We start from the raw sequence: 114,413 nt of genomic DNA on the forward strand, positions 1-114,413 counted from the left end.
CTCGTGCTCGCCCTCGTCGCGGGTCTCGTTGAGCGTCGCCGGGCGAAGCGCGTGGCGCTGCCGCTCGACGAGCCGTACTACCGCCGCCTCGTCGCCGCGTGGGTGGGCGAGCCGGCGCGGGTGCGCGTCATCCCGTACAGCTACACCCTCACGCCCGAGGCGCAGGCCGGGCTCGGGGCCGTGCTCGCGCGGGCGTACGGCAACGCGGCGCCGGCGATCGATGCGCCCGTCGCGTGGGGCGACGACGTCGAGCAGAGCCAGGCGACGGATGCCGCGGGCAGGGGATTCCGCGACGTCGGTGAGATTCGCCTGCCGCTGTTCAGCCTCACGGCCACGCCCGAGGAGGACGCGCACGGGGCGTTCCTCACAGCGCTTGGCGGAGGCGGCGGTGCGGCCGGGCGGGGTGCTGCGGCATCCGGAACCAGCGTTGCGCTCGTCGACGAGTCGGGGTTCCTCGCGCGGTGGGGTGATGACGCCCAGCGGCGCGACGAACGGCGCGCGGCGTGGCGAGAGCTGCTCGAGGCGCACGGGAGCGTCGCGGTGTTCGTCGACCTCGGCGACCCCGATCTGGCGGCGGCCGAGGCGGAGCTCGCTGCCGCGGCATCCGTTCATGATGGCGGGGCCGCGAATGACGGGAGGGAGCGGGCATGAGTGACCAGGCGGCATCCGACCGAGTTGATCGGGGCTCAGGTCTCGATACGACGGCTTCGCCGCCTACTCGACCGGCGGAAGTGCCAGGCCTCGATGCCGGAGCCGTCTCGCTGTCGCTCATCTCGCACACGAACGCGGGCAAGACGACGCTTGCGCGCACGCTGCTCGGGCGCGACGTCGGCGAGGTGCGCGACGCCCCGCATGTGACCGCCGAGGCGACGCCGTTTCCGCTCGTGCAGACCTCCGAGGGCGACCTGCTCACGCTGTGGGACACCCCCGGCTTCGGCGACAGCGTGCGGCTCGCGCGGCGGCTGCGGCAGAACCGCAACCCCATCGGCTGGTTCACGTCGCAAGTGTGGGATCGCTATCAAGACCGCGCGCTGTGGCTCAGCCAGCTCGCCGTGCGCAATGTCGCCGAGCAGGCCGACGTGGTGCTCTACCTCGTGAACGCCGCCGAGGCGCCCGCCGACGCGGGCTACCTCGCCCCCGAGCTCGAGGTGCTCGAGTACGTCGGCAAGCCCGTGCTCGTGCTGCTCAACCAGACCGGTCCGCCGCGCGAGCGGGCTGCAGCAGAAGAAGCGGATGCCGCGCGCTGGCGTGCCGCGCTCGGTCCCTCGACGAACGTGCGCGACGTGCTCGCCTTCGACGCCTTCGCGCGCTGCTGGGTGCAGGAGTTCACGCTGTTCGCGGCGATCGAACCGCTGGTTCCGGATGCCTCGGCGCCCGCCTTCGCCCGGTTGTCAGCCGCCTGGCGCGAGCTGCGCATGCGCGAGTTCGACGCGTCGATGGCCGCGCTCGCCGGGCCGATCGCACGGGCTGCTGCTGATCGCGTGACGCTGCCGGCCGAGCCGATCACGAACCGCGTCACCGGCTCGCTCGGCCTGCCGAATGCGGCACGGACGAAGGCGCGATCGGATGCCACCGATAAGATGGCCGCTCGCCTGCAGGCCGACCTGCGCGCGGGCATGGAGCGGCTGATCGCGATCCATCGGCTCGAGGGGCGTGCCGCTGACGAGGTGCTCGAGCGAGTCGCCGACGGCGTGCACCTCGACGCGCCGCTCGACGGCACCCGTACCGCAGCGCTCGGCGGCGTCGTGTCGGGGGCGCTCACCGGGCTCGGCGCCGACCTCATGGCGGGCGGCCTCACGTTCGGTGCCGGCATGGTCGCGGGCGCGATCATCGGGGCGCTCGGCGGTGCGGGCATCGCGCAGGGGGTCAACGTCGTGCGGGGTCGCACGGAGTCGAGCCTGCGGTGGGAGGAGGCGTTCCTCGACGGGCTCGTGACGTCGGCGCTGCTGCGGTACCTGGCGGTCGCGCACTACGGGCGCGGGCGTGGTGCGTGGCGCGAGGGGGAGTATCCGTCGCACTGGCGGCCGATGGTCGTCGACGCGGTGGTGGCGTCGCAGGAGCGTCTTGCGGTGATCTGGGCGCTGCGGAGCGATGGCGGGGAAGCCGTGCTGCACTCGCTCGAGGGACTTCTTCGTGAGCTCGCCCTCGGGCTGCTCGACGAGCTGTATCCGGGCACGTTCGACGGCGGTCAGTGAAGCGTTTCGCCTCGCTTCAGCATCTCGACGAACTCGGCCACGCGAGCGGCTCGCGATGCCGGCCGCTTGAGGTTGGCCACGCGGAAGGCCATCGAGAACCGGTTCTGCGCCGACTGCGCCGCGAAGGCCTCGGCGACCTGCGGGTCTGCGTCGAGGGCCTCCTGAAGCTCGACGGGCACATCCCCGTCGCTCTGCCGGTACGCGTTGTCCCATCGTCCGTCGGCCTTCGCGCGGTCGATCTCGTGCTGACCTTGCGGGCGCATGCGGCCTTCTGCAATGAGCCGAGTCACGTGACCGATGTTGACCTTCGACCACGTGCTTCGCGGTCGTCGTGGCGTGAAGGTGTGCAGGTAGTAGTCGGCGTCAAGGGATGACGTCTGGCCATCGATCCACCCGAAGCACAGCGCGACGTCGAGTGCCTCGGCGTACGTGATGCCGAGTCGGGTCGACGCCTTCTTGCGCAGTCGCAACCGGACCCCGTTCGGATCGGGGTTCGCGGTCAACCAGGCTTCCCATTCGGCGACCGTGTCGACGTGCAGTTCGGGCTTGCTCACGCGGTCGGCCATGACGGGAGGTTAGCTCAGACGAGCGACACGACCCTCTAGTGGGCGACGGCTCCGGTCAACAGCCCGAAGGATGTCGCGACTGCTGCGATGACGACAGCGAACACCCACACCGCTCGAACACTGGCGGCTCGCCCCACCGAGCGGCGGAGCGATGCGAACGCGGCGCCGTGGGACGCATCGAACGTCTCGATCGCGGCAGCGCCATTGGCGTGCCACGTTCGCGGCATCCCGACGATCGACAGGAGCGAGGAGGCGGGAGCGACTCGCGGTCCACGGCGCTTGGCCTGAAGCCAGCGCAGGAGCTCTCCCTCACGAAGCACGACGACGTCTGCTGGGCGTTGCTTCACCGTGACCGCCTTTGTGCCGACCAGCACGATGATCGGGGTGACTGTGACCGGCGCTCCGCCTGCGGCGGTGAGCCGGCGGGACGCTTGCAGCGCCTCCGCCCGTGCCTTGCGCAGATAGTCGGTCTTCTGCCCGTTGATCATGAGCATGTGGGCGCCGAGCCAGATGCGCCCACCTGGGTGTCGCTTCGTGTTGATGGTGAAGACCCCGGTCGGGCCGACGACGACGTGGTCGATATCGGTGTCGTGCTTGCCGATCGGTACGGAGTGGAGCACGGTCCATTCGCCGTTCAGACCCTGAAGGCGGGCGCCGACGGCCAGTTCGCCGAGTGCACCGCCGTACCAACTCGTCGCGTCTGCTGCGAGGGGTGACCGCCCGAACACCCGAGCGAGCCAGCCACGCGGCGGAGCAGCGGCGTTCAGGGCGAGGCACTTCGCGATCAATCCGGCACCCGGGGGGCGGTCGATCAGCATCGGCGCGCGAGGAATCGACGCGCTCTCATTGGGGTGTCCACTGCCAAGTCGCTCGGCGGGCGGCTGTTCGGAGAGCGGTGAGCTCACGGGGCTCGAGTCCTTCCAGCCGAGGAGGGTTGGTGCAGTAGCGCCAGCGTAGGTCACTGGTGCGACATGATGCGCGAGCGTGAGAGGTGCCGCGTGAAATCGAAGCGCGCCCGGGAAGAGTTCCCATTCCCCCAGTTCGGGGGCAGAGCGACGCAAATCGCATCCGGCTCGGCGTTTGCACACTTACGGTGAGTGAATCCGATCCGAGGAGCCCCCGTTGCACCGCCCCTTCATCGCCCTGCTCGCTGCGCCAGCAATCGTTGCCGCTCTGCTCGTTCCAACCGCTGCCGTTGCCTCCGATCTGGGACCGACGACGACGCCGAGTGCGCTCCTCGCAGAGCTCACTGTGGCAACGGACTCCACGGTGCCCTATAACCGCGACCTCTTCGCCGAGGGCATCGATGTGGACGGTGACGGCTGCAACACTCGACGGGAGGTCCTTCAGGCGGAATCGCTCGTGCCGGTCACCATCACCTCGGGATGCACTATCACGGCCGGCGAGTGGTTCTCCTGGTACGAAGGTGTCACGCAGACCGACCCGACCACCCTCGAGATGGACCACCTCGTCGCGCTGAAGGAGGCCTGGATCTCGGGGGCGCACGCATGGACGAACGAGCAGCGGTCCGACTATGCCAACGACCTCGACATCGACGCCACCCTCACCGTCGTCACTGGTGCACAGAACAGTGCGAAGAGCGCATACGACCCGACGAGCTGGGTACCGTCACATCAACCGTCGCTCTGCAAGTACGTTTCCGACTGGGTCACCGTGAAGTACCGCTGGAATCTCACCGTCGACACTGCGGAGCATGCATCGATCCAGTCGTTGATCGACGCCAACTGCGGCGCGACCGAGATCACCGTTCCGCCGGTTCGCACCGACACGACCCCATCCACCGATCCCTCGCCCGGTGGCGGCGCGAATGCACTGCCCGCTGGAACCCACCGACTGGCAGGGGCTGACCGATACGCAACCGCCGTCGAGATCTCGGCTCGCTTCAACCCCGGGGTCGAAGCGCTCTACATCGCGACCGGCACCAACTATCCCGATGCGCTCTCCGCTGCTGCAGCCGCGGGCGCGCGAGGAGTGCCGCTGCTGCTCGTCCAGCCGACCGCGATCCCGACCGTCGTCTCGGATGAGATCGTCCGTCTCGCGCCGTCGAACATCATCATCACCGGCGGCACGGGAGCCGTCTCGGCCGGAGTGGAAATGCAACTCGCCTCCATCGCACCTACGTTGCGCCTCGCTGGCGCAGACCGGTACGAGACCAGTCGGCTGATCGCCACGAACGCCGGGCTGACGTCGTCGACCGCGTTCGTCGCCGACGGCCGCAACTTTCCCGACGCGCTGTCTGCCGCATCGGCGGTCGGCCATACCGGCGGTGGAGTGGTCCTGCTCCCCGGAAGCGATGCATCTGTGGGCACCTCGACCCGGGATACGCTCCTCAGTGTCGGGGCATCGACCGTGCGCATCGCCGGAGGACCGGCCGCGGTCAGTGCCGGCATCCAATCGTCGCTGGCATCGACGTTCGCGGTTGTGTCTCGCCACGGCGGCGCCGACCGGTACGAAACCAGTGTCCTCGTGAACCAGGCGATGTTCCCGTCTGCCTCAACCGTGTTCTTGGCGAATGGAACGAACTTCCCCGATGCCCTCGCGGGCGGGGCACTGGCCGGCACGCTCGGCGCGCCACTGTTCATCGTCCCGTCGGGGTGCGTGCCGAAGGTGGTGCGCGACCGCATCCTCGCGTACAGCCCCTCGACGATCGTGCTCCTCGGTGGTTCGGGCTCGCTCTCGACTGCCGTGGAGAATCTCACCGAATGCGCTCCGCCGCCCGACCCGACCCCGCCGCCGAACCCCACCCCGTCCAATCCCGGCAACACCAAGAACTGCAGCGACTTCGCGACGTGGAGCCAAGCTCAGAACTGGTTCAACACCTACTATCCGTACTACGGAGATGTCGCCCTGCTTGACGCCGACAACGACATGATCGCGTGCGAGTCGCTGCCGGGGGCGCCATAGCGGCACCGACGCCCGCCAGCAGGAGTAGCCTCCGCTCATGAAGCACTTCTTCGCTTCGGCACTGCATCAGGTCATCGCCGACCTGACTGATGCTGGCGTCGATACCGAGCAGCTCGCGGCAACCCCGGGCAGCGGTCTCAGCACGGCCATCCTGCCGCTCATCGCGCTCGCATTATCGCTGACTGCCGCGGTCTGCGTCGGTACGCTCGTCGTCTCGTGGCTGCGGCCGCCCGCGCCGGGTGACGCGCTCGCCATCGTCGACGCGGAGACGGCTGGCGTGCTGCCGGTCGGGTTCGTGTCGGGGGAGGCCGCGACGCGGTGGCTGCCCGCGACGGTCGTGCTGCTCGCCGTCAACGGGGTCATCGCGATCGAGGACCGCCGCGACATCCGTGATGCCGCCGACCTGCCCGACGGCGAGCAGGCGGAGCGCGGCCGGGCGAAGGACATCCACCTGGTATTCGACGGCGACTATCCGCTCGCGGCTCGCACCGACGTCGAGAACGAGGGCGCCGACGGCACGGTGATCGCCATGCTCGCGCCCGGGCTCGTGGGCGGGTCGCGCAGACTCGAGCGCGGCGCGAGCGTCGACGTCGACCGGGTCGTCAAGAACAACGGGCAACTGCTCGCGGTCACGCGCGACGGGTTCCGCGACGCGGCCGTCTGGTATCGCGAGAAGCGCCCCGGCTTGCGATTCCGGGTGACGACGTACGCGGGCCTCGCCGGCGTGGCATTCGGACTCATCAGCCTCACCCTGACTGACGCACCGTCGAGGTCGGTTGCGTGGAGCGCGATCGTGATCGGGGCGGCGGCGGTCGCGGTGCGCGTGTTCCTGCCGCGGGCGATTCCACTGAACGCGGCCGGCATGCAGTTGCGCGCGCGGGCGAACGAGCTGCGGGCGGCGATCGAGGGGGCGGATGTCCCGTCCGTCGCCGCGGGCGAGAAGCTGCTGCCGTGGGCGGTGCTGTTCGGCGAGACATCCGTCGTGCGCAACTTCGCGGAGGTCGCGGCGACCTCGGGCACCGTGCCGAGCTGGTACCGCTCGACGGCGCCGCTCTCGGTCGACCGCCTCGCGTCGTGCCTCGCGATCATCGCCGTCGAGCTCGTGCAACCCATCGGCGTGGGCGGCGGGCTGCTGCAGCGCGGCGAGGACTCCCGGTTCGGCGTGCCGATGATCGCCGACACCAAGGGGTGGGGCGGCGGGTACCTCGCGGGCGGCGACAACGGCATGTTCGGCGACGGCGGAGGCGGCGGGTTCGGCGACGGGGGCGGGGGCGGCTTCGACGGCGGTGGGGGCGGGTTCGACGGCGGCGGAGGCTTCGATGGTGGAGGCGGCTTCGGCGGAGGCGATGGCGGCGGGGGCAACTGAGTCGAGCCTTCGCGCCGTCGACTGAGTCGGCCCGTCACCCCTTCGTCGCGATGACTCCCCGGTTGCCGTCCTGGTCGGCGATCACCGTGAGCGAGGGCGCTTCGCTGTCGACGACGATGGTTCCGCCCGCGGCGAGCGCGGCGGCGACCCGTTGCTCGACCGCCTCGGGCGCCACGTAGACCTCCAGGTGAAAACGCTGACGCGGGGCCTCGTGCGCGTCGGCGAGGTCGGCGGGCTCGTCGGCCTCCTCGAACCACAGGTTCGGTACCCGCACCGTGGCATCCCGGATCTCGTCGCCGGGGGAGCCGCGGCCCTGGGACTCGGCGCTGCCGGTCAGCAACGCGGCCCAGACCGGGGCGATGGTCGCCGAGTGCGCCGTGTCGAGGCCGAGCTCGATCTCGCTGACCGAGGCCGGGTCGGCGGCGAGCCCGTGGTCGGCAGCGATCGAGGTGATGCGTCGTGCGAGGTCGACGTCCTGCTGGGTCACCCATTCGACGACGTACTCGGTGCCATCGTCGTCGCGGTAGACGGCGTCGTCGCTGACGAGCTCGAGGTCGACGTACCCGGTGCCGATCGTGACGCGCGGGTGGTGGCCGAGCACGTCGCCTGCCTCGCCCACGGCGACGACGAACCGTGCGCCGGTGCCGAAATCGTCGATCAGGTATCTGGCATGGAGCCCCTGCGCGAGCTTGCGCCAGTCGGTCAGGTTGGCAGCGGCGATCTCGTCGCCCATCAGCATGTCCATGGACGCGGAGTGTAGCCCTGCGGCGGCGCGGCGGCATCAGGGAAGGGGGCTCTTCGAGGAGTCAACAAAAATGAAACACCGTTCCAAGAACTGTTGACAAATCTGATACGCCGTATCAATATGAGCAGGAGGACATGCCTCGAACAGATCGAACGGGAGCCAATGATGGTGGTCGAGCAGCAGGAGAAGATCGAGTTCACGGGCATCGAGTGGGACACGTCCGGTCCGGCCGGTTGCCGACTAAGGGCGGTGCCGGCGCACGACGGCACCGTGTGGAATGCGGTCGAGTACGACGCCGGTGCCAGCCGCACCGCCTGGTGCTCGCGATCCCACTACGGGGTGGTGCTCGAGGGGCAGCTCACGTTCGAATTCGAGGACGGCGGCGAGATCTCCGCGAGCGCGTGGGAGGGATACCTCATCCCGGGCAACCGTCCGCATCGTGGTCGCAACCGCGGTGCTGAGCGCGCTCGGGCGATGATGATCGACCTCCCCGACGCGGCCTCCTGAGCAGGTCGGCCCCGGCCACAGGTCGGGGCCCGACCCTGACGGGACCCGCAGCAATTCAGACAGCTTTCCCAAGACACAGCAACGGAGATGTGGTCGAGTGACCGAGACATGGGAATCACAGGGCGCGAAGCTGCTGCTCGAGGTACTCGATTCATCGTACGGCGATGTCGAGACCGAGTCGGCGGCTGCAGCGCTGGCAGAGGTCGAAGTGCGTGACGCCCGGGCCGAGCACGGCAGCCTCAACGGCGGCACCCGCGCCGACGGCGTGCTCGTGCAGTACGCGAGCATCACGGCCGAGGTCATGGATGCCAACCCGGGCTGGAAGGTCATCGGCCGCTACGGCGTGGGTGTGGACACGATCGACCTGGCCGCGGCATCCGCTCGTTCGATACCTGTCGTGAACGTTCCCGACTACTGCGAGGAGGAGGTCGCGACGCACGCCGTCGCCCTCGTGCTCGACGCGAACCGTCGTATCACGGCCGCTGACTCGCTCGTGCGCCGCGGCGAATGGGCCGATTGGGCGCAACTGCGACCCATCGCCCCGCTCTCGGCGGCCACGCTCTCACTCATCGGCGTCGGCCGCATCGGGCGAGAGGTCATTCGCCTCATGCGCCCCTTCGTCTCGCGCATCATCGCGCACGACCCCTTCGCGGGCAACCTCGAGGGCGTCGAGCTCGTCGATCTCGACACCGCGTTCGCCGAAGGCGACATCGTGAGCCTGCACCTGCCGCTCACCGCTGACACGCACCACCTCGTCGACGCCAGGGCGATCGCCCGCATGAAGGCGACCGCAACCCTCGTGAACGTCTCGCGCGGCGGCCTCGTCGACGGGGCTGCGCTCGCCGCCGCCCTGCACGACGGCCGACTCGCGATGGCCGCGCTCGACGTGCTCGAGACCGAGCCGCCCACCGCCGACGACCCGATGCTCGCCGCGCCCAACGCGATCATCACCAATCACCTCGCCTGGTATTCGGATGCCTCGGAGCAGCGCTTGCGCGCCCGCCTCGCCGAGCGCTGCGCCGCCGTCCTGCGCGGACGCGAGGTGCCGTCGATCGTCAATCGCGCCGCGCTCGATCGTGCTGCGACATCCGCCCCCGTCACCGCCCTGGAGCACTCGTGAACCTCGCCGCCGACTTCTCACCCGCCGCTCTGCGCGATCTTGCGCTCGAACCGACCGGAGCGCCCGCCCGCGTGCTCGCGGGCGACCCGCGCACTGCCGAACGCGTGCTCGTCGCGCAGGCCGGCCTCGAGGTCGGCGTCTGGGAGGTGACGCCGGGCGAGTTCGCCTCGGCCAAGCCCGAGGCCGGCGAGGTCATGCAGTTCCTCTCGGGCGAAGGCACGATCACGCATGCCGACGGTTCGGTCACCCGGATCGCGCCGGGAACGGTGCTCGTGCTCGAGCCCGGTTGGACCGGCACCTGGCGTGTCTCAGCGACCGTTCGCAAGGTCTACACGATCTTCGATGCCCCCGAAACGCGGCGGAACACCGCCGACATCTGATCGAAATCAGAAATCGGTACGGTGTTCCAAAATCAACGAACGAGAGGAGATGACATGACCGTGACGGATGCGACGACGCCGCTGTCGATCACCGCCGACCCTGTCATCAGACGGCGCATCGGCGCGGTGGCCGCCCGCGTGGCCCTGCTCGCCCCGGTCGTGGCGATCTACGTGATCTTCTTCGTCTGGCCCGTCTTCAGCGTGCTGCTGCGCTCCCTCAGCCCCGAGGGCCGCTTCGACGCAGCGGCCCCAGTGCTCGACTTCGCGAACTACCAGCAGCTCTTCGTCGACGACTTCCTGCTGCGCATCGAATGGCGCACTGTGCTGCTGGCGGTCAACTCGACGCTGCTCACCGTGCTGCTCGCATTCCCGACCGCGTACTTCATCTCGCGACTCTCCAAGCGCACCGCCGGCCTCCTGCTCCTCCTCATCCTCGTGCCGTTCTGGGTCTCGATCGTCGTGCGGCTCTTCGCTGTCACATCGATCCTCAGCCCGAACGGCATCGTCAACCAGTTGAGCCTCGCGCTCGGGTTCGGCGAGACCTCGCTGCTCTACACCCAGGCCGGTACCCTCGTCGGCACGGTGATGTACCTGCTGCCCTACATGGTGCTCGTGCTCTACGCAGGCATGACCTCGGTCGATGACAACCTCGTGCTCGCCGCCCGCACGCTCGGCGCCTCGTCGGTGCGCACGTTCTTCACCGTCTACCTGCCCATGGTGCGGGGGTCGATCGTGAGCGGTGCACTGCTCGTGTTCATCCTCGGCCTCAGCTTCTTCCTCGTGCCCGCCATCCTCGGTGGCCCGCAGGAGCAGACCATCTCTGTCTACATCCAGCAGCAGATCGACGTGTACCAGTGGGGCATCGCGAGCGCCATGGGCATCCTCCTGCTCATCGCCACGATCATCTGCTACATCGCCGTCGTGAAGGTCGCCGGCAGCTTCCAGCCGGGCGGCGTCGGGCCTGCACAGGCGAAGGGCGTGAGCACGTCGCTGCCGTTCCGCTGGTCGCCGTGGATGGCGGTCTCGGCCGTCGCGAGCTTCATCACCATCGCCTTCCTCGTGATCCCCGTGCTCTTCGTGTTCCCGCTCGCGGTCGGCGAGACCGGCACCGTGGTCTTCCCCCCGCGGGGCTTCACGCTGCGCTGGTTCGGCGAGGTGTTCACCAGCCAGACCTGGCTCGGGCCCATCATGCAGAGCATCGTCGTCGCGGTCGGCACTGCGGTGCTCTCGGTCGGCATGGCGCTGATCCTCGCCCGGGTCACGAGCCGCATGACCTCGACCCTCGGCAAGGCCGTCGTCGGCGGGCTCGCGTTCGCCCCCATCGTGACGCCCGCGATCCTCCTTGCGATCGGCATCTATGACGTCGAACTGAAGCTCGGACTCACGGGCACGACCATCGGGCTCATCCTGGCCCACACGATCATCGCCGCACCGCTCAGCTATGCGCTCATCGCCTCGGCCATGAGCGCGGCCGACCGCGGCATCGAGGCCGCCGCGTGGACCCTCGGCGCCTCACGGGCACGCGCTTTCTGGACCATCGTCGTGCGAGGCATCATGCCGAGCGTCGTGGGCGCGTTCGCGATCGCCTTCGTCACCTCGTGGGACGAGGTAGTGCTCGCCCTCTTCATCCAGACCGGGCCGACGAAGACCCTGCCCGTGACCATCTACAAGTACCTCGAGAGCGGGATCGTTCCCACGGTTCCCGCCGTGGCATCGCTGCTCGTGCTCGTCGTCGTCGTGATCGTCGTCGTACGAAGCGTGACAACCCGCGCGACCAACCGCCGCACCTCGGCCCGACAGGAGACGTCATGACCCTCTCGACCGCCCGCCGCATCCCCGGCGACGACACGACGACGGGCGCTCGCCGCGGCGAAGTCCTCGTCTCGAGCATCGGCCTCGACTACAACGGAGTGCCGGCACTCGCCGACACCGACCTGCACGTGCATGCCGGCGAGTTCTTCACGCTGCTCGGCCCGAGCGGCTCGGGCAAGACCACGCTGCTCCGCATCATCGCCGGCCTCCTCGACCCTGCGCGCGGCGCACTTCACATCGATGGCATGGATGTCACGAGAACGCCCACCCAGAAGCGCGACATCGGGTTCGTCTTCCAGAACTATGCGCTGTTCCCACACCTGACCGTCGCCGAGAACATCGAGTACGGACTCAAGGTGCGGAAGATCCCCGGGGCGAAGCGTGCCGCGCGCGTCGCGGAGATGGTGGAGCTCGTCGCGCTCGGCGGATTCGCCGAGCGCTACCCCTCGCAGCTCAGCGGCGGCCAGCAGCAGCGCGTCGCCCTCGGCCGCGCCCTCGCGCAGAACCCGCGGGTGCTGCTCCTCGACGAGCCGCTCGGTGCCCTCGACCGTGGTCTCCGCGAAGAGCTCGGCGCCGAGGTGCGACGCATCCAGCAGGAGTCGAACACCACCGCCGTGTACGTCACGCACGACCAGGAGGAGGCGTTCATCCTCTCGGACCGCATGGGGGTCATGCGCGACGGCCGCATCTGCCAGCTCGGCACTCCCGAGCAGCTCTACCGCGAACCGAAAGACCTCTTCGTCGCGAAGTTCCTCGGCAAGACGAACCTGTTCTCGGGACGCATCACGGGTCTCGACGGGGCGCGCGCAACCGTGCAGGTCGGCGCCCACGAACTCACTGCCCGTGCGAACCCGGCGATCGTCGGCGACGACGTCGTCTGCTCGGTGCGGCCCGAGCAGCTGATCCTCGGCGGGACGGAAGTGCCAGCCGGCCTCCAGCGCATCAGCGAGGCCGTCGTCACCGAGGTGCGGTTCCTCGGCCAGCGCCGGAGCATCCACCTCGACGCCGAGGGCGTGGCGTGCACGGCCGACCTCGACCCCGCGGCATCCGTGCCCGTCGTGGGCGACCGCGTGTCGCTCCTCGTGCGGCCCGGCGAGATCGCACTCGTCGCCGCCGAACCCGAGCACGGCTGAGTCGCACACGCGAACCCGAATCGCACACCCGCCAGAACACCACCCAGCAGTCACGAGAAATCTAGGAGCAGCAATGAGAATCACCCGCCACCGCCTCCTGCTCGCAGGAGCCGCGACGATCGCCTCGGCGGTCGCCCTCACCTCGTGTTCCTCCGCCGGCGCCGGCGCCCCAGCGGAGGACGGCGCCATCAGCGGCGACATCCTCTTCTACGACACGAGCGGCGGCACCGTCTGGGAGGGGCTCGACGCGACGCTCTTCGGCGACTTCACCGACGACACGGGCGTCACCGTGACCGACGACTACAACGAAGCCGCGACGAAGTTCTTCGCCGCGGCCGATGCCGGCCAAGTGCCCTGGAGCCTCGTGTTCCTGCCGACCGTGAACGACGCCGCGAAGGCGGCCGACGACGGGTTCCTCGAGAAGATCGACACCTCGATCGTCCCCGTCGACAAGCTCGTCGAGGGCACGTACGACGAGTACGGCATCGAGGTCGGAACGTTCGGCATGGTGCTGACCTGGGACGACGAGGCCTACCCCGACGTGAAGCCCACCGAGATGGCCGACCTCTGGGATCTCGAGACCTTCCCTGGCAAGCGCTGCTTCTTCAACAACCCGCAGTACGGCTGGACCCTCGAGGCGGCGCTGCTCGCCGACGGCGTGGCACCTGACGAGCTCTATCCGCTCGACGTCGACCGCGCGCTCGCAAAGCTCGACGAGATCAAGGGCGACATCACGTGGTGGACGAGCGGCGCGCAGTCGATCGAGTCCTTCGAGAACGGGTCGTGCGACATCGGCATCCTCTGGGCGAACCGCGCGTTCGTCGCGAGCTCCGAGAACGGCTTCCCGGCCTCGATCACCTGGAACGAGGCCGGCTACTCCAACTCGGTGTGGTCGATCCCGGCCGATGCCCCGAACGCGGCAGCGGCCCAGGAGCTCCTTGCGCACGTGATCGAGAACACCGAGGGCCAGATCGCCTTCGGCAGCAAGGTGCCCACGCCCATCCCGGCGTCGGTCATCGGCCTGGAGCCCTCGTCGTTCCCGGCCGGGGTGCAGCAGTTCCTCCCGATCGGCGACAACGTCACCGACTCGATCAAGCAGGACGTCGGCTACTACTCCGAAAACATCGACGCCGTGCTCGACCAGTTCAACCGCTGGCTCGGCGAGTAGCCGCACCAGCCGCTGCGGTGCCTGCCGCCGGACACGACCGGCGGCAGGCACGGGCACAACACCAGAACCACCGCCGGACCGAAGGAGCCAACGGATGCGTATCGTCTGCATCGACACCGAAGACCAGTACCGCGAGATCGTCGAACGCGACGTCGTCGCGCCCCTGCGGGCGCAGGGCCACGAGTTCGCATGGGTCGACGGCGGGCGGTTCGACCGGCCGGGCGACGCCATCGCGAGCGCCACGGGCTTCGACGCCCTCTACGTGATCGGCGACCAGGGCCCGTTGCCCGCCGGGTTGCTCGAGCAGACGCCGTCGCTGAAGCTCGTCAGCTTCGTCGGAACCGGTGCTCGCCGTTTCGTCGACATGGCCGAAGCGGAACGCGCGGGCGTCACCGTGACCAACGTGCCCGACTTCGCCAGCCAGAGCGTCGCCGAGCACGCGATCGCGCTGATGTTCGCCGTCGCGCGCCGACTGGTCGAGGGTGACGGCATCGTCCGCTCCGGCAACTGGGCCAAGCACCAGGGCGTCAAGCTCGCCGGCGAGCGCATCGGCGTGATCGGTGCGGGCGCGATCGGCTCACGAGTCATCCGTCTCGCGAAGGGGCTCGGCATGGAGCCCGTGTACTGGAGCCGCACCGAAGACGCCGAACGCACCGCCGCGCTCGGCGCCGAGTACGTGAGCCTCGACGAGCTCGTCGCGACCTCGCGCGTCGTCTCGGTGCATGTGACCCACTCGCCCGAGACCGACCGGCTCGTGAATCGGCAGCTCCTCGAACGCCTGCGTCCCGACGCGATCTTCGTCAACACCGCGCGCGCCGAGGTCGTCGACACCGAAGCGCTCGACGAGCTGCTCGCCGCCGGGCGCATCTTCGGCGCCGGCATCGACGTGTTCGCCGAGGAGCCGCCGAGCACCGAGACGCTGCCCTCGATCGGGAGCAACGCCGTCTTCACGCCGCACATCGGATTCCACACCGATGAGGCCGACGACGTGTTCCGGCTCGCGGGCGAGAACATCCTGGCGTTCGCGTCGGGCCGACCGACCAACGTCATCCACTGAAACGGAGCACCACACCCATGCAGATCCGACATGCCTCCCACCCCGCCGACGTCAGCGGGCTGCCCAAGGCTGCGCTGCGCGAGCGATTCGTCGCCGACGCGCTCTTCGAGCCGGGCGAACAGGTGCTCGTCTACACGCACGAGGACCGCATGGTCATCGGCGGCGTCGTGCCGCTCGCGGGCTCGCCCATCGAGCTCGAGAGCCCCGCCGAGCTGCGCAGCGACCGCTTCTGCGATCGACGCGAACTCGCGGTCGTGCAGCTCGGGCAGGGCGGCACCGTCACGGTCGACGGTGTCGAGTACACGCTCGCGCACATGGACGTGCTGTACATCGGCCAGGGCACGCTGAGCGTGGTGTTCGCCGCGAACGGCGACGAGGAAGCGGCGTTCTACCTCGCCTCGGCGCTCTCGTTCAGCGGCCACCCCACCCGGCTCGTCCGCCTGCAGGATGCGAACACCACGCAGACCGGCGACGCGTCGACCGCAAACCGCCGCACGGTCTACAAGCACATCCACGCCGACGGTGCGCAGAGCGACCAGCTCGTGCTCGGCATCACGGCGCTCGAACCGGGCAGCGTCTGGAACAGCATGCCGCCGCACACCCACGATCGGCGCACCGAGATCTACCTGTACTTCGGGTTGCCCGAGGGGCACCGCATCCAGCACGTGATGGGCGAACCCGACGACACTCGCACGCTCGTGCTCTCCGACCGCGACGCGGTGATCTCGCCGAGCTGGTCGGTGCACTTCGGGTCCGGCACGACGAACTATGCGTTCGTGTGGGTGATGGCCGGCGAGAACCAGGCCTTCACCGACATGGATCAGATCGCCGTCACGGCCCTCGCCTGACGTGGGCTGCCGCTAGCGTAGGGGCACCCCCTGCGACCTGCGGTCGTTCGCACCACAGTTCTCTCACGAAAGGGACGCCCGATGGCCGATACGTCGGAGAAGCAGCGCGATGCCGGCGGCACGACCGGCACGCAGAGCGTGGACCGCGCGCTGCAGGTGCTGCTCCAGATCGCCGAGAGCCCGCCGCCCGGACTCACGCTCGCAGCGTGCAGCTCGATCCTCGGCTACTCCAAGCCCACGACGCTGCGCATCCTGCGCACGCTCGAGGCGCGGCAGTTCCTGCGCTTCGACGAGGAGCTCGGCGTGTACACCCTCGGCGTGGCGACCGTGCAGCTCGGGTCGGAATACCTGAACCGGCTCGACCTGCGTCGCGCCGCGCTGCCGTCGATGCGCTCGCTCGTCGACGAGACGCGGGAGACCGCCCACCTCGGTGTCCTGAGCGGCACCGACGTCGTCTACATCGAACTCGTCGACAGCCCCCAGCCGGTGCGCGTCTTCAGCCGTGTGGGGGCGGCGGTGCCCGCGTACGCCACGGCGATCGGCAAGGCGATCCTCGCCTGGACTCCCGAAGATATGCGCGCCGTGAGCATTCCGCCGTCGCTCGCGCCTCGCACGTCGCACACGCTGCGAACGGCGGCGGACCTCGCCGACGACCTCGCTGCGACCCGGGAACGCGGATTCGCGATCGACGACCAGGAGAACCGCGAGGGCATCCGCGGCTTCGCCGCCCCGGTGTTCGACTTCCAGGGTCGGGCGATCGCGGCGGTCAGCATCGCCGGCCCCGCGACGCGCGTCACTCCTGAATCGGCCGAGGAGCTCGGCTCGCGCATCGTCGGGACCGCGGCGGAGATCTCCGCCTCCATGGGGGCATCGCGGAGCGCGTCGTGAGCGCAGCACCCGGCGGCATCGCCGTCGTGACGGGCGCCAGCCGCGGCATCGGGCGTGCGATCGCCGTCCGGCTCGCCCGAGGTGGTGCCGACGTCATCGGCGTCGGCTCGTCGATCGAGGGGCTTGCGGATGTCGCGTCCGAGATCCGCGGGCTCGGGCGGGCGTTCGAGCCGCTCGTCGCCGACCTCGCCGACCCCGATGCCGCGCTCGAGCTCGCCGGGCGCATCACTGATGCTCACGGCACGCCCGACGTGCTCGTGCAGGCCGCCGGCATCAATCGCCGCTCGCCCGCAGCGGAGCATGCGATCGCCGACTGGGACGACGTCATCGGCGTCAACCTGCGATCGCCGTTCATCCTTGCACGAGAGCTCGGGCGTGGCATGGTCGAGCGCGGCAGCGGCAAGATCGTGTTCATCGCGTCGCTCCTGAGCTTCCAGGGCGGACTCACCGTGCCCGGGTACGCGGCGAGCAAGGGCGGTATCGCGCAGCTCACGAAGGCGCTCGCGAACGAATGGGCGGCGCACGGCGTCAACGTCAACGCCGTCGCGCCCGGCTACGTCGCGACCGACATGAACGTGGCCATCCAGGCCGACCCCGTACGGCACCGGCAGATCTCCGAGCGCATCCCAGCGGGTCGCTGGGCGACGCCCGACGACATCGCTGGCGCCGCGGTCTTCCTCGCGTCGAACGACGCCGCGTACATCCATGGGGTCGTGCTGCCCGTCGACGGGGGATGGCTCGGGCGCTGAGCGAGCGCCGTCAGGTGAGCGGATGCGACGCGGCATCCGCGTCAGTTCGAACGCGCGTCAGCCGGTGGTGCGCCCAGTCTGGAGCGGCGCAGAGCGCGCCAGCGCTCGACCGCTTCGGGCGCGACGTAGACCTCGAGGTGGAATCGCTGACGCGGGGCATCTCGTTCGCGAGGAGGAAGGCGCCGATACCAGCGGAGGATGGTCGCGACGCGCTGGCCGGGTCAGCCTGAATTCATGGACACATCGACACGCACTCGCTCGAACCTCCCGAACAGAACGACCACCCCGGGCATCCGGTTCTTCCGGTCCCGCCGTCTGCTCGGCGCCATCGGGACCCTCGCCCTGATCGGCCTGGGCGCCGCGCACACGATCACCAACGCCGTCGGCTTCGCAGCGGACCCGGATGCCTCGTGGCCGCTGTTCCTCGCCTTCGGGGTCGGCGTCAGCCTCGTGCTCTGGGCGATCGCGGTCATCGCGTGGCGCTCCTCGCGCCGCAGGGTCGGACGCGTCACGCGCGTGGTCATCGCGGTCGTGGGCGTACTCCTCTGCCTGATGGCCGTCAACGTGCTGCGCGTGCACCCCGAGATCATCTTCTCGCCCGCCGGACCCGGGCTGTGGTCGCTCATCGGAGGCCCGGCGCTGCTGGCCGCGGCGCTGCTGCCGGTGCGGGTGAGGTGAGCCCATGGAGCAGCGCTCATCGAGAAGCTTCCGCGCTCTCCGGTCCGTGCCGTGGTGGATCTCGGCCGCGTGGGCGGTCGGCTATCTCGTGGCGGGTACCGCATGGGGTCTCGAGGCAGCGGGATACCCGTTCTCCGGCGGCGGCGCCGGGCCGCGTGCCTCGGTGATGGATCCGTTGCCGAGCCAGGTCGGCGGCGGGATCCTCGCCGGGGCGGCCGCGCTCGCCGGCGTGCTGGTCGTGCTGATCGCGCGTCGCCCGGCCGCCCGCGCTCCGGCGGCCGGCGCAGTGCTCGTCGGCATGACGCTGGCCGTCGTCCTCACCGATTTCCGGGTGCTGGTGTTCGCCGCGTACTTGCCCGTGATGGCCGTTGCGGCCCTCCTCGGCCACGTCGACCCGCATATCATGGCGACAATGCTCATCTGGCCGAACATCAACCAAATGGTTCTGATGGTCGCCGGTGCCTGCCTCGCCTCCCTCGGCATTCGCGGCCTGATGGCACGGAATCGCGCAGGTGAGACGACGACGGATGACGCTGCGCCCGAGCTGCGGGCCGCGAGCGCGCTTCGCGTGGGCCGCTGGGCGACCGGCGTCGCCGTCGCCGTTCCCGTCGGGTACGCGATCACCCGAATCGGGTGGTTCGCCGGACTGCCGATCGGCATCAGCCCTGGCTTCATGCAGGAGCTCGACGACGCCCGCGCCGCACCCATCGGCGCCGGACTGGGCGGCGTCGCGCTCCTCGGCGCCGTGCTGACCCTCGGCCTCGTCTGTCGCTGGGGCGAAGTCTGGCCGCGCTGGGTGCCGTTCCTGCGGGGGCGAGCGATCCCACCACGGCTCCCCGCTTTCCTCGCGATCGCCATCTCGTTGCCGATCATGTCGGCCGGCCTGATGTACGTGCGGAAGATGCTCGCGGGCGAGGAGTTCGGGGCGACCGGGGCGGAGCACGAGCCGGGAGCATGGCTGCCCGAGATGTTCTTCCCGGTGTGGGGTGCGGCGCTTGCGATCGCAGCGCTCGCCTACCTCCAGCGGCGAGCGGCCGGTCGGGAGTTGCAGAGTCGATCCGCAGGCTACCGCGGCCTGGTGAGCGCATGAACTCCCACATCGACGCTGGGCCGCCACCGACCGACGGGCGGCGGGACGGCCTGTTCAGGAGGAACCCCGCGCTCACCGACCTGGTCGTGGCGGCGGCCTACGCGATCCCGCTCGGCCTCGTGTCACTGCGCCTGCTGCAGCTCTCCGAGAGCTCACTCGTGTGGCGGGTGCTCGCAGGTGTCGCGGTCGTCGTGCTGCATGCCGCGACGGCGTTCCGCCGTCGTTGGCCCCGACTCGCGTTCGGCGTCGGCGCGGGAATGGCGATGGTGCTCGCGCTGCTCCCTCCATTGCAGGATGCCGCGGGCAACGCATATCCGGCGTTCGCGCTGCCGAGCATCCTCGTCTTCGGCGTGCTCGTGTTCACCGCGGCACGGGTGCTCGATGCACGGGCCGGCTGGGCCTGCCTGGCCGTCGCGCTCGCCGTGGCCGCCGTCGTCGTTGTTCGGCTCTGGAACCCGCAGGTCTGGGGTAGGCCATCCGACGACGGCGAGCTCATCATCTGGCGTGCCGCGCTGACGCTCGGCATCACGGCGACGATCCTCTGCCTCTGGGCGCTGGGCCGGCTCGCCCGAGTGCGAGACGCCTATGTCGCCGAGCTGAGAGAGAAGTCGGAACGGGCCGATGCCGATCGGGCGCGTGAACGTGCGGAGGCGGCTCGCGCCGAACGGGATCGCATCAGCCGGGAACTCCATGACATCGTCTCCCACTCCTTGGCGGTCATGGTGAGCCAGGCCGAAGGCGGCCGCCTCTCCGATCCGGCCGCACCGGCTGCGGCGACGTTCGCCACGATCTCGAGGATCGGCCGCGAATCGCTGCGGGACATGCGCGGACTGCTGGGCGTGCTGAGATCGGATGTCGCAACCGAGCGTGTGCCCCAACCGGGCCTGGCAGATCTGCCGGCACTGGTGAGCCGGGTGCGAGCGGCCGGCGTGGAGCTCGTCGACGAGGCATCCGGTGGCCGGCGTCGGCTACGCCCCGCCGCCGACCTCGCCGCGTACCGAGTCGTGCAGGAGGCACTGACCAACGTGCTCAAGCACGCGGGCCCCGCGCCTGAGGCGCGTCTCGACCTCGACTGGCAGGAAGACTGGCTCGTCATCCGCGTCCAGGACTCCGGCCCCGGCCCGCGCGTCGACGACGATCGGGGCGGTGCCGGGCTGGAGGGCATGCGGGAGCGACTGCAGATCATCGGCGGCTCGCTCGAGACCGGTGGTCGCGCTGGCCAGGGGTTCACGCTCACCGCGACCATCCCCTACGACGACGGGAGTCTGCCATGATCCGTCTGCTGATCGTCGACGATCAGGAACTCCTGCGACAGGGCCTGGCGATGGTGGCTCGATCCCAACCCGACATGGAGGTCATCGCCGAAGCCGGCCATGGCGGCGAGGCGCTCCGGGTGCTCGAGACCGAGCCGGTCGACGTCGTCGTGATGGATGTTCGCATGCCGGTCATGGACGGTATCGTGGCCACGCGCGAGATCCAGAAGCTCGACGAACCGCCCAAGGTGCTCGTGCTCACGACCTTCGACCTCGACGAGTACGCGTTCGACGCGCTCCGTGCCGGGGCGAGCGGCTTCATCCTGAAGGATGCACCCGGCGAGGAGATCATCGCCGCGATCCGGCACGTCGCAAGCGGCGACTCCGTCATCGCCCCGGCGACCACCCGTCGCCTCATCGACCACCTCACCGCTCCGACCGGAGACCCAGACGCCGTTTTGGGCAGGCTCACCGAACGGGAGCGAGACGTCTTCCTCGGCCTCGCCCGCGGCGACTCGAACGCGGAGATCGGGGCGCAGCTGTTCCTCTCCGAGACCACGGTGAAGACCCATGTCGGGCGCATCCTGAGCAAGCTCGGCCTCCGAGACCGCATCCAGGCCGTGGTGCTGGCCTACGAGACCGGCGTCGTCGCACGCGGCACCGCACGCGGCGACGGTGCGAGCCGAGCGGGCCGAGCGGACTGAGCTCAGCCGGCGCGGCCGTCGGCGCCGCGCGGCGCATACCGTGCCAGCGTGATGCCCGTGCCCGTCGTCATGCTGCTGAGCAACGTCAGCTCCTGATGCACCCCGTCGAACATGCGCTGCCCGGTGCCGAGCAGCAGCGGGTGGATGATCAGCACGTACTCGTCGATGAGCCCGGCGTTCGCGAGCGCGCGCACGAGCTCGCCGCTGCCGAGGATCGAGAGGTCACCGTCATCCGTCGCCTTCAGCTCGGCGACCGTCTGCACGGCGTCGCCCGCGACGACCGTGGAGCGCTGCCAGTCGAGTTCGAGTGACGGATGTCGCGTGACGACGTACTTCTCGGCGCGGTTGAGGTGCTCGGTGAACGGGTTGCCGTCGGTCTGGTGCGGCCAGTACGCGGCCATGTGATCGTACGTGCGGTGGCCGAAGAGCATCGCGCCGGTCTGCGCCATGCCCTTGGCCATCTCGGCGCCCAGCTCGGGGTCGGCGTTCGCGCCGAGCGCCCAGCCGCCGTCGGCGAACCCGCCGCGGGTGTCTTCGTCGGGTGACATCGGCGACTGCATCACGCCGTCGAGCGAGAGGTGGTTGGTCACGGTGATCCTGCGCATGCGGTTGCGTGACCTTCAGTCGGGCGGGATGTTCTGGTTGAGCCGGAAGAGGTTCGTCGGGTCGTATGTGCGCTTGAGCGTCTTGAGCCGGTCGTACTTCTCAGCGCCGTAGGCCTCGCGGATGCGCGCCTCGCCCTCGTCCATGAGGAAGTTCACGTAGACGCTCGTGTGGAACGGCTTCAGCGCCGTCCAGAAGTCGCGCACCCATTCGCGTTCGGCATCGAAGCCCACGGATGTCTCGGTGGCCGCGTTGATGTTGAAGGTGTGTCCGACGCTCCGTCCGTTGAACGCCGTGTCGTTCTCGCCGACCCTTGCGACGGCACCGCCCATCTGCCAGATCGGGAAGCTCGTGAACGGCGACTGGATGCGCCGCGTGTGCTCGACGGTGATGTCGATGACCTCGTCGCTCAACTCGGCGACGTCGCAGGAGCGGAAGTAGTACCAGCGGCCGGGCGGGAAGGACGGGTCGAACATCGACTGGTGCTCGAGGTAGGGCTTCGGCTCGCAGAGGTCGAGCACCGGTGAGCCGAATCGCTTCATCGGGCGGACGATCCGCTCGCCCTCTTCGATGTCGCCGGTGTAGCAGCAGACCACGCCGACGATGAGCTTGCCGTGCAGCTCGGCAGGAACGTAGGGGAGCGGCGGCGCCTTGCGATGCATCACGATCGTCATGAGCTCGTCGGGTGCATCGGCGATCCAGTCTCGGTAGAAGCGCAGCACCTGCGGCGACTGCTCGATCGGCCAGAAGATCGGGCCGGCGACGACCGTCGGGCCGACCTCGACGAGGTTGAAGTCGAACGCGGTGACGATGCCGAAGTTGCCGCCACCGCCGCGCACGCCCCAGAACAGGTCGGCATTCTCGGCCTCGTTCGCGACGACGCGCTCGCCCTCGGCAGTGGTGAGCTCGACCGAAGCGAGCTGGTCGATGCTGAGGCCGTGCTTGCGCATGATCCAGCCGATGCCGCCGCCGAGTGTCAGCCCGGCCACGCCGGTGTGCGTGACGATGCCGCTCGGCACGGCGAGCCCCGAGGGCAGCGTCGCCTGGTCGAGGTCGCCGAGCAGTGCGCCCGCCTGCACGTGAACCGTGCGGGCCTCGGGGTCGACCGTGACCGCTCGCATCGGGGCGAGGTCGATCACGACGCCGTCGTCGCAGACCGAGAGGCCGGGAAAGCTGTGGCCGCCGCCGCGCACGGCGACGGGCAGGCCCGTGCGGCGGGCGAAGAGGAGCGCCGCACCGATGTCGTCGGCCCCCGTGCACCGGGCGATCACGGCGGGACGGCGATCGATCGAACCGTTCCAGACCCTGCGGTGCTCGTCGAAGCCGGCATCCTCGGGCCGCACCAGTTCGCCAGCGAACCCCGATGCCAGCTCGCTGAACGCAGCTGCATCGACCGCCACGGTCATGCCGCCAAGCTACTCCTCGGGTGTCGTGCCCGCCAGCCGCGATATCGTCGTCTCGCCACCCACCAGAAGGAGCCCGACGCCATGCCCGAACTCATCCTCGCCGGCAACGAGCAGCAGACCGTGCCCGTCGTGATCTCGATCGCGCAGGGCCTCGGCTACGAGGCCACGCAGCCGTCGCAGGGCAGCATCAAGCTCGAGCGCGGCAACCTGTCGAAGACGCTGCTGCTCGGGGCGATGGCGGGCAAGAACTTCCACATCTCGTTCACGTTCGACATCGGCGTCGACCACTACGGCAACACGTGGCTCCGCTTCGACCAGGATGGCGCGCTCGGCGCCGTCAAGGGCGGCGCGATCGGGTACGCGAAGAGCAAGAACGCCTTCGGCGAGTTCGTCAACGCGATGCGCACCGAGACGATGCAGCGCGGGATGCTGCTGGGCGAGCGGTAGCGGTAGGGCGCGACTTCGAGCGGGCACCAGCAGGACTCGGTGCGGCCACGCGCCGACCCTCGAGCCCAACGCGCTGCTGCGGGACTCATCTGTCGCTGAGTCGATGCACCAGTTCTCGCAGCTCGGGAAAGCTCCGGGTCGCAGTGACCCACAAGGCTGCGGCATCGACGCGGTCGTAGTGGTGCACGACGAAGTCGCGATTGCGTGCCGCCTGCGACCAGAGCGGATCGTCGAAGCGTGCAGGATCCGCGTTCGCCAAGCGCTTGGCGAGTTCCCCGACGCGGTTCGACAGCGCCTCGAAGGCGAGCGGCAACGCCGCGTCATGATCGAACGCCTCACGCCCGCGAGCGGCGAGCGCTGCGGCATCGTCGAGCGTCGCCGCCAGATCGCTCAACCATCGGTCGATCCGGTCGTCGGGCCTCACAGGTCGATCGCCGAATCGAGCACGTCGCGGTCTCGCTCGGGATCGAGTGATCGGCTCGAAACCACATCGACGGGACGTTCGAACACGGCCTCGAGGTCGAGCTCGAACTGCGCCAGGTCGAACAGCGATGCGTCATCGGCCGGCGTGACGAGGAGGTCGATGTCGCTCGATGCGGTCTCTTCGCCCCGGGCGACTGAACCGAAGACCTGCACCGAACCGATCCGGTTGGCGCGTGCCAGTCGTGCGACGAGCGTGCGGCGTCGACGGAGGTCGTCGAGTAGTGAGCGGCGGCCCGCGTCGGCCGCCGCGGCTGCGTCGAACGCGCCAGCCGATCCGCTGTCTGCCGCGGTCCTGGCGGCATCCCCTCTGGAGATGTACTGCGCATAGGGCACCAACACCGCCTCGGGGCGCCGATGCGCCCCAATGACGATCGGCTCGGCGTCGGGCCGGTCGCGGAACTCGCGGAGCAGGCTCGAGAGGCCGGCGCGCGCCTCGGCGACTGGCACCACCGGAATTGGCGCGGCCGGAACTGGCGCGGCCGGAAGCGTGCTGGTCATCCGCTGATTCTACGCCGGTTGTACATGAATATGTACAATTTTCAGCAGCGGGGTGCGTGCTGCGACCTGCCGCGAAGCGGGGTGACTTCTCCGGTTTAACTAGGTCAATTGACCCACTTGCCCTACGCTCAGTCGCACACGGTCGAATGAAGCGCAAAGGAGCGCCCATGCCCACCCACTTGCACCGAACCGCCGCGGGTCTCGCCCTCGCCACGGCGGCCGCCCTCGCACTCGTCCCGACCGCCGCGGCAGCGGCCGCGCCGGTCGGCACCGAGACGAGTAGCAGTCGCCCGGCCGCGAAGCCGGGCCCCGCGGCATCCGATGATGGAAGCACCGTCACGACGCCCGACGGCCCCGTCTTCATCACCGATGAGCAGGGCCGCGCGCTGCAGCTTCGCGGCTACAACGCGGCCAAGTACGTGCACGACCGGCTGACGCCCGCCGACATCGAGTCGATGGCCGACCAGGGCTTCAACTTCCTGCGGCTCGTCGTGCAGTGGCAGTACTTCGAGCCCGAGCAGGGCGACTACGACGAGGCGTACTTCGACTACGTCGACTCGGTGCTCGACGCGGCCGACCGCGAGGGCGTGCACGTCATGCTCGACATGCACCAAGACGTCTACGGGCCCGTGTTCGGCGCCTCGGGTGCACCTGAGTGGGCGACCCGCACCGACGGGCTGCCCTTCGTCGACGACCCGGCGAACTGGTTCAACAACTACTTCCAGCCCGCGGTCATGCGCGCCTTCACGCACCTCTACGACGACGCCGACCTGCGTGCCGCGCAGCAGCAGCTCTGGGTCGAGGTCGCCGACCGCTTCGAAGGCCACGACAGCCTGCTCGGCTACGACCTGTTCAACGAGCCCTTCGGCGAGTTCAACGAAGACGAGGACTGGGTCACCGCCTCGGCGCGCATCGAGTCGACCAAGATCAGCGACATGTACGACCGGCTGATCGACGCGGTGCGCTCGGTCGACGAGGAGTCGTGGATCTTCCTCGAGCCGACCGTGCTCGTCGGCTACGGCGTACCCACGCAGCTGCGCACCTTCGACGACCCGAAGCTCGGCTACGCCCCGCACTTCTACAACACGGGCGTCGAAGAGGGCGGCGACTGGACCGGCGACGACTTCGTCGTCAACTACGAGGCCGCGATCTCGGCGTACCCGACCGCGAACGGCATGCCGCTGATCGTCGGCGAATGGGGCGTGCCCAACTCGCGCACGCCCGGCAACGCCGCGCTCGTCGCCGCACAGGTCGCGGCCATGGAGCGCTTCGCGAGCGGCTGGTCGATCTGGTACTACTGCCGCAGCGACGGCGGCGGATACTGCGCGATGGATGCCGCGGGTGGTGCCGCTCCCGGCAACGAGCCCGCGTTCGGTCCGTACGCACGGGCGATCTCCGGTGTGCCCGGCGCCGAGCACTTCGATGCCGCAACCGGCGACTACACCGTGAGCTTCACGGCCGGTGCCGGCCCGAGCGAGATCTGGGTGCCCAGGTCGACATATGCGCAGGCGCCCGAGGTGTCGATCACGGGCGGCAAGGCGCATTACAACGCGAAGAAGCAGACGCTGCGCATCACGGCGAAGCCCGGTTCGCAGGTGACGCTGACGCTCGAGCGGTGAGGCTACCGGGAGTCGGGGCTACTCCTCGACTCCCGGGTCGCCGCCGTCGAGGCCGCCGTCGGTGGAGTCGCTGAGCGGCGCCGCCTCGTTGTCGGGTGTCTTTGACGGGTCTCTCGTCTCGCCGTCGTCCTTGCGCGGTTGCTCGGTGCCGGTCTCGTCGGCGCGTGTCTCGGCGGCGCCGGTCTTGTCGGCGCCCATCTCATCGGGGCGCAGTTCGTCGTCGGTTCGTCGGGTGCCCTGAGCCTCATCGGGCTCGAAGGGCTGGCCGGAAACGGTCGAGTCGGTCATCGCTCGCTCCTTCGTGGATCGGTGCCGGCGAGCTGTCGTCGGGTCGCTCGGCACTCCCAGCCTCCCGCGATCCGCGTCGCAACGGGAAGGGGTTGACACTCGGGGTGCGGGCGCGCCGCCGCATCCGCTCTCGGTGCTGTTGCTGTTGCTGTTGCTGTTGCTGCTGCTCGGCTCAGCTGTCGCTCGGGCGCAGCACGCCCTCGGGGTCGCGCACGACGACGCGGGCGCGTCCGTCGGGCGCCGTGCCCACGAGACCGGGCGCGGCCGCGAACACGCGCTTCGATCCCTCGCCGACACGGGTCACCTCGGAGAAGTCGAGCACGAGGCATCCGCTGTCGCCGACGAAGGGGGTGAGGCGCGTGAGCACCTCCTCGGCGCCGGCGAAGAAGATCTCGCCGCGGAGCACCGCGATGGTGTCGGCGCCCTCGCGCTCGAGCGAGGCGATCGGCGACAGCGGCGCGCCGTGGTGCTGCAGCATGTGCAGGCCGTGCCGCTCCGACAGCAGCTCGAGCGTCGCGACCCCGCGGGCACTGTTGCCGCGCGCGTCGAGGCGCGGGCTGAAGGTGCCGATGCCGAACTGTCCGGGCTGCACCGCGGCGATGCCGCCGCCGACGCCGCTCTTCGCGGGCAGCCCGACGCGCACGAGCCAGTCGCCCGACGCGTCGTACATGCCGCAGCTCGTCATGACGGCCATCGTCCACCGGGCGGCGTCTTCGCTGATGACACGCTCGTCCGTCACGGGGTTCACGCCGCCGGTCGCGAGCGTCGCCGCCATGATCGCGAGGTCGCGCGCGTTGACGGTCAACGAGCACTGGCGGAAGTACGCGGTCGTCGCGACATCCGCCGTCGAACCGAGCGTGCCGGCCGAGCGGGTCAGGTAGGCGAGGGCGCGATTGCGATCGCCGGTGGATGCTTCGGACGAGAACACGTCTTCGTCGACCGAGAGGTCGCGGCCGGCGAACTTGCCGAGCCCCGCCTGCACGAGGGCGAACTTCTCTTCGGCCGTGTCGCCGCGCATGAGCGAGGTCGTCACGATGGCGCCGGCATTGATCATGGGGTTCAGCGGGCGACCGGTCGTGGCCTCCAGGCTGATCGCGTTGAACGGCTCGCCGCTCGGTTCGAGGCCGACATGGCGGTTCACCTCGACCAGGCCGAGCGCATCGACCGCGAGCGCGAAGACGAACGGCTTCGACACCGACTGGATCGTGAACGTCGCGTCGCAGTCGCCGGCCTCGTGCACCACGCCGTGTGTACTCGCGAGTGCGGCGCCGAGCCGGTCGGGATCGACGATCGCGAGTTCGGGGATGTAGCTCGCGACCTCGCCGGCGTTGAGTGGGCGCACGTCGTCGAGCACCGACTCGAGCATGCGTCGAACGGGATCCCGCAATTCCGCCGCCATGGGGTCAGCCTAGGAGGTCGAAGGGGCGGGTGGGGGAAATGGGTTCGGTTGCTTCGTTGACTTGTCCTCCACAGGTCGACGGTTGTGCGGATTATTCACAGTCTGACCTGCTCTTTTGGAGCGTTCTTTGGCCGGTTCGAATGTCGGTGGGTGGCGGCAGGATGGGGTTGTGAACGGAATCGTCGAGACGCTCGAAGAGGTGCGGTCTTCGCTCCTGGGCGTCGTGGGGTTCGACGATCCCGCGGGGTGGTCCGATGACGAGTTGCTTGCGGTGACAGCGGCGGTCGAGGCGGTCGGTCGGGTGGTCGACGCGGCCCGCGTCGCGTGCGCGGGCGAGGTCGGCGAGCGTTCGCGGGTCGAGCTGGGCGGTGAGCGGCTCTCGACCCGCCGCGGATGCCGCACGGTCGCCGAACTGCTCGAGCGGGTCACGCTGGTGTCGGGCGCCGAGGCCCGGCGTCGCAGTGCGCTCGGTGCGGCGACACGGTCCCGGTACGGGTTGACCGGTGAGGCGATGGAGGCGCGGTTTCCCGGCGTCGCGGCGGCACTCGCGAGCGGTGAACTCGGCGCTGATGCCGCGGGGGTGATCGTTCGCGAACTGGACGGCACTCGGCGGGTCGCCGACCCCGTCGCGCTTCGCGGTGCCGAGCAGGAACTCGTGGCCGCGGCGGTCGGGTCGGGCGATGCGGCGGGCGACGATGCGTCGGGCGACGCTGCGCCGGTGCGGTGCACGGCCGACGAGTTGCGGGTGCAGGCGCAGGTGTGGGCGGTCTTCCTCGACCAAGACGGGCCGGAGCCCGACGACGAACGCGCGATGCGGCGGCGAGGCTTCAGGTTCGGGCGGGCTCGTGACGGGCTGATCCCGGTCACGGGTGAACTGCTGCCCGAGGTCGCGGCCGGGCTGGGGCGCCTCTTCGATGCGCACCTGGCACCGCGGTCGGGCGGCGGGTTCATGACCGCCGAAGAACGAGCCGACCTCGAACGGAGCGGCGAGGAGCGCACTGCCGACCAGCAACGCCACGACGTCGTCGCAGCGATCATCGCCACTGCCGCGCGTTCGGGTGAGCATCCCACGATCGGCGGGGCGGCACCCACGGTGCTCGTGAGCGTGCGGGCAGCCGACCTGAAGGAGGGGCACGGGGTGGCGCATGCCGACGGGGTCGAGATCCCGGTGTCGTTGCGGGCCGCCCGGCAGCTGATGTGCACCGGCGGAATGCAGCAGGTCACGTTCGACGGTGCCGGCCGCATCATCGGGCTCGGTTCACCCGAACGCTGCTTCACCCCGCACCAACGGCGTGCGATCACCCTGCGCGATGGTGGATGCCTGATCCCGGGGTGCCGGGTGCCGGCCAGCTGGTGCGAGATCCACCACGTGATTCCCGACGCTGACGGTGGCCCGACGCATACCGACAACGGAGTGTTGCTCTGCTGGTTCCACCACCGCACGATCGAGACATCGGGGTGGGGCATCCGCATGATCCGCGGGGCCCCGCAGGTGCGCCCGCCCGCGTGGCTCGACCCGGGCGGCGGGTGGCGGAGCGTCACGAGATCACCGACCCGACTCGCCGACCGGGTCGAACGAAGACCCGCCGCCGTGGCGTGAACCACCGCGCGCGCGACGGCTCGAGGGTCTGCGTGTGCGTCGAGCGGGCTGCGAGTACCGATCGACGAGCGTGGGCGCCGATCGTTGAGATCGGCGCCCGCTGTTGCCTGTCGGGGTGGTCGGTCAGCGCGAAAGCGAGACCCCGAGCGTGGCGAGCACACCGAACACCACGCCCCAGAGCACGATCGAGATGATCTGCCAGAAGATCACCGTGTTGCGGTTCGCGCCGAACGAGACCATCGCGGCCGAGGTGATCTGACTCGGCAGGAACGTCTGGCCGATGAGGCTGACGCCCGCGACGCCGTACTTGTCGAACATGCGACGCAGCTTCTCGCGGCGGGGCGACTCGGCGAGCTCGTCGGTCTCGACGGGCGCCGCGTCGACGGCCACCCCGGAGGCCGCCTGGTGGACCCCGGCGGATCCATGTGTGGCCGACCCGCTCACGCCAGATCCGCCTCGGGCCCCTGTGCTGCTCACCTTGCTGCGGACCGCCTTGCCGGCGACGACCTTGCCGCGCACCCCGTGCGCCGTCATCACGAAGATGAGCATCGAGATGACGTTGCCGATGACGGCGACGCCGATCGCGAGGGCGGTCGGCAACCCGATCAGCACCCCGACGACCGAACCGAAGTACGACTCCACGAACGGGATCGCCGAGATGAGCATCACGCCGAACCACTGGAGGAACGAGGGAAGGGAAGTGGTGAAGTCCTGCAGGGCGTCGATCACGACGAGTCCTTTCGTAGGGAGGCGCTGGCCATGGTGGGAGGGCATTGGTCCTCGTGGGGCATCGGCCCTCGGGGGAGGACGTTGGTTCAATCCTTCGCAGTCGGACCGGTCTGCGGCAGTGCCGCGGTGTCAGGCGAACCCGTGGGATTCTGCACGCCGGACCATGACAAATGTCACTGGCCTAGGCTCGAATCCATGCCTGCCGAACCCGCCCGCAGTGTGCAGACGACATGGCTGTACACGCTCGGGTCGATCGTCTTCTTCTTCGGGTTCCTCGACCTCGTCGTCGCACTGTCGATGCTCGAGGCGTACCTGCGCACCGACGACCCCGTGACCGCCGTGCTCGTCGTACTGATGCTCGTCGCGTCGGCGACGCAACTGAGGTACTGCTGGTTCCTGCGCGTCGGGCGTGGCGGCGGCCTGCCGAACGCGTGGTGGACCGCTGCGCTCCTCGCTCCCGCCGTCATCGTCTGGGTGCTCGGCCTCTTCTCCCAGGCCGATGCCCTCGCGGCCGCGGTGCCGCTCTGGGCTGCGGCGAGCCTCATCGCCTGCCTGCTGCCGAAGCCGCAGCGCCGCCTCGTGCTGCTCGTCGCACTCGTCACGGTCATCGCGCACCCGATGCTCGCCACCGCCGTGACCGGCGAACAGTTCGTGTTCGGCCGCACCTCGGACACCTGGATGATCGCCATCTTCGCGGCGATGCTGCCGGTCATGCTGCTCTCGAGCATGTGGTGGTGGGAGGTCGTGGTGCAGCTCGACCGGCACCGTCGCACCGCCGCCGAGCTCGCCGTGACACAGGAGCGCCTGCGCTTCGCCTCCGACCTGCACGACATCCAGGGCCATCACCTGCAGGTCATCTCGCTGAAGTCCGAGCTCGCCGAGCGCCTGCTCGAGATCGACCCGGCCGCCGCTCGCGAGCTCGTGCACGAGACCCGCCTGATCGCGAAGCAGGCCCTCGAAGAGACGCGCTCGCTCGTCGCCGGCTACCGGCACGTCGCGTTCGACGACGAGCTCGAGAACGCCCGCGAGGTGCTCACCGCATCGGGCGCCGAGTGCACCCTGCGGCTCGGCCCGTTGCCCGCCGACGCCCTCGCGCAGAGCGCGCTCGCCTCGGTCGTGCGCGAGGCGACGACCAACATCCTGCGACACAGCGAGGCGACGACGGTGACGATCGAGATGACGACCACGAGCGAGCACGTCGAGCTCGCGATCGTGAACGACGGCGTGGCGGTGCAGTCGGCGGCGACGGCTGCGACGGATGCCTCGGCCGCGACGAATTCGACGGGCGTGACGGATGCCTCGGCGCCCGGCAGTACCGCCGGCCCCGCCGCCGGCCCTCCCGCCGGCCCCGCCGTGACACGCGCACCGGGCTCGGGGCTCGCGGGCCTCCGCGAGCGGCTCGCCGCCGTGGGCGGCACGCTCGACACGGCGACGGATGCCTCCGGCACCCGCTTCGAACTTCGGGCCACGGTGCCCGTCGGCGCGCGGGTGACGACGTGAGCGGCAGCATCCGCCTGCTCATCGCCGACGACGAGCACCTGATCCGCGGCGCCCTCGTGGCGCTCCTGAACCTCGAGCCCGACATCGAGGTCGTCGCGAGCGCCGACAACGGCGTGACCGCCGTCGAGCAGGCGATCGCGACCGTGCCCGACGTGTGCCTGCTCGACCTCGAGATGCCCCACGCCGACGGACTCGAGGCGGCCGCGCGCATCCTCGCGGCGGTGCCGACGCGCGTCGTGATCGTGACCCGGCATGCGCGACCGGGCGTGCTGCGACGTGCGCTGGCGTCGAAGGTCTCGGGGTTCGTGCCGAAGTCGACGCCGGCCGAAGACCTCGCCCACGTCATCCGCGACGTCGCCGCGGGCCGTCGCTACATCGACCCCGAGATCGCGGCGACCGCGCTCACCGCGGAGCGCTGCCCGCTCACCGACCGAGAACTCGACGCCCTGCGCTTCAGCCGCTCGACCACGAGCGTGCAGCAGATCGCCGAGCGGCTGCACCTCGCGCAGGGCACCGTGCGCAACTACCTCTCGTCGGCGATGACGAAGCTCGACGCCTCGTCTCGCCACGAGGCCGCCGAGAAGGCGTGGCAGCAGGGCTGGATCTGAGGCGGCAGCAGGGCTGGATCTGACGCGTCAGCCGTCGAGCACGTCGAGCTCGACCTCGATCTCGTCGCCCTCGCCGATGTCCTCGGCCTTCAGCACCGCCCTCTTGAGCGGCAGCACATAGGTCTCGCCGAGCGGGAAGATCGAGGTGCTCCACGTCGTGCCGCCGACCGTCGCCACCACGCGAACGGAGCCGAAGCCACGAGGCATCCGCGGCTGGTCGGAGATGTCGGCGCCCAGCTCGGGCGGGACGTCGACGAAGAACCAGTTGCGCCGCGCCGTCCATTCGTAGATCTCGGCCGGGAAGCGAATGCGCATGTCGCGATCGTACGCCGCGCGGCTGCCGGATGCCTAGCGTTGAGCGTCCTGTCGAAGCTCGGTCGTCGCGGCGCCGGTCGGCACGGCGTGTGCTCGAGGCCAGGTCCAGGCGGAGCGCAGGATGAAGATTAGGAGCACCACCTCGATGCCGATGGAGAGGCCGTAGAAGAAGGACCACTCCCAGGTCGCCCCTGCCGCGTTGAAGACCGAGTAGGGGATGAGGAGCGATGCCACGACGAGGTTCGTGGCGCGGTTCACCCGGGCGGGCAGCGCCATGGAGAGCACCACCATCAGGGCAGGGATCGACACTGACGCGAGGAAGACGGTCAACAACGTCGAGCTGATGTCGAACTGCCAGATGCGGCCATCGAGGATGCCGTCGACGACGCCGGGCTTGTAGAAGTTGAAGACGTCGACGTAGACGTAGAGGAACATGAAGCTCGTCCACGCTGCGGAGATCTTGGCCTGCACGGGAACCGGCGGGTTGTCGAGCGGGTTCGCAGGTGTCGTTCGGATGGTCATCGGTTCGTCTTTCGAGAGGAGCGGTCCGTCCGCCGGAGTGGCGGCAGGTGGGGCGTACAGCGTACGCGTACATCGTACGCGTACGCTGTACTATGACGCGTACGCTGTACGCTTGTCAAGCCAGTCGAGAGAAGCGAGGGTGCCCGTGTCCGCCAGGGAAGAACGCCAGGTCGCGTCAGATGCGGGGCTCAGCAAGCAACGGGTGGTGGTCGAGGCGGTCCGGCTCGCCGACCGCGAGGGGGTCGCCGGGCTGAGCATGCGCCGGTTGGCCGGCGAACTCGACGCGGGCGCGATGACGCTCTACCGCTACGTCGCGAGCAAGGACGAGCTGCTCGACGCCATGGTCGACCTCATGTTCGAGGAGATCGAGTTGCCGCCCGAAGAGACCGACTGGCAGTCGGCGATGCGACAGCGAGCGATATCCACGCGACAGGTTCTCGCCCGCCACCCCTGGGCGATCGGCCTGCTGGAGTCACGGACGTCGCCGGGGCCCGCGAATCTCCGCCACCACGAAGCGGTCACCGCCTGTCTGCGGAGGGCCGGATTCTCGGTCGTGATGGCGACGCACGCCAATTGGTTGCTCGACAGCTACGTCTACGGATTCGCCCTGCAGGAAGCCGGCCTGCCGTTCGACACCGCCGCTGAGTTCGCGGATATGGGCGAGGATGTCTACCTGCCCCAGCTTCCGCCTGCCGAGTTCCCTTACCTCAACGAGTCGGCCGCGGCGCTCGTCGCCGCCGGCTACGACCCGGCCGAGGAGTTCACCTTCGGCCTCGATCTCATCCTCGCCGCGCTCGAACCCCTGAGGGTCTCCGGATAGCTTGTTCACGTGCCGGCGCGCGGCCCGCTGCACCGCGGTTCCGGCCGAGGCTCAGGGTGTCAGGCTCGGCAGGAGCGATGCGATGCTGCGCTCGGCGAATGCCGCGGCATCCGGCACTTCGCGCTCGCCCTCGTAGGCAGCGAGGAAGGCGCGGTGGAAGGCGACGCCGACGATGAGGCGTGCAGCCGACTCGAGGTCGGCATCGGCGCGGATGCGTCCGGCCGCCTGCTCCTCGCCGAGCAGGCGCGCAACGAGGGGCACGACGCTCTCGGGGCCGTAGCCGTGCGCACGCACGCCTTCGCGATGCTCGGCCAGCAGCTCGGGTGCCCCGAAGATCGACGCCGCCATCGGAAAGGTCTGCGTGAAGAACGAGAGCAGCGCGGTCACGATGCGCTCGAGGGTGTCGGGCAGGGCTGCACGGCCGGATGCCTCGGGCAGCTCGATTCGCGGCATCCGCTCGGTGAGCACCGCAAGGAAGAGCTCCTGCTTGTCGGCGAAGTTCTTGTAGATGAGTGCTTCGGAGCAGCCGGCGGCGCGGGCCAGCTCACGCGTCGTGGCGCCGACGACGCCGCGCTCGACGAGCACGATCGCAGCGGCATCGAGGATGCGGTCGCGGCTGGTGGTGAGCTGGGACATCGGGCCTTCCACTTGACAGGTGAGCGTTTGCTCACCGTATCATCGAAGCAGGTGAGTAAATGCTTACTCACCCCAATATCGACCGAAGGATCAGCCATGAGAATCGCAGTACTGGGAGCTTCGGGCCGCACGGGCGGCCTTATCGTCGACGCGGCGCGAGCGCGGGGCCATGAGGTGGTCGCGGTCGTCCGGCGTGCGGCATCCGCACCGTCGGGCGTCATCGAGCGCATCGCCGAGGGGCGCGACGTCGACGCGCTCACGGCAGCCCTCGACGGCGCCGACGCCGCGGTGTTCGCGATCGGGCCGACCGCGGCGAGCACCGACCACACCGTGATGCGCGAGAGCATGCCGGCACTCGTGAAGGCCATGCGCTCGGCCGACGTGCGACGCCTCGTGGTGGTCAGCGCGAGCGGACCGTTCACCGACGGCGACGACCCCTTCCTGAAGTTCGTGGCGAAGCCGATCGTGCAGCGCATCCTGCGCGAACCCTTCTCCGACTTCGTCGCGACCGAGCCCGTCGTGCGATCGAGCGCGCTCGACTGGACGATCGTGCGGCCGCCGCAGCTCAAGGACGGCGACGCCCGTGGCCGCTACCGCCGCGCGAACGGTGGGGGAGTGCCGTTCGGCATCTCGATCCGCCGGGCCGACCTCGCGGCAGCCGTGCTCGACGTGCTCGACGACGACGGGACGGTCGGGTCGACGATCACGGTCGCGGCGTAGCGGCGGTCGCGGCCTGGGCGCGGTGACGGCGGGCGGCGGTGCGGCGCTGCTGCGGTGCGGCGATGCTGTGCGACCGACAGCACGCTGCGCTGCGCCGGCGCGTCATCTGTCGCGCGCCTCGAGGTGGGCCCGCGTCTGCACGGCCGGGGTCGCGTCTAAGGTAGGGCGGTTCGCCTGAGGTGCGTGCCTCCATCTGAGGTGCCCAAGGCCGCCGAAGATGAGGCACACGCCCGATACGCGACCCCTACCTCAGCGAGGAATCTGGTCTCAGTGGCCGGAACCCGGCCCCAGCAGGTCTCGAAGGGATCGGAATCATGAACCTCGCATACGGGTACGTCGCACAGACGCTGCAGATGCACGACGAGCTCGACGCGGGTCGTCTGAACGAGCGGCGCCGCAACGCCGCCGACCGCCGCGCGCTGCAGGGCGAGCGCGCCGACGGCCGGCACGGCCTCGCCGGCCGATTCGCCGAGTGGCGCCAGGGGCGCTCGCGGCAGCGCATCCACGGTCTGCCGGTCGCGCACTGATCTCGAAGCTCGAAGAGCTGCGTGATGCGTCAGCCGGCCGCCGCGATGACCTCGCGGTGGAGCGCCAGCAGGCTCGCCGTCCGGTCGGCGGGGCCCCGGCCGAAGCCGCACTCCGTGCCGACGCCGAACGTCGCGACCCCCGCGGCGGCGAACGCCCCGCGGGCGGGCGCGAGACGGGCGAGTGCGCCGTCGACGCCGTCCTCGTGGTGCACGAGGCCGAGGAACGGCGTCGTCTCCGCGGGCAGCGCCCAGCCGGCGAGCGGCGCGAAGTACGCGGCATCCGTGCGCTCGATCGGCACCGGGAGGTGCACCCAGTCGATCCGACGCTCGAGCTGCGCCCCGAGCGCGTTCGCGACCGCGACCAACTTGCCCGCATCGGCCGGCTCGACGAAGTGCTTCTCGGCGACGTCGCCGTAGCAGAGGTGGAATCCGAGCTGCGCCTCGGCCGGCACCCGCGCGGCGAGTTCGGCGGCGAGACCCGCGATGGCATCGACGAGCTCGGGGGCATCCGCACCGCCCTCGGCGAAGAACGCCTCGAGCGGGCCGCCGCCGAGGCTCACGCCCTCGAGGTAGGCGAACTCGGTCGCCAGGTCGATCTGCACGGCGAGGTCGTCGGCGGGAATCGCTGCGGCGAAACGGTCGATCTCCATCGCGAGGGCCGCGGCGTACGCCGGGTACACGGCGGCGCGGTCGGGGGCAGCCACGTAGGTCGTGATGGGCGCGAGCGGTGACGGCAGGCACACCTGGAAGCGCGTGCCCGCGGGAATCACGCCCGCGTCGCGCAGGCGTGTGAAGTCCGCGTAGCTCGATGCCGCGGCATCCGCGTAGCCGAGCGATCCGAAGACGAGGTCGGATGCCGCGGCGGAACCGTCGAGCACGAGCGGGCGCAGATCGAAGCCCGCGACCACGATCGGGTCGATCGGCACGCGGCTGAGGCCGTCGACCGCATCGAACGCGGCGCCCTGGAACAGGATCCAGTGGAACCGCTCGCCGACCTCTCCGTCGGGGATGCGCGCGAGGTCGCCGCCGAGCTCCTGCGCGACGACCCGGAAGGTCGCCTCCGCGGTGGGCTGGTTGATCGATCCGACGAGGTGGGCACCGGCGACGAGAGGCAGTTCAGGCATCCAGCCATCGTAGATCGACACCCCTCGGCCGGGGTCTTGCCGCGGCATCCTGCTCGTCGTAGGGTCGCGTGCGACTGCGCTGCTCACCGACGATCGGAGCCGACATGCCCGCGACAGCCCTTCCGTCGAGCGGCGATCCGCTCGGCCCCGCGAACGGGCCGAAGACGTGCGACGCGAGCGGCATGGCCGAGATCCACCGCTACTTCCGCGCAGGCTTCGGCGAGGGGCGCGCGCTCGTCGAGGGGGTCGCCGAATCGGATGCCGCACATGCCGACGTCGTCGGCGACCACCTCTCGATGCTCTCGGTCGGGCTGCACGGCCATCATGAGGGCGAGGACATCCTGCTGTGGGGCGCGCTCGAGCAGCGCGCGCCCTCGTGCGCCGCGCATGTCGCGCGCATGAAGGAGCAGCATGCGCTCATGCTCGTGCACCTGAACGAGCTCGATGCCGCGCTGCCCGCTTGGCGCGCGAGCGGGCGATCGACGGATGCCGCGGCCGTGCTCGCCGCGCTCGACGGCATCACTGCCGCGCTCGCCGCGCACCTGCCCGATGAGGAGGCGAACATCGTGCCCGTGATGGAGGTCACGCTCACGCCGAAGGAGGTCGACGCGCTCGCCGACCACGGGCGCAAGGCGACCCCGAAGGGGAAGACGTTCGAACAGCTCGGCGCGATCCTCGCCGCGCAGCCCGATGGCGGAGCCGAGTGGCAGCGCAGCCATCTCCCGGCGCCGGTGCGCCTCATCTGGCGACTGATCGGCAAGCCGAAGTACCTGGCGAATCGCGCGGCGCTGGTCGGGCGGCGCTGATCTGGCAGCGCTGATCGAGTGGCGCTGATCGGTGGCGCTGATCGAACGGAACGCTCCACTCGTTATCCCCGAATCCGTATGCCAGTTCCCCCTCATCGATGAGGGGGAACTGGCATATCGATTCGCGGCAAGCTACACGTCCGATTTCCGCGACCGCGATCGGGCGACGGAAGCCGAGCAGCGACGATGATGGAGTCATGACCCGACGCCACGCCACGCTGACGACGCCGCTCGGCGAGCTGCTCGTCGTCGCCGATGGCGAGGCGCTGGTGGGCATCTACTTTCCGGGCCACTGGCACCCACCGGCATCCGGCTCGATCGGGGTCGAGGTGGCGGCGCAGGGCGACGAGCTCTTCACGCGCCTCGGGCGTGAGCTCGCCGAGTACCTCGCGGGGCAGCGGATCGCGTTCGACCTGCCGATGGCGCCCGTGGGCGACGAGTTCCAGCAGGCCGTCTGGGGGATGCTCCGCGACATCCCGATCGGCACGACCACCAGCTACGGCGAGCTCGCGTCACGGCTCGGCGATCGCAACCTCGCGCGCCGCGTCGGCAACGCGGTCGGGCGCAACCCGCTCAGCATCATCGTGCCGTGCCATCGGGTGGTCGGCGCCGACGGATCCCTCACGGGCTACGCCGGCGGACTCGAGCGAAAGCGACACCTGCTCGAACTCGAAGGAGCACCGGTGGTCGCGCAGGCGCGGCTGTTCTGAGGTTCTCGTCGTGAGGATCCCACTGGACGTCCGGCGCGGCGGGCATCCGCTTCGTCGCGATCCGTGGTGAGAATGGACGATGTCGCGAATCGGGTGGGATGCGAGTCGAATGTCCGCCGCTGCGCTCGTGGCGTGCCTGGCCGGTGGGGCCCTGGCCGTCGCCGGGGTCGTCGCACCGGCGCACGCCGACGTCGGGCCGGTGAATCCGGTGACCGTGGATCTCGACGGGCACGCGGCGAACAGCGGCTTCACCGTGGTCGTGCGCGGCGATGTGCACCTGGCCGCCGATGAGTCCGAGGGAACCATCGCACTCGGCGGAGATCTGAGCTTCGGGACGACGTACAACATCGGTACCGCTGCGACTCCGACCTTCACGGTGCCCGGTGAGACGAACCCGGTGCACCTCTTCGTCGGCGGTGGGATCGACTGGGCGAGCACCGGATCGGGGCAGATCCTGCGAGTCCTGAATCAGGGCTTCACCAAGATCGGCGACCCCTCCACCTTCGCGGCGTTCAACAAGAACCCCAACGACTACCAGATCACCGCACCCGGCGGGGCGATCGATCAGACGCCTCGCATCGAGGGCGTCGCGGCACAGTCACCGGCTTCGATCGCCGCGCCGGTGCCCGCAGGGCTCATCGACATCGAGGGTGCGTTCGCGCTCTACGAACAGCTGTCGACGGATCTCGCGACCTGCCCGGCGACCGTCGTCCTCACCGATGACCAGGGGGCGCCCGTCACGAGCCCACCGAGCGCACCGTTCCGGGGGCACGTGCGGCTGCAGCCGGACCAGACCAACGTGCTCTCGATCTCGGCCGACGACCTCGCGACCCTGCAGGAGCTGCAGTTCGACGACGTGCCGACGCAGACCTCTCCGCTGCTCATCAACGTCGCCGGCGACTTCTCGGGGGCCATTCCGAACTCGCCCGGGATCAGCGGCGCCGCGGCCCACTTCATCCTGTACAACTTCGCGGATGCCACGACGGTGACCGTCACCGGTGGGGACAGCCTGCACGGCACCGTGTACGCACCGCGCGCAGTCGTCGACTGGCGCCGGACGAACAACCTCGAGGGCAACCTGATCGCGGCGTCCGCGATCCACGGCGGCCCCGCGGTTCCCGTCGGCTTCCCGCGGGAATTCCACAATCGCCCGTTCGACGCCGAACTCGCATGCGCGACGAGCGCGCCCGAATCGACGCTCACGCTGCTCAAGCTCGTGCAGGGCGGCTCGGCGGTGCCGACTGATTGGACGCTCAGTGCCGTCGACGGCAGCACCGTGATCACAGGCGTCAGCGGATCCCCTGAAGTGACCGGGACCGTGACGGATCCCGGCGACTACGTGCTGAGCGAAAGCGGTGGACCGGCAGGGTACGAGCCGGGTCCTTGGAGCTGCACCGGCGCGACCGCCATGAACGGTGATGTCGTGACACTCGACGCCGGACAGGACGCCGTGTGCACTGTGACGAACGTCTTCACCGGCACGACTCCGACCCTTCCGCCAGACCCGGCCCCGGGGCCGCCTGGCGCGGGGCTCGCCGCGTCGGGAACCGACTCGACACCGGTCATGCTCATCGCAGCATGCGCGATCGGGCTGGGCCTGTGGTTCCGGATCGGTGCACGCAGGAGGCAGTCGCGCTAACTCGGGCGCACCGCGTCGCCGACGGCGATCGAGCCCGACGACACGGGGACCATGAGCACGCCGAACCACGTCTGGCCGTCCCAGCGGCGGTGCTTCGCGAGCGTGCGGATCGGCTCCTTGCCGCGGGTGATGGTCTCGGGGTCGATCGTCGTCATCACGCAGCGGTCGCAGACCTTCGCGATGCGGAAGCGCACGTCGCCGAGGTCGACGAACGGCCAGCCGTCTTCGGCGAACGGCTCGTCACCGTCGATCACGACGTTCGGCCGGAAGCGCAGCATGTCGAGGTACGGCGTCTCCTCATCGGTCCAGTCGTTGAGCTGAGCGAGGGATGCCTCGCTCGCGAGCAGCACCGGGCCGGCATCGGCCAGGGTCAGCCGGTCGTCGGGGAGGCCGCCGTTCTTCTCGTTCACCGTGCGCTCGCGCGGGTCGGGCTGCCAGACGAGCCGCGCCTCGATGCCGAGACGGGCGCTCAGCCAGGCGTCGGCCTCGTCGCCGCCCGGCAGCGCCGTGCCCTGCCGGGTGTGGCCCACGGCGATCGGTGCGGCATCCGTGGGGCGATCGACCCGGAGCGGATCCCCGGCGCCGCCGCGCTCCCCGAGCAGGAGCCCGCCGTCGGCGAGCAGCTCGGCCGTCAGCGCGAGCATGTGGTTCTTCTCTCGAGCCGTGACCGGCGAACCGGATGCGTCGACGACGCCCCAACGGCGATCGCCCGCGAGCCCCCATGGCAGCACCTCGGCCGAGTCGACGTCGACTCCGGCGAACGACTTGACGGGATGGATCCGGAGACGCGTGACCTGCATTCGAGCATGCTAGCGAACCTCACCCGGCCGAGCCCTGTCGGTGGCTGGTGGGACCGTTGCGTCGCCGCAGTGAAGTGTTGCGGAATGCAACAGACAAGACTACTGTTGCAATAAGCAACAGGAGGCGGAATGCGCAGCGAATCGAACACCGGCACGACGCCTGAGCGCGGCCCGGCCACGGCCGACATCCTGCGCGCCCTCATCGTCATCAGTCGCCGCGGCGTCGCCGACGCGCGCATCGCGAACCTCAGCCTGAGCATGACCGACCAGTCGATCCTCGGCTACATCGTCGACCACCCCGGCTGCCGCTCCACCGACATCGCGCAGGCGTTCCGCCTGAACCGCTCCACCGTCTCGCGCCAGCTCGCCGGCCTCATGAAGCTCGGCGTCGTCCGCGAGACGACGGATGCCTCGGGCCGCGGCCGCCCGCTCGAACTCACCGGCTCGGGCTGGGCCGCCTACGACGAGGCCATCGGCATCCTGCAGGGCGTCGTCGACGAGACCCTCGACGACTGGACCGACGCCGAGGTCGCACGCTTCGCGCACGACCTGCAGCGATTCAACACCGGCGCCGCGGGGGAGACCCGCCCGCGGCATCCGATCGAGGCGCCGGACGCGCCTCTCGACAAGGCGCCATGAGGCACCGCGCCCCCACAAGGGACGGAAGGAAAGAAGGAACAGCAATGACCGCACTGCGCAACATCACCGTGCTCGGCACCGGAGTGCTCGGCTCGCAGATCGCGTACCAGACCGCCTACCGCGGCTTCGACGTCGTCGCATACGACATCGACGACGCCGCACTCGAAGCCGCGAAGCAGCGCTTCGCCGCACTCGCCGACACCTACGTCGCCGAGGGTGTCGACGGCGCAGCCGACGGCAAGGCCCAGGAGGCGCTCGGCCGCATCACCCGCTCGGCCGACCTCGGCGAGGCCGTCGCGAAGGCCGACCTCGTGATCGAGGCGATCCCCGAGAACCTCGAGATCAAGCGCGCCACCTACGAGCAGCTCGCGACGATCGCGCCCGAGCACACGATCTTCGCCACCAACTCGTCGACGCTGCTGCCGAGCGACCTCGCGTCGTTCACCGGCCGCGCCGATCGGTTCCTCGCGCTGCACTTCGCGAACCGCGTCTGGGTGCACAACACCGCAGAGGTCATGGGCACCGAGGCGACGAGCCCCGAGGTCTTCCAGTCCGTGGCCCGGTTCGCCGCCGAGATCGGCATGGTCCCGATCGAGATCAAGAAGGAGAAGGCGGGCTACCTGCTGAACTCCCTGCTCGTACCGTTCCTGCAGGCGGCCGGCGAGCTCCTCGTCGACGGCATCGCCGAGCCCGACGCGATCGACAAGACCTGGCGCATCGGCACCGGCGCCCCGATGGGCCCGTACCAGATCTACGACATCGTCGGCCTCACGACGGCCTACAACATCTCGATGATGGGCGGTGCGAAGCAGCAGGCGTTCGCCGCCCTCATCAAGGAGCGCTACATCGACCAGGGCAAGCTCGGCGTCGCCACGGGCGAGGGCTTCTACAGCTACCCGAAGGGCGAGTAGGCGAAGCACCACCCCGTCGGAACCGACCACGCGCCCGGGCCACGGCCCGGGCGCGTCGTCATACCCATGACCGGCGCACGGCCTCGGCGCCGAGCTGCAACCGGGTGGTGACGCCCGCCGTCTCCATGAGTTCGGCGACGCGCCGCTGCACGGTGCGCACCGAGATGCCGAGCTGCGCGCCGGCCGCGGCATCGGTGAGGCCGAGCAGCAGGAGCTTCAACAGGTCTCGATCGACCGCGTCGTGCGTGCCTGGCAGCTCGCCGGTCGAGATGAACCCGGTCGACGTCGCCCAGTACTCCTCGAAGATCGCGATGACGAGGTCGAGCAGGCCGCTCGGATGCACCAGCAGCGCGCCCGAGGAGCGATCCTCGCCGCGCGACTTCATCGGCAGCAGCGCCATGTCGTCGTCGGCGATGATGAGCCGCGTGGGCAGCGTCGGCAGCACGCGGATCTCCTCGCCGTAGGGCGCGGACTCGCGCGCGGCGTCGATGAACCCGGGCCACTCGAGCACCGCCTTCTCGACGATGACGCGGTAGGTCACGCCGCGCTCGAGCGCGTCGTCTTCGGCGGTGTTCTGCTCGGCGTCGAGGAAAGCCACGTCGCTCAGCATGAACACCCGCACCTGCTGCCGGGCCGAGGCCTGCAGCTGGGCGAATCGCTGGCGCACGGCATCCGCACCGAGCACGACGTCGACGACATCGGGCGTCTCCCGCTGGGCCGCACCGCGCCGGTAGATCTCGCTCAGCTCGACGAGCGCCTCGTGCGCCTGGGTGAGGCGTCGTTCGCGGTCGAGGAGCATCGGCTGCAGCGCGAGCGACGGAGGCGAGGCGACGACCCGGTCGGGCGCGGACGCCTGTCGCGCGAGCAGTCCGAGCCGCTCGAGTTCGGCGACGATCCCGCGCACTTCGGCGGGCGATCCCGCCACGGATGCCGCGAGCTCGTCGATGCTCGCCGACGGCGACTGCAGGATGAGCCGGTAGAGCGCGGTGTGCTCGTCGTCCAGTCCGATCGCTTCGAGCACGAAGGCCTTCCGTTCCGCGTCATGCCGACCCGCCGTCATGGCGGATCGAAGCCATGGCATCTCTCCGCCACCACACTAGCCACCGCCGCGTGAGAGGTTGCTTGGCAAGTCACTCCGAACGCGTGAGAGGTATCCCTAATGCCACGAAGCATCAGACCATCCGCACATCGTCGCCGATCGATCGCCGCCGCCATCAGCGGCCTCGCGATCGGCGTCGCCGGGGTCGGCGCGGCCGCACTCCCGGCCACCGCCGACCCGACCGGAGGCGGCACGGCACCACCGGCCGCCTCGCCCGCGACCCCGGCGTCCGCCGGCGGCACGCACACCGTCACCCTCATCACCGGCGACCGGGTCACCGTGACCGACCTCGCCGACGGCACGCACACGGTCGAGGTCGACCCCGTCGATCCGGGCGAGGGGTTCCAGACGCTCGACGTCGCGGGCGAACTGCACGTGCTGCCCCGCGGCGTGATGCCCTACCTCGCGGCAGGCGTCGTCGACCGCGATCTCTTCAACGTCAGCCGCCTCATCGAGTACGGCTACGACGACGCCTCGGTCGACGCGACGCCGGTCATCCTCGAGCTCGACGGCGATGCAGCCGCCCGCCGCTCGGCGCCGGATCCCGTGCCGGGCGTCGCGCTCGGCACCCCGCTCGCGAGCATCGGCGGTGCCGCGGCGTCGGCCGATCACGCGAGCGCCGAATCGACCTGGGCAGCCTTGACGGATGCCGCGGCATCCGATGCCCGCAGCTTCGGCGCCGGCGAGCCCGAAGCGGTGAGCCTCGGCGGCGGCGTCGCGGCGATCCACCTCGACGGCAAGGTGCAGGCGACGCTCGACGAGAGCGTGCCGTACATCGGTGCGCCCGAGGCATGGACGGCCGGGTACACCGGCGATGGCGTCACGGTCGCCGTGCTCGACACCGGCTACGACGACACCCACCCCGACCTCGCGGGCCGCGTGCTCGCCGAGTCGACGAGCTTCGTGCCCGACGAGGCCGTCTCCGACGACCCCAACGGGCACGGCACCCACGTCGCCTCGACCATCGCCGGCACCGGCGCCGCGAGCGGCGGCACCCACCGGGGCGTCGCCGACGGCGCGAACCTGCTCGTCGGCAAGGTGCTGAGCGCCGCCGGCGAGGGCCAGGACTCGTGGATCATCTCCGCCATGGAGTGGGCCGCCGACCGCGCCGACATCGTCTCGATGAGCCTCGGCACGCGGTACGGCGACGACGGCACCGACCTCATGTCGGTCGCACTGAACGAGATCTCGGCCGAGACCGACGCCCTCTTCATCGTCGCCGCGGGCAACTCGTCGGCACCCGAGACGGTCGGTTCGCCCGGCTCCGCCGCGAGCGCGCTCACCATCGGCTCGGTCGACGACCCGAGCGGCGAGCTGTCCTGGTTCTCGAGCCAGGGCCCACTCGTACGCTCCGGCGACATGAAGCCCAACCTCGCGGGTCCCGGCAACGACGTGACCGCCGCCCGCTCCGCAGACAGCGACGGTTCGGGGTCGTACGTCAGCATGAGCGGCACCTCGATGGCGACCCCGCACGTCGCGGGCGCCGCGGCGATCGTGAAGCAGCAGCACCCCGAGTACACGGCGGCACAGCTGCGAGCGGCGCTCACGAGCACGGCGACGGATGTCGGGCTCACGCCCTACCAGGTCGGCGCGGGCGTGGTCGATGTCGCCGAGGCGATCGACGCCGACATCGTGGCCTCCGGCTCCGGAGACTTCGGCATGCTGTCGTGGGGCGAGGACGACGCGCTCGTGACCCGCACGATCGAGTACGCCAACCGCGGTGACGCAGAGGCGACGATCGAGCTGGCCGCGGCGCTCACCGACACCACGCCGGGCGCCGGCGGCGGTCTCGAACCCGGACGCGCGGCCGTCGAGGCATCCGAGGTGCTGACGATGGATGCGACCTCGCTCACGATCCCCGCCGGCGAGACACGCTCGGTCACCCTCACCGCCGACCCGTCGAAGGTGCCGGCCGGGGCGCAGCTCTCGGGCGCGCTCACGGCGGCGATCGGCGGCGACGCCGTCACCCGCACGGCGCTCGGCATCATCGCCGAGGCCGAACGCTACGACCTCACCGTCACGGCGACCGACTTCGACGGCGAACCCCTCGCGACCTACGGATGGATCTGGAACGCCGAGACCGGCTGGTACACGTCGTTCGGCGTCGACGGCGAGACCACGCTGCGACTGCCCGCGGGCCTCTACTCGGTGATGTCGTTCATGGACGTCGCCCGGAACTCCGACACGCAGGCCATCGCGCTCGTCGGCGACCCCGACGTCGTGCTCGAGGGTGCGGCGACGGTCGCGTTCGACGCCCGTGCCACCGAGCCCGTGACCGTCGACGTCGGCGAGGACGACCTCGAGGCGACGGTGCGCCGCATGGACTACCAGGTCGACGGGTTCACGGGCAGCGCCCTCGCGCCCGTCTGGATCGACGAGCTCTACGCGCAGCCGATGGAGGCGCCCGAGGCCGAGAGCTTCGACTTCACGACGCGCTGGCGCCTGCAGCAGCCGACCCTGTCGCTGAATGCGGGCAAGGAGCGGCTCGACCTCATCGCGCAGGCGGGATCCACGCTGCTCGACGGCGCGATCCGCGCACGCGCCGTCGACGTGGGTCTCGGCAGCGCCGAGGAGTTCGCCGCGGTGGATGTCGCGGGCAAGGTCGCAGTCGTGACCCGTTCCGACGTCGTCTCCGCTCCCGAGCGGTCGGCGAACGCCGTCGCCGCCGGTGCTGCGCTGCTGCTCGTCGTGAACGACGCCGATGGAGAGCTCAGCGAGTGGGTGGGCTCCGCCGACTACGAGTCCGACACGCCCATCCCGGTCGCCGCGATCAGCGGCGTCCAGGGGCGGCAGGTGCTCGAGGAGATCGCGCGGAAGAAGGTCACCGTCAGCGGCGAGGGCGTCGTCGATGCCGACGAGATCTGGGACATCGCGCGCTACAGCGACGGCGCGGTGCCCGACGACCTCGACTACCGGCCGCGGGACCTCGCGCGCATCGACACGACGTACTACGGAGACCCGGCCCTCGTCGCCGAGTTCCGATGGGATTTCGTGCCGGGCGTCGAGTACGGCAGCGGCTATCCGATGCGCACGACCCGCGGCCTCGAGCGCACGGAATGGGTGAACACCGACCAGGTCGAGTGGTACCAGGACGCCACGGTCGTCGACGCGGGCTGGCAGATCCGCGACGTCAAGCGCGGCTTCGAGCCGGGTCAGGAGCTCGAGTCGAGCTACTTCGGTGCGATCGTGCGACCTTTCGTCGGTCCCGGCTACTGGGCGCCGAACCGCAGCGGCGACTACGCGCAGGTCAACCTGCCGTCGTGGGCTGACGGGGCGAGCCCCGACCACACCGGCGCGTTCGACACCTACTCGGGTGCCGACGACCGGTCGCAGCTCATCGAGGTCTACATCGACGGCGCGCTCGCCGAATCGTCGGACTACCAGGGAGCGACAGTCTGGGACATCCCCGACGGCGAGTCCGAATGGCGCGTCGTCGACACCGCCACGCACGACGGCACCTCGCTCGAATCGTCGACGTCGACTCGCACGGAGTGGACCTTCACGTCGTCCGGTTCGGCCGACGACCCCGCTCGGCAGTTGCTGCCGATGATGCAGGCGTACTACGACGTCGAGCTCGACGAATCGGGCACGGCCGGGGCCGGGCGCAAGCGCGGCGCCCCGGTGAAGCTCGAGCTCGAACTCGGGCATATCGCGGAGGCATCCGGCATCGCGGCCATCGCAGACGCGACGCTCGAGGTGCGGGTCGACGGGGGCGAGTGGCAGCCCATCGCGCTCGACGTCACCTCGGCCGACGACACGGTGGACGAGCCGTCGGAGGACGGCCCGCCGATGTTCTCCGAGGGTCGCGACGTCGTCACGGCGTACGCCGCGAAGATCCGCGTGCCCGACGCCGGTGCATGGGTCGACCTGCGAGTGACGGCGACGGATGCCGCGGGCTCGACCTTCAGCCAGGAGATCGAGCGGGCGTTCGAGGTCGCTGCGGTGAAGAAGGGCGGCCGGCACTGAATGCAGGGTGAACCTGTGAACCGGTGATCCGGTGACGAGCTGAGGCCCGAGCGAACGCTCGGGCCTCAGTCGTGCCGGGGCGCGTCGCGCTCGTCGTGCGCGTCGCGTTTGCGCCGGCGGCGCGGCTCGTCGAGCCCGAGGTGCACCCGCGTGCGCTTGCGCTCGAAGACGATGAACCCCGCACCGAGCGCCCAGAGCGGCAGCTGGGTGAGGAAGGCCAGGCGGAACGCCTCGAGGCTGTAGGTGTCGGGCGTGCCCGCGCCGAGCGCGTCCATCGCGATGCCGATGAACAGGATCGCGAGGAGGGCCGCGAGGAACCCGCCGACGTTCACGATGCCCGTCGCCGTGCTGAGCCGGTGGCTCGGGTTGTGGGTGCGAGCGTGGTCGAACCCGATCATCGACGCCGGGCCGCCCGTGCTGAGGGCGAGGGCGAGTGCGAAGAGCAGCCAGAGCGGGGCGGGGCCGGGCCACAGGATCACGGCGAGCCACGCGACGACCTGGACGGCGATGATCGGCAGCACGAGCATGCGCGAACGCCGCATCGGGTGACGACTCGAGAGCGCCCCGATGACGGGCCCGATCACCATGCCGGCGACGACGTAGACGCTGAAGACGAGCGAGGCCATCGCGGGCGTGAGGCCCTCGCCGACCGTGAGGAACGGGAACCCCCAGAGGAGCACGAACGCGGTGCCCGAGAACGGCGTCGTGAAGTGCGACCAGAATGCGAGCCGCGTCGCGGGGTGCGCCCACGACTCCGTGAACCCCTGGCGAAGGTCGGCCGACGACGTGACCGCGCGGATGGCGCCGGTCTTCGTGTCGACGCTCACGTCGGCGTCGCGGCCCGGCGGGCGGTTGCGGATGACGGCGAACGTCAGCACGGTGAAGAGCACGCCGAGCCCGGCGAGGGTGCCGAAGGCGACGGTCCAACTCGTCGCGTGCAGCAGCGCCGCGATCGGCAGGATCGCGAGCAGCTGACCGGACTGCCCGACGATGCCCGTGAGCTGCACCATGAACGGCGCCTGCCGCGTGGGGAACCAGACCGCGACGACGCGGAGCACGCTCGGGAAGATGGCCGCGTCGCCCGCGCCGAGCAGGATCCGGGCGACGATCGCCGTGCCGACGTCGGGGGCGAAGGCCATCACGAGCTGGCCCGCCGCCATGAGGAACATGCCGATCGTGATGATCGGGCGCGCGCCGAACCGGTCGAGCAGCACGCCGACCGGGATCTGCATCGCGCCGTAGACGAAGAGCTGGATCACGGCGAACATCGACAGCGTCGAGGCATCCGCATCGAAGCGCACCGCGGCGTCGACGCCCACCGCGGAGAGCGAGGTGCGGTTGGTGACCGACAGCATGTAGGCCGCGACCCCGACACCCCACACCAGCCACAGCCGCCAGGGGCGAACTGGCGCGGGGTCGATCGTCACGGGGCCTTCACTTCGTCGGTTGCGACGACGAGGGGTGCGGGCCGTCCGTTCCAGCGTATCCCGACGAGCGGATGCCCCGTCGCTTGTGTCACGACGAGGCATCCGTTCGACCGTCAGTCGAGCAGGTGATCCAGCGCCCGGCCCATCCAGTCGGCTCGAGTGGCGGCATCGGCGATGCCCTCGAAGCCGAAGCCGGCCATCAGCGAACCCGGGGTGGCCACGACCGCGGCCTCGGGGAACCCTGCGGCCGTCGTGATGATGAAGTTGTTCGGGTTCGGGCCGCTGCCCGGAGGCGGTCCGGCGATCGACCATCCGCCGGTGTCGCCGTTCTCGAACGACGTCGTGCCTTGGCCCGTCGAGACCTCGATGTCGTCCACGAAGACGCCGAGACCCTGAGTCGACCAGTCGCTGATGTACGCGATCGACAGCTCGACGGAGCCGCCGGCGTACGCCGACAGGTCGACCGACCACTGCTGCCAGCCGCCCGAGTTGCCGGAGTCGGCCCACCACTCACCGGTCGTGCCGGTCGAGGTGCACGTCGTCGCCGCGACGTCGAGCGTCTGGTAGTGGTCGAGCTGCGGGTGCAGGTCGCGCCATCCGGCCGGGCAGCTCTCCCCGGTGCTCTGGGTGGTGTTCCCGTTGACATCGGGCAGGGTCGTCCAGTCCTCCCCGCCGGCGGGGCGCGCCTCGACAGCGAGGTGGTCCCAGTCGGCCTCGGTGTCGTACGACGCCCAGAACGACATCGTGGCGCCACCGGCCGGGACGGTGAGCGTGTTCGTCAACCGCTTGTACGACACGTCGCCGATCTGCGAGTAGGCGTACGCGTCGCCGGTGTGCGGCTCGAACGGTCCACCCTCACGATCCCACCTGCCGGCGACCCAGCTCTCGAACTGCGGGTACACCGCCGGGTCGAGGATGCCGCTCGTCGTGATGAACGAGTTGCTGTGGTCCTGGTTGTCGGCACTGTCGGCGCCGTTGAAGCCCCACTCGAGGCCCGAGAACGGGGTGTCGACACCGAGGACGTCGAGGAGACCGTCATCCGTGGTGCCGGCATCGTCGACGACGAGGTACGCGCCGAGCCAATACTGCATGGTGTCGTTCATCGAGTCGCCCGAACCGCCGAGTGGCCGGCACCGCTCGAGGATTCCCTCGCTCGTGCGGCACGGAGCATTCGCCGCCGTGGGGTCGTAGAGCTGGTTGCCCGTGACCCCCGCCGCCGCGTACTGGCTGCCGGCGTACTTGCCGGTGTACAGCACTTGGCCGCCCTCGTTGAGGAAATCGCGAACCTCGAGGGTGTTGTCCATCGCCAGCCGCGAGGCGTTGCCACCGGGCCAGCCGGCTTCGCGAGTGACGATGTCCTCGCCGGTGTACCAGATGACGGCGTCGTAGTGCGAGAGCACGCCAAGGGCGTCGGGTGCCGTCCGGTTGCGCGCGTCGACGTCGTAGACGTCGTATCCGGTGCCGTTGGCGTCGAGCGCGTCCTGGTAGTAGTCGAGGTAGTTCGGTCCGCCGGCCTGCGCCGGGGAGGCGCCCGTGTAATCCTCCGCCGCCATGATCAGCACGTCGTCGGTGGATTCCTCGACGGCCTTGTAGGTGAACGAGTCGCTCGACTCGCCCCCGCCTTCGAACCACACCTCGACGTCGTCGCCCGGAGTGGTCCCCGTGACGACGCCGCGCATGGTGTGGAAGTAGACGCCGGTCTTGCCGCCGTAGCGGTCACCGCCGGTCCATTCCTCGGTCGGGGCGGCGACGGCGGGGCCGTCGTTGATGGAGTACTTCAGCGTCACGTCGCCCAGGCTGCGCTTGGCGATGACGCGCACCTCCTGCGGGTCGCCGTAGGAGTAGTCGAACGTCAGGTTCACCTGGGGCAGGCCGTCCTTGTACGTGTCGTCGCTCTGCAGGTAGAAGGGCTTCGTCTCGAGGCCCAGGTGCGACACCGGGTTGGCGGGGTCGGCCGCCGACTTCGCCACGTCGAGTGCGAAGGGCAGGGCGCGTTCGAACTCCGCCTGCACCTGCGCCTCGTCGTCGGGGAACACGAACCCGCCGCCGGCCGGCAAGCCTTCGCCGAGTTCCGGTGTCCACGCCAGGGTTCCCTCCTGCGAGTGCGCGAAGTCGGTGGTCTCGCCGTTGGTCACGTACAGCACGTCCGACGACAGGCCCGGCTCGAAGTCGGGAATGGCCGGCTCGTCACGGTTGCCCGACAGCGCGTAGTAGATCGGGTCGTCCGCAGTGGGCGTGCCGGTCTGCCATCCCTCCGCGTACAGCAGCCACTGGCCGAAGGAGTGGTAGTTGACCTGGAACGAGAGGTCGGCCCGGTCGAAGAGCGACATCATCGCCTGCGTCTCGGGCTCGGAGCCGGCCGATGGTCCACGGTAGGTGTCGCTGCTGCTCTGCGACGACGAGCCCTCCTCGTCCCAGCCGAAGTGCTCGGGGTAGTTGCGGTTGGGGTCGACGCCGTCGGCCCGTGTGACCTGGCCGTCGTTGTCGTTGTCGCGCAGGTTCTTGCGCCACAGCCGCTCGGTGTCGAACGTGTACTGGTAGCCGTCGGGGTTGGCCACGAGCACGAACCACAGTTCGTTGTTCTTGAGGAGATCCTTGATCTCCTTGTCGTTCGTCCGCCAACCGTCGATGTAGTAGTTCAACAGTCGTCGGTTGACCTCGGTGGAGATCCACTCACGGGCGTGCTGCGTCGAGCTGTACAGCACGCCGGGGCGCGTCCCGTCCGCCTGGCCCCTGGCACCCTGGGTCAGCTTCAGTGCGATGATCTCGCGGCCCTCGTAGGTGTGGCCGAGCACCTCGAGTTTGACCAGCTGGGGGTTCTGCTTCGCGAGGCGGTAGAGCTCGTCGCGGATGCCTCCCGGCTCGTCCCAGGAGCGCCACACGGTGTAGCCCTCCGTGGCCTGCTCGTCGGCCAGTTGCCGAGCGGACTTGCCGTCCTTGTTCTTCTTGACCTTGACGTCGAGACCGTGGGCCTGGAGGCCCTTCGCCTCGTCGGCGGTGAGCACCAGGTCGATGCTCACGCCCGAATCGGTGACCGTGCTCTGCGCGACGTCGAAGCCGGCGGCGGCGATCTCGGCCGCCTCTGCAGAGCTCACGTCGGCCGTGTACATGTCGAGCGCCCCGGTGTCGTCGTCGACGGCGCTCGCGCCGACGGGACCGAGCATCGAGAACGCCAGTGCAAGCGTGGCGACCCCGAAGATGAGGCGATTGGGAATGCGATGGGTTCCAGCCATGACGACTCCTTCGGTCCGTCTTCGGCCAGAACGGGAGTGACGACGTCGTCTCGGGTGCCTGATGCTCGTCACAACTCTGTGCTCACTGCGGACCCTCAGGGGTTAGCCTCCTGCGACCCGCCGCGGCTGTCAAGTCCCCCATGGGCTGACGACGTTCGCCGTGCCGGTCGCCCGCGGAGACGACGATGCCCGCCGGCACCGAGGTGCGGGCGGGCATCGTCGTGCCGGTACTAGACGATCGCGTCGTCGGTCTCGGTCTCGGTCTCGCCGGCCGACGAGTCCGCCTCGCCGCCCGGGGCCGTCGCCGCGTCCATCGCCTCGAGCTCGGCGTCGATGTCGGTCGCCGCCTGCTCGAACTGCGAGTTGTAGAGGCGGTAGTACGCCCCCTTCGCAGCGATGAGCTCGTCGTGGTTGCCCTTCTCGACGATGTCGCCGTGCTCCATCACGAGGATGAGATCGGCATCGCGGATGGTGGACAGGCGGTGCGCGATCACGAACGACGTGCGTCCCTCGCGGAGCGCCGCCATCGCGTGCTGAAGCAGCAGCTCGGTGCGCGTGTCGACCGAGGAGGTCGCCTCATCGAGGATGAGCACCGACGGCTGCGCCACGAACGCGCGAGCGATCGTGATGAGCTGCTTCTCGCCGGCCGACACGTTGGACGCGTCTTCGTCGAGCACGGTGTCGTACCCGTCGGGCAGCGAGTGCACGAAGCGGTCGACGTACGTCGCCTGCGCCGCGGCCAGCACCTCGTCGTCGGTCGCCGACTGGCGGCCGTAACGGATGTTGTCGCGAATCGTGCCCGCGAAGAGCCACGGGTCCTGCAGCACCATGCCCGTGCGTGCACGGACGTCGTGGCGCGTGAGGTCCGCGATGTCCTGGCCGTTCACGAGGATGCGGCCGGCGTCGAGCTCGTAGAACCGCAGGATGAGGTTCACGAGCGTCGTCTTGCCGGCACCGGTCGGGCCGACGATCGCGACCGTCTGCCCCGGCTCCACCTGGAACGACAGGTCGGTGATGAGCGGACGCTCGGGCGTGTACGAGAACGCGACGTGCTCGAACACGATCGTGCCGTCGCCATCGGCGGGCGCCGGGGCATCCGCTGCATCGGGCTCCTGCTCGTCGGCGTCGAGCAGTTCGAAGACGCGCTCGGCCGAGGCCGTGCCCGACTGCACCACTGCGGCCATGCCGCCCAGCTCCGACAGGGGCTGGGTGAACTGCTGCGAGTACTGGATGAAGGCCTGCACGTCGCCGAGCCGCAGCTGCCCGGTGGAGACCATGAGCCCGCCGAGGACCGCGATGCCGACGTAGGTCAGGTTTCCGATGAACATCATGCCGGGCATGATGATGCCCGACAGGAACTGCGCCTTGAAGGATGCCTCGTAGAGCTCCTGGTTTTCGGCCTTGAACTTCGCACGCGAGTCCTCTTCGCGGCCGAAGACCTTGACGAGGGCGTGACCCGAGAAGGACTCCTCGACACGGGCGTTCAGTCGACCGACCTTGCGCCACTGGATGCCGAAGGCCTTCTGCGACTTCGGGCCGATGATGCCGAAGATGACCGCCATGAGCGGCAACGAGACGAGCGCCACGAGTGCGAGCTGCCACGAGATCGTGAACATCATGATGAGCACGCCGACGACGGTGAGCACCGAGGTGACCACGGTCGAGAGGGACTGCTGCATCGCCTGCGTGATGTTGTCGATGTCGTTGGTGACCCGCGAGATCAGCTCACCGCGCTGCACCTTGTCGAAGTAGCTCAGCGGCAGGCGGTTGATCTTCGCCTCGACCGACTCGCGCAGGCGCCACATGGTCTTCACCATGATGACGTTGATCACGTAGCCCTGCACCCAGGTGAGCACCGACGCGACCATGTACAGCGCGAGCACGAGGATGATGACCTGGCTCAGGCGCACGAAGTCGACGCCCTCGCCCGGCGTGACGCCAGCGGTCGCGACGACGTTCGCGAGGTCGTCTTGGCCCGAGGCCCTGAGCGCGTCGACGGCCTGCTCGGTCGTCGTGCCCGCGGGCAGCTGCTGGCCGATGACACCGGCGAAGATGATGTTCGTCGCCTCGCCGAGCACCTTCGGCGCCCACACCGTGAGCACGACGCCGATGGCGCCGAGGATCGACACCAGGGTGAATGCGAAGGCGTGCGGCTTCAGCAGTCCGATGAGACGGCCGAAGCTCTGCCCGAAGTTCTTCGCCTTGCCCGGAGCGACGGCGCCGCTCCAGTCGTCGGCGTTGATGCGCGCCTGTTCGCCGAGTTCGATCTCGATCTGCTCTTCTGCGGAGAGCGGGGTCTGTGCGGTCATCGTGCGGCCTCCACTCCGAGCTGGGATTCGACGATCTCGCGGTAGGTCTGCGAGGTCTCGAGCAATTGTTCGTGCGTGCCGAGTCCGACCATGCCGCCGTCGTCGAGCACCACGATGCGGTCGGCATCGGTGATGGTCGAGACGCGCTGCGCGACGACGATCTTCGTCACCTCGGGCAGCTCACGCCAGAGCGCCTGCCTGAGTCTCGCGTCGGTCGTGAGGTCGAGCGCCGAGAACGAATCGTCGAAGACGAGGATGTCGGGGCGGTGCACGATCGCGCGGGCGATCGCGAGCCGCTGGCGCTGGCCACCCGAGACGTTCGTGCCGCCCTGGGAGATCTTCGCGTCGAGCTTGCCGTCCATCGCCTCGACGAAGTCGCGGCCCTGGGCGATCTCGAGCGCGTGCCACAGCTCTTCGTCGGTGGCGTCTTCGCGCCCGTACCGGAGGTTCGAGCCGACCGTGCCGGTGAAGAGGAACGGACGCTGCGGCACGAGGCCGATCGACGACCAGAGGTGGTCGAGATCCGCTTCGCGCACGTCGACGCCGCCGACCTTCACGCTGCCGCCGGTCGCGTCGAAGAGACGCGGGATGAGCGAGATGAGCGTCGTCTTGCCGGCACCCGTCGATCCGACGATCGCGACCGTCTCACCGGGCGCTGCGCCGAACGTGATGCCCGAGAGCACGGGGTGCTCGGCGCCGGGGTAGGTGAACGCGGCATCCGCGAACTCGACGGCACCCGGCGTCGGGAAGACCGTCACCGGGTTCTCGGGGCGGGCCAGCGTGGAGGTCGAGTCGAGCACCTCGCCGATGCGCTCGGCTGAGACGGCGGCGCGCGGGATCATGATCGTCATGAAGCTCGCCATGAGCACACCGGTGAGGATGAGCATCACGTACTGCATGAAGGCGAACAGCGTGCCGATCTGCACCTCACCCGCGTCGACGGCGAACGCGCCGAACCAGACGACGCCGACCACGGTGACGTTCAGCACGAGCATGAACAGCGGGAAGAGCAGCACGAAGAGCGAACCGACCTTGCGGCCGACGACCATGATGTCGGTGTTCGCGCCGCGGAAGCGCTCCTCTTCGATGGGCTCGCGCACGAAGGCGCGCACGACGCGGACGCCGGTGAGCTGCTCGCGCATGATGCGGTTCACGTTGTCGAGCTTGTGCTGGTAGCTGCGGAAGAGCGGCACCATGCGGCTGATGACGATCGTCGCGATGATCAGCAGCGTGGGCACCGCGACCGCGATGATCCAGCTCAGGCCGACGTCTTGCTGCAGCGCGAAGATGACGCCGCCGATCGCGAGGATCGGGGCGGTGACGAGCATCGTGGCGCCCATCATCGCGAGCATCTGCACCTGCTGCACGTCGTTCGTGTTGCGGGTGATGAGCGAGCCGGGGCCGAACCGCGACACCTCGCGCTCCGAGAACGCCGAGACGCGCTCGAAGACGTGGTCGCGGATGTCGCGGCCGGCGCCCATCGCGGCGCGTGCCGCGAAGTAGGTGGCGATGATCGATGCCGTGATCTGCCCGAGGGAGATCAGGAGCATCAACGAGCCGGTCGACCAGATGTAGGCGGTGTCGCCCTTGCTGACGCCGTTGTCGATGATGTCGGCGTTGAGGCGGGGCAGGTAGAAGGTGGCGAGTGCCGAGATGAACTGGAAGATCAGTACACCCAGCAGGAGCCATTTGTAGGGCTTCAGGTAGCGGACAAGGATTTTTCCGAGCATGGCGTCTCCATTGTGAGGAGTGATGAGTCGAGCGGACACCGCCTGCCGAGGCGCGTTCATGCGCGCACGGCATCAGCCAGGGCAGCCACACCCCTCGCTCGACCTGCAGCATCGCACCCCCGTACGACATTGCAGCGATACAGCCTCACACGGTGGGCGGGGCGACGCAAGCGAGAGTGGGTCATCCGTCCCCGACGTTCACCGAGAGCGAAATTCGCGGCCATCAGCACATTGCAGAGGCGCGAGAATGGGCGCGGAGGTCGTGATGATCAACACCCATGAGGTCGAGAACCAGGTGCCCGCCCGCGAGGGTGTCGACGAGTTCACATCGAACGTGCCGCTCGTCGAGGCGGTCGCGCGATGGGGTCGCGGCGGCGCCGAAGCATCCGCTCGCCCTGAGGCATCCGCTCAGGCCGAGGCATCCGCTCAGGAGCTCGCACGCATCGGCGCGCTCGTCGGGTCTTCGGCCTTCCAGCGCGACGCCGAGCGCGCGAACACCCACCCGCCCGTGCTGCAGGCCTTCGATCGGTGGGGCCGCCGCATCGACGAGGTCGAGTACGACGACGCCTACCACCGGGTCATCGGGGCGGCCGTCGCCGCCGGAGCGCACACGAGTGCCGCTGCGGCGCCGGGTCCGGGTGCGAACGTCGACCGCGCGGCGGCGTTCCTGCTGTTCGCGCAGGTCGAGCCGGGGCACGCCTGCCCGGTGTCGATGACGCACGCGGCGGTGCCGACGCTCGAGCTCGCGGCATCCGGCCTGCGAGACGAATGGATGCCGCGGCTGCTGAGCCGAGCGTACGAGCCCCGGCTCGGCGGTGATGGCGGCGGTGGCGGCACGACGAAGCAGTCGGCGCTCGTGGGCATGGCGATGACCGAGAAGCAGGGCGGTTCCGACGTGCGGGCGAACACGACGCGCGCCGAGCGGCGCGGCGGTTCCGGCTCGAGCAGCGGCGCGGCGTCGTGGGGCGCCGAGTACGGACTGACCGGGCACAAGTGGTTCTGCAGCGCGCCCATGAGCGACGCGTTCCTCGTGCTCGCGCAGGCGCAGCACGGGCTCAGCTGCTTCTTCGTGCCGCGCGTGCTGCCCGACGGCTCGCGGAACGTGTTCCGCATCCAGCGGCTGAAGGACAAGCTCGGCAACCGGTCGAACGCCTCGAGCGAGATCGAGCTCGACGGCACGACCGGCTGGCTCATTGGCGAGGAGGGGCGGGGCGTCGCGACCATCGTGCAGATGGTGACGCGCACCCGGCTCGATTGCGTGATCGGCTCGGCGGCGGGCATGCGGCAGGCCGTCGCCGAGGCGGCGTGGCACGTGCGGCACCGCAGCGCATTCGGTGCGTTGCTCGTCGACCAGCCGGTGATGAGCGCGGTCGTCGCCGACCTGGCGCTCGAGTCCGAGGCCGCGACGCTGACCGCGATGCGGCTCGCGCGCTCGTACGACGAGGATGCGGATGGCGCCGAGCAGGCGTTCCGCCGGCTGGCGACGGCCGTCTCGAAGTACTGGGTCTGCAAGCGCGGTGCCGGTCACGCCGCCGAAGCCCTCGAGTGCCTCGGCGGCAACGGGTACACCGAGGCGTTCCCGCTCGCCCGCCGCTATCGGGAGCAGCCGCTGCTCGCGATCTGGGAGGGCTCGGGCAACGTCATCGCGCTCGACGTGCTGCGCGTGCTGGCGCGGGAGCCCGAGGCGTTCGAGGCGTTCTTCGCCGAGGTCGGCGCGGCCGCGGGGGAGTCGCCCGTGTTCGATGCCGCGCTCGCCGCGGCACGATCGCTCGTGCGCGAGCTGTCGGCGACGGATGCCGCGAGCGCGGCGTTCCTCGCACGGGAACTCACCGAGCGCCTTGCCCTCGTGCTGCAGGGCTCGCTCATGCTGCGGTACTCGCCCGGCGGCGTCGCCGATGCGTTCGTGCGCACGCGCCTCGGCGACGAGGGCGGACGGCAGTACGGGGTGCTGCCGCGCGGCGCGGATGTCGCGGGGATCCTCGCGCGGGCGTGAGGGTGCTCGCCTGTGGATAAACCGTCGTCGGGCGCCGGATGCTCGCCTAGGGTGTTCGCCATGTCCCTCTCCCGACCGATGCGGCGATCCCGACCGCGGGTCGCCGCCGCGCTCGCCGCAGCCGGTGCCCTCGCGCTCCTGCTGAGCGGTTGCGTGGGCGATGCACCGACGCCGTCGCCGAGCCCGTCGGCGGATGCCGCGGAGCCGATCTTCGCCTCGGATGAGGAGGCGCTCGCGGCGGCTGTTGAGGCGTATGAGCTGTACCAAGGTGCTTCGACGACGATCCTCGCTGAATCTGGTGCACACCCTGAACGCATTGATCCCTTCGTTACGCCGGCTCATTCCGATCTGTTGGCTGAGGAGTTTGGCGCGTTCCTCGCAGCAGGAGCGCGAACGCAGGGCGCGAGTACGTTCGACACCACCTCATTGGTGGACAAGTCCGAGGCAGACGGGCTTGCGCAGGTTTCCATCTACCTTTGCCGCGACGTCTCTGATGTTCGAATAATTGGGCCCGACGGAAGCGACGTCACGCCTGTCGACCGAGACAACCGAGTGCCGTCGCAGGCATTCCTTGTCTCCAATCCCGAAGTCCCGAGAACGCTTCTAATCGATCGGATCGACGAGTGGTCAGGCGACGACTTCTGCTGAGTGCGGCGATAGGCGCGCTGGTCCTCACGTCCATCATGACAAGTGGAGTGTTCCCGGCGACTGCAGACGACTCCGACGATGGGTGTTCAAGCGTGGCAGTGATACTCGGTTGCGATCTCGGATCCAGCCTCGGGCCGAATGAAGCAGTCCTGGAAGTCATAGGCAGTGGCGGCGACCCCATCGAATCAACCCATGGCGAGGAACCGCCCGATCGAGGCCCCGAAGACATCCGGTTCGAAGAGGAGTCCTCGACACAAGAACCCACAATGCCCGAGAACTGCAGCCCTCTGAACGCCCAGCTCTGCGCGGCTCCGACGACGACACCCCCAGACCCCACTGCGCCAGCCCCGCCCGTCGTCGTCACGCTCCGCGACATCGCGTCCTTCGTCCCCGCAAAGCCGGGCAACGAGATGGAGCCCGGCGGCTGGGCGGTCGAGGACCTTCCGGCGAACTTCGTGGCCGCGGCATCCGTGCAGGTCGTCTCGGGCACCCTGCTCGGCCAGCCCGCCGACGTGCGGTTCACGCCGGTCGGATACCGGTGGCGCCACAGCGACGGGGGTGTCCTCGAGAGCGGCGCGCCGGGCGCGACGTGGGCGATGCTCGGGCAACGCGAGTTCACGACGACGGGAACGAGCCACGTGTACGCCGATTCCGGCGAATACACCGTCGCGCTCGAGGTCGTGCTGCGTGCCGAGTACCGGTTCGCCGGTTCCGGCTGGCGCGCGATCGCCGGCACGCTGGCCGTCGCCGGCGATCCGCAGCGAGTGCTGGTCGGCGACTTCGACACCGTGCTCACCGACGGCGACTGCAACGCGAACCCGTCCGGTCCTGGCTGCTGATCCGGCGCGCCGCGGCGGCGGTGGCGTAGGCCGGCACATTTTTCAGGACCAGAGCGTGCTTGGGCCCACATATGCACCGGTGAGACACGATGTCCGGCAAAATGCCGCCGACTCGGCGACGGGTGAGGCGACGTCATGCAGGCGGCGGATTTGTCGCGCCCGGCTGCCGCGCGCGTCATCCGGCAGCCGCGAATCTCTCTCCGTACAGCTTCCCCAGGCCCTGCACGCCGCCGGCGGCGAACGCCGTGCGCTGCCGGGCAGCGCCGGTGCCCTCGCGCAGCAGTCGTGCCATTCCCTCGCGTGCGAGCTCGAGGTCCCCTGCCGCCTCGAGCCCCGGCTGCAGCACGCGGATGCACCGCTCCAGCACCTCTGCAGCGGGAAGCAGCTCGGCGAGCACGGGGTCGAGCACCGTGCCGCTCAGTCCGGAGTGCGCCGAGTGCATGAGCGACGCGTTCAACAACTCGGGGCCGGGAGCAGCCTCCGAGGTCGGCTTCACCGCGGCCTCGCTCTCCAGCGACTCGTCGACGACGCACGCGACGAGGGCGCGGAAGAGCGCCGCGAGCAGCACTGCGGACCATGCCTCGAGCTGCGCATCGGCGACGCGGATCTCGACCGTGGGCACGTGCGACGACAGGCGGGCGTTCCACATGATGATCGCCTGGTCCTTCATGCCGCCGACGCCGATCAGCCGTTCGAGGCGCCGATCGTAGTCGGCGCCGTCGCGGAAGATCGGAGGGCAGCCGGTGGTGGTCCAGCGCCGCTGGGCGACGTTGCGCCAGCTCTCGAACCCCGTGTCGTGTCCGCGCCAGATCGGCGAGTTGCCGGTCAGCGCCGAGAAGAGCGGAAGCCAGGTCCTCGTGGCGTTGAGGGCGCGGATCCCGTCATCGTGGTCGGCGACCCCCACGTGCACGTGGAGGCCCTGGATCTGATGGTCGGCGATGACGCCGCCCATGTCTTCGACGATGCGGAGGTACCGCGGCAGGTCGGTGACCGTGGGGAAGCCGTACGCGTCGGGCGGCATGCCGACGCTCGCGATGACGACGCCGAGCCGCTCGGCCTCTGCTGCGAGTTCGCGACGGAAGCCCACGAGGGCGTTGTGCGCGGCATCCGTCGAGGTGAACACCGCCGAGGCGTGCTCGACCTGGGAGGCGAGGAACTCGCGGTGCGTGATGCGGGCCAGCTCCGGGCGCGCGTGGAGGTGGTCGAACGCACCCTCCGCGACATCCGCCGGGCGAAGCGTCTCGGGGTCGAGGAAGACGAACTCCTCTTCGATGCCGAACGTGGAGACTACCGCCACCGCAGTCCCCTCCCCTGAGCACGATGCAGACGCTCGAACTCTCCTCAATCGTGAGAGCGGTGTCAACCCCCCCTTCCGGACGGAGGGAACATGCTGTCGAAATCCGTCACACAGCCTCGACATACTGGTGGGAGCGCGGTTCAGCCTCCCAGATCGAAGGAGCGATTCCGATGAAGTACCTGATCCAGATCTACAGCAACCCCGAGTCGCGCGCCGTGTGGAATGCGTTCACGCCCGAAGAGCAGGCCGAGGGCTACGGGTTCTACGAGGCGATCAGCACCGAGCTCGCCTCGAGCGGCGAGGTCATCGCGGCAGAGGCGCTCGCCGACATCTCGCTCGCCAAGCGCGTCACGAACGGCGGCGACGGCGCGGTCGCGAGCGACGGCCCGTTCGCCGAGACGAAGGAGCTGCTCGCCGGCTTCTACCTCGTCGACTGCGAGAGCGAGGCGCGAGCGGTCGAGATCGCCGGCCGGTTCCCCGAGGCGCAGTTCGGTCTCGTCGAGGTGCGCCCGGTACTCGAGATGGCATCGGGCCCCGACGTGTGAGAGTCGTGAACCCCGATGCCTGACGCCGACGCCGTTCGGGCGCTGAGAGCCGCCGCACCATCCGCGCTCGCAGTGCTCGTGCGGCGGTACGGCGACTTCGCCGCGTGCGAAGACGCCATGCAGGAGGCGCTCATCGCCGCCGCCGAGCAGTGGCCGACGGGCGGGGTGCCCGACAGCCCGCGCGCATGGCTCGTGCGCGTGGCGTCGCGGCGGTACATCGACGAAGTGCGATCGGATGTCGCCCGTCGACGACGGGAGGCGCGCGCCGTCGAGCTCGAACCCGAGCCCGCGCACGTGACCGCCGTCGACGACACGCTCGCCCTGTTCCTGCTCTGCTGCCACCCGGCGCTCGACCGGCCGGCGCAGCTCGCCCTCACGCTCCGCGCCGTCGGCGGGCTCACGACCGCCGAGATCAGCCGTGCGCTCCTGCTGCCCCAGCCCACCGTCGCCCAGCGCATCTCGCGGGCGAAGGCGCGCATCAGGGCGAGCGACGAGGGCTTCCGGATGCCGCGGCCGCCGGAGCTCGAGGCGAGGCTCGCGGCGCTCCGCCAGGTGCTGTACCTCATCTTCACCGAAGGTCATACGGCGAGCTCCGGCGACGATCTCGCACGCCTGGACCTCTCGGCCGAGGCCATCCGACTCGCCAGACAGTTGCGGGAAGCCGACGCCGATGCTTCGGGTGAGACGACCGGCCTCCTCGGCCTCATGCTGCTCACCGATGCCCGCCGAGCGGCGCGGACCGACGCCGCGGGCGCCCTCGTGCCGCTCGACGAACAGGAGCGCTCCCGCTGGGACCGAGCCATGATCGACGAGGGCGTCGCCCTCGTGACCGAGGTGCTCGACCGGGCGCCGATCGGCCCGTACCAATTGCAGGCCGCGATCGCCGCCGTGCACGACGAGGCGCCCTCCACGGCCGGCACTGACTGGATCGAGATCCTCGGTCTCTACGAGCTGCTCGGCCGGCTCAGCCCCGGGCCGATGGTCTCGCTCGGGCGGATCGTGGCGCTCGCCATGGTCGAGGGCCCGCAGGCGGGTCTCGCGGCGCTCGAGGCATCCGAGTCGTCGACCGACGGCGCACTTGCAGAACACCACCGCACGTGGGCGGTGCGCGGTCACCTCCTCGAGCTGTCAGGGGCGACGGATGCCGCATCGCTCGCGTTCACCGAAGCGGCACGCCGCACGCTGAACGGCCCGGAGCAGCGCTACCTCGCGGCGAAGAGCGAACGTCTACGCTGGAGCGGATGAGTCGCCCCCAACTCCGTGACGCGCGCCGCGATCAGCGCTCGCCCGCACGACCGCACACGTCGGGGCGCCAGCACCACCACGGTGCCATCGAGCGACCGCGGGGCCGCGCCGGCCTCGGTCTCGCGCTCGGCCTCGGCCTCGTGCTGTTCTTCGTCGGCATCCGGGTCTTCGCGCCCGAGGCACTCGGCGACCTGCTCTCGAACACCGTGCAGGACTTTTTCACGCTCTCGATCAGCGTCATCATCGAGAGCCTGCCGTTCGTCTTCCTCGGCATCCTGCTCTCGATCGGCGTGCAGGTCTGGCTGCCCGACGGATTCCTGCTGCGCCATCTGCCGAAGAACGCCGTCGTGCGACGAGTGACGCTCTCGCTGCTCGGCGTGCTGCTGCCGGTCTGCGAGTGCGGCAACGTGCCCCTCACGCGCGGCCTGATCCTCCGCGGACTCACGGTGGGGGAGTCGATGACCTTCCTCCTCGCCGCCCCCATCCTGAACCCGGTCACGATCATCACGACGTACCAGGCGTTCGGCTGGTCCGACGGCATCCTCGTCTCGCGCATCCTCGGCGGCTTCGTCATCGCGAACCTCATCGGCTGGATCTACAGCCGGCACCCGAGCCCCATGAGCCTGCTCACTCCGAAGTTCCAGGCGAGCTGCGCCCACGCCCACGATGAGGTGCCCGCCTCGCGCAGCCGGCGCAGCGTCGACATGTTCGCGAAGGAGACCGCGGCGATGATGCCGGCACTCTTCGTTGGATCTGCGATCGCCGGCCTCATCCAGGTGACGGTCTCCCGAGACGTGCTCCTGACGCTCGGCCAGAACCCGATCCTGTCGGTGTTCGCGCTCATGGCGCTCGCCTTCGTCGTCGCGATCTGCTCGAACGTCGACGCGTTCTTCATCCTCGCGTTCGGCTCGACGTTCATGCCGGGCGCGATCGTCGCCTTCCTCGTGTTCGGTCCGATGATCGACGTCAAGATGCTCGCGCTCATGCGCACGACGTTCACGGCCAAGACGCTCGTGCAGGTCACCGTCGTGGTGGGGCTCGCGAGCGCTGCCCTCGGGTTGGCGGTGAACACCCTTGCGTAGACGACTCATCGCGCGGTGGCAGGGCATCGTGCTCGCCCTCGTCGGCATCGTCGCCACCGTATGGCTCGCGCTGACCGATCAGCTCGGCCTGTACATCAACCCGGCCTCGTCGTGGTTCGCGATCCTCATGGCGATCATCGGTGCCGTGTTCGTGGTCGCCGCGTTCGCCTGGCCGCCGCTCGACGACGAGCATGCGAGCGAGTCGGATGTCTCGACGCCGACGCCGACGCCGACGCCGACGCCGACGCCCCACGCCCGCGCGCGCGTTCGCGGTACGCGGCCCGAACCCGTGCACGAGCACGAGCACGCACCGTCGGCACCGCCCGGCAGGATCCGCACGGCGCAGACCGCGGTCATCGTCGTCGGCGCGACCCTGGCGCTCCTCGTGCTGCCTCCGGCGACGCTGACCTCGGCCGTCGCATCCCAGCGCAGCATCAACAGCGAGGCATCGGCGATCGATCGGGACGGCGCCGCCCTCGTCGGCGGCGACACCTCGAGCTTCACCGTGAAGGACTGGGCCGTCCTCCTCCGACAGAACCCCGATGTCGACACCTACACCGGCACCCCCGTCGACGTCAGCGGGTTCGTGCTCGCATCGACCGAGGATTCCGAGAACGTCTTCTACATCACGAGGTTCGTCGTGACGCACTGCGCCATCGATGCCCAGCCGGTCGGGGTACCGGTCTACCTTCCCGGATGGGAGGAGGAGTACGACGCGGATCAGTGGGTCGAGGCATCCGGAGCGCTGACCGCGAACCCGGCCGGGTCCGCGACCGATCCGCTCGTGCTGGTGCCCGATGAACTCGATCGCATCGAGGAACCGAGTGACCCCTATGTCTTCTGACGAGTTGCTCCCCGCTGAGCCCGGTGCTGGATCCGGAGCGCGGGGCACGAGCGCATTCGCCAGGCGGCTCGCCGGCAGCATCGCGGTGCTCGCGCTGGCGGTCGGATGGCTCGCGTTCGCGAACATCGCCCAGGGACCGCGGCTGAACGACGCGCAACTCGACGTGCAGCGCACGACCGTGCTCGCAGGCCAGAAGCTGACCCTCGAGGTGAACCAGTCCGTCGCATCGCTCGATGAGGCCGGCATCGTGATCGAACCCGAGGCGGCCGTGACCGCCGAGATCGACGATCGCACGATCACGCTCACCTTCGACGCACCGCTCGCCCACGCGACCGACTACACCGTGCGCGTTCCCGGGGTCGTCGGTGCGGTGCAGCCCACGCCGGCGACGCTCGAATACGAGTTCACGACGCCGGGGACCGACCTGTACACGCTCATCCGCCGCAGCGACCGGGGCGAGCCCGACGTCGTGCAGCGCAAGCCGCTCGACGGCGGCGAACCCGAGACCGTGTTCGAAGCGCCGCGCATCCAGGAGTTCGCGCACTCCGGCGACCTGCTGCTCGCCGTGACCATCGAGGACGACGGATCGAACCTGCTCTTCGTCACCGACATGCGCCAGGGAGAGCCGCAGCAGTTCGGAATCCCCAGGGGCGCGTCGATCCGCGATCTCGCGGTCTCGACCACGAACCCGCTCGCCGCCCTGGTGCTCAGCTCGCCCGAGATCGACGGCGTGCGCGATTTCGACCGCGAGCTCATCGCGATCGACCTCTCGACGAACGGCGGCATGGAGCTGCTGCCGGTGCTCGGCCTCGACGGCGAGAAGTCGCACGTCTCGTCGTGGATGTTCGTTCCCGGCACGACCTCCGTCGTGGTGCAGGACTTCGAGCAGTCGGTCTTCGTCGTCGACGTCATCGCGAAGCAGCAGCCGTCGCCGCTCGGCGTGCACACCGAGCTGCGCGGCTTCGTGCCGGGCACGACCCAGCTCATCGTCGCCGACCCCGATCGCGGCGTGCGCTTCGACCTGGCCGACGGAAGCTCCACGACGCTCGAGCTCGCCTCGGCCGACATCGCGGATCACGTCTACCCGGGCCCGATCACGATGCTCGATGGACGCTCGCGGTACCTCATCTCGCTCGTCGCGGCGACCGTGGAGGGCGATCGCAACGTGCGCAGCTCCGTCCTCGCCGAGGTCGACGACGACGGTGAGCTGCGAGAGGTGTTCGCGCCGGCCGATGAGGCGAGCCTGATCCGCGAGTACTGCGTCTCGCCGAACGCCCAGTTCGTGGCCGTCGCCCAGTCTCCCCAGGCGGGAACGGTCGACGGGTACCGCGAGAATCCCGGCTTCACCGAGATGATGACCACGGTGGTCGAGATCGCGACCGGCCGCACGGTGATGAGCGCGGTCGGCGGCTTCTCGGAGTGGTGCAGCGACTGAACCCCGGAGCTCGGGGAGACGACTGAAGCGGCTGGAGCTCGGGGCGAGCGAGGCCGGTCAGCGCACCAGCAGGCCCGCGATGTTCGCCACGAGGCTCGAGATCACCGACAGTGCGACGAGCCCGCCCGTCACGATCCACGCGGTGCGCTTGTGCTCGTGGTATCCCTCGAGCTCGCGACCCTCGCGGTCGCGCTGCGAACCGGTCAGCACGAGCAGCAGGTCGACGAGCACCCACACGCCGAGGCCGCCGAGCGTCAGGAGCTTCGCGATCGCGGTGCCGATCTTGCCGAGGTAGAAGCGGTCGGCTCCCCAGAAGCCGAGCAGCAGCGCGAACAGCCAGGTCGCGACGAAGGTGCGACCCGTGGTGCGGTACGGCTCGTACGAGAACTGCGGCCCGGGCGCCGCGGCGTACCCGGGCGGGAGCGGCGCGGTCGTCTGCTCCTGCAGGGGGGCGTAGCCCGGAGGGGCGGGCAGCGTGTAGGACGGGAACTCCGACGGCGCGGCGGGCGGCGGCGGGAACGCACCCGGAGCGGCGATGGGATACGCAGGAGCGGTCGGAGGCGCAGCGGCTGCCGGCTGCTGCGGTGCCGGGGAGCCCATCGGCCGAGCCGTCGTCGACTCGTCGATGTCGTCGAAGGCGGGGGCCGCACCGAAAGCGGGGATCGGAGGCCCGGCGAGCGGGGTCGACGCGGTCGAGGGGGCGAACGGGGCACCGGGTGCTGCGGGCGGCGTCAGGGGCGCGCCGGGCGAGGGCGGGGTCGCGGGCAAGGGGTTCGGCGCGGCATCCGCAGCTCTCGCGGCAGTGTGGGGAGTCCAGGCGGTGCCGTCCCAGTAGCGCAGCAGCGCGGTATCGGATTCGTCGTCGTACCAACCGGCTTCAAGCGACACGTTCGCTCCTCTCCTTCTTCTGCTGTCGAATGGCGCGCACCGAGAGCTGCACCGCGGCGATCACGACGAGGGCCGCGAACAGCCAGGTCGACACTGCCGGCGACATCAGGTGCGCGAGGGCCACGCCGCCGAACGACGCCGCCGTCGCCGCGACGCCGGCGATGATGCCCGCGCGCAGGTCGACGATGCCGCCGCGGGCGTTCGTGACGGTGCCGCTGATCGCGGTGGGGATCATCACGGCGAGCGACGTGCCCTTTGCGACGAGGTCGCTCATGCCGAAGAAGAGCATGAACGCGGGCACCATGACGAGACCGCCGCCGATGCCGAAGAGACCGGATGCCACGCCGATGACGAGTCCGATCGCGACCATGCCGATGATCGTGAGCGCGTCGAGCTCGAGCTGCATCGCGGCGCGCTCCGGCACGAAGAGCAGCATGCGCACGGCGACGGCGACGAGGAGGGCGATGAACATCCAGCGCAGCCAGCCGAGCGGGAGGCGACGCAGCAGTCGCGCGCCGACCCACGAGCCGATGATGCCGCCCGCGGCGACGAAGAGTGCGGGGATCAGGGCGACCTCGCCGTTGAGGAAGTAGGTGACGGCGCCCACGATCGCCGTCGGCACGATCGCAGCGAGCGACGTGGCCGAGGCGCGGCGCTGGTCCATGCCGGCGAACATCACGAACAACGGAACCATGAGGATGCCGCCGCCGACGCCGAAGGCACCCGAGAGCAGGCCGCCGACCGCGCCGATGACGGCGAGACGCACCCATCCGGCGCGCCGATCGGTCTCGGCAGGAGTGGAGTCGGCGGAAGTCACCCGCCTACTGTACTGGCGCGACCGCGGCCGGTACCGGCGCGACTACGCCGCGCGGTCGACCTGTGCCGCGGCGAGGGCGGGCTCGGGTGCGTGCGCGACGGGGTCGTGCCGGGCGACGACGGGCGCAGCGGCATCCGCTAAGCGTTCGGGGACGAGCTCGACCAGTCGTTCGGGGACGAGCTCGACCAGCGCCGCCGCGACGAGTCCGGCCCGCCGCACGCCGCGGGCGAGCACGACGACGAGCACGCCGAGCACCGCGCCGGCCGTGTTCATCACGAGGTCGCGAGGATCGGAGATGCGCGTGGGCTCCGGCACCTGCACGAGCTCGATGACGACGGTGAACGCGAAGCCCGCGAGCATCGCGAGCACCCAGCGGCGGCGGGGGATGAGGAGCGCCGCCAGCACGCCGACCGGGAGGAAGATCGCCACGTTGAAGGCGATCTCGGAGAGGTAGCCGGTGGTCCACGTGACGGGAGCCGTCCAGGCATCGGGATTCAGGATGCCGCCCTCGAGCTGATGCCCGGCCGTGCGCCACGGCGCGGGACCGATCGTCGCCCAGAGCACCGCTGCTGCGTACGCAGCAGCGACGAGACCGAGGGGGCGGCGGTTCATGCCCCGATTCTCCACCCATTTGCTGCGAGCACTCTGACATCGCGCCGGGTTTCCTCGATGGCGATGAATTTCGGCACAAGGACTTCCCATGTCACGATTCGGTCGCGTAGCCTGTGAACCTGAACGTCACCCGATAGGGTATGTTCACTGATTCCTCCATCAAGCGGGCACTCGCCCGTGCCTCCACCCGATTGCCCGGAGGCGGACCGATCCGCGTGGCATGACCCGATACGAGACGGCGGATGCCTGAGCGCACTCCCGCCCCTCGCCCCCCGCTCCGTCGGCAACCCGCCGCGCGGGGCAGCGATCGACCGTCGATCGCATCGGGCCGCACCAGCAGCCCATAGGACAGAAGGACAGCAGTATGGCAACCGGAACCGTCAAGTGGTTCAACGCCGAAAAGGGCTTCGGCTTCATCGCTCCCGACGACGGCTCGGCCGACGTCTTCGCGCACTTCAGCGCCATCTCGGGCAACGGCTACCGTTCGCTCGAAGAGGGCCAGAAGGTCGAATTCGAGGTCGCACAGGGCCCGAAGGGTCTGCAGGCCGAGAACATCCGCGGCCTCTAGGCCGAGGCGCACCACTCGAACGCCCCCGCAGCGCAGGCTGCGGGGGCGTTCGTCATGCCCGGCGCGCGTCGTGCCGGGTCCGGGCGCGGCGCGGCCCAGTGCGCAACCCCCTCGCCGCACACGCCGAGCGTGCGTACCGTGCTTCGCATGGGCGCAGACGACATCGAGCGACCGGGTGCCGAGGAATGGGTGCCCGCCGAGGGCGGACTCGACGAACTCCGGGTCGCCGCAGCATCCTGTCGCGGCTGCGAGCTCTGGCGCGACGCCACGCAGGTCGTCTTCTCGCGCGGACGCGACACCGCGTCGATGATGCTCGTCGGTGAACAGCCGGGCGATCGGGAGGATGTCGAGGGCGAGCCCTTCGTCGGTCCGGCCGGACGGGTGCTCGCCGATGCCGTCGATGCTGCCGGCATCCCTCGTGATCGCGTGTACGTGACGAACGCCGTCAAGCACTTCCGGTTCGAGCGTCGCGGCAAGCGACGCATCCACGAGAAGCCGGCCGTCGCCCACATCGTCGCGTGCCATCCCTGGCTCGAAGCGGAGTTCGAGGCGGTGGACCCGGCCGTCGTCGTGGCGCTCGGCGCGACGGCCGCTCGAGCAGTGCTCGGCCGCACGGTGCGCATCGGGCAGGTGCGGGGCCGGGTGCTGCCGCCCGACCCCACAGCGCCGCCGACGGCGCTCCCCGCCCCGACCGTCGTCACGACGCACCCGTCGGCGCTGCTCCGCATCGATGATGCCGCCGACCGCGAGGCGGCATTCGCACGCCTCGTCGAGGATCTCCGCACCGCGGCATCCGTGGCCTGGTGAAGCGGCTCGTCCCGCGGATCGGGGCACGACTTCGAACGCATCTGCAGATTTCCCAGCGCTTGCACATGAGAAGCGACTAGGCTGGAGTTATCTGCAGTGGGGTTCTCTCCCACGTGACACGGCTGGGAAGCCGATGACCAGTCGGGACGAAGCAACATCTCTCACGCCGAAGCACTCGGTGCGATGACGGCGACGAAGCCCCGCACCGGTTCCTCCCGCAGGTCACTGATCGCGGCGTCTGGCATGCCGGGTTCTGGCACGCCGGGCCGTTTCATCTCGTACCCGGCCACCAACACCATGCGACTCGTTCGCACCACCAACTTCCGGCGGCGGACGTCGCCGTCGGAACCCTGCACGGCCTGAGGCCGTGCACGTCGCAGCCGCTTCGGCGGCTCGGCTTTACAGAAGGAAAAGAATATGGCTACCGGAACCGTCAAGTGGTTCAACGCCGACAAGGGCTTCGGCTTCATCGCTCCTGACGACGGCTCGGCCGACGTCTTCGCGCACTTCAGCGCGATCGCATCGGGCGGCTACCGCTCGCTCGAGGAGAACCAGAAGGTCGAATTCGAGACCGCCCGCGGCCCCAAGGGTCTGCAGGCTGAGAACATCACGGTCATTTCGTAAGTTCTCGCATCCCTTTCGATCGGGTGCCGGTGCGCTGAGCGCGCTGGCACCCGATCCACGAGCGGATGTCGCGGCAGCCGCCTCTTCGTGAGGCAGGCGCCGCGGCATCCGCTCTGTGCATTTCACGGGGTGTCGCTCTGTGCATTCACTGGGCTTCTTCAGAGCTTCGCTCCCTAGGCTCGAACTCGTCGAACAACCCCGATCGATCCCGGTCGGCCCCGAAGAAGGAGCCCCCCAATGCAGTGCCCCACCGACGGAACCGTGCTCGTGATGAGCGAACGCAGCGGCATCGAGATCGACTACTGCCCGACGTGTCGCGGCGTGTGGCTCGACCGGGGCGAACTCGACAAGATCGTCGAGCGCGCGGCGCGCGAGTTCTCGGCTCCCACCCAGGCCGCACCTGCTCCGCCCGCTCCGCCGACGCAGCCGCAGGCGCCGGCCTACGGCCAGCCGTCGTACCAGCAGTCCGGGTACGACAACCGCGGTGACAACCGGGGGTACGACAACCGCGGGTACGGCGACCAGGGCTACCGGAAGAAGAAGAAGGAGAGCTGGCTCTCCGAGCTCTTCGACTGATCCCGGCGGACCGACTCGTCAACCCGGCTGTCGGCCGCGAACGGCCGGCATGAGCATCGCGCCATGAACGCGCTCGACGCGGAGCTCCCGGAGCTCGACTCGCTCGACGAACTCGATGCGCTCGTCGGGCGGATGCCCGGACTCCACGTGCGGTATTCCGAGGGATTCGAGCATGATCGCGACGAGGCGAGCATCGACACCGAGAGCGGACTCGAGCTGCCAGGGCTCTCGGTGAATCCGCTCGACCCGCAGCCGTGGTGGACTCGCGAGCGCGCCGACTGGCTCGCGAGGCAGCTCTGCCAGTACAAGCACCTGCGTGAGCGGAACCCCGAGCGGTTCGCCTGGGTGCTGCGCGGGCGCATCGTCGGCAGGGGCCCGGACTCGGAGCCGCTGCTCGCCGACGTCGAGCCGGTCGTGCGACTCTCCGGGGCCGTGCTCGACGAGGCGGAGGCGAGATATCGCACTCGGTTCGATGCGGGCCGGGGGCCGGAATAGGGCGCGCTGTTCGCGCGTGCTGGCGCGCGTGTTCGCGCCTCAATCGCGCCGGATTCGACTCGCGACAGTCTTGGCACTCTCACGTGGAGAGTGCTAATCTGGACGTAGTTGAGTCGAAGGGGCTCAACTCCAGAATCGGCCGCTTCGGCGGCGACAGGGAGGAGAAGTCATGGCCATGATGTGGGACCCGTTCCGTGAGCTCGACCGCCTCGCTGCGGACATGCTCGATTCGCGACAGGGGCCGCGGGTGATGCCGATCGACCTGCACCGCGATGGCGACCACTACGTGCTCGCCGCAGACCTGCCGGGCGTCGACCCCGGCTCGGTCGACGTGGACGTCGACGGTCAGCTGCTCACGATCCGCGCCGAGCGCACGCTGCGCGCCAACGGCGAGGTCAAGTGGCTCGCGCACGAGCGACCGAGCGGTTCGTTCCTTCGCCAGATCACCCTCGGCGAGGGTATCGACACCGCCGGCATCAGCGCGCACTACGACAACGGGGTGCTGAGCGTGATCATCCCGATGAGCGAGCGCGCGAAGCCCCGCAAGGTCGAGGTGATGAGCTCGCCGAACTCCGAGCAGCAACAGGTGACCGCGGGCTCGTCGAGCTGACGCTCGCGAGGAGCCGACACGGCACTACGGGAGGCCCGCTCGCCGAATGGCGGGCGGGCCTCCGTCGTGCGCGCCGGATTCACGCCGTCCGGCGGATCGGTCGGTCGGCCGTGAGTGCGCCGGCCGTGGGCACGTCGGCCGTGAGCAGGTCGGCGAAGAGATCGAGATAGTCGCGGGCCATCCGCGCGTCGGTGAAGCGGGCCTGCGCCCGCGCCCGGCACACCGTCCGGTCGAGCGCGGCGGCGTCGACGAGTGCGGACGCGAGTTCGTCGATCCCGGGTCGGACGAAGCCGGTCGCGCCGTCGTCGACGAGTTCGGGAACCGAGCCGCGCGGCGTCGCCACCACGGGAGTGCCGGTGGCCAGCGATTCGATCATCACGAGGCCGAAGGGCTCGTCCCATTGGATCGGGTTGACGAGCGCGCACGACTCGCCCATGAGCGCGCACGTCTCGGCGGTCGACAGCTCGCCGATGTACTCCGCGTTCCGGCCGAGCAGTGGGCGCACGGCCTCGGCGAAGTACGCCTGCTCGGCCGGCTCCCGCATCTTCGCGGCGATGCGGAGCGGAATGCCGGCGCGCTCCGCCACGCGGATCGCCTCGACGACGCCCTTGGTCGGGTTCATCCGGCCGACGAAGCAGGCGCTGCTGCCGCCCGGCCCCATCGGCACGTCGGTGACGCGGATGCCGTGATGGATGACGCGCGCGATGCGCACCGACCCGGCCGTCGAAGCGTGGTGGTGGGAGATGGCGACGAACGCCATGTCGGGCGATGCGGCGCCGTACAGCTCCTGCACGAGCGGGATGAACGGTCCGTGCGCGATGGTGACGACCGGTGCCATGGCGGCCGTTCGGGCGAGGATCGGGCCCGCGAGCGTGTTGTCGACGATGACGTCGACGTCGTCGAACTGCGCGTACGCGCGAATGAGGTGCCGCATCTCGTGCGTCGTGAGGCCCATCGTGTCGGAGCCCGAGGGAGGGAAGCCGGGCAGCCGCTCGACCGGCGAGGTGCTGTCACCGGATGCCGCGAGCACGACGTCGTGGCCGGTGCGAACGATCGCCCGGGCCAGCGTGTCGATGAACGACTCGATGCCGCCGTACGCCGGTGGCGGCACGGGGATCCACGGTGGGGCGATGATGCCGATTCGCATGGGACACCTCCAGTTCAGGCGCGGGAGGGACCGCGCGGGGCCGTATGCAGGGTGATGTGGTCGGGCAGCCCCGTCACCGAGGTGTCGTCGCGGCCGAAATCGAGGGACACCCGTGTACCGGCGAACGGCACGTTCACGAGGTGGACGTCGCCGAACTCGGGCGGGATCGCCGGAGCGAGCCAGAGCTCGCCCGTGGGCACCGAGGGATCGAGCCGCAGCATGCTGCGCAGCAGGAGGAACGGCGCGGCGGCGGCCCACGCCTGCGGCGAGCACGACGCCGGGTAGACGACGGGCTCCGCGTACTGCCCGCGATCGAACCCGCAGAAGAGCTCGGGCAGTCGGCCGCCGAAGTGGGTCGCCGCGTCGAGCAGCCCGACGATGACGCGGTGCGCCTCCTCGACGAAGCCGTAGCGCATGAGGCCGGCGGCGACGATCGCGCTGTCGTGCGGCCAGACCGAGCCGTTGTGATAGCTCGCGGGGTTGTAGGCGCCCATGTCGGAGGCGAGCGTGCGCACGCCCCAGCCGGTGAACATCGTGTCCGACAGCAGCAGCTCGGCCACCGCCGCGGCCTTGTCGTCGTCGACGATGCCGCTCCACAGGCAGTGGCCCATGTTCGAGGTGCAGGCGTCGACCGGTCGCTTGTCGCGGTCGAGCGCGACGGCGAAGCACCGGCGTTCCGGGATCCAGAACCGCTCGTTGAAGCGCGCCTTCAGCTCGGTGGCCTTCGCGTTCCACCGGTCGATGCCGGCGTGGTCGCCACGCGCTGCGGCGATCGTCGCCCGGGCGCGGTAGGCGGCGTACACGTAGCCCTGCACCTCGCAGAGCGCGATCGGCGCCGTCGCGAGGGTGCCGTCGGCGAAGTTGATGCCGTCCCACGAGTCCTTCCAGCCCTGGTTGATCAGGCCGAAGTCGTTGTGCCGTGCGTACTCGACGAATCCGTCGCCGTCGCGATCGCCGTCACGTTCGATCCACTCGAGGGCACGGTCGGCCGCCGCGATGAGTTCTTCGGTGGCGTCGTCGTCGGGCAGTGCGCCCCAGGCCGCGAGCTCGCCGAGCAGGAAGACGAACAGCGGCGTGGCGTCGATCGAGCCGTAGTAGACCGATTCGCCGCCGAGGGCGAGGTTCGTGGTGGCGCCCAGGCGGACCTCGTGCAGGATCCGGCCGGGTTGCTCCTCGGACGCCGGGTCGGACTTCGAGCCCTGGAGCTCTGCGAGGGTCTGCAGCGTGCCGACGGCGAGCGTCGGGTCGAGGCCGAGCGTCATGTACGAGGCGAGCAGCGAGTCGCGCCCGAACAGCGCCATGAACCACGGCACGCCGGCGGCGACCACCGCCCGCTCGGGATGGCGGGGATCGAAGATCCGGAGGGAACCGAGGTCTCGTTGACTCTGCAGCATGATGCGCTCGACGTCGTCGTCGCCGAACGTGGGCACCCACATCGAGGACTGCCACTGGGTGAGCCGGCGGGCCGGACTCGACTCGTGCAGGGGAGCCCCGACGGGGTCGAGTTCGACCTCTTCTCCGTGGAGCGTCGGCGTGATCGTGATGCGCTGGGTCCAGGATCCGTGCGGAGGCAGGCCGACCTCGAACACGAGTCGAGGGGCGTCGACGGATGCCTCGGCGGCGGTGACGACCACCCCGAGTCGATCGGGTGCGTTCGCCGACTCGGCGCGCAGCCGGCCGTCCGGGCCGGCGGCGAGCGGGTGGGCGGCGCCGCCGGCCCGTTCCTCCTTCACCTCGAAGATGTCGGCGAAGTCGGCCTCGAGGGCGAGTTCCACCCGGCAGGTCATCGGCACGCGCGAGTAGTTGCGGATGGTGATCTCCTCGCGGAGCCCGCAGTCGATCCGGCGGTCGCGCTCGACGGTGAGCGGGGTGTCGGCTCGACCGGGGAGGTGCCCGGCGCGTCCGACGACGAGCGCCCGGAAGGGCTCGGGCGTCATCGCCGAGAGGGGTTCGATGGGAGCGCCGTCGATGAGGAGGGTCGAGCGCGACACGAGCCGGGTGTCGCGGAAGAACATCCCGTGCGGGAGTTCGGGAACGATGTCGCCGTTCGCGTGCGAGACGCAGAACGACGAGCCCTCGACGATCGTGATGGCGCCGGCTCCCGCCGGCTGAGCAAGCGTGTCCGTGTTCCAGCCCGTCATGAGACCGCCCTTCGGGTGAGCGACTGACCGGCGCCATGCTCGCAACGGCGCCGGTCGCATGGATTCTCACCGTACGCACGGACGGACCCGGCCACGAGGGGATTGACAGCGGCGCCGTGATGCGTGAGCGCGCGACGGCGGAGCGCGGTCGAGGACCACGCTCCGCCGCTCCGTCCGGCGGATCAGCCCGTCAGTTGCTCAGGCGAGCGCCTCGATCACCTGCTGCGCCACCGATGCGCTCGACTGCGGGTTCTGCCCGCTGACCAGGTTGCCGTCGACGACCACGTGATCGCTCCAGGGCGCGGCCGAGTCGATGACGAGGCCCGCATCGCGCAGCGCGGACTCGACCCACCAAGGCGTGTTCTCGCCGGTGCCGCCGGTTCGCTCCTCCTCGTCGGTGAAGACCGTGAGGCGCCGGCCCGCGAACGCGTTCGAGCCGTCGGCGCGCTTCGCCGAGAGCAGGGCGGCGGGCCCGTGGCAGAACGGGGCGATGATGGTGCCCGCGTCGTTCGCAGCGACGAGCACGCGGCCGACGTTCGCGTCGAACGCGAGGTCGGTCATGGGGCCATGGCCGCCGGGCAGCACGATCGCGGCGTAGTCGGACGCATCGACGTCGGCGACGGGAATCGCCGCCGCGAGGTCTGCGGCGATGGCGTCGAGGTAGGCCGAGAGTTCGGCGGCCTGGGCCTCGCCGCCGGTCTGCGCGGGGTCGAGGCTGCCGGCGTCGACCGGTGGGGTGACGCCGCCCGGCGTGGCGATCGTGACCTCGTGGCCGGCGGCCACGAGGTCGCGATGGGCGGTCACGAGCTCTTCGGCCCAGAATCCGGTCGGATACTGCGTGCCGTCCTTCATCGTGAGCGAATTCGCGCCGGTGACGATCATGAGGATGCTGCTCATCGGGGGTTCCCTTTCGGTGCTGGTGCTGGTGCTGGTGCTTGTATTGGTGTTTGGTGCCGCGCCTCAGGCGGCGTGGAACTCGGCGGGGTGCGGGCCCGTGCGGCCGTCGCGCTCGAGCATGTCGATCACCGCGAGTTCGTCGGCCGCCAGCTCGAAGCCGAAGACGTCGAGGTTCTCGGCGATGCGGCTCGGCGTCACGGACTTCGGGATCACGACGCGCCCCTGCTGCAGATGCCAGCGCAGCACGACCTGCGCGGGCGTCACCCCGTGACGTGCGGCGACGTCGACGACGGATGCCTCGCCGAGCACGGCGCCCTGCGCGAGCGGGCTCCAGGCCTCGGTGACGATGCCGTGCCGCTCGTTCGCCGCGACCGTTGCCCGGTTCTGGAGTGCGGGATGCAGCTCGACCTGGTTCACCGCGGGCACGACGGTGCTCGAGGCGAGGAGGCGGTCGAGGTGCTCGGGTTCGAAGTTTGAGACGCCGATCGCCCGCACACGTCCGTCGGCGTAGAGCCGCTCGAGTGCTCGCCAGGTGTCGAGGTAGAGCCCGCGCTCCGGCGTCGGCCAGTGGATCAGCGAGAGGTCGAGCTGCTCGAGCCCGAGCTTCGCGAGGCTGTCGTCGAACGCGCGCAGCGCCCGGTCGTAGCCCTGGTCGGAGTTCCAGATCTTCGTCGTGATGAAGAGGTCGTCACGGGCGATGCCGGAATCGGCGATGGCCCGGCCGACGCCCGCCTCGTTGCCGTAGATCGCGGCAGTGTCGATGCTGCGGTATCCGGCGTCGAGCGCGGTGGCGACCGCGGACGTCGTCTCGTCGTCGGGCACCTGGTAGACGCCGAAGCCGAGCTGCGGCATCCGCACGCCGTTGTTGAGGGTGATGGCGGGCACGGCGGTGGTGAGGTCGGTCATGGTCTCGCTTTCGGTGTTCGGAGAGTGGGGGTTCAGGCCGCGGTTGCCGCGGTGGATCCGGTGTCGAGGAGCACGGGGCCCGAGGCATCCGCTCGGGGGAGTCGCCGCGCGGTCACGGCGGCGACGACCATGACGGCGAGCGCCACGGCGGTGATGATCGCGCCCACCCAGATGGGCGAGGTGTAGCCGAGGCCTGCGGCGATCGTGAGTCCGCCGGTCCAGGCGCCGAGCGCGTTGCCGAGGTTGAAGGCGGCGATGTTCGCCCCCGATGCGAGCGTCGGAGCGCCCTCGGCGAAGCGCATCACGCGGCTCTGCAGGGCGGGCACCGTGCCGAAACCGAAGCCGCCCATCGCGGTCAGGAGCACCACCGTGGCGACGGGGTTCGGAGCGAGCCAGGCGAAGAGCACGAGCACGACGAGCAGCGCCGAGATGAAGCCCAGCAGGGTGCCGTCGATCGAGCGATCGGCGAGGCGTCCGCCGATCCAGTTGCCGACGACGAGGCCGGCACCGAAGAGCACGAGGAGCCACGGCACGGCGCTCGAGGCGAATCCGCTCACCTCGGTGAGCGTGTACGCGATGTAGGTGAACGCGCCGAACATGCCGCCGAAACCGAGCACGGTCACGGCGAGCGAGAGCCACACTTGACCCGAGCGGAACGCCGTGAGTTCACGGCGGAGGCTCGGTGCCGGGCCGTCGGTGCGGAGGTTCGGCACGAGCGTCGCGATGCCGATGAGCGCGATCACGCCGATGGCCGAGATCGCCCAGAAGGTCGATCGCCAGCCGAACTCCTGGCCGAGGAACGTGCCGAACGGCACGCCGAGCACGTTGGCCGCGGTGAGGCCGGTGAACATGATCGCGATCGCGCCGGCCGCCTTCTCGGGGGCGACGAGGCCTGCGGCGACCACCGAACCGATGCCGAAGAAGGCGCCGTGGCAGAGCGCCGCGATGACGCGGCCGGTCATCATGAGTTCGTAGGTGGGCGCCATGGCCGAGATCGCGTTGCCCGCGATGAAGAGCACGAGGAGGCCCGCGAGCACCGGCTTGCGGGGGAGGCGGGTGGTGGCGGCCGTCAGGCCGAGGGCGCCGACCACGACTGCGAGCGCGTAGCCCGAGATCAGCCAGCCGGCGGCGGCCTCGGTGACGCCGAAGTCGGCTGCGACCTCGGGCAGCAGGCCCATGATCACGAACTCGGTGAGCCCGATGCCGAAGCCCCCGATGGCGAGGGCGATGAGACCGAGGGGCATTGGTGGTTCTCCTGTTAGACTCGGACGAATAGTTGCAGACGCGCTCTATTGCACGGCAGGGATTAATACTTGCACGCGCAATTAGAAAGCGCAAGCAACTATCTGAGTCGAGGAGGAGACATGGGCATCGCCGACGACGCCGTCGAGGTGCGTGCGCAGGGCTGGCGCACGCTCGCCGCGCTGCACGGGCTCATCGAGGCCGAGCTCGAGCGTGCGCTCGCGGCATCCGTCGACCTCTCCGTCGTGGAGTACACCGTGCTCGACGCGCTCAACCGCCAAGACGGCTGGCACATGCGCATGCAGCAGCTCGCCCGTGCCGCGGCGCTCAGCCCGAGCGCGACGACGCGGCTCGTGAACCGGCTCGAAGACCGGGCGCTGCTCACGCGCATCCTCTGCGCCGACGACCGGCGCGGCATCTACACCGAGCTCACCGCTGCGGGCCGCGCACTCTACGAGCGGGCGCGGCCGATCCACGACGAGACGCTCGAGCGGGTGCTCGCCGAAGCGGGGGAGCAGCCCGAGCTCTCACCTGTCGTGGAGGCGCTGCACGGCGTGGCGCTGCCGGCTGTGCACTCCTGAGCTGAGCGGTCAGGCTGCGTTCGCCGAGATGTTCACCAGCCAGGTCACGCCGTAGCCGTCGGTGCACATGCCGAATGCGTCGCCCCAGGGCGCCACCTCCAGCGGCACGATCTCACTGCCGCTCGCGAGCAGCTTCTCCCAGTAGCCGCGGAGCACGGCGTCGTCGTCGGGTCCGCCCGAGAGCGAGATCGAGATCGGCCCGCCGGTTCCGGGGTCGCCCATCGAGCTGGGCGTGTCGGCGCCCATCAGCACGATGCCGCCGTCGCCTTCGAGTTGGCCGTGCATGAGCTTGTCGGCGTCGGCCGGGTCGTCGGCCTGGCCGAACTCGGCGAAGGTGCTCGTCGTGAGCTCGCCGCCGAAGACCGAATGATAGAACTCCAGCGCTTGCCGCGCGTTGCCGGCGAAGTTGACGTACGGGTTGAGCGTGACCATGATCCGAACCCTTTCGATCTGTGGAGGCTGTCGAAGCCGATACTGGTCGCTCGTGCGATCGACGGCAACCCCTGCGGGTGGTGGGTGCAGGCACGCGACCGGCTGTGCTGCTCACGCCCCGGGCGCTGCGTCTTGGCCGCGGCGGGGTCTTGACAGTCGCTGCAGGGCGTCGTATCTTTTAATCAATCAAATGGTTGATCAACGAATGAGTTGGAAATAGGCGAATGATCATCGATCCGGGTGCAGACCATCGGCTCGACCGTGCCTTCATGGCGCTGGCCGACCCGGTGCGCCGCGGCATCATCGCGCGCCTCAGCCGGGGGCCGGCCACGGTCAACGAGCTTGCCGAACCGTTCGCGATCACCAAGCAGGCCGTCTCGAAGCACATCCAGGTGCTCGAGCACGCGGGGCTCGTCACGCGAACGCGTGACGCGCAACGCCGCCCGGTGCACCTCGACCCGGCCCAGCTCGAAGCGCTCACCGCGTGGATCGACCGCTACCGGCTGATCCACGAGCAGCAGTTCCGCTCACTGGACGCGCTGCTCGCCCAAGACCCCGGCGCCCACGCCGAGGCATCCGTCGCCCCAGTTGCGCCGAGCGCGCATGACGGCGACTCCGCTGAGCCCGGAACGGCAGCCGGGCACGCCAGAGAAGAGAACTGAAATGACGAACCCCGTCACCATCACCGCGCCCGAAGGCCTGCCCTTCATCGAGATCGAGCGAGAGTTCGATGCCCCCGTCGCCGCCGTCTTCAACGCGCACCGCGACCCCGAGCTCGTCAAGCGTTGGCTCGGACCCAACGGCTACGACATGCAGGTCGAACGCTGGGACTTCGTGCCGCAGGGCGGATACCGCTACGTGCACGTCGACGCCGACGGCGAGAAATACGCCTTCAACGGCACCTTCCACTCGGTGCGCGAGAACGAGTTCGCGGTGCAGACCTTCGAGTACGAGGGCTTCCCCGATGTCGTCGCCGTCGAGTCGATCGCGTTCGAAGACCTCGGCGGCGGGCGCACGCTGCTCCGCATCCACTCCACCTACCCGAGCCTCGAGGCCCGCGACGGCATGGTCCAGAGCAACATGGAGCTGGGTGTCCGCGAGGGCTACGAGCGCCTCGACGGTGTGCTCGCCGCCTGACGGCCCCACCGACTCCGCCACCACGAACACCGCACCGAACGGAGCATCCTCATGGACTGGACACTGGAAGTCGTCATCGTCCCGGTGAGCGACCTCGACCGCTCGATCGCGTTCTATCGCGACCAGGTCGGATTCGACCTCGACCACGACACGCGCAACGGCGACATGCACATCGCGCAGCTGACGCCCCGCGGCTCGGGCTGCTCGATCGTGATCGGCTCGCTGCCCTCGCAGAACGCCATGGCGCCCGGATCGCTGCACGGCGTGCAGCTCGTCGTCGCCGACGCAGCGGCAGCTCGCGACGAGTTGATCTCGCGCGGCGTCGAGGCGAGTGAGATCACCGTCTTCGACGAGCGCGACGGCGGCACCTTCTTCGGCTTCGCCGACCCCGACGGCAACACCTGGGCGGTGCAGCAGATCAGGGCCCGCGGCGAGCAGCCGCTCATCCCGGTGGAGGCGCGCCAGCGCTTCGGCGCCGAGCAGGAGGCCTGAGGCGGCGTGCATTCGTCGATCGGATGCCGCGGGGCGGCCCTCATCGAGGGCGGCACCCCGCGGCATCCGCATGCCTGACCCGCACTCGCGGTCAGGGGCCCGCAGCGTCCTGCGGGTCAGGCCGGCGCAACCGGCTGTCTGAGGATCGTCCGCAGCTTCTCGGGGGCGGTTCGCCGGGGGTCGCCGAGATACACCTCGTGGTGGCGCCCGTTGAACCGCAGGCCCTCGCCGGGCATGAACTCGTCGTGCAGGCGTGCGAGGGTCGGGCCCTCGTCGTCGTACGACCCGAGGTGCAGCGTCTGCACCGAGCGGCCCTCCGCGAGCCGCTCGAAGCGCACGAGCCTCGCAGCCGGTGCCTTGGCCGTCGCCTTCGAGATCGACTCGGCGACGAGCTCGGGGGTGAGCCAGTCGGGCTGCCAGATCATCATCGTCCACGACCAGGCCGACTTCTCGCGCGTGACGAAGGTCGCGGGGTCGTCGGCGCTCCAGAGTCCCTCGAGGGGTCCGACGACGTAGTCGCGATCGAGCTCTCGCTTGCTCTGGAACTTGGCGGAGTACGACACGGCGTACAGCGCCTCGACAGCGGCGACGTATTCGGGCGCGCTGTTCGGATCGCCGTGCCCGTCGACCATGCAGTACGCGAGCTCCGGCACGTCGATGACCTCGAATCGGCCGCGCGGAGCCGAGTAGCAGGGGAGTTCGCGCTTCACGTCGTACTTGCCGGTCTGAGCCATGCCGACAGCCTCACGTGCACCACCGACATGGCGCCCGGGCGCCGCGTCGGGCCGAGCGGTGTCACCCGCAGCGCGTGCGGTGGGCGCGCGCTCATGACACGATCGACGCAGACCAGCCGGCGTCAGCCCGCCCTCGGCGTCCGTCCTCGGCGATCGTCCCCCGACCAGCACTGGAGCATCATGCAGACTCGCACCCTCGGCCGCACCGCCCGAACGGTCTCGGTCATCGGCCTCGGCACCTGGCAGCTCGGCGCCGACTGGGGCGAGGTCGCCGAGGGCGACGCCTTCGCCGTGCTCGACGCGGCGCACGACGCCGGCGTCACGTTCTTCGACACGGCCGATGTCTACGGCGACGGGCGGAGCGAATCGCTCATCGGCGCTTGGCTCCGAGCGAATCCGGGCTCGGGCGTCACCGTCGCCACGAAGATGGGCCGGCGGATGCCGCAGGAGCACGCCAACTACTCGGCCGAGCACTTCCGGGGCTGGGTCGACCGCTCACGCGCGAACCTCGGCGTCGAGACGCTCGACCTCGTGCAGCTGCACTGCCCGCCGACGACCGTCTACGACGACGACCGGGTCTTCGACGCCCTCGACGCCCTCGTCGACGACGGCTCGATCGCCGCCTACGGCGTGAGCGTCGAACGCGTCGACGAGGCGCTCGCCGCGATCGCACGGCCGAATGTCGCGACCGTGCAGATCATCCTCAACGCGTTCCGGCTGAAGCCGCTCGACGAGGTGCTGCCGGCCGCCGTCGCGGCGGGCGTGGGCATCATCGCCCGGGTACCGCTCGCGAGCGGGCTGCTCTCCGGCCGGTACACGAGCGACACGATCTTCGCCGCGAACGACCACCGCAGCTTCAACCGGCACGGCGAGGCCTTCGACGTCGGCGAGACCTTCTCGGGGGTCGACTACGAGACGGGCGTGCGCGCGGCATCCGAATTCACCGAGCTCGCTCGCGACGCCGCCCCGACCGCGACGCCCGCGCAGGTCGCCCTCGCCTGGATCGCGTCGCAGCCGGGCGTGAGCTCGGTGATCCCCGGTGCGCGCTCGCCGCAGCAGGCCCGCGCGAACGCAGAGGCCGGGTCGCTGCAGTTGCCGCCGTCGTTCGACGGGGCGGTGCGCGAGCTCTACGACCGCGAGATCCGGGCCGCCGTGCACGAGCGCTGGTAGCGCCCCGGCGGCCCGTCACCCCGGCGCAGCCGCGCCGCCGCGCATCGACGCCGCTCCCGCCGCGCCTCGCCCTGGCGCAGCGGCGCCGCCGCGCCTCGCCGCCCCGCGCCATGGGCTGGGGATCACTCGTGTCGCACGGGACCACTCGTATCGCACAGGACCCTGGATATCACGGGTCCCGTGCGACACGAGTGGTCCTGAGTTCTCCCGGCTGGGGCAGTTCCAACGCCAGCCGGCCCCAGCACAGCCCGTCAGCCCGTCAGCCCGTCACCCGGCCCGCCCCAGTCCACGCACCTGCCCGCCCGCCCGCTCCGCGACACCGCACCGAGAAATCGGCGGAAATGCCCCCATTTCGGGTCACAACGTCGATACGCTGCACAGGTGTGGTGTTAGCGGGGGGCTGACAGTGACGATTTCGGGTGCATCGCGCGGCGACTCATCGCCGTGCCCTGCGAACAGGCCCGGCGTTGCCGCGAACCTCCTTCGACCCGTCGAGCAGACGGGCAGATCCGAACACTCGGTCCGTACGAAGGAAGGAATCGAATGATCACCAAACGAGTCATGGCGTTCGAGCACAGCGGGGCCTCGGGCGGGCAGCTCGAGGCGGGCCGGGGCAGGTTCCGGGTCGACCGGATGCTCGGTCTCGCGCTCACCGGCCTGATCGTGGCCACGATCGGCATCGCCGGACAGGCGCAGAGCGCCGAGGCGGCCGCCGACCTCTCCCATTCGAAGCAACTCGCGATCGCCGAGGTCGGCGGTCAGGTCGGCATCGGCGCGACGGGGCTCGATGTCACGGCCCTCCGGGGGGCCGCGGCAGCGCGTTCGGCGACTGAGGCGCTACGCGGTGCACAACCGCTCGTCGCCGAGGCGGGCGCCGAACTCGGCGCAGCGGGGGTCGCCGGGCTCGTGTCCTTGAGCACCGCCGTGATCGCCCAGCTCGGAGCCGGGAGTTCGGCTGCCGCGGTCGTGACGACCGCCGCCGAGCTCCGCGCCGAACAGGGCGCGGTGGGCGCAGCACTCGCGGCGCACCGGCAGGCGGTCGCCGCGCAGCTCGCCGCAGAGGCGGCGGCGGCCCAGGCGGCGGCCGACGCCGCGGCCCAGCAGGTCGCCGACGAGGGCGACGACTGGTCGGGCGGGTCGGATGCCGCGGCATCCGCTTCCGGTGAGGCGACGGGCGAGGCCGCTGCGGCCGCCCCCGCCGCGAACCCGTACACGTCCGAGTTCTACCCGGGCCTTCCGGCTGCACCTCGCGATGAGGACTGCGGGCCGTGCACCGGCAAGGAGATGGTGCCCGTGTACTACAACGGCAAGTACGTCTGGGGCTGCGACGCCTGACCCGACGGTATTCGCGGCGGGCGCTCGGGAGACCGGGCGCCCGCCGTCGTCGTGAGACGGCGGATGGCTACGCCGGAGGAGACGGCGCGAAGCGCCAGCCCGTGATCCAGTCGGGATCCTCGCCGTGCTCGTACGCGTACTCTCGGGCGGCGCTTCGAGCCGCGTGCCATTCGTCGGCGATCTCCGCGATGCCGGTGGCGCCTTCGAGGCCGGGCACGCGGTGCAGCACGTCGAGCGCCAGCCGGTACCGGTCGAGGTCGTTCAGGTGCAGCATGTCGAACGGCGTGGTCGTGGTGCCGCGCTCGACGAACCCCCGTACGTGGATGTTCGCGTGGTTCGTGCGCCGGTAGGTGAGCTGGTGGATGAGCGACGGGTAGCCGTGGAACGCGAAGATCACGGGTGCCGAGCGGGTGAAGATTGCATCGAATCCGGCACCGGGCAGGCCGTGCGGATGGTGCTGCGGGTCCTGCAGGCGCATGAGGTCGACGACGTTCACGAGGCGCACGCGAAGGTCGGGCAGTCGATCGCGCAGGAGCAGCGCCGCCGCGATCGCCTCGGTCGTCGGCACGTCGCCGGCGCACGCGATCACGACGTCGGGCTCGGATGCCGCGGCATCCGCTCGGTCGAAGCCGGGCTCGTTGCCCGCCCACTCCCACACGCCGAGACCCGCCTCGACGTGCGCCGCGGCCTCGGCCGGATCGAGCCACTGCGGTTGCGGCTGCTTGCCGGCCACGACCACGTTGACCCGGTTCTGCGTGTCGAAGGCGTGCCGCATCACCTCGAGCAGCGTGTTCGCGTCGGGCGGCAGGTAGACGCGCACGGTGTCCGCCTGCTTGTTGACGACGACGTTCAGGAACCCCGGGTCCTGGTGGGAGAAGCCGTTGTGGTCCTGCCGCCACACGTGGGAGGAGAGCAGGTAGGTGAGGCTCGCGACGTCGCCCCGCCAGGGCACCTGCTTCGCGGACTCGAGCCACTTCGCGTGCTGGTTGAACATCGAGTCGACGATGTGGATGAACGCCTCGTAGCTCGTGATGAGCCCGTGCCGCCCCGTCAGCAGATACCCCTCGAGCATGCCCTGCATGAGGTGCTCGCTGAGCGCCTCGATGACGCGGCCCTCGCGCGCGAGGTGTTCGTCGAGCGGATGCATCGCCTCCGCCCAGACCCGATCGGTGACCTCGAACACCGCGCCGAGGCGGTTCGAAGCCACTTCGTCTGGGCCGAAGAGGCGGAAGTCGTCGGGGTTCACGCGCATCACCTCGGCGAGCCACTCGCCGAGCACGCGGGTGGCCTCGGCGGAGTCGCCGCGCTCGCCGGGGTCGACGGCGACGGCATGCCTGTCCAGCGGCGGGAGTGTGAGCGGGCGGGCGATGCCGCCGTTCACGTGAGCGCTGGTGTTCGCGCTCATGCGCAGCTCGCCGTCGGGACGCAGGGTGTCGAGGGCCTGCGCCGGGCGCCCCTCGCCGTCGAAGAGCTCCTCGGGGCGGTACGAGCGGAGCCACCCCTCGAGCATCGCGAGGTGCTCGGGATTCTCGCGCACGCCGGCGAGCGGCACCTGGTGCGCGTGGAACGTGCCCTCGACCTGCACGCCGTCGACGACGCCCGGGCCGGTCCAGCCCTTCGGGGTGCGCAGCACGATCGCGGGCCAGCGCGGCGCGGTCTCGGCGAACGCGCCGGCCGCGGCATCCGCCCGGATCGCGGCGATGCGCTCGTAGGCGACGTCGATCGCGTCGGCCATGCGACCGTGCACGGCCATCGGGTCCTCGCCGTCGAACCCGCCCGTCACGAGCAGCGGCTCGTAGCCGTTGCCGCGGAAGAAGTCGACGAGCTCCGCCTCGGGGATGCGGGCCAGCAGCGTCGGGTTCGCGATCTTGAACCCGTTCAGGTGCAGGATCGGCAGCACCGCGCCATCCGTCACCGGGTTCAGGAATGAGTGGCAGCGCCAGCTCGCCGCGAGCGGACCGGTCTCGGCCTCGCCGTCGCCGATGACGCACGCGACCACGAGGCCCGGGTTGTCGAGTGCCGCGCCGTAGGCGTGCATGAGCGAGTAGCCGAGCTCGCCGCCCTCGTTGATCGAGCCGGGGGTCTCGGGTGCCGCGTGCGACGGGATGCCGCCGGGGAACGAGAACTGGCGGAACAGCCGATGCATGCCGTCGCGGTCGGCGGTGACCGCCGGGAACAGCTCGGAGTAGGTGCCGTCGAGCCAGGTGTTCGCGACCATCGCCGGCCCGCCGTGACCGGGGCCGCAGACGTAGATCGTCGGCGTGCCGCGTTCGACGATCGCCCGATTGAGGTGGGCGTAGACGAGGTTCAGTCCGGGGGAGGTGCCCCAGTGGCCGAGCAGGCGCGGCTTGATGTCGCCGGGCTCGAGCGGGCGGGCGAGCAGCGGGTTCGCCATCAGGTAGATCTGGCCGACGCTCAGGTAGTTCGCGGCGCGCCACCAGGCGTCGACGACCTCGAGCGGCACGGATGCCCCGCGCTGATGCCGTTCGCGTCCGCGCTCTCCCGGTTCGCGACCGGGTTCGTGTTCGCGCTGCCGGTGCTCCTGGTGCTCGTCGTGCTCGCCTTCCTCGGACATGGCTTCCCCTGTCGACTCGAGTGCACTTCGAGCCTAGGTCGGTCGTGGTGCCGGCACCACCGAGAGTCTCGAGCGGCTCGGCTCGTGCGGTGCCGGCGCCGGCGCGCTTCGCGGCGGCGCTCCTGCTCGGCTGAGCCCCGACGGCGGTGGTCGGGAGCAGGATGGGCGGTGGGGGAGCGCCCGCCCGAAAGAAGGAGACCCGCGATGCCATTCCTCACCGACGACGATCGGCCGCTCGGCGAACTGCTGCTCGCCCAGCGCCCCGCCGACGGGCATCGCTTCCAGGTGCGCGCGCCGTTCGCCTACGTCGACCCGGTGAGCGGGCTGCGCTACGAGGTGCCGGTGCAGGATGCCGCGGGCGACGACTCCGACCTCGCGTCCGTGCCGAGCGTGCTCTGGGGGCTCGTCGCGAGCTACGGTCGCCAGTCGGCGCCGGCTCTGCTGCACGACCGCCAGTCGGTGCTCGCCGCACGGCTCGGCGATCGGCAGGCCGCCCTCGCGCAGCGCCGCGTCGACGACCGGGTGTTCCGCACGGCGCTGCGGGAGCAGCGGGTTCCGCTGCTCCGTGCCGCGGTGATGTGGGCGTGGGTCTCCGCGGATCGAGAGCGGCAGTTCGGCGGTGCCGCCGGCGCGGTGTTCGTCGGGCAGGCGGTGCTCGGCGGCATCGTCGTGGCCGGGGCATCCGTCGCCGCGTTCTGGAATCCGCTGTGGCTCGCGCTGCTCGTCGTCGTCGCCGTCGCCGCGTTCGCGTGGGGCCGGCTCGCGGCGCCGCAGCTCGTGCTGGCGTTCTCGATCGGGTGGCTCGGGCCGTTCGTGCTCGTGCAGGTCGCGGCGGTCGTGCCGTTCCGGCTCGTGGAGGCCGCGGTCGAACTCGTCACGGGCGGCGACCCCGCCGGTGTGTTCCGGCCGACGGTGCGCGGGCGCTGAGTCGCCGTACCCTCGCCCCCAAGCGTTCTGACGACGGTTTGCGCCACGGAGGACGGCGAGCGCGTGTCCTCCCACACGCAAGAGGTCGCGTGAGTCCTACTCGGTGGTCGCGGTGCCCACGGCCTCGGCCGACTGCGGCCAGTGGTGGAACCATCCGGCCCAGATCTCCGCGCGCCGGCCCTTCGGGCGGAGGAGCGCTCGGCGCGCAGCGAGGTCCTTCGTGAACTCCTCGGTGGCGACCGCGTCGCGGAGCTTCATCGGCGTGGGAACTCGGGCCGCCGCCAGCGTGTTCGCTTCGGGGTTGTCGGTCCGCGCTGCCACGATCACGGGAACCGGCGCGTAGAGCGGCTCGACGAAGACGAAGATCGCGATGATCAGGAGCGCCACGGCACTCACCAGCAGCCATTCGAGCGGCGGCCGGCTCCACGCGGCGATCGCGAGCCACACGCAGGCGAAGGCGCCGAAGACGTAGGCCGCACGCGGGATCGAACTCAGCACGAGCCAGTGCCGGGGCTCGATCGGGCACCGGTCCCACTCGCGCGAGCGCCGAGTGACCGTCGAGAGGCGCTGGTTCAACCAGATGAGCACGGCGAGCGTGAAGCCCGAGGCGACGAGCCAGCTCCACGGGTTCAGGCCCTCGGGATCGGTCACGAACGAGGCCGCTGCGATCGTGGCGGGCACGGCCTCCGCGACATCCCGACCGCCCGGGAAGATGCCGATCAGGAAGCCGATCGCACCGGCGATCCAGCTCGCGAGCGTCGCGAACGCGGCGTAGACGCCCGGCAGGCCGGGCAGGATCGCGGCGATCACGACGGCCGCGAGCATGTTGATGCCGAGCGACTTCTTGTCGATGACCGAGAGCAGGTTCTCGACCTGCGCGACCGCGACCGGGGCCTTCGGGAAGTCGGGTCCAAGCAGGTGCCGTGCGGTGGGCTCGACCACCTGGATCGTGTTCTGGAAGTAGACGGAGTGGTCGAGGAAGGGCTGGCTCGTGTTGTGCACGGCGTGCTCCTCGGGCCCCGTCGAGGTGGAGTCTCCGGGGAAGTAGGCGTTCCGCCACCGTTCGCGACGCCCCGGTGCGGTATCGGCGATGGGGCCCGCGGAGAACGGGTCCCAGATCGCCCAGTAGTTCGCCCAGTCCACCCTGCCGTCAGCGCCGGCGGCCCGGTTGCGAGCGAGCCAGTCCGACACCGGCGCGTACTCGTCGGGGCGGCCGAGCCAACGGTCGCGCCCGAGCAGCACCACCGCGGCCCCGACGGTGGAGAGGCGGCTGACGTTGAAGTCGCTCGGGGTCAGCTCCTCGAAGAGCGCGAGCGTCGCGACCGCGGCGCCCTGCGAGTGCGCGAAGAGCTGCACGTCGCCGTCGTCGCCGACGAGTTCCTTGGCGCGGGCGAGGGCGTCGCGCACGACGAGCCGCATGGCCGAGGCGCGCACGGGACGCTCCTTCCACGCGGCGACATCCCCGATCGACTCGATAATGCCGTCGATGAATCCCTGGGCCACCTTCTTGAACCACGGGATGAGCAGGAGCGGGCTGATGAGCGGCAGGATCGGGGTCAGCACCGTGGCGAGCAGCACGAGGAACAGCCAGATGACGGCGAAGGCGATCGTGCAGACCACGAGACGCACGCTGTCGATCGCGAGATCGACGAGCTTCGGGAGCTTGCGGGACGCCCCCGGCGCCTTCTTCCAGTGCTGCACGAGGGTGTACCAGGGGACGAGCACCATGGTGCCGACGAAGAGGTCGAGGATGCGCCAGATCATGCGCCACATGAAGACGACGGCCCACTGGAAGATCTGGCCGCGACTCATCGGCACGAAGGATTCCGACCAGCGAGCCTCGATGATGGCGATCCTCTGCACGACGTCGTCGGCCTCGCCGGCGGGTCTGCCCGATGCCTGAGCGAGTGGTCCGGGGGAGCGCACCGTCGCCGTGATGATCGGCAGGTCGCCCGAGAGGTCGGACTCGAGGATCGCGACGCCGTGCCGCTCGTCGGCGCCGATCACCCGGTCGCGGGCCAGCCAGTCCATGCGGGCGAGCAGCGGCTCGGCCCACTCGAGCAGGATCTGGCTTCGATACGCGTTGCCCATGCCGTGCACGACGACGAGCGCGCGGTCGAAGGCAACGGCTCCGGATGGCGCGGCACGGCGTCCGGCCGTCGAATCGGCGGTGCCGGGCGCTCGGTCGGGGGTGCCGTCGGCGCTGGCGTCGTCAGCGTCGTCGACGGCGTCGAGGTCGGCGTCCGTCGGCGGCGGGGCTGCTGACTCGTCGGGCGTGGGGCTGGGTGCGATCCGCATGGATTCTCCTCGAGCGAGTGCGTCTCAGCGAACGCTAGCGGCTCGACCGGCCCCGTGTCGCCTGTGCCGTCGCGGAGGTGCAGGTCAGTGCGGGCCCTGAGCCTCCTGCGTCTCCCGGGCTGCCAGTACCTGCACACGGCGCCGGCGCATCGCGGCGTAGACGCCGAGCAAGCGCGGCACCACGACGTATACGGCGAGCGGCACGACCACCAGGGTCAGTGCGAAGGCGCGGAGCACGGGATGCCACGACTCGGAGACCGGTCCGATGAGGATCATGCCGATGGCGACGAGGGGGAAGATCGCGAGCCAGGTGATGACGGCGCGCACGTGGATCGACGGCGGGGCGAGGGGAACGGCCGGGGCCGATGCGGTCGTGACGGGACTGGGGGCGCTGCTGCCGACGCTGTTGCTCATGGTGATTCCTCCGTGTTTCCAACTGAATGGTTGCAATTGAACCACACGAGATCAGTATCCACAACTGTTCAGTTGGAAATTTGCTAGAGTGGCAACATGGCCTGGGACGTCGAGCGCACGAAACGGCTCCTGCTCGACGCCGCGACCGCGGAGTTCAGCGAGCACGGGTTCGCCGGTGCCCGCATCGATCGCATCGCGGCGAACGCCGGCGTCAACAAGGAGCGCATCTACCAGTACTTCGGCAAGAAGCACGAGCTCTTCGCCACCGTGCTCGCCACGCAGTTGCGCAGCACGATGGACGCCGTCCCGATGACCGGCGAGGGCCCGGCCGCGGCGGGCGACTACGCGGGGCGGCTCTTCGATCACCACGTCGCCGAGGCGACGATCCCGCGCCTGGTCTTCTGGGAGGGTCTCGAGCGCGGCGAGAGCGCGGCCGTCGATGCCGCACGCGCCGAGTACCACCGCGTGAAGGTCGAGGGGTTCCAGCGGCTCCTGCCCGGCCTCGATCGGACCCAGGCGGCCGAGCTCCTCCTCACGATCGTCACGCTCGTGAACGCCTGGCCCGTGCTCGGCCACCTCGACGAGCTGCTCGTCGGAACCGGCGAGGCATCGGCGGCCCGACGCGCGGCGCGCCGCGCCTCGATCGTGCAGACGGTCGAACTCCTCGCCGAGGCGGCGCAGCGGGCGTAGACCGTGCGGGCACGGGCCGCCGAGATCAGGGCGGAGTTCAGGGATAACCCTGATCCGCGGCATCCGGTGCCGCTCGTACTGTGAGTAGCGATCGCCGCTCCGCGAACCGCAGGGGGAACTGTCACCGCGGAGTGGTCGATCGGATAGCCGGTCAGCACCGAGTCCCGAACACGACGTGCAGGCCGGCTTCCCCCGTTTCGGGGCACGGGCGGGTTGCGAAGGCAGCCGGCAGAGAAGGGCAGGGCGATGACCGAACGGATGATGCACCTCAGCCGGCATCGCGACGCCGCACCCGCGCGGGGCGAGGTGCGCTCCGCGCACGTCGACCGTGCGCGGAGCTGGAGCGACTTCCGCACCGCGGTGCGCTACGACCCCGCGAACCAGCTCCTCCTCGCCGTGCCGGCGATCAGCGCGAAGCGCGCCGAGCACGCCTGGCTCGGCGAGGCGACGGCGCCGCACACGCGCCTCGGCGAGGGCGAGATGTACCGACGCGAGTTCGAGCGCGGCTCCGTCTACTGGTCGGCGCGAACCGGCGCCCACGAGGTGCACGGGCCGATCGCCGAGCACTGGCAGGGCGTGGGCGGCGAGACGTCGTTCCTCGGCTTCCCGACGACCGACGAACAGCCGCTCGCCGCCTCGGAGTTCGGCGGACGACTCCCCGGCGGGTTCGCGCACTTCGAGGGCGGGTCGATCTACTGGACCCCGGCCCACGGGCCCGCGATCGTGTTCGGCATGGTGCGCGACATCTGGGCACTGCTCGGGTGGGAGCGTTCGGCGCTCGGCCTGCCCGTGCAGGACGTCGACCTCGTGCCCGCGACCGGCGTGCTCCGCGGCGTCTTCGAGCACGGCACGGTGGAGTGGTCGTCGTCGACCGGCCCCGTCGTGGTCATCGATCCGTCGGGCGACGATCCCGATGCGGTCGGCGCACTCGACGCCGTCGATGAGGACACGCTCGACCGGCTCCGCTCGGACTTCGCGCCCGAGGCCTGACCGCCCGAGGCCCGGCAGGGCGCGGCATCCGCGGACCACTCGTGTCGCACGGGACCATGGATATCCGGGGTCCCGTGCGACACGAAGGGTCCCGACCGGCCCACGGGTGCGTGCTCGGCGACGTGACAGACTCGACGGGTGACCCCGACCCTGCCTGAGCTCGCGCCGAGCCCGTACGACGCCGACGAGATGTACCTCGCCTTCGTCGACTGGGCAGAGGGCCGGGACCTCTCGCTCTATCCCGCGCAGGACGAGGCGATCGTCGAGATCGTCTCCGGAGCGAACGTCATCCTCTCCACCCCCACGGGCACCGGCAAGTCGCTCGTGGCCGTCGCGGCCCACGCGGCATCCCTCGCCCGCGGCGGGCGCAGCTACTACACGGCGCCCATCAAGGCCCTCGTCTCCGAGAAGTTCTTCCAGCTCGTCGAGGTCTTCGGCGCGATGAACGTCGGCATGGTGACCGGCGACAGCTCGGTCAACCCGGATGCCCCGATCATCTGCTGCACCGCCGAGATCCTCGCGAACCTGGCACTGCGGCACGGGCCCGACGCCGACGTCGACCAGGTCGTCATGGACGAGTTCCACTACTACGGCGACCCCGACCGCGGCTGGGCCTGGCAGGTGCCGCTGCTCACGCTGCACCGGGCGCAGTTCGTGCTCATGTCGGCGACGCTCGGCGACGTCACCGCGATCGCCGTCGACCTGAAACGGCGCACGGGCCGTGAGACCGCACTCGTCACCGGCGTCGACCGCCCGGTGCCCCTGCACTTCTCGTACGCGAAGACCCCTGTGCAGGAGACGGTCGAGGAGCTCATCGAGACGCGCCAGGCCCCCGTCTACATCGTGCACTTTTCGCAGGCCGCGGCGATGGAGCGGGCGCAGGCTCTCTCGTCGATCCGCGTGGTCACGCGCGAGCAGCGCGACGAGATCGCCGAGGCGCTCGGCGGGTTCCGCTTCAACACCGCCTTCGGCAAGACCCTCTCGCGACTCGTGCGCGCGGGTATCGGCGTGCACCACGCCGGCATGCTGCCGCGGTACCGGCGGCTCGTCGAGACGCTCGCGCAGCGTGGGCTGCTGCGCGTCATCTGCGGCACCGACACGCTCGGCGTCGGCATCAACGTGCCGATCCGCACGGTGCTCATCACCGCGCTCGCCAAGTTCGACGGACAGCGGATGCGCCAGCTCACGGCGCGCGAATTCCACCAGGTCGCGGGGCGGGCGGGGCGGGCCGGCTACGACACCGCCGGCACGGTCGTCGTGCTCGCGCCCGAGCACGAGATCGAGAACGAGGCATCCGTCCGCAAGGCGGGCGACGACCCGAAGAAGCTCAAGAAGATCGTGCGCAAGAAGGCGCCGGCGGGTCAGATCACGTGGGGCGAGGCCTCGTACGAGCGACTCGTCGCGGCGGAGCCCGAGCCGCTCGTGCCGCAACTGAAGCTCACCGCGGCGATGCTGATCAACGTGATCGCCCGCGGGGGAGATGTGATCGGCGACATCCGCTCGCTCGTCTTCGACAACCACGAACCGCGTGCGCGGAAGTTCGAGCTCGCGCGCCGCGCGCTCGAGATCTTCCGCACCCTGCGTGACGCCGGCGTCGCCGAGCTGCTGCCGCCGTCGGGTGGGGGACTGCCGATCGTGCGACTCACGGTCGACCTGCAGCCGAACTTCGCGCTGAATCAGCCGCTGTCGCCGTTCGCGCTCGCCGCGATCGAGCTGCTCGATCCCGAGGCCACTGCAGAGAACGGCGTCGGCACCGGCCACTACGCGCTCGACGTCGTGAGCGTCATCGAGTCGACCCTCGACGACCCGCGCCCGATCCTCTCCCAGCAGCAGTTCAAGGCGCGCGGCGAGGCGATCGGCCGCATGAAGCAGGACGGCATCGAGTACGACGAGCGCATGGAGCTCGTCGAGCTCGTCACCTGGCCGAAGCCGCTCGACGAACTGCTCGCCCAGTCGTTCGAGGTCTTCGCGTCCAGCCAGCCGTGGGTGCGCGATTTCGAGCTCTCGCCGAAGTCGGTCGTGCGCGACATGTTCGAACGCAGCATGTCGTTCGGAGAATACGTCGGCTTCTACCAGCTCGCGCGTAGCGAGGGCCTCGTGCTGCGCTACCTCTCCGACGCATTCAGGGCGATCCGCCAGACGGTGCCGACCGAGGCGAAGAACGAGGAGCTGCTCGACATCATCGAGTGGCTCGGCGAACTCGTGCGCCAGGTCGACTCGAGCCTCGTCGACGAGTGGAACGAGCTCATCGACCCCACCGCGCACCTCCCTGAAGACGAGGTCGCGGTCGTGCCGCCGGCCCCGCCGTCGGTCGTGACCAATCGCCGCGCCTTCACCGTGCTCGTGCGCAACGAGCTCTTCCGCCGCGTGCAGCTCGCGGCCCTCGAGCGCGACGACGACCTCGCCGAGCTCGACCCCGAGGCGGGCTGGGCCGACGCCCTCGACCGGTACTACGCCGAGCACGACGAGATCGGCACCGGGCCCGCGGCCCGATCGCCGCGACTGGTCGCGATCGACGAGTCGGATGCCGCGGGCGGCACGTGGCGCGTCGAGCAGACGATCGACGACCCCGCGGGCGACCACGACTGGCGCATCCGTGCCGAGGTCGACCTCGACGCCTCGGCCGAAGAGGGCGCGGCGGTCGTGCGCGTCACCGAGGTCGTGCGACTATAGCGGCGCGTCGTCCTCCGGCGGGTCACGCTCCGCCGCCGCGTCACGCGACCGCGAGCATGGCCGCCGAGGCCAGCGCGAGCACGAGCCCGGCCCACTGCACCGGTGCGATGCGCTCCTTCAGCACGATCGCCGCGAGCAGGATCGTGCCGGCCGGGTACATCGCGCCGAGCACGGCGGCGATCGCGAGCTCGCCGGCGCGGATGCCGAAGAGGATGAGGGCGTTCGCGGCCGCGTTCACGAGTCCGCCGACGACGGCGAGACGGATGCCGCGTGCCCGGTCCCGAGCGACGATGGCGGTGTCCGCCGGTTCGTCGGCCCGCGGCATCCGGGGCCGCTTCGCCCGCATGCGGAGTGCCAGCCCGCCGACCAGGGCGAACATGACGGCCGCGGTGACGGCGCTGTTGACCGCGAGGGGCGCGAGGCCGCTCTCATCGGAGGTCCGGTCGATGAGGATGAAGAACGCGCCGATCGCAGTGCCGGATCCGAGACCCATGACGATGCCCGTGATGCTCGGCCTGACGGCGCCGCGCTCGGGCACGAAGCCGACGAGCACGACCGCGACGAGCGCGAGCCCGAGCGCCCACGGCGCGAGCGGACCGAGCCGCGCGCCGGTCGCGAGCCCCCAGAGCATCGGCACGATCGCGGAGACCACGGCGGTGAGCGGCGACAGGATCGACATCGGGCCGATCGCGAGGCAGGCGTAGAGCAGGCCGATGGCGACCGCCCCCGCGACACCGGCCGCAGCGCCCCACCAGAGGTCGGCGACGGTCCACGCCCCACCCGACAGCGGGGTCGCGACGGCAAGGCCGATGAATCCGGCGAGCGCGGCGACCGCGGTGGCGAACACGGCGCCGATGCGTTTCGCGGCGATCCCGCCGAGGAAGTCCGCCGCCCCGAACACGAATGCTCCGGTGAGCGAGAGGACGGCGGTGAGCATGGTGCTGCCCAGCGTATCCGGCATGAGCGGGAGGCCCGATCTGCTCATGCGTGCGACTGCCGTCCGGTGATCTGCTCATTTGAGCAGCGCGTGTGAATTCCGCGTGAAATCAGGGCGAGCGGGTGAGGTGAACCCCTTGGCAGCGGCACCGCACAGTCTTATGCTTCGGAACAATCGTCCCGCCGCCGGCGTGCTCGCAGCAGCGTCGAATCCGAGGTGGGGTGTGGTCGTTCGATGAGGAGAGTCATGCAACGTCGCACCAGAAACTGCTTGTCCGGGGTGGCGCTCGCCGCCGCAGGCACGCTCGTCGCCGGGTTCCTCGGCGCCGTGCCCGCGTTCGCCGCGGTCGACGCCTCGGGCGTCGTGATCAACGAGGTCTACGCCCGCGGAGGCAGCGCGAACCAGCCGTTCCAGAACAAGTTCGTCGAGCTCTACAACCCGACGAACGCCGACGTCTCCCTCGCGGGCTGGTCGATCCAGTACCGCTCGGCAACGAGCACAGCCCCCGCGAGCGGCGTCGGCGCGTTGAGCGGCACGATCAAGTCGGGCGGTTACTACCTCATCGGCCTCAACAGCAACGGCGGCAACGGTGCGGCGCTGCCGACCGCCGACGCCTCCTTCTCCGTGGCGCCGAGCGGCACGAACGGCTCGCTGTTCCTCGCCAAGGTGCCCGGTGCGATCAACCCGGGCAACGGATCGGTCGTCAACAACCCGCAGGTGGCCGACTACGTCGGCTACGGAACGTCGACGAACTTCGAGACCGCGGCCGCCGCGTACCCGGGCGACAACGCCGTGCCCGGCAGCATCGTGCGCACCGGATTCAAGGACACCGACGACAACTCGAAGGACTTCACGTTCGTCTCGGCGCCGACCCCGCAGAACTCGGGCAGCGCCGGCGGACCGGTCCTGCCGATCGCCAAGACGATCGCGCAGATCCAGGGCACCGACGTCGCCGCGAGCCCGCTCGTCGGCCAGACGGTCGTCACCGAGGGCATCGTCACGGCCGACCACCGCATCGGTGGCTACGACGGCATCTACATCCAGACAGCCGGTTCGGGTGGGGCGACGGATGCCACGCCCAAGGCGTCCGACGGCGTCTTCGTGTACCTCCACGGCGAGAACCCCGCCGTCTCGATCGGCGACAAGGTGCGCGTCACAGGCCTCGTCGAGGAATTCAATGGTCTGACCCAGCTCCGCCCCGAGAAGGCCGCCAACGTCGAGCTCGTGCAGTCGGCGGCGGGACTGCCCGCGCTGACGCCGCTGCCCGCCGCTGCCGTGGGCAACGCGGCCCGCGAGGCGTTCGAGGGCATGCTCGTGGCGCCGAGCGGCACGTACAAGGTCGTCTCGAGCCACAACCTCAACCGCTTCGGCGAGCTCTGGCTGAACGCCGGTGCCGCGATGCCGGTGAAGTCGACCGAGACGCAGCTGCCCGGCACCAAGGCGGCGAGCGACATCGCGGCCGCGAACAAGGCGAGCCGCATCCTGCTCGACGACGGGTACAGCATCGCCGTCCGCAACTCGAACGGCACCGACAACCCCGCCCACCCGGGTGACCAGCCCTACTTCACGAAGGCCACGGTCGTCCGCAACGGCGACGTCGCGGCGTTCCCGGCCTCGGGCTACGTGCTCGGCTTCGGATTCAACGAGTGGCGCCTGCAGCCGTCTCAGCCGATCAACGACGCGAGCCCCGCTTCGGTGAAGCCGACGTTCGCGAGCCTTGACGCCGCAGGCAAGGTCATCGGCAACCCGCGCCCGACGGCGGCGCCGACGGTCGGCGGCGACATCAAGGTCGCGGCGTTCAACGTGCTCAACTACTTCACGACCTTCTCCGACGACAACCCCGACGCCCGTGGCGCCGCGAACGCCGAGGAGTTCGCGATCCAGAAGTCGAAGATCGTCACGGCCATCAACGCGCTCGGTGCCGATGTCGTTGCGCTCCAGGAGATCGAGAACTCGGTCAAGCTCGGCGAGGCACCCGACGAGGCGCTCGCCGATCTCGTCGCGGGGCTCAACGCCGTAGCCGGGTCGAAGGTCTGGAACTACGTCCGCACCCCCGAGGCGCTCCACGACGCCGCGATCACCGACTTCATCTCGAACGCGATCATCTACAAGACCGCGTCGGTCAAGCCCGTCGGCGAGGCCCAGACGATCGTCGACGAGACCGTGTGGGACATCGCTCGCGAGCCGATCGCGCAGACGTTCAAGTTCGACAAGCAGTTCGTGACCGTCGTCGCGAACCACTTGAAGTCCAAGAGCGGCACCGACCCGTCGCCGCAGCCCGGTCAGGACGCCTTCAACGACGAGCGCACCGCGCAGGCGCAGTCGCTGCTCAGCTTCGCCAACGGCCTCTCCGAAGGACGCAAGACCGACATCTACCTCGTCGGCGACTTCAACTCCTACGCCAAGGAGGATCCGATCAAGGTCTTCACCGACGCGGGTTGGACCGACATCGTCCCCAAGAAGGCTGCTGGGCAGTACACCTACACCTTCGACGGTGAGCTCGGATCGCTCGATCACGTGATCGCCTCGAAGTCGGCGACCGACAAGGTCACCGCGGCCGGCGTCTGGGCGATCAACTCGCCCGAGTGGTCGGCACGGGAGTACTGGGGCAACGCCGCTGAGGCAGGCACCCCGTTCCGCTCGAGCGACCACGACCCGATCGTGGTCGGAGTCGGCGTGGAGTCCGCGCCCGCGACCGTCGAGATCGACGTGGTCACGGTGAACGACTTCCACGGCCGCATCGAGCAGTCGGCGCCGTCGGGCGGCATCGCAGCCCTGTCGACCGCGGTGAAGGAGATCCGCGCCGAGAACCCGAACACCGTCTTCGCCGCAGCCGGAGACATGATCGGAGCCTCGACATTCACCTCGTTCATCCAGCAGGACAAGCCGACCATCGACGCGCTGAACGCCGCAGGACTCGACGTGAGCTCCGTCGGCAACCACGAGTTCGACCAGGGCTTCGCCGACCTGACCGATCGCGTCATGCCGCTTGCGCTCTGGGACTACCTCGGTGCGAACGTCTACGACAAGGTCACCGGTGAGCCGGCTCTGCCGGAGTACTTCATCCAGGAGTTCGACGGTGTGCGCATCGGCTTCATCGGTGCGGTCACGGATGAGCTTCCGTCGCTCGTCAGCCCCGGCGGCATCGCCGACATCACCGTCGGAGACCCGACCGAGGCGGCCAACCGCGTCGCGGCCCAGCTGAGCGACGGCAACAAGAAGAACGGCGAGGCCGACATCCTCATCCTGCTCGTGCACGAAGGCGCTGCGACCACCAAGATCGAGTCGGCCACCGACCCGAACTCGAGGTTCGGCAAGATCGTGCTCGGCACGAGCGACGAGGTCGATGCGATCGTCTCCGGGCACACGCACCTCGCGTACAACCACGTGATCGACGGACGCCCCGTCATCTCGAGCGGCCAGTACGGCGAGAAGTTCGGGAAGATGGAGATCCAGTACGACCGGAAGACCAAGTCGATCTCGAAGATCACGAACGAGGTCTACGACCTGATGAGCGGCACCACGCCGAACTACGCCGACGACCCCGCAGTCAAGTCGATCGTCGACGCGGCGAAGGTCGTCGCCGACGAACTCGGCAACGTGGAGCTCGGTCAGGCGGCCGGCGACTTCAACCGTGCGGCGTTCGCGCCGATCGCGGGGGCGACCACCTACCCCGAGAACCGCGGAGGAGAGTCGACGCTCGGCAACTTCGTCGCCGACGTGCAGCTCTGGTCGCTGAACGAAGACGGCACGCGCGACGTCGACATCGCCTTCATGAACCCGGGCGGTCTCCGGGCCAACATCGAGAGCGGTCCGGTGACCTACCGCGAGGCGGCCGCCGTGCAGCCGTTCGCCAACACGCTCGTGACGATGAACCTCAGTGGTGCTCAGGTCAAGTCGGTGCTCGAAGAGCAGTGGCAGCCGGCCGGTGCATCGCGTCCGTTCCTGAAGCTCGGCGTGAACGCTGGACTCGAGTACACCTACGACCCGGCTGCGGCGAAGGGCTCCCACATCACGGAGATCCTGCTGAACGGCGTGCCGATCGATCCGGCGGCGACGTACTCGGTCGGCGTGAACTCGTTCCTCTCCACCGGAGGTGACAACTTCACGACGCTCAACGCGGGCACGGCGAAGGCCGACAGCGGCAAGGTCGACCTCGAGTCGATGGTCGACTGGTTCACCGCGCACGGCACGGCGACGGCCGACTTCGCACAGCGCGCAGTGGGCGTCTCCGTCTCGAACGACGGGAACGGCTACGACGTCGGCGACCAGGTCACGGTGAAGCTGTCGTCGCTCGACTTCAGCACCACCGAGCCGGCCGCGGGCACCGTCTCGATCTCGTTCGGCGGGGTCGAGCTCGGCAACGCCGCGGTCAACCGCGCCTTCACCCCGACGGTGGACGAGATCGGAACCGCGACGGTCGTCATCACGATCCCGGCCGGAGCATCGGGCGCGACTCGATTCGACATCGGGGTGCCGAGCACCGGCACGACGAGTTCGTTCGTGCTTCCGGTCGACTGACCGGTAGCCGCGACGGCGACGGGGGCGAGCGGATGCGACATCCGCTCGCCCCTTCTCGTTCCCTCGTGCACTCCTCCTCACCAGCCTCGACGTCCGCACTCCCGTTCCCCGCCCGACGGAGTGAGTGGGCGGCGCTCGTTAGACTCGACGGATGAGCTGGAACGCGGAACCCGCCTGGACCGACGAGGTCCCGTGGGACCCCGACGAGCTCGCCCCGCCGCCCGACGACGAGGAGTGGATTCCGCCCGTCGACGACGCGCGATCCGGTGCCGGGCGAGGGGCTGCTCCGCACGGCGCGACGGGTGGAGCCGGCGCATCGGCCGGCCGACCCGCGAGCGCCGCCGCCGGCCGACGTGCTGCCGCGCCCGCCCGCTTCGCCTCGGCGGCCGAAGCGCTCCACACCGTGTTCGGGTACGACAGCTTCCGCGGCGAGCAGGCCGAGATCATCGCGCAGGTGGCGGGCGGCGGCGACGCGGTCGTGCTCATGCCGACCGGTGGCGGCAAGAGCCTCTGCTACCAGATCCCGTCGCTCCTTCGAGAGGGCACGGGCATCGTGGTCTCGCCCCTCATCGCCCTCATGCACGACCAGGTCGACGCGCTCGTGCGCAACGGCGTTCGCGCCGCCTACCTGAACTCGAGCCAGCAGTCGCACGAGCGGGCCGAGGTCGAACGGGCCTACCTCGCCGGAGAGCTCGACCTGCTCTACGTCGCTCCCGAGCGGCTCGGCAATGAGGCGACCAAGCGCTTCCTCGAGCAGGGCACGATCGCGCTCTTCGCGATCGACGAGGCCCACTGCGTCGCGCAGTGGGGGCACGACTTCCGGCCCGACTACCTCGCCCTCTCCGAGCTCGCCGAGCGCTGGCCCGAGGTGCCGCGCATCGCCCTCACCGCGACGGCGACCGAGGCGACCCACCGCGAGATCACCGAGCGCCTCAGCCTCGGGGGAGCCGAGCACTTCGTCTCGAGCTTCGACCGGCCGAACATCCAGTACCGCATCGACGGCAAGCTCGAGGTGCGCAAGCAGCTGCTGGAGTTCATCCGCAGCGAGGGTCGCGACGCCGCCGGCAACCCCGTTGCGGGCATCGTCTATGCGCTCTCGCGGGCGAGCACCGAGAAGATCGCCGCGTACCTCGCCGAGCACGGCGTCAACGCGATGCCGTATCACGCGGGTCTCGACGCTGGCGTGCGCCGTCGCACGCAGGAGCGCTTCCTTCGCGAAGAGGGCGTCGTCGTCGTCGCGACGATCGCGTTCGGCATGGGCATCGACAAGCCCGACGTGCGCTTCGTCGCCCACGTCGACCTGCCGAAGTCGGTCGAGGGCTACTACCAGGAGACCGGTCGTGCCGGGCGCGACGGTGCGCCGGCCACCGCGTGGCTCGCCTACGGGCTGCAAGACGTCGTGCAGCAGCGCCGCATGATCGACGAGAGCCCGGGCGACCTCGCCCACCGGCGCCGTCTCGCCCAGCACCTCGACGCGATGCTCGCGCTCTGCGAGACGGTGCAGTGCCGACGTCAGAACCTGCTCGGCTACTTCGGCCAGCCCAGCGAGCCGTGCGGCAACTGCGACACCTGCCTCGAGCCGCCCGCCTCGTGGGACGGCACGGTGCCGGCGCAGAAGCTCATGTCGACGATCGTCCGCCTGCAACGCGAGCGCCGGCAGAAGTTCGGCGCCGGCCACCTCGTCGACATCCTGCGCGGAAAGGAGACGCCGCGCGTGCGCCAGTACGGCCACGACGCGCTCGCCACCTGGAGCATCGGCCAAGACCTCAGCGACCAGCAGTGGCGCGGCGTCGTACGGCAGCTGCTCGCTCAGGGACTCCTCGCCACGCACGGCGAGTACGGCACGCTGACGGTGACGGATGCCGCGGCCGACGTGCTCTCGGGCAAGCGGGTCGTGAAGCTCCGCACCGAAGTCGATCGCCCATCGCGCTCACGCAGCACACGGGCGACCACTGCTGCGGCCGACCTCGAGCCGGCGCAGGCCGAGCTCTTCGAACAACTCCGAGCTTGGCGCGCCGGTGAGGCGAAAGAACAGGGGGTGCCCGCGTACATCGTCTTCGGCGATGCGACCCTCCGTGCCGTGGCGGTCGCGAAGCCCGCGAGCCTCACCGACCTCGACGGCATCACGGGCATCGGTGCCAAGAAGCGCGAGGCCTACGGCGAGGCGCTGCTCGAGGTCGTCGCCTCGGCCTGAGCCGCCGTTCCTGTCTCCGAGGCGCGTCACGCCGTCACGCCGTGACGTCGTCACGGTCTCACGCCGTCACGCCCTCACGCCCTCACGCCTTGCGTGTCGCCTGTCGCGTTCACGAGGAGATCTGCGATTCCGAGGAGGGAACTCGCGAAATCCCTCCTCGGAATCGCAGATGTCCTCTCGATCTGAACGAGCGCGGCTCTGCGAGCACGTACCTCCCGGCCTCGACGAGCGCGCCGGTCTCGGCCTCCACAGCACGCGCCTCCCGGCCTCGACGAGCACGCGCGCCGCAGCGGCATCCCAAGCCCTTGACGTCCGCCCACTCGCGATATACTCTGAACAAAGTATTTGGAGGTGAGTATGTCGCGTCGACCGGTGAGCAACCCGCTCGCACTCGCAGTGCTGGCGAGCCTGTGGGAGCGCCCGATGTACCCCTACGAGATCACCACGACCCTGCGCGAGCGCGGCAAGGAAGACAGCATCAAGCTGAACTTCGGCTCGCTCTACGCGATCATCAAGTCGCTCGAGAAGCACGGCCTCATCGAAGAGGCACGCGTCGAGCGCGAGGGCAATCGCCCCGAGCGCATCGTGTACGCGATCACCGATGCCGGCCGCGCCGAGGCGCACGACTGGATGCGCGAGCTGATCGCGGTGCCGGTCAAGGAGTACCCGGCGTTCGAGTCGGGCCTCTCGCTCATCGCACTGCTCGCGCCCGACGAGGCAATCGAGCTCCTGCGCGAGCGGCTCGGCCGGCTCGACGCCGAGCTGGCGTCGCGAGCGCAGCTCGCCGAGCAATCCGATGACCTCGGCCTGCCCGAGCTGTTCCTCGTCGAGTTCCACTACCGCGTCGCCATGACCCGTGCCGAGCGCGAGTTCGTCGCGGGCATGCTCGAGCGCCTCGAGGCGGGCGAGCTCGGCGGACTCGACGCGTGGAGGACCATGCACGAGCTGATCGAGTCAGGCGCGAGCGCCGGGGAGCTCGAGGCGAAGCTCGCGCAGTACCTGGCGGAAGGAGCCGCAGACCAGCAGCAGCACTGACCAGCAGCATCGAACAGTACACAGATCGATGGCCCGGATGCGGCAACACCCGAGCCATCTCGCAACCGAGTCGTTCAACGTGAATCGAATCCACCCCAGTGCGTGCCGCCATTCTACCGGCGCGCCATCACGACCGAACGGCTCCCCACCGAAGGAGAGCCTCATGGCTGCATCACCCGACGGGATGGCCCTCGTGGCCGCCGATCTCGTCAAGACCTATTCGCAGGGGCGCGGCAAGCCCCCGCTCCGAGCCCTCGACGGGCTCACGTTCCAGACCGAGGAGGGCACGGTCTTCGGCCTGCTGGGGCCGAACGGCGCCGGAAAGTCGACGACCGTCAAGATCCTCTCGACCCTCTCGCGCGCCGACTCCGGCATCGCGACCGTCGCCGGCATCGACGTGGCGAAGCACCCCGGCCGTGCACGCAGCGCGATCGGCTTCGTCGACCAGAAACAGGTCTCCGACCCCATGGACACGGGCGTCGAGAACCTCGTGCTGGCCGGCCAGCTGCACGGCATGTCGACCCGCGCCGCACGGAGCCGAGCGGGCGAGCTGCTCGAACGGTTCGCGCTCGCGGGCGCGGCCCGGCGTCAGGTGAAGACCTACTCCGGCGGCATGGCTCGCAAGCTCGACGTCGCGATCGGCCTCATGCACCGCCCGCAGGTGCTGTTCCTCGACGAGCCGACGACCGGTCTCGACCCCGAGGCGCGTGCCGAGATGTGGGCCGAGATCGAGCGGATGTCGCGTGAGGAGCGCATGACCGTGCTGCTGACCACGCACTACCTCGAGGAGGCCGATCGGCTCGCGAGCCGGCTGGCCATCGTCGATGCGGGGCGCGTCGTGACCGAGGGCACGCCCGAGCAGCTGAAGAGCGAGCTGCGCGGCGATGCCGTGGTGATCGAGCTGCACGAGGCATCCGTCATCGCACAGGTGCTCGAATCGCTCGACCGTCTCGGCGGGTTCCGGGAGGTGGTGGCCGAGGGCCGTGCCGTGCGGGCCCGCGTCGACGGCGGCGGCGCTGCGCTGCCTCTCGTGCTCGCGGCGCTCGACGCCGAGGGCGTCTCCGTGGCATCGGCGACCGTGTCGCGGCCGAGCCTCGACGACGTCTACCTGGCCCACACCGGGCATTCCTTCGCCGCGGTGCACGCCGGTTCGTCGGCCGATGCCCGCACCGATCTCGAGGAGGCGGCAGCATGACCGCGCTCACGAACCGGCCCACGGTCGCAGCGGCTCCCGCGTACGCGCGCCCGAGCTTCTTCCGGCACACCGCCTACCTGACGCTCCGGCAACTGCGCGCGGTGGTGCGCATTCCGGCGTTCATCGTCATGAACGTCGTGCAGCCGCTCATCTGGTTGCTGCTGTTCGGCCAGCTCTTCACCTCGGTCGTCGACATCCCCGGCTTCACGGGCGGCGACAACTACCTGGAGTTCCTGACGCCCGGCATCGTCATGATGATGGCGCTGTTCGGCAGCGCCTGGGCGGGCACGAGCTACATCCAGGACATGGATCGCGGCGTCATGGACCGCTTCCTCACCTCGCCGACCAGTCGCGGAGCCATGATGGCGGCGACGCTGGTCTACCAAGCGCTGCTGACGCTCGTGCAGTCGCTCATCGTGCTCGGCGTCGCCTGGCTCGGAGGCGCGCGGTTCGACGGCGGGCTCGGCGGCATCCTGATCCTGCTGCTCGCGGCCATGCTGCTCACGGCGTCGTTCTCGGCGCTGTCGAACGCGGCGGCGCTGCTCGCCCGCAACCAGAACGTGCTGATCGGCATCTCGCAGCTCATCACGATTCCGCTCATGTTCCTGAGCTCCGCGCTCATGGACACGAGCCTGTCGGCCGACTGGGTCGCCGAGGTCGCCCGCTTCAATCCGTTCGAGTGGGCCGTCGTGGCGGGCCGCGAGGCGCTCGGCGCGAGCCCTGACTGGGCGAGCGTGTGGGGGCACCTCGGGCTGCTCGCCGTGTTCACCGCGGTGCTCGCGTGGGTGGCGACGCGCGCCTTCCGCGTCTACCAGCGGAGCGCGTAGCCGGCCGCTCGCCGGTCGAGTAGCGCCTGACGCGGTGCGTATCGGGACCCGTCGCGGGATCTCGATACGCGCCGCGGGCGGTGCTCCTCGATGGGCAGCGGGGCGGACCTCGAAGCTGTGCGTTTCCGTCGCGGGCTCGAAAACCAAGCGACATTCGGTTTATGATGAACCGGATGCCGCGAAGCGGCCGATCCCGAAGCATGAAGGAGTGCTGGCATGACCGATCAGCTGAACCACGAGACGGATGCCGCGGCAGTCGTCGACACCGCCGGTGAACTCGACCTGCGCTACCGCGACGCGAGCCTGCCCGTCGCCGAGCGCGTCGAGATCCTCCTGTCGCAGATGACGCTCGAAGAGAAGGCGGGCCTCTTCTTCCAGACGATGATCGCCGCCGGAGCCGACGGCACGCTCTCGCAGGGCGACGACATGTTCGGCCTGCCGGCCACCGACGACTACGTCGGGCGCCGCCTCATGAACCACTTCAACGTGCTGCAGACCCCGCCCACCGCCGAGCTCATCGCCGAGTGGCACAACCGCCTCCAGGAGGCCGCGGCGGCGACCCGCCTCGGCATTCCCGTCACGGTCTCGACCGACCCGCGGCACTCGTACACCGACAATCCGCTCTCGGGCATGCTCACCGGGTCGTTCTCGGTCTGGCCCGAGACCATGGGCCTCGCGGCCGTCGGCGACGAGGCGCTCGTCGAGCAGTTCGGCGACATCGCCCGTCAGGAGTACACGGCGGTCGGCATCCGCGTGGCGCTGCACCCGCAGATCGACCTCGCCACCGAGCCGCGCTGGTCGCGTGCCCTCCAGACGTTCGGCGAAGATCCCGAACTCGCCGGTCGCATGGGCGCCGCCTACATCCGCGGCTTCCAGGGCACCGAGCTCGGCCCCGACTCGGTCGCGACGATGACGAAGCACTTCCCGGGCGGCGGCCCCCAGAAGGACGGCGAAGACCCGCACTTCGCGCACGGGCGCGAGCAGGTCTACCCCGGTGGTGAGTTCGAGACGCACCTGAGGCCCTTCGAGGCCGCGTTCGAGGCGGGCACGAGCCAGATCATGCCGTACTACGGCATGCCCGTCGGCACCGAGTACGAAGAGGTCGGCTTCGGCTTCAACAAGTCCGTCATCACCGGGCTGCTCCGCGAACGCTACGGCTTCGACGGCATCGTCTGCACCGACTGGGGACTCATCAACGACTCCTCGATCTTCGGCGAGCCCTTCCCGGCCCGTGCGTGGGGCGTCGAGCACCTCACCCCGCGCGAGCGCATGAAGAAGGTCATCGACGCGGGCGTCGACCAGTTCGGCGGCGAGGCCGACCCCGAGATGCTCGTCGACCTCGTGAACTCGGGCGAGATCACCGAGGATCGCCTCGATGTCTCGGCGCGGCGCCTCCTGCGCGAGAAGTTCGTGCTCGGCCTCTTCGAGCGGCCCTTCGTCGACGTCGAGCGAGCGGCACGCGTCGTCGGCTCGGCCGAGTTCGTCGCCGCCGGCGAGGCGGCGCAGCGTGCCGCGATCACCCTGCTGGTGAACCGCGAGCAACCGGATGCCTCGGGCGCCGTGCGCCCCGCCCTGCCGATCGCACGAGGCCTCCGCTTCTACGTCGAGGGCATCGCCCCCGAGATCGCGGCGGAGTACGGCCAGGTCGTCGAGACGCCGGCCGCGGCGGATGTCGCGATCCTGCGCCTGCAGGCGCCGTTCGAGGAGCGCCCGACGATGTTCGAGAACTTCTTCCACTCGGGTTTGCTCGACTACACGGCCGAGCAGATCGCGCACGTGCGCGAGATCGCGGCGGCGGTGCCGACCGTGGTCGACGTCTTCCTCGACCGGCCGGCGATCCTCACGCCGTTCGTGGGCGAGCTCGCGGCCCTCACCGCCAATTGGGGCGCGAGCCCGCGCGCGTTGCTCGACGTGCTCGTCGGCGACGCCTCGCCCAAGGGGAAGATGCCGTTCGACCTGCCGTCGAGCATGTCCGCCGTCGAGGCGAGCCGCTCCGACGTGCCGTTCGACACGGCCGACCCGCTGTTCCGTTTCGGGCACGGCCTCCGCTACCCCGCCTGATCCACGCCGGTCGGCCCTGCCACCTGCTCGAGGCCCCCGCCGATCGGCGGGGGCCTTTCGGTTTCCGGGCGCGCCTCGGCCGAAATCGAGACATGCATGCCCCGACGGCGCTAGCATCAGCCCAGGGGCGCCGCGTCGACGGTGCATGGGGCAAGGGGGTTCGGCATGTCCGATCAGATGGCTCGACCGATGGGCGTCACCGTCGTCGCGATCCTCGCGTGGATCGCAGGAGCGCTCGACATCGTGTCGGGCACCATCCTGCTGTTCCAGGCGGGCGTCGAATCCGTGGCCGACGGGCTCGGTGGCACCGGCCCGCTCTACGTGGCCGCGATCGGCTCGATCGTGCTCGGCCTCATCGTCGTCGCCGTCGCCGCGGGACTGCTCACCGGCAACTGGGTGTCGCGGATGATCATCACGGTCCTCGAGGTGCTCTCCATCATCGGCTCGCTCTTCCTCGCCTTCGCCTATCTCGGCGGTGCGGTGGGCGAGTGGCTCGGCATCGTCGTCTCCCTCGTCGTGCTGTTCCTGCTCTGGGGGCACAAGTCGAGCGTGTTCTTCGGCAGCCGGATGCCGGAGGCCTGAGTGAACTCGATCGGCCGCCCCGGGGGCGTCACGTTCATCGCGGTGCTCGCATGGATCTCGGGCGCCCTCGACGTCATCGGCGGCACCATCCTCCTCTTCCAGACGAGCGTGGCCGCGACCGTGGAGCAGTTCGGGGGCGCGAGCCAGATGATCGCCTCGGCGATCTTCTCGATCCTCGTCGGCGTCGTCGTCATCGCCGTGGCCGGCGGGTTGCTGCGCGGCAGTTCCGGAGCCCGCCTGTTCATCACGATCCTCCAGGTGATCTCGATCGGGGCCTCGATCTTCCTCGCGATCGCCTACCCGGCAGGCGCGATCGGCGAGTACTTCAGTGTGCTCGTCTCGGTGATCGTGCTCGCCTTCCTCTGGTCGGGCCGGGCGAACGCCTTCTTCCGCGACTGAGCTCGTTGTCGGTATCCCATCGGTGCCGCGAGGAGCTTTTGTATGGTCTTCACAGTGCTGTTCGAGGCGCCGCCACGCCGGTTTGTAGGGCACGGACGCAGGGTTTCCCCGCGACATCCGCTCGACCTACCGTGGAGGCAAGCCCAGATCGCACACGAAGGACGAGACACCGACGATGGTTGACACGGCACCCCGCACCGCCTCGAAGCAGCAGAAGACCGCCCCCGAGCGCCCGGCCGACACGGCGCCGCCGAAGTCCGCGCGCACCGCGGCATCCGCCCCGCAGCCCGCATCGCCCGCGCATCCCTCGATCGACGTGGCGACGCTGGGCCGGCAGCTGCTCGGCACCTGGGCCGACCTTCGGCTGGCCGCTCGCGAGCGGGCCGCCCACCCCGACCTCCAGCGCATCGAGGGCCAGTCGATGGCCGAGCACCGGGAGCGCGTGCTCGGGCAGCTGAAGATCCTCGTCGACCAGAAGGCCGTGCACCGCGCCTTCCCGACGTCGCTCGGCGGGTTCGACGACCACGGCGGCAACATCGCCCAGTTCGAAGAGCTCGTGATCGCCGACCCCAGCCTGCAGATCAAGGCGGGCGTGCAGTGGGGCCTCTTCGGAGCCGCCGTGCTGCACCTCGGCACCGAGTTCCACCACGAGACGTTCCTGCCCGACATCATGTCGCTGAAGGTGCCCGGCGCGTTCGCCATGACCGAGACCGGGCACGGTTCGGATGTCGCGGCCATCGGCACGACCGCGACGTACGACGAGGCGAAGCAGCAGTTCGTGATCAACACGCCGTTCCGCGGCGCGTGGAAGGACTACCTCGGCAATGCCGCCGTGCACGGCACCGCCGCCGTGGTCTTCGCGCAGCTCATCACGAAGGGCGTCAACCACGGCGTGCACGCCTTCTACGTGCCGATCCGGGGCGCGAAGGGCGGCTTCCTCAAGGGCATCGGCGGTGAGGACGACGGCCTCAAGGGCGGCCTCAACGGCATCGACAACGGGCGCCTGCACTTCACGAACGTGCGCGTCCCGCGCGAGAACCTGCTGAACCGCTACGGCTCCGTCGCTGAAGACGGCACGTACTCGAGCCCCATCTCGAGCCCCGGTCGCCGCTTCTTCACGATGCTCGGCACCCTCGTGCAGGGTCGCGTCTCACTCGACGGCGCTGCCACGACCGCGGCCGCCATGGCGCTGACGATCGCGATCACCTACGGCAACCAGCGCCGGCAGTTCAACGCGGCGAGCGACACCGACGAGGAGGTGCTGCTCGACTACCAGCGTCACCAGCGCCGGCTGCTGCCGAAGCTCGCCACGACGTACGCGCAGATCTTCGCGCACGACGAGTTCCTCGTGAAGTTCGACGCCGTGTTCTCGGGCGCCGCCGACACCGACGACGACCGCCAGGACCTCGAGACGATCGCCGCGGCCCTGAAGCCGCTGTCGACGTGGCACGCGCTCGAGACGCTGCAGGAGGCTCGCGAGGCCGCCGGCGGCTCGGGCTTCCTCGCCGAGAACCGCATGGTGGGGCTCAGGCAGGACCTCGACGTCTACGTGACGTTCGAGGGCGACAACAACGTGCTCCTGCAGCTCGTCGCCAAGCGCCTGCTGACAGACTTCTCGAAGCAGTTCGCGAAGGCGGATGCCGGTGCGATGGCGCGCTACGTCGTCGCGCAGACGGCCGACCGCGCGTACCACGGCACCGGCCTCCGCAGCCTCGCGCAGACCATCGCCGACTTCGGTTCGACGGCGCGTTCGGTCTCCGAGCTCCGCGACGAGCAGACCCAGCGCGAGCTCCTCACCGACCGGGTGGAGGCCATGATCTCCGAGATCGCCGGGCGCCTGCGCGATGCACGGAAGCTCCCGAAGGCCGACGCGGCGGCGGCGTTCAACCGCAACCAGAACGAGCTCATCGAGGCGGCGCGCGCGCACGGAGAGCTGCTGCAGTGGGAGGCGTTCACCCGGGCGCTCGCGAAGACGACCGACCCCGGCACAAAGCAGGTGCTCACGTGGGTGCGCGACCTCTTCGGCCTCGGCCTCGTCGAGAAGCACCTCGCCTGGTACCTCATCAACGGCCGGCTCTCGCCGAAGCGCGCGCAGGCCGTCACCGCCTACATCGACCGCCTGCTCGAGCGTCTGCGTCCGCACGCGCAAGACCTGGTCGACGCGTTCGGCTACGGCCCCGAGCACCTGCGGGCGAAGATCGCCTCGGGTGCCGAGCAGGAGCGGCAGGACGAGGCCCGCGCCTACTACGCCGCGCAGCGAGCCGCCGGCACGCTGCCCGTGCCGGAGAAGTCGAAGAAGAAGTAGCAGCGATCGAAGGCCGGGCGTCAGCCGACGCCCGGCCTTCGTCGTGCTCGGTGCACACTCACCCGAGCCTCGGGGCGGGTGACCGTATGGTGTACGGAGAATATAGGCTGTCCGGCATGGCGGGAGAATCCACAGGCAGCGAACCCGACCGCACGCTCCGGCTCCTGTGGCGGTCGCATTTCGGGGAGCCCGTCGGATCCCGTGGGCCCAAGCAGCGGTCGAGCGTCGACGAGGTCGTCGCGACGGCCGTGCAGCTTGCCGACGTCGACGGCATCGACGCCGTGTCGATGCGCCGCATCGCCGATCGCCTCGGGCTGAAGCCGATGTCGGTCTACACCTACGTGCCGGGCAAGGCCGAGCTCGTCGACCTCATGGTCGACCGGGTCGCCGGCGAGATGGAGCTGCCGCGACTCGATGGCGAGCTGCCCGAGCGGCTCGCGCGGATCGCGCGCCTGCAGTGGGAGGAGTACCTGCGGCACCCGTGGCTGCTCTCGATCGACACCAGCCGGCCGCCGCTCGGGCCGAACGTCTCCGACCACTGGGAGTGGTGCCTGCGGGCGATCGACGGCCTGGGGCTCTCCGACCTCGACATGGACCGCATCGTCACGCTGCTGCTCGGCTTCGTCACCGGGCCGGCGCGTGCGCACCTCGACGCCGAGCGTCACCGCGCCGTCGACCAGGAGTCGGCCGTCGACTGGTGGGAGCGCAACGAGCCGCTGCTCGACGAGATCCTCGACGCGAAACGCTACCCGGTGTCGGCGCGGGTCGGCCAGGCTGCCGGCGCCGTGGAGCAGGCCGGGCCGTCGGACGTGTTCGAGTTCGGGCTCGCGCGCCTGATCGACGGCATCGTCGACTACATCGGGGTGTCGGCCCGCTAGCGGAATCGGCCCGCCGGCGCGATCGCTCGAGCGTTCGGTCAGTCCTTCGACGGCGGCCGCATGAGCAGGCCGGTGACGATGCCGACCACGATGCCGGCGGCCAGCCACAGCCAGAATCCGGTCCAGAGGCTCACGCCCACACCGACGATCACGCCCACGATGAGCCCGACGATCAGCTGACTGCGACGGGCATTGCGTGCGGGGGTCTGCTCGGCCATGCCTTCAGCCTACGTCGGCGCCGGGCGCCGTCAGAGCAGCCCCAGCGCGCGCACCGCGTCGCGCTCCTCGACGAGTTCGGCGACGGATGCCTCGATGCCGCGCCGTGCGAAGTCGTCGACCTCGAGGCCCTGGCGGATGCGCCAGGCGCCGTCGACGGAGTCGACCGGGAACGAGGAGACGAGCCCCTCGGGTACGCCGTACGAACCGTCGGAGACCACCGCGGCGCTCGTCCATCCGTCGGGAGTGCCGAGCACCCAGTCGTGCACGTGGTCGATCGTGGCGCTCGCGGCCGATCCGACCGACGACGATCCGCGCACCTCGATGATCTCGGCGCCGCGCTTCGCCACCCGAGGGATGAACTGCTCGGCCAGCCATCGTCGGGCACCCTCGGGCCCGCCGAGGCGGTGGGCGAGCAGCGCGGGCACGGAGTCGCCGGCCGCCGTGGCGTGCGCCACGTCGGGGAACTGCGTCGCCGAGTGATTGCCCCAGATGGTCACGCCGCGGATGTCTCCGACGGGCGTGTCGACGGTGGCCGCGAGCTGTCCGAGGGCACGGTTGTGGTCGAGCCGGGTGAGCGCGGTGAATCGTTCGGCCGGGACATCCGGTGCATGGGCCGACGCGATGAGCGCGTTCGTGTTCGCGGGGTTGCCGACCACGACGACGCGGATGTCGTCGGCGGCGACCGCATTGATCGCGGCGCCCTGCGGGCCGAAGATGCCGCCGTTCGCGGTGAGGAGGTCCCCGCGCTCCATGCCTGCGGTGCGCGGGCGGGCGCCGACGAGGAGTGCCACGTTCGCGCCGGCGAACGCCGAGTTCGCGTCGTCGTAGACCTCGACGTGCGAGAGCAGCGGGAAGGCGGAATCCTGCAGTTCGAGGGCTGCGCCCTCGGCGGCGCGAACGCCCTGCGGGATCTCGAGCAGGTTCAGGCGTACCGGGGTGTCGGGCCCGAGCATGGCGCCCGAGGCGATGCGGAACAGGAGTGCGTACCCGATCTGGCCGCCCGCGCCCGTGAGCGTGACGGTGATCGGCTTCTTCGCGGCCATGCTCCGAGCCTAGCCGCGACGACGGGTCGCGCCGCCCGGTCCCGAACGTCCCGGACTCGATCCGCGGATGAGCGTGGCACCCGGCCGCGGCATCCGCTGGTCGGTACCGTGACGCTATGAGAGAGATGTATCCGGAGATCGAGCCGCTGGAGACCGGCATGCTCGACGTGGGGGACGGCCAGCACATCTATTGGGAGGTGTCGGGCAATCGGCAGGGGAAGCCGGTCGTGTTTCTGCACGGTGGGCCCGGTGCCGGAACCTCGCCCGACCACCGCCGGCTCTTCGACCCCGAGCGGTACCGCATCGTCCTCTTCGACCAGCGCGGCTGCGGCCTCTCGATCCCGCACGCGAGCGAACCCGGGGCGAGCCTCGCCGCCAACACCACGTGGCACCTCATCGCCGACATGGAGCGGCTCCGAGGACATCTCAGCATCGACACCTGGCAGGTCTTCGGCGGCTCATGGGGGAGTGCGCTCGCGCTCGCGTACGCGCAGACCCACCCCGAGCGCGTCACCGAACTCGTGCTGCGCGGCATCTTCACCTTGCGTCGGCAGGAACTCGACTGGTTCTACGAGGGCGGGGCCTCGGCGGTGTTCCCCGACCTCTGGGAGGACTTCATCGCACCGATCCCCGTGCTCGAGCGCACGCACCTCGTCGAGGCGTACGCGCGGCTGCTCGGCGACCCGAATCCCGAAGTGCACGAGCCCGCCGCCATCGCCTGGGCGCGCTGGGAGTCCTCGACGATCACGTTGCTCCCGCAGGCCGCGAACGTCGCGCGCTACACGGCGCCCGAGTACGCCACCGCCTTCGCGCGTATCGAGAACCACTACTTCCGGCACGGCGGCTGGTGGGACGAGGGGCAGCTGATCCGGGATGCCTCGCGCCTCCGCGACATCCCGGCCGTGATCATCCAGGGCCGCTACGACATGTGCACGCCCGCGATGACCGCGTGGGATCTGCACCGCGCGTGGCCCGAGGCCGAGCTCACGATCATCGACGACGCCGGGCACGCCTTCGACGAACCCGGGATCCTCGACGCGCTCATCACCGCGACCGACCGCTTCGCCGGCGGCGACGGTTTCGGCGGCGACGCCGTCGTGTACGAGCGTCACGAGTTCGGCGACGATGACGATGACGATGACGATGAAGTCGATGACGACGACGACGACGACGATGACGACGAGAACGACGACGACGATGACGACGATGACGAC

The 114,413-nt window shown here is 70.0% G+C and carries 103 protein-coding genes and 1 pseudogene (1 of these 104 cut by a window edge); 67 read left to right on the forward strand and 37 right to left on the reverse strand.

Translation table 11 applies throughout. The features are described 5' to 3' along the window. On the forward strand, positions 1-651 hold the 3' end of the coding sequence (locus ESP57_RS13605) for a DUF2868 domain-containing protein (RefSeq protein WP_165877476.1). The gene continues 864 nt to the left of window position 1, outside the view; 651 of the gene's 1,515 nt are visible here — the last part of the coding sequence; its start codon lies off the left edge, out of view; it ends in the stop codon at positions 649-651. An 80-nt stretch (positions 652-731) separates the two neighbouring features. Next, positions 732-2,195, forward strand: coding sequence for a DUF3482 domain-containing protein (locus ESP57_RS13610; protein ID WP_207904553.1), 1,464 nt, complete (start codon positions 732-734; stop codon positions 2,193-2,195). Here ESP57_RS13610 and ESP57_RS13615 read toward each other — a convergent pair. Next, a complete protein-coding gene (locus ESP57_RS13615; protein ID WP_129231968.1) occupies positions 2,189-2,761 on the reverse strand; it encodes a YdeI/OmpD-associated family protein in 573 nt (190 codons plus the stop codon). The genes ESP57_RS13610 and ESP57_RS13615 overlap by 7 nt on opposite strands. Before the next feature lie 35 nt (positions 2,762-2,796). Continuing rightward, on the reverse strand, positions 2,797-3,579 hold the full coding sequence (locus tag ESP57_RS13620; protein ID WP_129231969.1) for a nuclease-related domain-containing protein: 783 nt from the start codon (positions 3,577-3,579) through the stop codon (positions 2,797-2,799). A gap of 433 nt (positions 3,580-4,012) precedes the next feature. Between ESP57_RS13620 and ESP57_RS13625 the strand changes: the two genes are divergently transcribed. Together ESP57_RS13625 and ESP57_RS18475 are read left to right on the forward strand one after the other, a co-directional pair. After that, on the forward strand, positions 4,013-5,686 hold the full coding sequence (locus ESP57_RS13625; protein WP_129231970.1) for a cell wall-binding repeat-containing protein: 1,674 nt from the start codon (positions 4,013-4,015) through the stop codon (positions 5,684-5,686). Between the two features lie 37 nt (positions 5,687-5,723). Next, positions 5,724-7,052, forward strand: coding sequence for a hypothetical protein (locus tag ESP57_RS18475; RefSeq protein WP_165877477.1), 1,329 nt, complete (start codon positions 5,724-5,726; stop codon positions 7,050-7,052). Positions 7,053-7,086: 34 nt separating this feature from the next. On the opposite strand, the gene ESP57_RS13635 is transcribed toward ESP57_RS18475, so the two are convergent. Beyond that, positions 7,087-7,797, reverse strand: coding sequence for a VOC family protein (locus tag ESP57_RS13635; protein ID WP_129231971.1), 711 nt, complete (start codon positions 7,795-7,797; stop codon positions 7,087-7,089). 168 nt (positions 7,798-7,965) lie between these two features. Between ESP57_RS13635 and ESP57_RS13640 the strand changes: the two genes are divergently transcribed. From ESP57_RS13640 to ESP57_RS13700, 14 genes are all read left to right on the forward strand, one after another. Then, on the forward strand, positions 7,966-8,304 hold the full coding sequence (locus ESP57_RS13640) for a cupin domain-containing protein (protein ID WP_165877478.1): 339 nt from the start codon (positions 7,966-7,968) through the stop codon (positions 8,302-8,304). Positions 8,305-8,401: 97 nt separating this feature from the next. Beyond that, entirely contained in the window at positions 8,402-9,424 is a 1,023-nt protein-coding gene (locus ESP57_RS13645; protein WP_129231973.1) for a C-terminal binding protein, read from the forward strand. Beyond that, the gene (locus tag ESP57_RS13650; RefSeq protein ID WP_056011478.1) at positions 9,421-9,804 is read left to right on the forward strand and encodes a cupin domain-containing protein; all 384 of its coding nucleotides are present in this window, start codon (positions 9,421-9,423) and stop codon (positions 9,802-9,804) included. Before ESP57_RS13645 ends, ESP57_RS13650 begins: the two co-directional genes overlap by 4 nt. 54 nt (positions 9,805-9,858) lie before the next feature. After that, on the forward strand, positions 9,859-11,616 hold the full coding sequence (locus ESP57_RS13655) for an ABC transporter permease subunit (RefSeq protein WP_129231974.1): 1,758 nt from the start codon (positions 9,859-9,861) through the stop codon (positions 11,614-11,616). After that, positions 11,613-12,749, forward strand: a complete 1,137-nt coding sequence (locus ESP57_RS13660; protein ID WP_129231975.1) for an ABC transporter ATP-binding protein — start codon at positions 11,613-11,615, stop codon at positions 12,747-12,749. The genes ESP57_RS13655 and ESP57_RS13660 overlap by 4 nt, the downstream gene beginning before the upstream one ends. 73 nt (positions 12,750-12,822) lie before the next feature. Continuing rightward, complete coding sequence (locus tag ESP57_RS13665) at positions 12,823-13,917, forward strand: extracellular solute-binding protein (protein WP_129231976.1); 1,095 nt, start codon at positions 12,823-12,825, stop codon at positions 13,915-13,917. Positions 13,918-14,011: 94 nt separating this feature from the next. Beyond that, a complete protein-coding gene (locus ESP57_RS13670; RefSeq protein WP_129231977.1) occupies positions 14,012-14,974 on the forward strand; it encodes a 2-hydroxyacid dehydrogenase in 963 nt (320 codons plus the stop codon). A gap of 17 nt (positions 14,975-14,991) precedes the next feature. Continuing rightward, positions 14,992-15,822 (forward strand): 5-dehydro-4-deoxy-D-glucuronate isomerase, encoded by an 831-nt coding sequence (kduI, locus tag ESP57_RS13675; RefSeq protein WP_129231978.1) that lies wholly within the window; start codon positions 14,992-14,994, stop codon positions 15,820-15,822. Between the two features lie 81 nt (positions 15,823-15,903). Then, positions 15,904-16,710 carry an IclR family transcriptional regulator gene (locus tag ESP57_RS13680; protein WP_129231979.1) on the forward strand — a complete coding sequence of 269 codons (807 nt, stop codon included), beginning with the start codon at positions 15,904-15,906 and terminating at the stop codon, positions 16,708-16,710. Next, the gene (locus ESP57_RS13685; protein WP_129231980.1) at positions 16,707-17,459 is read left to right on the forward strand and encodes an SDR family oxidoreductase; all 753 of its coding nucleotides are present in this window, start codon (positions 16,707-16,709) and stop codon (positions 17,457-17,459) included. The genes ESP57_RS13680 and ESP57_RS13685 overlap by 4 nt, the downstream gene beginning before the upstream one ends. A 234-nt stretch (positions 17,460-17,693) precedes the next feature. Continuing rightward, complete coding sequence (locus ESP57_RS13690; RefSeq protein WP_129231981.1) at positions 17,694-18,137, forward strand: hypothetical protein; 444 nt, start codon at positions 17,694-17,696, stop codon at positions 18,135-18,137. Between the two features lie 4 nt (positions 18,138-18,141). Next, on the forward strand, positions 18,142-19,227 hold the full coding sequence (locus tag ESP57_RS18480) for a hypothetical protein (RefSeq protein WP_165877479.1): 1,086 nt from the start codon (positions 18,142-18,144) through the stop codon (positions 19,225-19,227). Continuing rightward, positions 19,224-20,501 (forward strand): sensor histidine kinase, encoded by a 1,278-nt coding sequence (locus tag ESP57_RS13695; RefSeq protein ID WP_165877480.1) that lies wholly within the window; start codon positions 19,224-19,226, stop codon positions 20,499-20,501. The genes ESP57_RS18480 and ESP57_RS13695 overlap by 4 nt, the downstream gene beginning before the upstream one ends. Next, the gene (locus tag ESP57_RS13700; RefSeq protein WP_129231983.1) at positions 20,498-21,184 is read left to right on the forward strand and encodes a response regulator; all 687 of its coding nucleotides are present in this window, start codon (positions 20,498-20,500) and stop codon (positions 21,182-21,184) included. The genes ESP57_RS13695 and ESP57_RS13700 overlap by 4 nt, the downstream gene beginning before the upstream one ends. A gap of 2 nt (positions 21,185-21,186) precedes the next feature. On the opposite strand, the gene ESP57_RS13705 is transcribed toward ESP57_RS13700, so the two are convergent. Both ESP57_RS13705 and ESP57_RS13710 read right to left on the reverse strand, forming a co-directional pair. Continuing rightward, complete coding sequence (locus ESP57_RS13705; protein ID WP_243648532.1) at positions 21,187-21,774, reverse strand: dihydrofolate reductase family protein; 588 nt, start codon at positions 21,772-21,774, stop codon at positions 21,187-21,189. Between the two features lie 30 nt (positions 21,775-21,804). Continuing rightward, positions 21,805-23,193: an FAD-binding oxidoreductase gene (locus ESP57_RS13710; protein WP_129231985.1), complete on the reverse strand. Its 1,389-nt coding sequence runs from the start codon at positions 23,191-23,193 to the stop codon at positions 21,805-21,807. Positions 23,194-23,274: 81 nt separating this feature from the next. Here ESP57_RS13710 and ESP57_RS13715 point away from each other — a divergent pair, with 81 nt between their 5' ends. After that, positions 23,275-23,640 carry a hypothetical protein gene (locus ESP57_RS13715; protein ID WP_056011436.1) on the forward strand — a complete coding sequence of 122 codons (366 nt, stop codon included), beginning with the start codon at positions 23,275-23,277 and terminating at the stop codon, positions 23,638-23,640. Positions 23,641-23,725: 85 nt separating this feature from the next. Here the strand turns inward: ESP57_RS13715 and ESP57_RS13720 are convergent, their stop codons facing one another. Together ESP57_RS13720 and ESP57_RS13725 are read right to left on the reverse strand one after the other, a co-directional pair. Then, positions 23,726-24,034 (reverse strand): HepT-like ribonuclease domain-containing protein, encoded by a 309-nt coding sequence (locus ESP57_RS13720; RefSeq protein ID WP_158556756.1) that lies wholly within the window; start codon positions 24,032-24,034, stop codon positions 23,726-23,728. Positions 24,035-24,060: 26 nt separating this feature from the next. After that, on the reverse strand, positions 24,061-24,621 hold the full coding sequence (locus ESP57_RS13725; protein ID WP_243648533.1) for a nucleotidyltransferase domain-containing protein: 561 nt from the start codon (positions 24,619-24,621) through the stop codon (positions 24,061-24,063). Positions 24,622-24,788: 167 nt separating this feature from the next. Here ESP57_RS13725 and ESP57_RS13730 point away from each other — a divergent pair, with 167 nt between their 5' ends. Then, positions 24,789-26,240, forward strand: a complete 1,452-nt coding sequence (locus tag ESP57_RS13730) for a cellulase family glycosylhydrolase (protein WP_165877481.1) — start codon at positions 24,789-24,791, stop codon at positions 26,238-26,240. Between the two features lie 18 nt (positions 26,241-26,258). Here ESP57_RS13730 and ESP57_RS13735 read toward each other — a convergent pair whose 3' ends face one another. Then, on the reverse strand, positions 26,259-26,528 hold the full coding sequence (locus ESP57_RS13735; RefSeq protein ID WP_129231988.1) for a hypothetical protein: 270 nt from the start codon (positions 26,526-26,528) through the stop codon (positions 26,259-26,261). A 172-nt stretch (positions 26,529-26,700) separates the two neighbouring features. Then, positions 26,701-27,927 (reverse strand): glutaminase A, encoded by a 1,227-nt coding sequence (gene glsA / locus ESP57_RS13740; RefSeq protein ID WP_129231989.1) that lies wholly within the window; start codon positions 27,925-27,927, stop codon positions 26,701-26,703. A gap of 169 nt (positions 27,928-28,096) precedes the next feature. Between glsA and ESP57_RS13745 the strand changes: the two genes are divergently transcribed. Then, positions 28,097-29,527: an HNH endonuclease signature motif containing protein gene (locus ESP57_RS13745; RefSeq protein WP_165877482.1), complete on the forward strand. Its 1,431-nt coding sequence runs from the start codon at positions 28,097-28,099 to the stop codon at positions 29,525-29,527. A 123-nt stretch (positions 29,528-29,650) separates the two neighbouring features. Here the strand turns inward: ESP57_RS13745 and ESP57_RS13750 are convergent, their stop codons facing one another. After that, a complete protein-coding gene (locus tag ESP57_RS13750) occupies positions 29,651-30,256 on the reverse strand; it encodes a hypothetical protein (protein ID WP_129231991.1) in 606 nt (201 codons plus the stop codon). A gap of 195 nt (positions 30,257-30,451) precedes the next feature. On the opposite strand from ESP57_RS13750, the gene ESP57_RS13755 reads away from it, so the two are divergent. Then, positions 30,452-31,756: a sensor histidine kinase gene (locus tag ESP57_RS13755; RefSeq protein ID WP_129231992.1), complete on the forward strand. Its 1,305-nt coding sequence runs from the start codon at positions 30,452-30,454 to the stop codon at positions 31,754-31,756. After that, positions 31,753-32,364, forward strand: coding sequence for a response regulator transcription factor (locus ESP57_RS13760; RefSeq protein ID WP_129231993.1), 612 nt, complete (start codon positions 31,753-31,755; stop codon positions 32,362-32,364). The genes ESP57_RS13755 and ESP57_RS13760 overlap by 4 nt, the downstream gene beginning before the upstream one ends. A gap of 27 nt (positions 32,365-32,391) precedes the next feature. Here the strand turns inward: ESP57_RS13760 and ESP57_RS13765 are convergent, their stop codons facing one another. Together ESP57_RS13765 and ESP57_RS13770 are read right to left on the reverse strand one after the other, a co-directional pair. Further along, positions 32,392-32,679 (reverse strand): DUF1905 domain-containing protein, encoded by a 288-nt coding sequence (locus ESP57_RS13765; RefSeq protein WP_056011408.1) that lies wholly within the window; start codon positions 32,677-32,679, stop codon positions 32,392-32,394. A 33-nt stretch (positions 32,680-32,712) separates the two neighbouring features. Further along, positions 32,713-33,201, reverse strand: coding sequence for a DUF6326 family protein (locus tag ESP57_RS13770; RefSeq protein ID WP_129231994.1), 489 nt, complete (start codon positions 33,199-33,201; stop codon positions 32,713-32,715). On the opposite strand from ESP57_RS13770, the gene ESP57_RS13775 reads away from it, so the two are divergent. Next, the gene (locus ESP57_RS13775; protein ID WP_243648534.1) at positions 33,194-34,021 is read left to right on the forward strand and encodes a TetR/AcrR family transcriptional regulator; all 828 of its coding nucleotides are present in this window, start codon (positions 33,194-33,196) and stop codon (positions 34,019-34,021) included. The two genes, ESP57_RS13770 and ESP57_RS13775, sit on opposite strands and share 8 nt — an antisense overlap. Positions 34,022-34,072: 51 nt before the next feature. Here ESP57_RS13775 and ESP57_RS13780 read toward each other — a convergent pair whose 3' ends face one another. Beyond that, entirely contained in the window at positions 34,073-34,657 is a 585-nt protein-coding gene (locus ESP57_RS13780) for a TetR/AcrR family transcriptional regulator (protein WP_129231995.1), read from the reverse strand. 96 nt (positions 34,658-34,753) lie between these two features. On the opposite strand from ESP57_RS13780, the gene ESP57_RS13785 reads away from it, so the two are divergent. Then, complete coding sequence (locus ESP57_RS13785) at positions 34,754-35,377, forward strand: NAD(P)-dependent oxidoreductase (protein ID WP_082571432.1); 624 nt, start codon at positions 34,754-34,756, stop codon at positions 35,375-35,377. A 314-nt stretch (positions 35,378-35,691) separates the two neighbouring features. Continuing rightward, the gene (locus tag ESP57_RS13790) at positions 35,692-35,904 is read left to right on the forward strand and encodes a hypothetical protein (RefSeq protein WP_129231996.1); all 213 of its coding nucleotides are present in this window, start codon (positions 35,692-35,694) and stop codon (positions 35,902-35,904) included. A gap of 29 nt (positions 35,905-35,933) precedes the next feature. On the opposite strand, the gene ESP57_RS13795 is transcribed toward ESP57_RS13790, so the two are convergent. Next, positions 35,934-37,028, reverse strand: coding sequence for a hypothetical protein (locus ESP57_RS13795; protein ID WP_129231997.1), 1,095 nt, complete (start codon positions 37,026-37,028; stop codon positions 35,934-35,936). A 104-nt stretch (positions 37,029-37,132) separates the two neighbouring features. Between ESP57_RS13795 and ESP57_RS13800 the strand changes: the two genes are divergently transcribed. From ESP57_RS13800 to ESP57_RS13810, 3 genes are all read left to right on the forward strand, one after another. Beyond that, the gene (locus tag ESP57_RS13800) at positions 37,133-37,834 is read left to right on the forward strand and encodes a hemerythrin domain-containing protein (RefSeq protein WP_129231998.1); all 702 of its coding nucleotides are present in this window, start codon (positions 37,133-37,135) and stop codon (positions 37,832-37,834) included. A 197-nt stretch (positions 37,835-38,031) separates the two neighbouring features. Beyond that, entirely contained in the window at positions 38,032-38,544 is a 513-nt protein-coding gene (locus ESP57_RS13805) for a methylated-DNA--[protein]-cysteine S-methyltransferase (RefSeq protein WP_115960849.1), read from the forward strand. Positions 38,545-38,653: 109 nt separating this feature from the next. Continuing rightward, positions 38,654-40,183 carry a collagen-binding domain-containing protein gene (locus ESP57_RS13810; RefSeq protein ID WP_158556758.1) on the forward strand — a complete coding sequence of 510 codons (1,530 nt, stop codon included), beginning with the start codon at positions 38,654-38,656 and terminating at the stop codon, positions 40,181-40,183. Here ESP57_RS13810 and ESP57_RS13815 read toward each other — a convergent pair. Further along, positions 40,180-40,983 carry an MOSC domain-containing protein gene (locus tag ESP57_RS13815; protein WP_129231999.1) on the reverse strand — a complete coding sequence of 268 codons (804 nt, stop codon included), beginning with the start codon at positions 40,981-40,983 and terminating at the stop codon, positions 40,180-40,182. The two genes, ESP57_RS13810 and ESP57_RS13815, sit on opposite strands and share 4 nt — an antisense overlap. 129 nt (positions 40,984-41,112) lie before the next feature. On the opposite strand from ESP57_RS13815, the gene ESP57_RS13820 reads away from it, so the two are divergent. Then, positions 41,113-41,622: a MarR family winged helix-turn-helix transcriptional regulator gene (locus tag ESP57_RS13820; RefSeq protein WP_129232000.1), complete on the forward strand. Its 510-nt coding sequence runs from the start codon at positions 41,113-41,115 to the stop codon at positions 41,620-41,622. A 44-nt stretch (positions 41,623-41,666) separates the two neighbouring features. Continuing rightward, entirely contained in the window at positions 41,667-42,533 is an 867-nt protein-coding gene (locus ESP57_RS13825) for a 3-hydroxyacyl-CoA dehydrogenase (RefSeq protein WP_129232001.1), read from the forward strand. Positions 42,534-42,591: 58 nt separating this feature from the next. Here ESP57_RS13825 and ESP57_RS13830 read toward each other — a convergent pair whose 3' ends face one another. Continuing rightward, entirely contained in the window at positions 42,592-43,554 is a 963-nt protein-coding gene (locus ESP57_RS13830) for a helix-turn-helix domain-containing protein (RefSeq protein ID WP_129232002.1), read from the reverse strand. 138 nt (positions 43,555-43,692) lie between these two features. Between ESP57_RS13830 and ESP57_RS13835 the strand changes: the two genes are divergently transcribed. Continuing rightward, positions 43,693-47,598, forward strand: coding sequence for a S8 family peptidase (locus ESP57_RS13835; RefSeq protein WP_129232003.1), 3,906 nt, complete (start codon positions 43,693-43,695; stop codon positions 47,596-47,598). A gap of 65 nt (positions 47,599-47,663) precedes the next feature. On the opposite strand, the gene ESP57_RS13840 is transcribed toward ESP57_RS13835, so the two are convergent. The 4 genes from ESP57_RS13840 to ESP57_RS13855 all read right to left on the reverse strand — a co-directional run bounded on the left by ESP57_RS13840 (position 47,664) and on the right by ESP57_RS13855 (position 56,297). Then, complete coding sequence (locus tag ESP57_RS13840; RefSeq protein WP_243648555.1) at positions 47,664-48,953, reverse strand: MFS transporter; 1,290 nt, start codon at positions 48,951-48,953, stop codon at positions 47,664-47,666. Positions 48,954-49,138: 185 nt separating this feature from the next. Beyond that, positions 49,139-52,258 carry a M14 family metallopeptidase gene (locus tag ESP57_RS13845; protein WP_129232005.1) on the reverse strand — a complete coding sequence of 1,040 codons (3,120 nt, stop codon included), beginning with the start codon at positions 52,256-52,258 and terminating at the stop codon, positions 49,139-49,141. A 230-nt stretch (positions 52,259-52,488) separates the two neighbouring features. Then, positions 52,489-54,567: an ABC transporter ATP-binding protein gene (locus ESP57_RS13850; protein ID WP_129232006.1), complete on the reverse strand. Its 2,079-nt coding sequence runs from the start codon at positions 54,565-54,567 to the stop codon at positions 52,489-52,491. Beyond that, entirely contained in the window at positions 54,564-56,297 is a 1,734-nt protein-coding gene (locus tag ESP57_RS13855) for an ABC transporter ATP-binding protein (RefSeq protein WP_129232007.1), read from the reverse strand. Before ESP57_RS13855 ends, ESP57_RS13850 begins: the two co-directional genes overlap by 4 nt. Before the next feature lie 265 nt (positions 56,298-56,562). Here ESP57_RS13855 and ESP57_RS13860 point away from each other — a divergent pair, with 265 nt between their 5' ends. The 3 genes from ESP57_RS13860 (at position 56,563) to ESP57_RS13870 (ending at position 59,777) form a co-directional block, all read left to right on the forward strand. Then, positions 56,563-58,290, forward strand: coding sequence for an acyl-CoA dehydrogenase family protein (locus ESP57_RS13860; protein ID WP_207904554.1), 1,728 nt, complete (start codon positions 56,563-56,565; stop codon positions 58,288-58,290). Positions 58,291-58,350: 60 nt separating this feature from the next. Further along, complete coding sequence (locus tag ESP57_RS13865) at positions 58,351-58,938, forward strand: hypothetical protein (protein WP_129232009.1); 588 nt, start codon at positions 58,351-58,353, stop codon at positions 58,936-58,938. A gap of 266 nt (positions 58,939-59,204) precedes the next feature. Next, positions 59,205-59,777 carry a hypothetical protein gene (locus ESP57_RS13870; RefSeq protein WP_129232010.1) on the forward strand — a complete coding sequence of 191 codons (573 nt, stop codon included), beginning with the start codon at positions 59,205-59,207 and terminating at the stop codon, positions 59,775-59,777. 175 nt (positions 59,778-59,952) lie between these two features. On the opposite strand, the gene ESP57_RS13875 is transcribed toward ESP57_RS13870, so the two are convergent. Beyond that, on the reverse strand, positions 59,953-61,074 hold the full coding sequence (locus ESP57_RS13875; protein WP_165877483.1) for a carboxylate-amine ligase: 1,122 nt from the start codon (positions 61,072-61,074) through the stop codon (positions 59,953-59,955). Between the two features lie 170 nt (positions 61,075-61,244). Here ESP57_RS13875 and ESP57_RS13880 point away from each other — a divergent pair, with 170 nt between their 5' ends. From ESP57_RS13880 to ESP57_RS13900, 5 genes are read left to right on the forward strand one after another with little or no spacing between them, the layout of a single operon-like run. Continuing rightward, the gene (locus ESP57_RS13880; protein WP_129232012.1) at positions 61,245-61,619 is read left to right on the forward strand and encodes a YciI family protein; all 375 of its coding nucleotides are present in this window, start codon (positions 61,245-61,247) and stop codon (positions 61,617-61,619) included. 15 nt (positions 61,620-61,634) lie between these two features. Further along, on the forward strand, positions 61,635-62,864 hold the full coding sequence (locus ESP57_RS13885; RefSeq protein ID WP_129232013.1) for an RNA polymerase sigma factor: 1,230 nt from the start codon (positions 61,635-61,637) through the stop codon (positions 62,862-62,864). Next, on the forward strand, positions 62,861-63,946 hold the full coding sequence (locus ESP57_RS13890) for a permease (RefSeq protein WP_129232014.1): 1,086 nt from the start codon (positions 62,861-62,863) through the stop codon (positions 63,944-63,946). Before ESP57_RS13885 ends, ESP57_RS13890 begins: the two co-directional genes overlap by 4 nt. Next, positions 63,939-64,790, forward strand: coding sequence for a TIGR03943 family putative permease subunit (locus tag ESP57_RS13895; protein ID WP_129232015.1), 852 nt, complete (start codon positions 63,939-63,941; stop codon positions 64,788-64,790). The genes ESP57_RS13890 and ESP57_RS13895 overlap by 8 nt, the downstream gene beginning before the upstream one ends. Then, positions 64,780-66,225, forward strand: coding sequence for an Ig-like domain-containing domain (locus tag ESP57_RS13900; RefSeq protein ID WP_129232016.1), 1,446 nt, complete (start codon positions 64,780-64,782; stop codon positions 66,223-66,225). The genes ESP57_RS13895 and ESP57_RS13900 overlap by 11 nt, the downstream gene beginning before the upstream one ends. 57 nt (positions 66,226-66,282) lie before the next feature. Here ESP57_RS13900 and ESP57_RS13905 read toward each other — a convergent pair whose 3' ends face one another. From ESP57_RS13905 to ESP57_RS13915, 3 genes are read right to left on the reverse strand one after another with little or no spacing between them, the layout of a single operon-like run. Continuing rightward, the gene (locus tag ESP57_RS13905; RefSeq protein ID WP_129232017.1) at positions 66,283-67,113 is read right to left on the reverse strand and encodes an NINE protein; all 831 of its coding nucleotides are present in this window, start codon (positions 67,111-67,113) and stop codon (positions 66,283-66,285) included. Further along, on the reverse strand, positions 67,103-67,930 hold the full coding sequence (locus ESP57_RS13910) for a sulfite exporter TauE/SafE family protein (protein ID WP_243648535.1): 828 nt from the start codon (positions 67,928-67,930) through the stop codon (positions 67,103-67,105). The genes ESP57_RS13905 and ESP57_RS13910 overlap by 11 nt, the downstream gene beginning before the upstream one ends. 42 nt (positions 67,931-67,972) lie before the next feature. Beyond that, entirely contained in the window at positions 67,973-68,542 is a 570-nt protein-coding gene (locus ESP57_RS13915) for a VanZ family protein (protein WP_165877484.1), read from the reverse strand. A 364-nt stretch (positions 68,543-68,906) separates the two neighbouring features. Between ESP57_RS13915 and ESP57_RS13920 the strand changes: the two genes are divergently transcribed. From ESP57_RS13920 to ESP57_RS13945, 6 genes are all read left to right on the forward strand, one after another. Further along, entirely contained in the window at positions 68,907-69,110 is a 204-nt protein-coding gene (locus ESP57_RS13920; protein ID WP_022893782.1) for a cold-shock protein, read from the forward strand. A gap of 147 nt (positions 69,111-69,257) precedes the next feature. Beyond that, on the forward strand, positions 69,258-69,917 hold the full coding sequence (locus tag ESP57_RS13925; protein WP_129232019.1) for a UdgX family uracil-DNA binding protein: 660 nt from the start codon (positions 69,258-69,260) through the stop codon (positions 69,915-69,917). Between the two features lie 417 nt (positions 69,918-70,334). Continuing rightward, positions 70,335-70,541: a cold-shock protein gene (locus ESP57_RS13930; protein ID WP_022893778.1), complete on the forward strand. Its 207-nt coding sequence runs from the start codon at positions 70,335-70,337 to the stop codon at positions 70,539-70,541. A gap of 237 nt (positions 70,542-70,778) precedes the next feature. Further along, positions 70,779-71,117, forward strand: coding sequence for a TFIIB-type zinc ribbon-containing protein (locus ESP57_RS13935; RefSeq protein ID WP_056011334.1), 339 nt, complete (start codon positions 70,779-70,781; stop codon positions 71,115-71,117). 63 nt (positions 71,118-71,180) lie between these two features. Then, the gene (locus ESP57_RS13940) at positions 71,181-71,612 is read left to right on the forward strand and encodes a DUF6098 family protein (protein WP_129232020.1); all 432 of its coding nucleotides are present in this window, start codon (positions 71,181-71,183) and stop codon (positions 71,610-71,612) included. A gap of 169 nt (positions 71,613-71,781) precedes the next feature. Next, positions 71,782-72,222 carry an Hsp20/alpha crystallin family protein gene (locus tag ESP57_RS13945; RefSeq protein ID WP_056011328.1) on the forward strand — a complete coding sequence of 147 codons (441 nt, stop codon included), beginning with the start codon at positions 71,782-71,784 and terminating at the stop codon, positions 72,220-72,222. A gap of 79 nt (positions 72,223-72,301) precedes the next feature. On the opposite strand, the gene ESP57_RS13950 is transcribed toward ESP57_RS13945, so the two are convergent. From ESP57_RS13950 to ESP57_RS13970, 5 genes are all read right to left on the reverse strand, one after another. After that, the gene (locus tag ESP57_RS13950; RefSeq protein ID WP_129232021.1) at positions 72,302-73,369 is read right to left on the reverse strand and encodes a glycosyltransferase; all 1,068 of its coding nucleotides are present in this window, start codon (positions 73,367-73,369) and stop codon (positions 72,302-72,304) included. Positions 73,370-73,383: 14 nt separating this feature from the next. Next, positions 73,384-75,510: an amylo-alpha-1,6-glucosidase gene (locus ESP57_RS13955; protein ID WP_129232022.1), complete on the reverse strand. Its 2,127-nt coding sequence runs from the start codon at positions 75,508-75,510 to the stop codon at positions 73,384-73,386. Between the two features lie 198 nt (positions 75,511-75,708). Next, a complete protein-coding gene (locus tag ESP57_RS13960) occupies positions 75,709-76,407 on the reverse strand; it encodes a type 1 glutamine amidotransferase domain-containing protein (protein WP_056011319.1) in 699 nt (232 codons plus the stop codon). Between the two features lie 63 nt (positions 76,408-76,470). Further along, entirely contained in the window at positions 76,471-77,313 is an 843-nt protein-coding gene (locus ESP57_RS13965) for an aldo/keto reductase (protein WP_129232023.1), read from the reverse strand. A 32-nt stretch (positions 77,314-77,345) separates the two neighbouring features. After that, positions 77,346-78,557 carry an MFS transporter gene (locus ESP57_RS13970; RefSeq protein WP_056011313.1) on the reverse strand — a complete coding sequence of 404 codons (1,212 nt, stop codon included), beginning with the start codon at positions 78,555-78,557 and terminating at the stop codon, positions 77,346-77,348. Positions 78,558-78,677: 120 nt separating this feature from the next. Here ESP57_RS13970 and ESP57_RS13975 point away from each other — a divergent pair, with 120 nt between their 5' ends. After that, positions 78,678-79,136 carry a MarR family winged helix-turn-helix transcriptional regulator gene (locus tag ESP57_RS13975; RefSeq protein WP_115960924.1) on the forward strand — a complete coding sequence of 153 codons (459 nt, stop codon included), beginning with the start codon at positions 78,678-78,680 and terminating at the stop codon, positions 79,134-79,136. 9 nt (positions 79,137-79,145) lie between these two features. Here ESP57_RS13975 and ESP57_RS13980 read toward each other — a convergent pair whose 3' ends face one another. Next, positions 79,146-79,568: a VOC family protein gene (locus tag ESP57_RS13980; protein WP_341539091.1), complete on the reverse strand. Its 423-nt coding sequence runs from the start codon at positions 79,566-79,568 to the stop codon at positions 79,146-79,148. A gap of 224 nt (positions 79,569-79,792) precedes the next feature. Between ESP57_RS13980 and ESP57_RS13985 the strand changes: the two genes are divergently transcribed. From ESP57_RS13985 to ESP57_RS13995, 3 genes are read left to right on the forward strand one after another with little or no spacing between them, the layout of a single operon-like run. After that, a complete protein-coding gene (locus ESP57_RS13985) occupies positions 79,793-80,230 on the forward strand; it encodes an ArsR/SmtB family transcription factor (protein ID WP_129232024.1) in 438 nt (145 codons plus the stop codon). A 1-nt stretch (position 80,231) separates the two neighbouring features. After that, positions 80,232-80,705 carry an SRPBCC family protein gene (locus ESP57_RS13990; protein WP_115960927.1) on the forward strand — a complete coding sequence of 158 codons (474 nt, stop codon included), beginning with the start codon at positions 80,232-80,234 and terminating at the stop codon, positions 80,703-80,705. Between the two features lie 51 nt (positions 80,706-80,756). Next, the gene (locus ESP57_RS13995; protein ID WP_115960930.1) at positions 80,757-81,197 is read left to right on the forward strand and encodes a VOC family protein; all 441 of its coding nucleotides are present in this window, start codon (positions 80,757-80,759) and stop codon (positions 81,195-81,197) included. A 116-nt stretch (positions 81,198-81,313) separates the two neighbouring features. On the opposite strand, the gene ESP57_RS14000 is transcribed toward ESP57_RS13995, so the two are convergent. Next, on the reverse strand, positions 81,314-81,931 hold the full coding sequence (locus ESP57_RS14000; RefSeq protein ID WP_129232025.1) for a GyrI-like domain-containing protein: 618 nt from the start codon (positions 81,929-81,931) through the stop codon (positions 81,314-81,316). Between the two features lie 180 nt (positions 81,932-82,111). On the opposite strand from ESP57_RS14000, the gene ESP57_RS14005 reads away from it, so the two are divergent. After that, positions 82,112-83,101, forward strand: coding sequence for an aldo/keto reductase (locus ESP57_RS14005; protein ID WP_115960936.1), 990 nt, complete (start codon positions 82,112-82,114; stop codon positions 83,099-83,101). Between the two features lie 543 nt (positions 83,102-83,644). Continuing rightward, positions 83,645-84,436, forward strand: coding sequence for a hypothetical protein (locus ESP57_RS14010; RefSeq protein WP_129232026.1), 792 nt, complete (start codon positions 83,645-83,647; stop codon positions 84,434-84,436). Positions 84,437-84,503: 67 nt separating this feature from the next. On the opposite strand, the gene ESP57_RS14015 is transcribed toward ESP57_RS14010, so the two are convergent. Beyond that, positions 84,504-87,011: a phosphoketolase family protein gene (locus ESP57_RS14015; protein ID WP_115960943.1), complete on the reverse strand. Its 2,508-nt coding sequence runs from the start codon at positions 87,009-87,011 to the stop codon at positions 84,504-84,506. A 204-nt stretch (positions 87,012-87,215) separates the two neighbouring features. On the opposite strand from ESP57_RS14015, the gene ESP57_RS14020 reads away from it, so the two are divergent. Further along, positions 87,216-87,938, forward strand: coding sequence for a DUF1353 domain-containing protein (locus ESP57_RS14020; RefSeq protein ID WP_158556761.1), 723 nt, complete (start codon positions 87,216-87,218; stop codon positions 87,936-87,938). A gap of 96 nt (positions 87,939-88,034) precedes the next feature. Here the strand turns inward: ESP57_RS14020 and ESP57_RS14025 are convergent, their stop codons facing one another. Together ESP57_RS14025 and ESP57_RS14030 are read right to left on the reverse strand one after the other, a co-directional pair. Further along, positions 88,035-90,236 (reverse strand): hypothetical protein, encoded by a 2,202-nt coding sequence (locus ESP57_RS14025; RefSeq protein ID WP_129232027.1) that lies wholly within the window; start codon positions 90,234-90,236, stop codon positions 88,035-88,037. Positions 90,237-90,320: 84 nt separating this feature from the next. Beyond that, complete coding sequence (locus ESP57_RS14030; protein WP_129232028.1) at positions 90,321-90,650, reverse strand: putative antibiotic biosynthesis monooxygenase; 330 nt, start codon at positions 90,648-90,650, stop codon at positions 90,321-90,323. Positions 90,651-90,746: 96 nt separating this feature from the next. Here ESP57_RS14030 and ESP57_RS14035 point away from each other — a divergent pair, with 96 nt between their 5' ends. From ESP57_RS14035 to ESP57_RS14045, 3 genes are all read left to right on the forward strand, one after another. Further along, positions 90,747-91,340, forward strand: coding sequence for a TetR/AcrR family transcriptional regulator (locus ESP57_RS14035; RefSeq protein WP_115960955.1), 594 nt, complete (start codon positions 90,747-90,749; stop codon positions 91,338-91,340). 246 nt (positions 91,341-91,586) lie between these two features. Further along, positions 91,587-92,330, forward strand: coding sequence for an LGFP repeat-containing protein (locus tag ESP57_RS14040; RefSeq protein WP_129232029.1), 744 nt, complete (start codon positions 91,587-91,589; stop codon positions 92,328-92,330). A gap of 189 nt (positions 92,331-92,519) precedes the next feature. Then, positions 92,520-95,003 (forward strand): DEAD/DEAH box helicase, encoded by a 2,484-nt coding sequence (locus ESP57_RS14045; RefSeq protein ID WP_129232183.1) that lies wholly within the window; start codon positions 92,520-92,522, stop codon positions 95,001-95,003. Positions 95,004-95,043: 40 nt separating this feature from the next. Here ESP57_RS14045 and ESP57_RS14050 read toward each other — a convergent pair whose 3' ends face one another. Beyond that, positions 95,044-95,940, reverse strand: coding sequence for an EamA family transporter (locus ESP57_RS14050; RefSeq protein ID WP_129232030.1), 897 nt, complete (start codon positions 95,938-95,940; stop codon positions 95,044-95,046). Positions 95,941-96,186: 246 nt separating this feature from the next. On the opposite strand from ESP57_RS14050, the gene ESP57_RS14055 reads away from it, so the two are divergent. The 10 genes from ESP57_RS14055 (at position 96,187) to ESP57_RS14100 (ending at position 111,937) form a co-directional block, all read left to right on the forward strand. Continuing rightward, positions 96,187-100,461 carry an ExeM/NucH family extracellular endonuclease gene (locus tag ESP57_RS14055; RefSeq protein ID WP_243648536.1) on the forward strand — a complete coding sequence of 1,425 codons (4,275 nt, stop codon included), beginning with the start codon at positions 96,187-96,189 and terminating at the stop codon, positions 100,459-100,461. Positions 100,462-100,612: 151 nt separating this feature from the next. Continuing rightward, complete coding sequence (gene recQ / locus ESP57_RS14060; protein WP_129232032.1) at positions 100,613-102,655, forward strand: DNA helicase RecQ; 2,043 nt, start codon at positions 100,613-100,615, stop codon at positions 102,653-102,655. A gap of 372 nt (positions 102,656-103,027) precedes the next feature. Then, positions 103,028-103,690 (forward strand): PadR family transcriptional regulator, encoded by a 663-nt coding sequence (locus ESP57_RS14065; protein ID WP_243648537.1) that lies wholly within the window; start codon positions 103,028-103,030, stop codon positions 103,688-103,690. Between the two features lie 163 nt (positions 103,691-103,853). Continuing rightward, entirely contained in the window at positions 103,854-104,885 is a 1,032-nt protein-coding gene (locus ESP57_RS14070; protein WP_129232034.1) for an ATP-binding cassette domain-containing protein, read from the forward strand. Then, complete coding sequence (locus tag ESP57_RS14075; RefSeq protein WP_129232035.1) at positions 104,882-105,712, forward strand: ABC transporter permease; 831 nt, start codon at positions 104,882-104,884, stop codon at positions 105,710-105,712. The genes ESP57_RS14070 and ESP57_RS14075 overlap by 4 nt, the downstream gene beginning before the upstream one ends. Before the next feature lie 216 nt (positions 105,713-105,928). Then, positions 105,929-107,773 carry a glycoside hydrolase family 3 protein gene (locus ESP57_RS14080; RefSeq protein WP_129232036.1) on the forward strand — a complete coding sequence of 615 codons (1,845 nt, stop codon included), beginning with the start codon at positions 105,929-105,931 and terminating at the stop codon, positions 107,771-107,773. 165 nt (positions 107,774-107,938) lie between these two features. Further along, entirely contained in the window at positions 107,939-108,355 is a 417-nt protein-coding gene (locus tag ESP57_RS14085; RefSeq protein WP_129232037.1) for a DUF7144 family membrane protein, read from the forward strand. Continuing rightward, a complete protein-coding gene (locus ESP57_RS14090; RefSeq protein ID WP_115960979.1) occupies positions 108,356-108,754 on the forward strand; it encodes a DUF7144 family membrane protein in 399 nt (132 codons plus the stop codon). A gap of 175 nt (positions 108,755-108,929) precedes the next feature. Next, complete coding sequence (locus ESP57_RS14095) at positions 108,930-111,059, forward strand: acyl-CoA dehydrogenase family protein (RefSeq protein ID WP_129232038.1); 2,130 nt, start codon at positions 108,930-108,932, stop codon at positions 111,057-111,059. Positions 111,060-111,175: 116 nt separating this feature from the next. Continuing rightward, entirely contained in the window at positions 111,176-111,937 is a 762-nt protein-coding gene (locus ESP57_RS14100; RefSeq protein ID WP_056011244.1) for a TetR/AcrR family transcriptional regulator, read from the forward strand. Positions 111,938-111,975: 38 nt separating this feature from the next. Here the strand turns inward: ESP57_RS14100 and ESP57_RS14105 are convergent, their stop codons facing one another. Together ESP57_RS14105 and ESP57_RS14110 are read right to left on the reverse strand one after the other, a co-directional pair. After that, a complete protein-coding gene (locus tag ESP57_RS14105; RefSeq protein WP_056011241.1) occupies positions 111,976-112,155 on the reverse strand; it encodes a hypothetical protein in 180 nt (59 codons plus the stop codon). A 30-nt stretch (positions 112,156-112,185) separates the two neighbouring features. Next, positions 112,186-113,199, reverse strand: a complete 1,014-nt coding sequence (locus tag ESP57_RS14110; RefSeq protein ID WP_056011238.1) for a malate dehydrogenase — start codon at positions 113,197-113,199, stop codon at positions 112,186-112,188. A 116-nt stretch (positions 113,200-113,315) separates the two neighbouring features. On the opposite strand from ESP57_RS14110, the pseudogene pip reads away from it, so the two are divergent. Then, a pseudogene (gene pip, locus ESP57_RS14115) lies at positions 113,316-114,266 on the forward strand (prolyl aminopeptidase); the annotation flags it as partial. Positions 114,267-114,413: the final 147 nt, after the last annotated feature.

Source organism: Agromyces fucosus (assembly GCF_004134865.1).
GTDB lineage: Bacteria > Actinomycetota > Actinomycetes > Actinomycetales > Microbacteriaceae > Agromyces > Agromyces fucosus.

Bases quoted from the DNA above. Each gene is read 5' to 3' on its own strand.
- ESP57_RS13615 (WP_129231968.1), bottom strand. From the start codon at position 2,761: ATGGCCGACCGCGTGAGCAAGCCCGAACTGCACGTCGACACGGTCGCC.
- ESP57_RS13620 (WP_129231969.1), bottom strand. From the start codon at position 3,579: ATGCTGATCGACCGCCCCCCGGGTGCCGGATTGATCGCGAAGTGCCTC.
- ESP57_RS18475 (WP_165877477.1), top strand. From the start codon at position 5,724: ATGAAGCACTTCTTCGCTTCGGCACTGCATCAGGTCATCGCCGACCTG.
- ESP57_RS13635 (WP_129231971.1), bottom strand. From the start codon at position 7,797: ATGGACATGCTGATGGGCGACGAGATCGCCGCTGCCAACCTGACCGAC.
- ESP57_RS13655 (WP_129231974.1), top strand. From the start codon at position 9,859: ATGACCGTGACGGATGCGACGACGCCGCTGTCGATCACCGCCGACCCT.
- ESP57_RS13660 (WP_129231975.1), top strand. From the start codon at position 11,613: ATGACCCTCTCGACCGCCCGCCGCATCCCCGGCGACGACACGACGACG.
- ESP57_RS13665 (WP_129231976.1), top strand. From the start codon at position 12,823: ATGAGAATCACCCGCCACCGCCTCCTGCTCGCAGGAGCCGCGACGATC.
- ESP57_RS13670 (WP_129231977.1), top strand. From the start codon at position 14,012: ATGCGTATCGTCTGCATCGACACCGAAGACCAGTACCGCGAGATCGTC.
- kduI (WP_129231978.1), top strand. From the start codon at position 14,992: ATGCAGATCCGACATGCCTCCCACCCCGCCGACGTCAGCGGGCTGCCC.
- ESP57_RS13680 (WP_129231979.1), top strand. From the start codon at position 15,904: ATGGCCGATACGTCGGAGAAGCAGCGCGATGCCGGCGGCACGACCGGC.
- ESP57_RS13690 (WP_129231981.1), top strand. From the start codon at position 17,694: ATGGACACATCGACACGCACTCGCTCGAACCTCCCGAACAGAACGACC.
- ESP57_RS18480 (WP_165877479.1), top strand. From the start codon at position 18,142: ATGGAGCAGCGCTCATCGAGAAGCTTCCGCGCTCTCCGGTCCGTGCCG.
- ESP57_RS13695 (WP_165877480.1), top strand. From the start codon at position 19,224: ATGAACTCCCACATCGACGCTGGGCCGCCACCGACCGACGGGCGGCGG.
- ESP57_RS13700 (WP_129231983.1), top strand. From the start codon at position 20,498: ATGATCCGTCTGCTGATCGTCGACGATCAGGAACTCCTGCGACAGGGC.
- ESP57_RS13710 (WP_129231985.1), bottom strand. From the start codon at position 23,193: ATGACCGTGGCGGTCGATGCAGCTGCGTTCAGCGAGCTGGCATCGGGG.
- ESP57_RS13715 (WP_056011436.1), top strand. From the start codon at position 23,275: ATGCCCGAACTCATCCTCGCCGGCAACGAGCAGCAGACCGTGCCCGTC.
- ESP57_RS13725 (WP_243648533.1), bottom strand. From the start codon at position 24,621: ATGACCAGCACGCTTCCGGCCGCGCCAGTTCCGGCCGCGCCAATTCCG.
- ESP57_RS13730 (WP_165877481.1), top strand. From the start codon at position 24,789: ATGCCCACCCACTTGCACCGAACCGCCGCGGGTCTCGCCCTCGCCACG.
- ESP57_RS13735 (WP_129231988.1), bottom strand. From the start codon at position 26,528: ATGACCGACTCGACCGTTTCCGGCCAGCCCTTCGAGCCCGATGAGGCT.
- glsA (WP_129231989.1), bottom strand. From the start codon at position 27,927: ATGGCGGCGGAATTGCGGGATCCCGTTCGACGCATGCTCGAGTCGGTG.
- ESP57_RS13755 (WP_129231992.1), top strand. From the start codon at position 30,452: ATGCCTGCCGAACCCGCCCGCAGTGTGCAGACGACATGGCTGTACACG.
- ESP57_RS13765 (WP_056011408.1), bottom strand. From the start codon at position 32,679: ATGCGCATTCGCTTCCCGGCCGAGATCTACGAATGGACGGCGCGGCGC.
- ESP57_RS13775 (WP_243648534.1), top strand. From the start codon at position 33,194: ATGGTCATCGGTTCGTCTTTCGAGAGGAGCGGTCCGTCCGCCGGAGTG.
- ESP57_RS13770 (WP_129231994.1), bottom strand. From the start codon at position 33,201: ATGACCATCCGAACGACACCTGCGAACCCGCTCGACAACCCGCCGGTT.
- ESP57_RS13780 (WP_129231995.1), bottom strand. From the start codon at position 34,657: ATGTCCCAGCTCACCACCAGCCGCGACCGCATCCTCGATGCCGCTGCG.
- ESP57_RS13785 (WP_082571432.1), top strand. From the start codon at position 34,754: ATGAGAATCGCAGTACTGGGAGCTTCGGGCCGCACGGGCGGCCTTATC.
- ESP57_RS13790 (WP_129231996.1), top strand. From the start codon at position 35,692: ATGAACCTCGCATACGGGTACGTCGCACAGACGCTGCAGATGCACGAC.
- ESP57_RS13795 (WP_129231997.1), bottom strand. From the start codon at position 37,028: ATGCCTGAACTGCCTCTCGTCGCCGGTGCCCACCTCGTCGGATCGATC.
- ESP57_RS13800 (WP_129231998.1), top strand. From the start codon at position 37,133: ATGCCCGCGACAGCCCTTCCGTCGAGCGGCGATCCGCTCGGCCCCGCG.
- ESP57_RS13805 (WP_115960849.1), top strand. From the start codon at position 38,032: ATGACCCGACGCCACGCCACGCTGACGACGCCGCTCGGCGAGCTGCTC.
- ESP57_RS13810 (WP_158556758.1), top strand. From the start codon at position 38,654: ATGTCCGCCGCTGCGCTCGTGGCGTGCCTGGCCGGTGGGGCCCTGGCC.
- ESP57_RS13815 (WP_129231999.1), bottom strand. From the start codon at position 40,983: ATGCAGGTCACGCGTCTCCGGATCCATCCCGTCAAGTCGTTCGCCGGA.
- ESP57_RS13820 (WP_129232000.1), top strand. From the start codon at position 41,113: ATGCGCAGCGAATCGAACACCGGCACGACGCCTGAGCGCGGCCCGGCC.
- ESP57_RS13825 (WP_129232001.1), top strand. From the start codon at position 41,667: ATGACCGCACTGCGCAACATCACCGTGCTCGGCACCGGAGTGCTCGGC.
- ESP57_RS13835 (WP_129232003.1), top strand. From the start codon at position 43,693: ATGCCACGAAGCATCAGACCATCCGCACATCGTCGCCGATCGATCGCC.
- ESP57_RS13840 (WP_243648555.1), bottom strand. From the start codon at position 48,953: ATGCTGTCGGTCACCAACCGCACCTCGCTCTCCGCGGTGGGCGTCGAC.
- ESP57_RS13845 (WP_129232005.1), bottom strand. From the start codon at position 52,258: ATGGCTGGAACCCATCGCATTCCCAATCGCCTCATCTTCGGGGTCGCC.
- ESP57_RS13850 (WP_129232006.1), bottom strand. From the start codon at position 54,567: ATGACCGCACAGACCCCGCTCTCCGCAGAAGAGCAGATCGAGATCGAA.
- ESP57_RS13855 (WP_129232007.1), bottom strand. From the start codon at position 56,297: ATGCTCGGAAAAATCCTTGTCCGCTACCTGAAGCCCTACAAATGGCTC.
- ESP57_RS13860 (WP_207904554.1), top strand. From the start codon at position 56,563: ATGATCAACACCCATGAGGTCGAGAACCAGGTGCCCGCCCGCGAGGGT.
- ESP57_RS13865 (WP_129232009.1), top strand. From the start codon at position 58,351: ATGTCCCTCTCCCGACCGATGCGGCGATCCCGACCGCGGGTCGCCGCC.
- ESP57_RS13870 (WP_129232010.1), top strand. From the start codon at position 59,205: ATGCCCGAGAACTGCAGCCCTCTGAACGCCCAGCTCTGCGCGGCTCCG.
- ESP57_RS13880 (WP_129232012.1), top strand. From the start codon at position 61,245: ATGAAGTACCTGATCCAGATCTACAGCAACCCCGAGTCGCGCGCCGTG.
- ESP57_RS13885 (WP_129232013.1), top strand. From the start codon at position 61,635: ATGCCTGACGCCGACGCCGTTCGGGCGCTGAGAGCCGCCGCACCATCC.
- ESP57_RS13890 (WP_129232014.1), top strand. From the start codon at position 62,861: ATGAGTCGCCCCCAACTCCGTGACGCGCGCCGCGATCAGCGCTCGCCC.
- ESP57_RS13900 (WP_129232016.1), top strand. From the start codon at position 64,780: ATGTCTTCTGACGAGTTGCTCCCCGCTGAGCCCGGTGCTGGATCCGGA.
- ESP57_RS13915 (WP_165877484.1), bottom strand. From the start codon at position 68,542: ATGAACCGCCGCCCCCTCGGTCTCGTCGCTGCTGCGTACGCAGCAGCG.
- ESP57_RS13920 (WP_022893782.1), top strand. From the start codon at position 68,907: ATGGCAACCGGAACCGTCAAGTGGTTCAACGCCGAAAAGGGCTTCGGC.
- ESP57_RS13925 (WP_129232019.1), top strand. From the start codon at position 69,258: ATGGGCGCAGACGACATCGAGCGACCGGGTGCCGAGGAATGGGTGCCC.
- ESP57_RS13930 (WP_022893778.1), top strand. From the start codon at position 70,335: ATGGCTACCGGAACCGTCAAGTGGTTCAACGCCGACAAGGGCTTCGGC.
- ESP57_RS13935 (WP_056011334.1), top strand. From the start codon at position 70,779: ATGCAGTGCCCCACCGACGGAACCGTGCTCGTGATGAGCGAACGCAGC.
- ESP57_RS13940 (WP_129232020.1), top strand. From the start codon at position 71,181: ATGAACGCGCTCGACGCGGAGCTCCCGGAGCTCGACTCGCTCGACGAA.
- ESP57_RS13945 (WP_056011328.1), top strand. From the start codon at position 71,782: ATGGCCATGATGTGGGACCCGTTCCGTGAGCTCGACCGCCTCGCTGCG.
- ESP57_RS13950 (WP_129232021.1), bottom strand. From the start codon at position 73,369: ATGCGAATCGGCATCATCGCCCCACCGTGGATCCCCGTGCCGCCACCG.
- ESP57_RS13955 (WP_129232022.1), bottom strand. From the start codon at position 75,510: ATGACGGGCTGGAACACGGACACGCTTGCTCAGCCGGCGGGAGCCGGC.
- ESP57_RS13960 (WP_056011319.1), bottom strand. From the start codon at position 76,407: ATGAGCAGCATCCTCATGATCGTCACCGGCGCGAATTCGCTCACGATG.
- ESP57_RS13965 (WP_129232023.1), bottom strand. From the start codon at position 77,313: ATGACCGACCTCACCACCGCCGTGCCCGCCATCACCCTCAACAACGGC.
- ESP57_RS13970 (WP_056011313.1), bottom strand. From the start codon at position 78,557: ATGCCCCTCGGTCTCATCGCCCTCGCCATCGGGGGCTTCGGCATCGGG.
- ESP57_RS13975 (WP_115960924.1), top strand. From the start codon at position 78,678: ATGGGCATCGCCGACGACGCCGTCGAGGTGCGTGCGCAGGGCTGGCGC.
- ESP57_RS13980 (WP_341539091.1), bottom strand. From the start codon at position 79,568: ATGGTCACGCTCAACCCGTACGTCAACTTCGCCGGCAACGCGCGGCAA.
- ESP57_RS13985 (WP_129232024.1), top strand. From the start codon at position 79,793: ATGATCATCGATCCGGGTGCAGACCATCGGCTCGACCGTGCCTTCATG.
- ESP57_RS13990 (WP_115960927.1), top strand. From the start codon at position 80,232: ATGACGAACCCCGTCACCATCACCGCGCCCGAAGGCCTGCCCTTCATC.
- ESP57_RS13995 (WP_115960930.1), top strand. From the start codon at position 80,757: ATGGACTGGACACTGGAAGTCGTCATCGTCCCGGTGAGCGACCTCGAC.
- ESP57_RS14000 (WP_129232025.1), bottom strand. From the start codon at position 81,931: ATGGCTCAGACCGGCAAGTACGACGTGAAGCGCGAACTCCCCTGCTAC.
- ESP57_RS14005 (WP_115960936.1), top strand. From the start codon at position 82,112: ATGCAGACTCGCACCCTCGGCCGCACCGCCCGAACGGTCTCGGTCATC.
- ESP57_RS14010 (WP_129232026.1), top strand. From the start codon at position 83,645: ATGATCACCAAACGAGTCATGGCGTTCGAGCACAGCGGGGCCTCGGGC.
- ESP57_RS14015 (WP_115960943.1), bottom strand. From the start codon at position 87,011: ATGTCCGAGGAAGGCGAGCACGACGAGCACCAGGAGCACCGGCAGCGC.
- ESP57_RS14020 (WP_158556761.1), top strand. From the start codon at position 87,216: ATGCCATTCCTCACCGACGACGATCGGCCGCTCGGCGAACTGCTGCTC.
- ESP57_RS14025 (WP_129232027.1), bottom strand. From the start codon at position 90,236: ATGCGGATCGCACCCAGCCCCACGCCCGACGAGTCAGCAGCCCCGCCG.
- ESP57_RS14030 (WP_129232028.1), bottom strand. From the start codon at position 90,650: ATGAGCAACAGCGTCGGCAGCAGCGCCCCCAGTCCCGTCACGACCGCA.
- ESP57_RS14035 (WP_115960955.1), top strand. From the start codon at position 90,747: ATGGCCTGGGACGTCGAGCGCACGAAACGGCTCCTGCTCGACGCCGCG.
- ESP57_RS14040 (WP_129232029.1), top strand. From the start codon at position 91,587: ATGACCGAACGGATGATGCACCTCAGCCGGCATCGCGACGCCGCACCC.
- ESP57_RS14045 (WP_129232183.1), top strand. From the start codon at position 92,520: ATGTACCTCGCCTTCGTCGACTGGGCAGAGGGCCGGGACCTCTCGCTC.
- ESP57_RS14050 (WP_129232030.1), bottom strand. From the start codon at position 95,940: ATGCTCACCGCCGTCCTCTCGCTCACCGGAGCATTCGTGTTCGGGGCG.
- ESP57_RS14055 (WP_243648536.1), top strand. From the start codon at position 96,187: ATGCAACGTCGCACCAGAAACTGCTTGTCCGGGGTGGCGCTCGCCGCC.
- recQ (WP_129232032.1), top strand. From the start codon at position 100,613: ATGAGCTGGAACGCGGAACCCGCCTGGACCGACGAGGTCCCGTGGGAC.
- ESP57_RS14070 (WP_129232034.1), top strand. From the start codon at position 103,854: ATGGCTGCATCACCCGACGGGATGGCCCTCGTGGCCGCCGATCTCGTC.
- ESP57_RS14075 (WP_129232035.1), top strand. From the start codon at position 104,882: ATGACCGCGCTCACGAACCGGCCCACGGTCGCAGCGGCTCCCGCGTAC.
- ESP57_RS14080 (WP_129232036.1), top strand. From the start codon at position 105,929: ATGACCGATCAGCTGAACCACGAGACGGATGCCGCGGCAGTCGTCGAC.
- ESP57_RS14085 (WP_129232037.1), top strand. From the start codon at position 107,939: ATGTCCGATCAGATGGCTCGACCGATGGGCGTCACCGTCGTCGCGATC.
- ESP57_RS14095 (WP_129232038.1), top strand. From the start codon at position 108,930: ATGGTTGACACGGCACCCCGCACCGCCTCGAAGCAGCAGAAGACCGCC.
- ESP57_RS14100 (WP_056011244.1), top strand. From the start codon at position 111,176: ATGGCGGGAGAATCCACAGGCAGCGAACCCGACCGCACGCTCCGGCTC.
- ESP57_RS14105 (WP_056011241.1), bottom strand. From the start codon at position 112,155: ATGGCCGAGCAGACCCCCGCACGCAATGCCCGTCGCAGTCAGCTGATC.
- ESP57_RS14110 (WP_056011238.1), bottom strand. From the start codon at position 113,199: ATGGCCGCGAAGAAGCCGATCACCGTCACGCTCACGGGCGCGGGCGGC.